The sequence below is a fragment of the Actinomadura miaoliensis genome (genome assembly GCF_039536785.1).
GTDB classification, from domain to species: domain Bacteria; phylum Actinomycetota; class Actinomycetes; order Streptosporangiales; family Streptosporangiaceae; genus Spirillospora; species Spirillospora miaoliensis.
The window spans coordinates 16,332-113,851 of record NZ_BAAAZG010000038.1 but is presented as its reverse complement, the minus strand read 5'-3'; the positions used below and the strand labels follow the sequence as shown (position 1 = coordinate 113,851).

General features: G+C 71.6%; 110 protein-coding genes, 4 tRNA genes and 1 pseudogene. 32 read left to right on the top strand and 83 right to left on the bottom strand.

What is annotated here, in order from left to right; all coding sequences use genetic code 11:
- The 5 genes from ABD811_RS25445 to ABD811_RS25425 form a co-directional block, all read right to left on the bottom strand.
- A partial coding sequence (locus tag ABD811_RS25445; RefSeq protein WP_344952505.1) for a hypothetical protein occupies positions 1-318 on the bottom strand: 318 nt, incomplete at its 3' end.
- Positions 315-2,069, bottom strand: a complete 1,755-nt coding sequence (locus ABD811_RS25440; RefSeq protein WP_344952503.1) for a phage portal protein — start codon at positions 2,067-2,069, stop codon at positions 315-317. The genes ABD811_RS25445 and ABD811_RS25440, both read right to left, overlap by 4 nt.
- Before the next feature lie 3 nt (positions 2,070-2,072).
- Positions 2,073-3,713 (bottom strand): hypothetical protein, encoded by a 1,641-nt coding sequence (locus tag ABD811_RS25435; RefSeq protein ID WP_344952501.1) that lies wholly within the window; start codon positions 3,711-3,713, stop codon positions 2,073-2,075.
- A gap of 178 nt (positions 3,714-3,891) precedes the next feature.
- Complete coding sequence (locus tag ABD811_RS25430; protein WP_344952499.1) at positions 3,892-4,344, bottom strand: hypothetical protein; 453 nt, start codon at positions 4,342-4,344, stop codon at positions 3,892-3,894.
- A 477-nt stretch (positions 4,345-4,821) separates the two neighbouring features.
- Positions 4,822-5,352, bottom strand: a complete 531-nt coding sequence (locus ABD811_RS25425; RefSeq protein ID WP_344952497.1) for a hypothetical protein — start codon at positions 5,350-5,352, stop codon at positions 4,822-4,824.
- Between the two features lie 52 nt (positions 5,353-5,404).
- Here ABD811_RS25425 and ABD811_RS25420 point away from each other — a divergent pair, with 52 nt between their 5' ends.
- Complete coding sequence (locus tag ABD811_RS25420; RefSeq protein ID WP_344952495.1) at positions 5,405-5,590, top strand: hypothetical protein; 186 nt, start codon at positions 5,405-5,407, stop codon at positions 5,588-5,590.
- A 140-nt stretch (positions 5,591-5,730) separates the two neighbouring features.
- Here the strand turns inward: ABD811_RS25420 and ABD811_RS25415 are convergent, their stop codons facing one another.
- From ABD811_RS25415 to ABD811_RS25405, 3 genes are all read right to left on the bottom strand, one after another.
- Positions 5,731-6,015 carry a hypothetical protein gene (locus ABD811_RS25415; protein ID WP_344952494.1) on the bottom strand — a complete coding sequence of 95 codons (285 nt, stop codon included), beginning with the start codon at positions 6,013-6,015 and terminating at the stop codon, positions 5,731-5,733.
- A 122-nt stretch (positions 6,016-6,137) separates the two neighbouring features.
- Positions 6,138-6,332 carry a hypothetical protein gene (locus ABD811_RS25410; RefSeq protein ID WP_344952492.1) on the bottom strand — a complete coding sequence of 65 codons (195 nt, stop codon included), beginning with the start codon at positions 6,330-6,332 and terminating at the stop codon, positions 6,138-6,140.
- Between the two features lie 122 nt (positions 6,333-6,454).
- Entirely contained in the window at positions 6,455-7,063 is a 609-nt protein-coding gene (locus tag ABD811_RS25405) for a hypothetical protein (protein WP_344952490.1), read from the bottom strand.
- Positions 7,064-7,255: 192 nt separating this feature from the next.
- Between ABD811_RS25405 and ABD811_RS25400 the strand changes: the two genes are divergently transcribed.
- Both ABD811_RS25400 and ABD811_RS25395 read left to right on the top strand, forming a co-directional pair.
- Positions 7,256-7,435 (top strand): hypothetical protein, encoded by a 180-nt coding sequence (locus ABD811_RS25400; RefSeq protein ID WP_344952488.1) that lies wholly within the window; start codon positions 7,256-7,258, stop codon positions 7,433-7,435.
- Positions 7,436-7,582: 147 nt separating this feature from the next.
- On the top strand, positions 7,583-7,900 hold the full coding sequence (locus tag ABD811_RS25395) for a hypothetical protein (RefSeq protein WP_344952486.1): 318 nt from the start codon (positions 7,583-7,585) through the stop codon (positions 7,898-7,900).
- Positions 7,901-7,977: 77 nt separating this feature from the next.
- Here ABD811_RS25395 and ABD811_RS25390 read toward each other — a convergent pair whose 3' ends face one another.
- The 22 genes from ABD811_RS25390 to ABD811_RS25285 all read right to left on the bottom strand — a co-directional run bounded on the left by ABD811_RS25390 (position 7,978) and on the right by ABD811_RS25285 (position 24,358).
- On the bottom strand, positions 7,978-9,450 hold the full coding sequence (locus tag ABD811_RS25390; protein WP_344952484.1) for an aldehyde dehydrogenase family protein: 1,473 nt from the start codon (positions 9,448-9,450) through the stop codon (positions 7,978-7,980).
- Positions 9,450-9,959: a ParB N-terminal domain-containing protein gene (locus tag ABD811_RS25385; protein ID WP_344952482.1), complete on the bottom strand. Its 510-nt coding sequence runs from the start codon at positions 9,957-9,959 to the stop codon at positions 9,450-9,452. The genes ABD811_RS25390 and ABD811_RS25385 overlap by 1 nt, the downstream gene beginning before the upstream one ends.
- On the bottom strand, positions 9,956-11,278 hold the full coding sequence (locus ABD811_RS25380) for a phosphoadenosine phosphosulfate reductase domain-containing protein (protein ID WP_344952480.1): 1,323 nt from the start codon (positions 11,276-11,278) through the stop codon (positions 9,956-9,958). Before ABD811_RS25380 ends, ABD811_RS25385 begins: the two co-directional genes overlap by 4 nt.
- Entirely contained in the window at positions 11,275-11,517 is a 243-nt protein-coding gene (locus ABD811_RS25375; RefSeq protein ID WP_344952479.1) for a hypothetical protein, read from the bottom strand. Before ABD811_RS25375 ends, ABD811_RS25380 begins: the two co-directional genes overlap by 4 nt.
- Positions 11,514-12,158 (bottom strand): class II glutamine amidotransferase, encoded by a 645-nt coding sequence (locus tag ABD811_RS25370; protein WP_344952477.1) that lies wholly within the window; start codon positions 12,156-12,158, stop codon positions 11,514-11,516. Before ABD811_RS25370 ends, ABD811_RS25375 begins: the two co-directional genes overlap by 4 nt.
- A gap of 8 nt (positions 12,159-12,166) precedes the next feature.
- A complete protein-coding gene (locus tag ABD811_RS25365) occupies positions 12,167-12,991 on the bottom strand; it encodes a phosphoadenosine phosphosulfate reductase domain-containing protein (RefSeq protein ID WP_344952475.1) in 825 nt (274 codons plus the stop codon).
- Positions 12,992-12,999: 8 nt separating this feature from the next.
- Positions 13,000-13,470 carry a cupin domain-containing protein gene (locus ABD811_RS25360; protein ID WP_344952473.1) on the bottom strand — a complete coding sequence of 157 codons (471 nt, stop codon included), beginning with the start codon at positions 13,468-13,470 and terminating at the stop codon, positions 13,000-13,002.
- A complete protein-coding gene (locus ABD811_RS25355) occupies positions 13,470-14,378 on the bottom strand; it encodes a ParB/RepB/Spo0J family partition protein (RefSeq protein WP_344952471.1) in 909 nt (302 codons plus the stop codon). Before ABD811_RS25355 ends, ABD811_RS25360 begins: the two co-directional genes overlap by 1 nt.
- Before the next feature lie 737 nt (positions 14,379-15,115).
- On the bottom strand, positions 15,116-15,676 hold the full coding sequence (locus ABD811_RS25350) for a hypothetical protein (RefSeq protein ID WP_344952469.1): 561 nt from the start codon (positions 15,674-15,676) through the stop codon (positions 15,116-15,118).
- A gap of 31 nt (positions 15,677-15,707) precedes the next feature.
- Positions 15,708-16,244 carry a hypothetical protein gene (locus ABD811_RS25345; RefSeq protein ID WP_344952467.1) on the bottom strand — a complete coding sequence of 179 codons (537 nt, stop codon included), beginning with the start codon at positions 16,242-16,244 and terminating at the stop codon, positions 15,708-15,710.
- Between the two features lie 79 nt (positions 16,245-16,323).
- Entirely contained in the window at positions 16,324-17,022 is a 699-nt protein-coding gene (locus ABD811_RS25340) for a hypothetical protein (protein WP_344952465.1), read from the bottom strand.
- Complete coding sequence (locus ABD811_RS25335) at positions 17,019-17,186, bottom strand: hypothetical protein (protein ID WP_344952463.1); 168 nt, start codon at positions 17,184-17,186, stop codon at positions 17,019-17,021. Before ABD811_RS25335 ends, ABD811_RS25340 begins: the two co-directional genes overlap by 4 nt.
- Positions 17,183-17,614: a hypothetical protein gene (locus ABD811_RS25330; protein WP_344952462.1), complete on the bottom strand. Its 432-nt coding sequence runs from the start codon at positions 17,612-17,614 to the stop codon at positions 17,183-17,185. The genes ABD811_RS25335 and ABD811_RS25330 overlap by 4 nt, the downstream gene beginning before the upstream one ends.
- A 57-nt stretch (positions 17,615-17,671) precedes the next feature.
- Positions 17,672-17,974 (bottom strand): hypothetical protein, encoded by a 303-nt coding sequence (locus tag ABD811_RS25325; protein ID WP_344952460.1) that lies wholly within the window; start codon positions 17,972-17,974, stop codon positions 17,672-17,674.
- Between the two features lie 94 nt (positions 17,975-18,068).
- Positions 18,069-18,365 carry a hypothetical protein gene (locus ABD811_RS25320; RefSeq protein ID WP_344952458.1) on the bottom strand — a complete coding sequence of 99 codons (297 nt, stop codon included), beginning with the start codon at positions 18,363-18,365 and terminating at the stop codon, positions 18,069-18,071.
- A gap of 215 nt (positions 18,366-18,580) precedes the next feature.
- Positions 18,581-19,033, bottom strand: coding sequence for a hypothetical protein (locus ABD811_RS25315; protein WP_344952456.1), 453 nt, complete (start codon positions 19,031-19,033; stop codon positions 18,581-18,583).
- A 50-nt stretch (positions 19,034-19,083) separates the two neighbouring features.
- Entirely contained in the window at positions 19,084-20,172 is a 1,089-nt protein-coding gene (locus ABD811_RS25310) for an N-6 DNA methylase (RefSeq protein ID WP_344952454.1), read from the bottom strand.
- Between the two features lie 116 nt (positions 20,173-20,288).
- Entirely contained in the window at positions 20,289-22,106 is a 1,818-nt protein-coding gene (locus ABD811_RS25305; RefSeq protein ID WP_344952452.1) for an RNB domain-containing ribonuclease, read from the bottom strand.
- A complete protein-coding gene (locus tag ABD811_RS25300) occupies positions 22,103-22,831 on the bottom strand; it encodes a hypothetical protein (protein ID WP_344952450.1) in 729 nt (242 codons plus the stop codon). The genes ABD811_RS25305 and ABD811_RS25300 overlap by 4 nt, the downstream gene beginning before the upstream one ends.
- Positions 22,831-23,631 carry a hypothetical protein gene (locus ABD811_RS25295; protein WP_344952448.1) on the bottom strand — a complete coding sequence of 267 codons (801 nt, stop codon included), beginning with the start codon at positions 23,629-23,631 and terminating at the stop codon, positions 22,831-22,833. The genes ABD811_RS25300 and ABD811_RS25295 overlap by 1 nt, the downstream gene beginning before the upstream one ends.
- Entirely contained in the window at positions 23,628-23,966 is a 339-nt protein-coding gene (locus tag ABD811_RS25290; protein WP_344952446.1) for a hypothetical protein, read from the bottom strand. Before ABD811_RS25290 ends, ABD811_RS25295 begins: the two co-directional genes overlap by 4 nt.
- Positions 23,967-24,016: 50 nt before the next feature.
- Positions 24,017-24,358, bottom strand: a complete 342-nt coding sequence (locus tag ABD811_RS25285) for a hypothetical protein (RefSeq protein WP_344952444.1) — start codon at positions 24,356-24,358, stop codon at positions 24,017-24,019.
- 236 nt (positions 24,359-24,594) lie between these two features.
- Between ABD811_RS25285 and ABD811_RS25280 the strand changes: the two genes are divergently transcribed.
- Positions 24,595-25,029: a hypothetical protein gene (locus ABD811_RS25280; protein ID WP_344952442.1), complete on the top strand. Its 435-nt coding sequence runs from the start codon at positions 24,595-24,597 to the stop codon at positions 25,027-25,029.
- A gap of 355 nt (positions 25,030-25,384) precedes the next feature.
- Here ABD811_RS25280 and ABD811_RS25275 read toward each other — a convergent pair whose 3' ends face one another.
- Both ABD811_RS25275 and ABD811_RS25270 read right to left on the bottom strand, forming a co-directional pair.
- Complete coding sequence (locus tag ABD811_RS25275; RefSeq protein WP_344952440.1) at positions 25,385-25,639, bottom strand: hypothetical protein; 255 nt, start codon at positions 25,637-25,639, stop codon at positions 25,385-25,387.
- 428 nt (positions 25,640-26,067) lie between these two features.
- Positions 26,068-26,208 carry a hypothetical protein gene (locus ABD811_RS25270; RefSeq protein ID WP_344952438.1) on the bottom strand — a complete coding sequence of 47 codons (141 nt, stop codon included), beginning with the start codon at positions 26,206-26,208 and terminating at the stop codon, positions 26,068-26,070.
- A gap of 413 nt (positions 26,209-26,621) precedes the next feature.
- Between ABD811_RS25270 and ABD811_RS25265 the strand changes: the two genes are divergently transcribed.
- A complete protein-coding gene (locus ABD811_RS25265; RefSeq protein WP_344952436.1) occupies positions 26,622-26,819 on the top strand; it encodes a hypothetical protein in 198 nt (65 codons plus the stop codon).
- A 185-nt stretch (positions 26,820-27,004) separates the two neighbouring features.
- On the opposite strand, the gene ABD811_RS25260 is transcribed toward ABD811_RS25265, so the two are convergent.
- The 13 genes from ABD811_RS25260 to ABD811_RS25200 all read right to left on the bottom strand — a co-directional run bounded on the left by ABD811_RS25260 (position 27,005) and on the right by ABD811_RS25200 (position 37,974).
- Complete coding sequence (locus ABD811_RS25260; RefSeq protein ID WP_344952434.1) at positions 27,005-27,658, bottom strand: hypothetical protein; 654 nt, start codon at positions 27,656-27,658, stop codon at positions 27,005-27,007.
- Between the two features lie 392 nt (positions 27,659-28,050).
- Positions 28,051-28,542, bottom strand: coding sequence for a hypothetical protein (locus tag ABD811_RS25255; RefSeq protein ID WP_344952432.1), 492 nt, complete (start codon positions 28,540-28,542; stop codon positions 28,051-28,053).
- Positions 28,543-28,704: 162 nt separating this feature from the next.
- Positions 28,705-29,049, bottom strand: a complete 345-nt coding sequence (locus tag ABD811_RS25250; RefSeq protein ID WP_344952430.1) for a hypothetical protein — start codon at positions 29,047-29,049, stop codon at positions 28,705-28,707.
- A gap of 819 nt (positions 29,050-29,868) precedes the next feature.
- Positions 29,869-30,261 (bottom strand): hypothetical protein, encoded by a 393-nt coding sequence (locus ABD811_RS25245; protein WP_344952429.1) that lies wholly within the window; start codon positions 30,259-30,261, stop codon positions 29,869-29,871.
- Positions 30,262-30,582: 321 nt separating this feature from the next.
- The gene (locus ABD811_RS25240) at positions 30,583-30,909 is read right to left on the bottom strand and encodes a DUF732 domain-containing protein (RefSeq protein WP_344952427.1); all 327 of its coding nucleotides are present in this window, start codon (positions 30,907-30,909) and stop codon (positions 30,583-30,585) included.
- A gap of 1,044 nt (positions 30,910-31,953) precedes the next feature.
- Positions 31,954-33,429, bottom strand: a complete 1,476-nt coding sequence (locus ABD811_RS25235) for a UvrD-helicase domain-containing protein (protein WP_344952425.1) — start codon at positions 33,427-33,429, stop codon at positions 31,954-31,956.
- 908 nt (positions 33,430-34,337) lie between these two features.
- Positions 34,338-34,532, bottom strand: a complete 195-nt coding sequence (locus ABD811_RS25230; protein ID WP_344952423.1) for a hypothetical protein — start codon at positions 34,530-34,532, stop codon at positions 34,338-34,340.
- Complete coding sequence (locus ABD811_RS25225) at positions 34,529-35,173, bottom strand: hypothetical protein (RefSeq protein ID WP_344952421.1); 645 nt, start codon at positions 35,171-35,173, stop codon at positions 34,529-34,531. The genes ABD811_RS25230 and ABD811_RS25225 overlap by 4 nt, the downstream gene beginning before the upstream one ends.
- Positions 35,170-36,447 (bottom strand): hypothetical protein, encoded by a 1,278-nt coding sequence (locus ABD811_RS25220; RefSeq protein WP_344952420.1) that lies wholly within the window; start codon positions 36,445-36,447, stop codon positions 35,170-35,172. Before ABD811_RS25220 ends, ABD811_RS25225 begins: the two co-directional genes overlap by 4 nt.
- Before the next feature lie 103 nt (positions 36,448-36,550).
- Entirely contained in the window at positions 36,551-37,144 is a 594-nt protein-coding gene (locus ABD811_RS25215; protein WP_344952418.1) for a hypothetical protein, read from the bottom strand.
- A complete protein-coding gene (locus tag ABD811_RS25210) occupies positions 37,141-37,383 on the bottom strand; it encodes a BldC family transcriptional regulator (protein WP_344952416.1) in 243 nt (80 codons plus the stop codon). Before ABD811_RS25210 ends, ABD811_RS25215 begins: the two co-directional genes overlap by 4 nt.
- 27 nt (positions 37,384-37,410) lie before the next feature.
- Entirely contained in the window at positions 37,411-37,638 is a 228-nt protein-coding gene (locus ABD811_RS25205; protein WP_344952414.1) for a hypothetical protein, read from the bottom strand.
- Positions 37,639-37,668: 30 nt separating this feature from the next.
- The gene (locus ABD811_RS25200; protein ID WP_344952412.1) at positions 37,669-37,974 is read right to left on the bottom strand and encodes a hypothetical protein; all 306 of its coding nucleotides are present in this window, start codon (positions 37,972-37,974) and stop codon (positions 37,669-37,671) included.
- A gap of 239 nt (positions 37,975-38,213) precedes the next feature.
- Here ABD811_RS25200 and ABD811_RS25195 point away from each other — a divergent pair, with 239 nt between their 5' ends.
- Positions 38,214-38,612 (top strand): helix-turn-helix domain-containing protein, encoded by a 399-nt coding sequence (locus tag ABD811_RS25195; protein ID WP_344952507.1) that lies wholly within the window; start codon positions 38,214-38,216, stop codon positions 38,610-38,612.
- A 133-nt stretch (positions 38,613-38,745) separates the two neighbouring features.
- Complete coding sequence (locus ABD811_RS25190; protein WP_344952410.1) at positions 38,746-39,513, top strand: SAM-dependent methyltransferase; 768 nt, start codon at positions 38,746-38,748, stop codon at positions 39,511-39,513.
- A gap of 14 nt (positions 39,514-39,527) precedes the next feature.
- Here the strand turns inward: ABD811_RS25190 and ABD811_RS25185 are convergent, their stop codons facing one another.
- Both ABD811_RS25185 and ABD811_RS25180 read right to left on the bottom strand, forming a co-directional pair.
- The gene (locus tag ABD811_RS25185; protein WP_344952408.1) at positions 39,528-39,719 is read right to left on the bottom strand and encodes a DUF397 domain-containing protein; all 192 of its coding nucleotides are present in this window, start codon (positions 39,717-39,719) and stop codon (positions 39,528-39,530) included.
- Positions 39,685-40,578, bottom strand: coding sequence for a helix-turn-helix domain-containing protein (locus ABD811_RS25180; RefSeq protein WP_344952406.1), 894 nt, complete (start codon positions 40,576-40,578; stop codon positions 39,685-39,687). The genes ABD811_RS25185 and ABD811_RS25180 overlap by 35 nt, the downstream gene beginning before the upstream one ends.
- Positions 40,579-40,814: 236 nt before the next feature.
- On the opposite strand from ABD811_RS25180, the gene ABD811_RS25175 reads away from it, so the two are divergent.
- Positions 40,815-42,017, top strand: a complete 1,203-nt coding sequence (locus tag ABD811_RS25175; RefSeq protein ID WP_344952404.1) for a hypothetical protein — start codon at positions 40,815-40,817, stop codon at positions 42,015-42,017.
- 38 nt (positions 42,018-42,055) lie between these two features.
- Positions 42,056-43,663, top strand: a complete 1,608-nt coding sequence (locus ABD811_RS25170; protein WP_344952402.1) for a hypothetical protein — start codon at positions 42,056-42,058, stop codon at positions 43,661-43,663.
- Positions 43,664-45,060: 1,397 nt separating this feature from the next.
- Here the strand turns inward: ABD811_RS25170 and ABD811_RS25165 are convergent.
- Both ABD811_RS25165 and ABD811_RS25160 read right to left on the bottom strand, forming a co-directional pair.
- A tRNA-Val gene (locus ABD811_RS25165) sits at positions 45,061-45,132 on the bottom strand.
- Positions 45,133-45,461: 329 nt separating this feature from the next.
- Positions 45,462-45,908, bottom strand: a complete 447-nt coding sequence (locus ABD811_RS25160; RefSeq protein WP_344952400.1) for a PGPGW domain-containing protein — start codon at positions 45,906-45,908, stop codon at positions 45,462-45,464.
- Between the two features lie 316 nt (positions 45,909-46,224).
- Here ABD811_RS25160 and ABD811_RS25155 point away from each other — a divergent pair, with 316 nt between their 5' ends.
- Positions 46,225-46,647, top strand: a complete 423-nt coding sequence (locus ABD811_RS25155; protein ID WP_285493991.1) for an SsgA family sporulation/cell division regulator — start codon at positions 46,225-46,227, stop codon at positions 46,645-46,647.
- Between the two features lie 4 nt (positions 46,648-46,651).
- Here ABD811_RS25155 and sthA read toward each other — a convergent pair whose 3' ends face one another.
- Positions 46,652-48,055: a Si-specific NAD(P)(+) transhydrogenase gene (sthA, locus tag ABD811_RS25150; RefSeq protein WP_344952397.1), complete on the bottom strand. Its 1,404-nt coding sequence runs from the start codon at positions 48,053-48,055 to the stop codon at positions 46,652-46,654.
- Positions 48,056-48,152: 97 nt separating this feature from the next.
- Positions 48,153-48,821 carry a TetR/AcrR family transcriptional regulator gene (locus tag ABD811_RS25145; protein ID WP_344952395.1) on the bottom strand — a complete coding sequence of 223 codons (669 nt, stop codon included), beginning with the start codon at positions 48,819-48,821 and terminating at the stop codon, positions 48,153-48,155.
- A gap of 145 nt (positions 48,822-48,966) precedes the next feature.
- Between ABD811_RS25145 and ABD811_RS25140 the strand changes: the two genes are divergently transcribed.
- From ABD811_RS25140 to ppgK, 3 genes are all read left to right on the top strand, one after another.
- A complete protein-coding gene (locus tag ABD811_RS25140; RefSeq protein WP_344952393.1) occupies positions 48,967-49,716 on the top strand; it encodes an SDR family NAD(P)-dependent oxidoreductase in 750 nt (249 codons plus the stop codon).
- 36 nt (positions 49,717-49,752) lie between these two features.
- Complete coding sequence (locus tag ABD811_RS25135; RefSeq protein WP_344952391.1) at positions 49,753-50,070, top strand: DMT family transporter; 318 nt, start codon at positions 49,753-49,755, stop codon at positions 50,068-50,070.
- Between the two features lie 99 nt (positions 50,071-50,169).
- Entirely contained in the window at positions 50,170-51,000 is an 831-nt protein-coding gene (gene ppgK / locus ABD811_RS25130; RefSeq protein WP_344952389.1) for a polyphosphate--glucose phosphotransferase, read from the top strand.
- Here the strand turns inward: ppgK and ABD811_RS25125 are convergent.
- The 9 genes from ABD811_RS25125 to ABD811_RS25085 form a co-directional block, all read right to left on the bottom strand.
- Entirely contained in the window at positions 50,985-53,744 is a 2,760-nt protein-coding gene (locus ABD811_RS25125) for a glycoside hydrolase family 38 N-terminal domain-containing protein (RefSeq protein ID WP_344952388.1), read from the bottom strand. The genes ppgK and ABD811_RS25125 overlap by 16 nt on opposite strands.
- Positions 53,735-54,961, bottom strand: coding sequence for a CehA/McbA family metallohydrolase (locus ABD811_RS25120; RefSeq protein WP_344952386.1), 1,227 nt, complete (start codon positions 54,959-54,961; stop codon positions 53,735-53,737). Before ABD811_RS25120 ends, ABD811_RS25125 begins: the two co-directional genes overlap by 10 nt.
- A complete protein-coding gene (locus tag ABD811_RS25115) occupies positions 54,958-56,067 on the bottom strand; it encodes an ABC transporter ATP-binding protein (RefSeq protein WP_344952384.1) in 1,110 nt (369 codons plus the stop codon). Before ABD811_RS25115 ends, ABD811_RS25120 begins: the two co-directional genes overlap by 4 nt.
- Positions 56,067-56,888 (bottom strand): carbohydrate ABC transporter permease, encoded by an 822-nt coding sequence (locus ABD811_RS25110; protein WP_344952382.1) that lies wholly within the window; start codon positions 56,886-56,888, stop codon positions 56,067-56,069. Before ABD811_RS25110 ends, ABD811_RS25115 begins: the two co-directional genes overlap by 1 nt.
- Positions 56,885-57,841, bottom strand: coding sequence for a carbohydrate ABC transporter permease (locus ABD811_RS25105; protein WP_344952380.1), 957 nt, complete (start codon positions 57,839-57,841; stop codon positions 56,885-56,887). Before ABD811_RS25105 ends, ABD811_RS25110 begins: the two co-directional genes overlap by 4 nt.
- Complete coding sequence (locus ABD811_RS25100) at positions 57,813-59,222, bottom strand: extracellular solute-binding protein (protein WP_344952378.1); 1,410 nt, start codon at positions 59,220-59,222, stop codon at positions 57,813-57,815. The genes ABD811_RS25105 and ABD811_RS25100 overlap by 29 nt, the downstream gene beginning before the upstream one ends.
- A 67-nt stretch (positions 59,223-59,289) precedes the next feature.
- Positions 59,290-60,102 carry an aminotransferase class IV gene (locus ABD811_RS25095; RefSeq protein ID WP_344952376.1) on the bottom strand — a complete coding sequence of 271 codons (813 nt, stop codon included), beginning with the start codon at positions 60,100-60,102 and terminating at the stop codon, positions 59,290-59,292.
- On the bottom strand, positions 60,077-61,129 hold the full coding sequence (locus tag ABD811_RS25090) for a chorismate-binding protein (RefSeq protein WP_344952374.1): 1,053 nt from the start codon (positions 61,127-61,129) through the stop codon (positions 60,077-60,079). Before ABD811_RS25090 ends, ABD811_RS25095 begins: the two co-directional genes overlap by 26 nt.
- Positions 61,126-61,812: an ArsR/SmtB family transcription factor gene (locus ABD811_RS25085; protein WP_344952372.1), complete on the bottom strand. Its 687-nt coding sequence runs from the start codon at positions 61,810-61,812 to the stop codon at positions 61,126-61,128. Before ABD811_RS25085 ends, ABD811_RS25090 begins: the two co-directional genes overlap by 4 nt.
- 142 nt (positions 61,813-61,954) lie before the next feature.
- Here ABD811_RS25085 and ABD811_RS25080 point away from each other — a divergent pair.
- The 3 genes from ABD811_RS25080 (at position 61,955) to ABD811_RS25070 (ending at position 62,231) form a co-directional block, all read left to right on the top strand.
- A tRNA-Gly gene (locus ABD811_RS25080) sits at positions 61,955-62,027 on the top strand.
- A gap of 25 nt (positions 62,028-62,052) precedes the next feature.
- A tRNA-Cys gene (locus tag ABD811_RS25075) sits at positions 62,053-62,123 on the top strand.
- A gap of 33 nt (positions 62,124-62,156) precedes the next feature.
- A tRNA-Val gene (locus ABD811_RS25070) sits at positions 62,157-62,231 on the top strand.
- 63 nt (positions 62,232-62,294) lie between these two features.
- Here ABD811_RS25070 and ABD811_RS25065 read toward each other — a convergent pair.
- The 4 genes from ABD811_RS25065 to ABD811_RS25050 form a co-directional block, all read right to left on the bottom strand.
- Entirely contained in the window at positions 62,295-62,672 is a 378-nt protein-coding gene (locus ABD811_RS25065) for a hypothetical protein (RefSeq protein ID WP_344952370.1), read from the bottom strand.
- A 952-nt stretch (positions 62,673-63,624) separates the two neighbouring features.
- On the bottom strand, positions 63,625-64,335 hold the full coding sequence (locus ABD811_RS25060; RefSeq protein ID WP_344952368.1) for a DUF6193 family natural product biosynthesis protein: 711 nt from the start codon (positions 64,333-64,335) through the stop codon (positions 63,625-63,627).
- 224 nt (positions 64,336-64,559) lie between these two features.
- Complete coding sequence (locus ABD811_RS25055) at positions 64,560-64,841, bottom strand: hypothetical protein (protein ID WP_344952366.1); 282 nt, start codon at positions 64,839-64,841, stop codon at positions 64,560-64,562.
- Positions 64,838-65,266 carry a hypothetical protein gene (locus ABD811_RS25050; protein WP_344952364.1) on the bottom strand — a complete coding sequence of 143 codons (429 nt, stop codon included), beginning with the start codon at positions 65,264-65,266 and terminating at the stop codon, positions 64,838-64,840. Before ABD811_RS25050 ends, ABD811_RS25055 begins: the two co-directional genes overlap by 4 nt.
- A gap of 814 nt (positions 65,267-66,080) precedes the next feature.
- Between ABD811_RS25050 and ABD811_RS25045 the strand changes: the two genes are divergently transcribed.
- Positions 66,081-66,887, top strand: a complete 807-nt coding sequence (locus ABD811_RS25045; protein WP_344952362.1) for a DUF4184 family protein — start codon at positions 66,081-66,083, stop codon at positions 66,885-66,887.
- A gap of 63 nt (positions 66,888-66,950) precedes the next feature.
- Here ABD811_RS25045 and ABD811_RS25040 read toward each other — a convergent pair whose 3' ends face one another.
- The 4 genes from ABD811_RS25040 to ABD811_RS25025 all read right to left on the bottom strand — a co-directional run bounded on the left by ABD811_RS25040 (position 66,951) and on the right by ABD811_RS25025 (position 70,250).
- Positions 66,951-67,382, bottom strand: coding sequence for a DUF6098 family protein (locus ABD811_RS25040; RefSeq protein WP_344952360.1), 432 nt, complete (start codon positions 67,380-67,382; stop codon positions 66,951-66,953).
- Between the two features lie 218 nt (positions 67,383-67,600).
- Positions 67,601-68,050, bottom strand: coding sequence for a PPOX class F420-dependent oxidoreductase (locus ABD811_RS25035; RefSeq protein ID WP_344952358.1), 450 nt, complete (start codon positions 68,048-68,050; stop codon positions 67,601-67,603).
- Positions 68,051-68,216: 166 nt separating this feature from the next.
- Positions 68,217-68,753, bottom strand: coding sequence for a DUF421 domain-containing protein (locus tag ABD811_RS25030; protein ID WP_344952356.1), 537 nt, complete (start codon positions 68,751-68,753; stop codon positions 68,217-68,219).
- Between the two features lie 843 nt (positions 68,754-69,596).
- A complete protein-coding gene (locus tag ABD811_RS25025) occupies positions 69,597-70,250 on the bottom strand; it encodes a TetR/AcrR family transcriptional regulator (RefSeq protein ID WP_344952354.1) in 654 nt (217 codons plus the stop codon).
- Positions 70,251-70,362: 112 nt separating this feature from the next.
- Between ABD811_RS25025 and ABD811_RS25020 the strand changes: the two genes are divergently transcribed.
- From ABD811_RS25020 to ABD811_RS25000, 5 genes are all read left to right on the top strand, one after another.
- Positions 70,363-71,814, top strand: coding sequence for a serine hydrolase domain-containing protein (locus tag ABD811_RS25020; RefSeq protein WP_344952352.1), 1,452 nt, complete (start codon positions 70,363-70,365; stop codon positions 71,812-71,814).
- A gap of 70 nt (positions 71,815-71,884) precedes the next feature.
- Positions 71,885-72,457 (top strand): DUF2243 domain-containing protein, encoded by a 573-nt coding sequence (locus ABD811_RS25015; RefSeq protein ID WP_344952350.1) that lies wholly within the window; start codon positions 71,885-71,887, stop codon positions 72,455-72,457.
- Positions 72,457-73,275 (top strand): cytochrome c oxidase assembly protein, encoded by an 819-nt coding sequence (locus tag ABD811_RS25010; protein ID WP_344952349.1) that lies wholly within the window; start codon positions 72,457-72,459, stop codon positions 73,273-73,275. Before ABD811_RS25015 ends, ABD811_RS25010 begins: the two co-directional genes overlap by 1 nt.
- Positions 73,276-73,464: 189 nt before the next feature.
- On the top strand, positions 73,465-75,066 hold the full coding sequence (locus ABD811_RS25005) for a RecQ family ATP-dependent DNA helicase (protein ID WP_344952348.1): 1,602 nt from the start codon (positions 73,465-73,467) through the stop codon (positions 75,064-75,066).
- Between the two features lie 89 nt (positions 75,067-75,155).
- The gene (locus ABD811_RS25000; protein ID WP_344952346.1) at positions 75,156-75,719 is read left to right on the top strand and encodes a DUF488 domain-containing protein; all 564 of its coding nucleotides are present in this window, start codon (positions 75,156-75,158) and stop codon (positions 75,717-75,719) included.
- 83 nt (positions 75,720-75,802) lie between these two features.
- Here the strand turns inward: ABD811_RS25000 and ABD811_RS24995 are convergent, their stop codons facing one another.
- From ABD811_RS24995 to ABD811_RS24985, 3 genes and pseudogenes are all read right to left on the bottom strand, one after another.
- Entirely contained in the window at positions 75,803-76,117 is a 315-nt protein-coding gene (locus tag ABD811_RS24995; RefSeq protein ID WP_344952344.1) for a hypothetical protein, read from the bottom strand.
- A gap of 258 nt (positions 76,118-76,375) precedes the next feature.
- A complete protein-coding gene (locus ABD811_RS24990; RefSeq protein ID WP_344952342.1) occupies positions 76,376-76,630 on the bottom strand; it encodes a cellulose binding domain-containing protein in 255 nt (84 codons plus the stop codon).
- Positions 76,576-77,019: pseudogene (locus ABD811_RS24985) on the bottom strand (GDSL-type esterase/lipase family protein); the annotation flags it as partial. The pseudogene ABD811_RS24985 and the gene ABD811_RS24990, both read right to left, overlap by 55 nt.
- Positions 77,020-77,251: 232 nt before the next feature.
- On the opposite strand from ABD811_RS24985, the gene ABD811_RS24980 reads away from it, so the two are divergent.
- Positions 77,252-79,525: an ATP-binding protein gene (locus ABD811_RS24980; protein WP_344952340.1), complete on the top strand. Its 2,274-nt coding sequence runs from the start codon at positions 77,252-77,254 to the stop codon at positions 79,523-79,525.
- Positions 79,522-81,633: an ATP-binding protein gene (locus tag ABD811_RS24975; RefSeq protein ID WP_344952338.1), complete on the top strand. Its 2,112-nt coding sequence runs from the start codon at positions 79,522-79,524 to the stop codon at positions 81,631-81,633. Before ABD811_RS24980 ends, ABD811_RS24975 begins: the two co-directional genes overlap by 4 nt.
- 63 nt (positions 81,634-81,696) lie before the next feature.
- Here ABD811_RS24975 and ABD811_RS24970 read toward each other — a convergent pair whose 3' ends face one another.
- The gene (locus ABD811_RS24970) at positions 81,697-82,605 is read right to left on the bottom strand and encodes an FAD:protein FMN transferase (RefSeq protein ID WP_344952336.1); all 909 of its coding nucleotides are present in this window, start codon (positions 82,603-82,605) and stop codon (positions 81,697-81,699) included.
- A gap of 102 nt (positions 82,606-82,707) precedes the next feature.
- The gene (locus ABD811_RS24965; protein ID WP_344952334.1) at positions 82,708-82,905 is read right to left on the bottom strand and encodes a DUF5999 family protein; all 198 of its coding nucleotides are present in this window, start codon (positions 82,903-82,905) and stop codon (positions 82,708-82,710) included.
- 285 nt (positions 82,906-83,190) lie between these two features.
- Here ABD811_RS24965 and ABD811_RS24960 point away from each other — a divergent pair, with 285 nt between their 5' ends.
- Positions 83,191-83,550 carry a TraR/DksA family transcriptional regulator gene (locus ABD811_RS24960; protein ID WP_344952332.1) on the top strand — a complete coding sequence of 120 codons (360 nt, stop codon included), beginning with the start codon at positions 83,191-83,193 and terminating at the stop codon, positions 83,548-83,550.
- A 14-nt stretch (positions 83,551-83,564) separates the two neighbouring features.
- Positions 83,565-84,410, top strand: a complete 846-nt coding sequence (locus ABD811_RS24955) for a uroporphyrinogen-III synthase (RefSeq protein WP_344952330.1) — start codon at positions 83,565-83,567, stop codon at positions 84,408-84,410.
- 144 nt (positions 84,411-84,554) lie between these two features.
- Here the strand turns inward: ABD811_RS24955 and ABD811_RS24950 are convergent, their stop codons facing one another.
- The 3 genes from ABD811_RS24950 to ABD811_RS24940 all read right to left on the bottom strand — a co-directional run bounded on the left by ABD811_RS24950 (position 84,555) and on the right by ABD811_RS24940 (position 86,093).
- Positions 84,555-85,001, bottom strand: a complete 447-nt coding sequence (locus ABD811_RS24950) for a hypothetical protein (protein WP_344952328.1) — start codon at positions 84,999-85,001, stop codon at positions 84,555-84,557.
- Positions 85,002-85,019: 18 nt separating this feature from the next.
- Positions 85,020-85,517: a cation:proton antiporter regulatory subunit gene (locus ABD811_RS24945; RefSeq protein WP_344952326.1), complete on the bottom strand. Its 498-nt coding sequence runs from the start codon at positions 85,515-85,517 to the stop codon at positions 85,020-85,022.
- A 183-nt stretch (positions 85,518-85,700) separates the two neighbouring features.
- Entirely contained in the window at positions 85,701-86,093 is a 393-nt protein-coding gene (locus ABD811_RS24940; RefSeq protein WP_344952324.1) for a TraR/DksA family transcriptional regulator, read from the bottom strand.
- A gap of 400 nt (positions 86,094-86,493) precedes the next feature.
- Between ABD811_RS24940 and ABD811_RS24935 the strand changes: the two genes are divergently transcribed.
- Both ABD811_RS24935 and ABD811_RS24930 read left to right on the top strand, forming a co-directional pair.
- Complete coding sequence (locus ABD811_RS24935) at positions 86,494-87,510, top strand: histidine kinase (RefSeq protein WP_344952322.1); 1,017 nt, start codon at positions 86,494-86,496, stop codon at positions 87,508-87,510.
- Positions 87,507-88,202 carry a response regulator gene (locus ABD811_RS24930; RefSeq protein ID WP_344952320.1) on the top strand — a complete coding sequence of 232 codons (696 nt, stop codon included), beginning with the start codon at positions 87,507-87,509 and terminating at the stop codon, positions 88,200-88,202. Before ABD811_RS24935 ends, ABD811_RS24930 begins: the two co-directional genes overlap by 4 nt.
- Positions 88,203-88,246: 44 nt before the next feature.
- On the opposite strand, the gene ABD811_RS24925 is transcribed toward ABD811_RS24930, so the two are convergent.
- The 6 genes from ABD811_RS24925 to ABD811_RS24900 form a co-directional block, all read right to left on the bottom strand.
- Complete coding sequence (locus tag ABD811_RS24925) at positions 88,247-89,167, bottom strand: universal stress protein (RefSeq protein ID WP_344952318.1); 921 nt, start codon at positions 89,165-89,167, stop codon at positions 88,247-88,249.
- A 158-nt stretch (positions 89,168-89,325) separates the two neighbouring features.
- On the bottom strand, positions 89,326-89,706 hold the full coding sequence (locus ABD811_RS24920; RefSeq protein ID WP_344952316.1) for an STAS domain-containing protein: 381 nt from the start codon (positions 89,704-89,706) through the stop codon (positions 89,326-89,328).
- Positions 89,696-90,088, bottom strand: a complete 393-nt coding sequence (locus tag ABD811_RS24915) for a helix-turn-helix transcriptional regulator (RefSeq protein WP_344952314.1) — start codon at positions 90,086-90,088, stop codon at positions 89,696-89,698. The genes ABD811_RS24920 and ABD811_RS24915 overlap by 11 nt, the downstream gene beginning before the upstream one ends.
- 142 nt (positions 90,089-90,230) lie before the next feature.
- Positions 90,231-91,070: a rhomboid family intramembrane serine protease gene (locus tag ABD811_RS24910; RefSeq protein ID WP_344952312.1), complete on the bottom strand. Its 840-nt coding sequence runs from the start codon at positions 91,068-91,070 to the stop codon at positions 90,231-90,233.
- Between the two features lie 72 nt (positions 91,071-91,142).
- Entirely contained in the window at positions 91,143-92,348 is a 1,206-nt protein-coding gene (locus ABD811_RS24905) for a cytochrome P450 (RefSeq protein ID WP_344952310.1), read from the bottom strand.
- 95 nt (positions 92,349-92,443) lie between these two features.
- Positions 92,444-93,118, bottom strand: coding sequence for a DUF1275 family protein (locus tag ABD811_RS24900; RefSeq protein ID WP_344952308.1), 675 nt, complete (start codon positions 93,116-93,118; stop codon positions 92,444-92,446).
- Between the two features lie 204 nt (positions 93,119-93,322).
- Here ABD811_RS24900 and ABD811_RS24895 point away from each other — a divergent pair, with 204 nt between their 5' ends.
- A complete protein-coding gene (locus tag ABD811_RS24895) occupies positions 93,323-94,177 on the top strand; it encodes an SAM-dependent methyltransferase (protein WP_344952306.1) in 855 nt (284 codons plus the stop codon).
- 82 nt (positions 94,178-94,259) lie between these two features.
- On the opposite strand, the gene ABD811_RS24890 is transcribed toward ABD811_RS24895, so the two are convergent.
- Positions 94,260-94,778 carry a pyridoxamine 5'-phosphate oxidase family protein gene (locus ABD811_RS24890; protein ID WP_344952304.1) on the bottom strand — a complete coding sequence of 173 codons (519 nt, stop codon included), beginning with the start codon at positions 94,776-94,778 and terminating at the stop codon, positions 94,260-94,262.
- A 143-nt stretch (positions 94,779-94,921) separates the two neighbouring features.
- Here ABD811_RS24890 and ABD811_RS24885 point away from each other — a divergent pair, with 143 nt between their 5' ends.
- The 3 genes from ABD811_RS24885 to ABD811_RS24875 all read left to right on the top strand — a co-directional run bounded on the left by ABD811_RS24885 (position 94,922) and on the right by ABD811_RS24875 (position 97,505).
- Positions 94,922-96,067 (top strand): nucleotide disphospho-sugar-binding domain-containing protein, encoded by a 1,146-nt coding sequence (locus ABD811_RS24885; RefSeq protein WP_344952302.1) that lies wholly within the window; start codon positions 94,922-94,924, stop codon positions 96,065-96,067.
- Positions 96,068-96,076: 9 nt separating this feature from the next.
- A complete protein-coding gene (locus tag ABD811_RS24880; RefSeq protein ID WP_344952300.1) occupies positions 96,077-96,901 on the top strand; it encodes an SAM-dependent methyltransferase in 825 nt (274 codons plus the stop codon).
- A 61-nt stretch (positions 96,902-96,962) separates the two neighbouring features.
- Positions 96,963-97,505: an EF-hand domain-containing protein gene (locus ABD811_RS24875; RefSeq protein ID WP_344952298.1), complete on the top strand. Its 543-nt coding sequence runs from the start codon at positions 96,963-96,965 to the stop codon at positions 97,503-97,505.
- Positions 97,506-97,520: the final 15 nt, after the last annotated feature.

Genomic DNA, 97,520 nt, shown 5'->3' with positions numbered 1-97,520 from the left:
GTCCAGGCGCGGCGCGGGCGGCGGCGGACCGCTGGCCGCGCGGCGGGGCGTGGGGGTGCGGCGTCCGGACAGCAGGGCCCAGGCTGAGGCGGCGATGGCCTGCCCGACGGCCATGGCGGCGGTGGCGGCCTGGCCGATCGCGGTGAGGACGGCCTGTGCGGCCGACCGCAGAGCGGCGCCGGTGAAGCCGAGGGCGGCGATGGCGGCGTCCACGGCGGCGTCGATCCGCGCGGCGACCCAGCCCTCCCACTGGACGAGGGTCTTGGCGGCGCGTGAGTCGATGAGCAGGTCGGCCAGCCGCGATGATTGTTCCTTCACGGGGCCTCCCCGCCGGCCCCGGCCCCGGCTCCGGCGTCTGGAGCGGTCCCGGCGGGAGCGGGTGTGCCGGGAGGGGTGGGCAGCGCGGGCTGCTGGTCGAACGGGTTCGGCACGCCGGGTACGGGAGGCGGCGCGGCGAACTGGGTGAAGTCGATCCGGGACGGCCCGTCGGGGTTGTCCTCGGTGTAGCCCCAGGAGGTGACCTCGGCCTCGGTGTACCCGGCTTCGAGGAGGGTCTGCCGGACGGGCACGCCCGCCTCCTGTTGCTTCTTGACGGCCTCCCATGCCTCGCGGCCGGAGATGAGCTGGGGCGGTTTCCAGTGCACGGCGACGATCGCGTCGATCCCCAGCAGCCGCAGCGCGAACGAGGCGGCGTCGCGCCAGGTCGCGGCGAACGACCGCTGCCGTGCGTTGACCTTGTTGATCAGGGGGTCCTTGTCCTGCCGCTGCGACTCCCCTGAGGGCAGCGAGGCGGGGCCGCCGAGCACCTGCTGGAACTGGCTGAGGGGCGTCCCGGTGGAGGCCGCCATCGCGCCGACGATCCAGTTCAGCGGCTTGAGGAACTGCTCCATGTCGGCCGGGGAGAACTCCTTGACGTCCTTGACGTACTTGAGCAGCCAGACGCGGCCGGGGCCGGCGATCAGCTGGGACTCCAGGTCCTCGGGGTCGGTGTCGTCGTCTTCGCCCCAGTCGGTGTCGTCGTCGGTGGCGGCGCCGGGCTCGATGAGCGCGACCCGCTGGGGGGCGGCGGCGAAGTCGACGGCGCTCATCATGTTGGTGATCAGCTTGGTGGTGGCGTCCTGGGCGCCGTAGGCGCGCCAGTGCTCGGGCCTGCCGTAGGGGCGGGCAGTGCGGAAGTGGAAGAACGGCAGTCCTTCGAAGTCCCAGGGGACGGGCATGACGCCGGACTCGTCGGTGTGCTCGTCGATGTGGGGCTCGAAGTCGGCGGGGGTGTCGCCGCGGGTGCGTTTGGACACCAGCTTCACCACGTGGCCGGGTTCGCCGTGGTCGCCGGGGTAGTAGAGGTTGACGCGGATGCGGGCGTCCTTGCCGGTCCCGGTCTGCCAGCGTTTGATGGCCAGCCGCTTGCGGCGGGGTTTCTCGGGGTCATAGAGGACGCGGACCGATAGCGGGGAGTTGTAGTACACCTCGATGCCGGTGACCTGGCCCTGGTGGTCGAGCTCGGGCCAGACGAACAGGTAGGCGTCGCCGAGCGACAGGGCCTTCTCGTGGAGTTCGGGGGCCTCGATCGCCAGCTCGTTGGCGTCCCAGAACAGTTCGTTGAGCAGGCGGGTCGGCTCGTTGTCCTGCGGATCGTCCTCGGTGTCGTCGGGATCGCTGTCCTGGTCGGTGGTGCCGGGGCCGGAGCCGGGTTCGGTGCCGGCGTCATCCTCCCCCTTTCCGTCCGCGTCGCGGTTGTCCCCGCTGTTGGTGTCACTGCCGCTGCCGCCGGTGTCCTCACCGGTGTCGGCGGTGGTGTCGTTGATGGGCTCGGCCGTCAGTGCGCCGATCTCCAGCCGATCCAGCACGGCGTCCACCACGCGCCCCGCCAGGTTGATCTGGAAATCGCGTGAGGATCCCGTCAGCAGCTTGCGCAGCAGCGGGGACAGGAACTTCTCCTCCGCCTTCCCCTCGTAGTACTCCTCGGCCTCCTCGTAGCCGGGCTGGGCGTCGTTCAGCGCTGTGAGCGCCTCGTCCAGGTCTGCGGCCACCTCCCGGACCTCAGGGTCCACGGTGACGGTGTCGTCCATCGGTCAGCGTCCCCCCGTGTAGTTGACGGTCTTGGCCCCGGCCCGGGGTTTGGTCTTGATGAAGTAGCGGACCCCGGCGCCGACCGCGTCGATCAGGTCATCGTGCAGGACATCCGGGTAGGCCGTCATCTGGTCCTCCAGCTCGGGGAACCGCTTGGCGTGCAGCACCCGGTGCCTCTGGTACTGGTTGAGCAGGTCCGCGGCGCGCACGGGTTTGGGTGCCGATTCGGTGTGCACGAGCAACCTGACGGGGAGGTCGTGCAGGATGCTGCGCCAGGTGTCGCCGCCCTGGTTGACCTCGATCCGCACGGCGCCGATCTCGGGGAACGCCTCCAGGATCTGCAGCACCCTGTCGCGCAGCCGGGCCGGGGGCAGCCGGAGGGCGGCGGCGTGGCGGACCACGCACAGCGGCTGCCGCACCTGCGGCGCGGTCTTGGCGGTGCACGCGGGGCCGGGTCCGCTGCGGTCGGCGGTCTGGGGCGGCCGGTAGGCGATGACGGCCAGGCCGTAGTAGTCGGAGGTGCGCTTGTCGGTGACGGCCGGGTCGATCTGCAGCAGCACCCGCGCGGCGTCGGGGATGTCGCCGTACACGAAGTCGTCGGGGGTCCAGTAGTCGCCGTCCATGCGGACCGGCTGGTTCAGGAAGTTCTTCTTGTAGGAGCGGGTGTGGGCGATGCTGGCCAGGTAGGAGACGGGCCATTTCACTGGCCAGATGGAACGTTCCCGGCCGTCGGCGGTCTTGATGATCGGCTCGAAGTAGTGGACCTGGAACGCCTCGTCGGTGATCCAGTCCGGGACGTCCTCGGCCGTGGTGACGGTCTTGACGAGCTGGTGGACGATCGAGCCGGGCATGGTGACCGTGCCGACGAGGGCGACGTGCGCGCGTTCGTTCATCGCCAGCACGGTGTCGGTGATCGTGATCAGCCGCTTGCGCGCCTGGTAGGCCGAGTAGTTCGACTCGTCGGGCTCGACGTCGTCCAGGATGATCAGGTCGGGTCGGCGGTTCTTCGCATCGACCAGGCCCAGCACCTCGCTGTCGAGGCCGCGGGCGGCGAAGGAGAATTCGGAGCGGGTGTGCATCATCTGCCGTGAGTCGGCGACGTTGCCGCCGGTCGGCCGCCGCGCCGGGGCGCACAGGTCGGGGAAATCGGAGCGGAGCAGGACGTTGGTGTCCAGCTCCCGTTTGAACCCTGACAGGTGGGTCTCGGCCTGCGTCCCCGAGGAGGAGAACGCGGCGATGAACCTGACGTGGCCGTGCGCGGCAGCCCATAGCGGCAGCACCTTGAACAGGATCGTCGATTTGCCCGACTCGCGGGGCGCGACGAACGCATGCCGGCCTTGTCGCGGGCCCGGGCTGCGCAGCCAGCGGCGGCCATGCCGGAACAACGCCAGATGCAGGTCCGCGAACGTGATGCGGCCATCGTCGTCGCGGATCAGGTGGGGCGTGTAGAGGACGGCGAACAGCAGCGGGTCCAGCCGGGTCAGCAGGCGGCGGCCCTCGGGAGTGGCCAGCAGCCGCTCGTCGACGTGCTCGAGCACGTGGGCGGTGAGGTCGAAGGTCTCGGCGTCGGCTCCGGCCAGGTAGCCATCGGCCGCGCACCTGCCGGTGCGGGCGCTGCGGGAGCGGGTGTGAGTGTCGGTCACCGGCGCCACCCGACCCTGGCCAGGCCGCGCAGAGCACCTGCCACGCGCGGGATGACCTCCAGACAGGCCCGGCAGGATTCGGCGGCCATCTCGTACTCGTGGCAGCACACAACCCGCCGGCATCCGGGACAGGCGTGGCGCGACCGGGCCGGAACCTTCGGCGGCGCAGCGGTGGCCGTCACTCCTCGCCCCTCAGCCGGGCCTCCTCAGCGGCAACGCGTGCTCGCGCCTCGTTCAGCAGCTCGGCGAGCGCGGTGTCGGCTGGATCGACCTGGTGGATGGTGAGGTCAGCGCGCACGGGCGTGTCGAGGCCGAGCAGCCGGATCCGCCGGTCGATCAGCCGCAGGCAGAAGTTCCCGGCCTCTAGATCGCCCTGGAGCGCCTTCCCCCATGCTGCGGCCTGCAGCCGGTCAAGGCGCTCCAGCTCTGTCGCGCGCAGCTCGGCCGACCGCCCCGCCAGCTCAGAGGTGTTCGCCTCCAGGGCACGTGCGATGTCCTTGGACACCGCGGCGCGGCTGGAGTATTCGAGCTGCTCGGCGATCTTATCCAGGGGCACACCGGCCAGCCGCAGCTGGATCGCCTTCGCGCGGCGGGCCGCGACCTCGGCTCGCCGCGCCTTAGAGACGCCCATCCCGCCTTTCCCGTCCTTCCCTCGCCGGTCCCCTGCCCTGCTTGTGTGGGGCCCGTGATGTTGGCACGTCTTGTGGGTTGGCATGTCGCCTTGATGGCGTGGTCTTGGTGATCAATTAAACGCCAGGCGGGGCGTGGGTGACCTGCGCTGTTGGTGGTGTCGCGCCGGGGGGTGTGTCGGGAAGGGTGGGGACTTGTTGTGGCGGTGGTGGTTCACAGTGGCGTGGTATGGGCGGATGTTGGTGGATGTTGTGGTCGGGTTGGTGAGGGGCATGGGGTGGCGTGCTTGCGCTGCGCGGCGGTCCGGGAGGGTGGGTGGCGGTGCGGCGGAGGGTGAGCCGGGGTGTCCCGTTGTTGTTTGAGGGGTGCGGGTGAGTGTTCGGGGTGGTTGGGGGCGTGCGAAAGGGGGCAACCTGAGGTTGCCCCCATTTCCGCTGTCCGGGGGCGGGCCGTGTGTCGGGCTGCCCCCGGGGGTCTGTCAGGCCGCGTCGGCGGCCCCGGTGATGGCGGTGTTGATCTCGGCGGCGAGAGCGGTGAGGACGCGGGCGCGGAACCCGGTCTGGGTGGTGCGGACCTTCTTGGCCTGCATGTCGGCGTACAGGTCCTCGACGGCCTGCAGGAGGGTCTGGGCGCCGGTGAGGGTGGTGGTGACGTAGGCGTTGGCCCCGGCGCCGGCCTTGCGGATCTCGGCCTGGTCGATGTCGGCGAGCAGGTCGGCGTGCGCATGGGGGTCCAGGCGCCCGGCGAGGAAGTTCAGCATGCGCTGGCCGACGCGCAGGCGCAGGGTGGTCTGCTCCTCCTCGGGGGTCTGGTCGGAGGTCTGCATCTGGGCGGTGATGTAGGCGGCGGCCTCGTCGGCGAGGATCGCGGTGCAGGTCCCGCAGACCGGCAGGTCGGCCCGCTCGCCCTCGGCGGGGATGGTGGCGTTGGCCTCGCAGGGGACGGTGCCGTCGGGGCGGGTGGGGTGCTTGCGCTTGCCGGTCTTGGTGGCGACGTAGGTGATGGTCATCGGTTCCTCCGTGGTGGTGACCCGTCCGCTTATGTCTTCAAGTTTGGCCTACTTGAGAGACATAATCAACCTCGTCACCGGCTTCCCGGTGGCCGAGCTCGGCCACCGGCGGCTGCACGCGGCGGCTGCGTTCGTCACCGGCCTGCGCCAGCCACCCTCGGGGCCGTCCAGGTTCACCGAGAGCCGATGGCGAGGCGTCCCCTGGGAGAAGGGCTGCCGGGGCGATGTCTGCCGGTGAGGTCACGACGTCGGCGCGGAACTCCCAGGGCGGGGAGATGGAGGAGGACGGCGGCACGCCGGCGGCCATGGCGAAGGCCCGGCCGAGGTGTCCGGCCGGGCCTTCGCCATGCGGTGGGACCGGCGAACCGGCCCCAGAGGTCAGCGGGGGTCGCGTCCGTGCTGGGCGCGGAACGCCTCGCGGATGGGCCGGTCCTGCTCGGGGGTGGCGTCGATGTGCAGGTATTCGATGGGGCCGTAGCCCTGGCGGGCGAAGATGTGCGCCAGGTGGCGGCGTCCGATGATCACGCTGAACTCTTCGCCGCCCACTGTCACGTTCACCAGGCCGCCGAGGTTGGTGTCCTTCATCTCGCGGCGGGCGGCCTCGGCGAACACCCTGGCAACGGTGTCGGTGGTGATGTCGGTGATCATGCGGTGAAAGTCCATTGGGCCGCTCCTTTCATCGGGGCTCTTGATGTCGCACGGCAAGGGCTCTGGCAGCGTCGTCGGCGGCCCGCGGCCGCCAGCGCGGCGCGGACAGGAGACGGACGGCCGCCCTCGCACGGGCTTCACGGGCGGCAGTCGGGACACCCCTCGACGTGCCGGATCTGATCGGGCCAGACCCGCACGAGTCCCTTGTCCGTCTCCACGGAGTAGAACTCAACGGAGTCGCGGTCGCGCATTTCCCTCCTGACAACGCCCTCCATGGGCTCGCCCTCGTCCACCAGCTGGAACCGGATCCACCGCCCCGTCAGGTTCTGCATCGCAATGACCTCCTGCGCTCTATGTCTGTTGACCTGGCTTGGCCGAGCACGGCCTGTCGGTCGGCCGCCGGGCCGGGGGCGGGCCGTAATGCGTTGGCCCACCCCCGGAGACGTCTCGCCCGTCAGGCGGTCTCGGCGGTCGCGATCGTGGTCTTGATGTCGGTCGCCAGCGCGGCCAGCACGCGGGCACGGAACCCGGTCTGGGTGGTGCGGACGCGCTTGGCCTGCATGTCGGCGTACAGGTCCTCCACCGCCCCCAGCAGCGCCCGCGCACCCTCCACCGTGGTGGTGACGTAGGCGTTGGCCCCCGCCCCCGCCTTGCGGACCTCGGCGGCGCCGATGTCGGTCAGCAGACCGGCGTCCCGCTCACCGTCCAGACGCCCGGCGATGAAGTTCAGCATCCGCTGCCCGACCCGCAGCCGCAGCATGGCGTCGCACGCGGCAGCCGGGACGGCGGCCTCCTCGGACACCTCCTCGGCGGCCTCCTCGGACACCTCCTCGGCGGCCTCCTCCGAGACCTCCTCGGACACCTCCTCGGCGGGCTCCATCTCAGCGGCGATGAAGGCGGCGGCCTCGTCGGCGAGGATCGCGGTGCAGGTCCCGCAGACCGGCAGATCGGCCCGCTCCCCCTCCGCCGGGATCGTCGCGTTGATCTCGCAGGGGACGGTGCCGTCCGGGCGGGTGGGGTGCTTGCGCTTGCCGGTCTTGGTGGCGACGTAGGTGATGGTCATCGGTTCCTCCGTGGTGGTGACCCGTTCGCTTATGTCTTCAAGTTTGGCCTACTTAAGAGACATAGTCAACCTCGTCACCGGCTTCCCGGTGGCCGAGCTCGGCCACTCCGACCTGGGCGAACAGATTGACTTCATCACTAAATTAGGCCAAACTTGAAGACATAGAACACGAACACCCCACGGAGGACGCACATGAAGCCCTGCGAGGTCTGCATCGAGAACAACGAGATGGACGCCGAGCTCGGCTACCCGACCCGCGAGCCGAACGCCGCCGTCACCACCGCGATGATCGACGGCGTGATCAAGAGCATCTGCGGCTGGTGCGCCACCGAGCAGCGCGAGATCGGCGCCGACATCCAGCTCGCCGGCTGACGGGCCACCCCTACTGGGTGGGTGTGCCGCCGGGCCCCCGCTCCGGCGGCACACCCCTCCTGGCCGCGGGGCCCACGCCGCACGAGAACGGGAGGACCGATGCTGTGGACACCTGGTGCTCCGTGTCCGAAGACCGGGCCGGGGACCGTGGAGTTCTACGTCATGGCCAGCAACGGGCGCGGTGCCACGCACCTGCCCGGGTGGCCGTTCGTCACGATGTCCGATGCGCAGGCCGACCTGGTTGGCCGCGAGACGGGCTTGGACGGCTGGTCCGCCGGGGGTGTCACCTCATGGCACGGGCGGTGCTCGCTGGAGACGTTTCTGGAGTGCCTGGGCAGGTGGCCGGACGGCCATCCCGATCCTCAGGTGCAGCGCCTCCTCGCCGAGCTGTTGGTGCTGACGGACAAGGGCCGCAGACTCGCGCGCTCGGTGGGGCGCCGTGATCTCGTGGTCGTCTGGGAGTGACGCCACGGCGGCAGGACGTGTGTCCATCGGCTGCGGACGGCTGATCCCGCCGGGGACCGGTGATCCCCGGCGGGATGTCATGCCGTCGCCACGACCTTGGTCTCCAGGTAGGCGGCAAGGCCCTCGGGGCCGAGTTCGCGGCCGATGCCGGACCGCTTGTAGCCGCCGAGCGGGGCGTGCACGGGCGGCTCGGCGCCGTTGACGCGGACGGTGCCGGAGCGGATCCGGGAGGCCATGTGCAGGGCGCGGCCGGGGTCGGCGGTCCAGATGCAGCCGTCCAGTCCGTAGGGGGTGGCGTTGGCCAGCTCGATCGCGTGGTCGTCGCCGATGTAGGGGGTGACGGTGAGCACGGGCGCGAAGATCTCGACCCGGAAGGCGTGGTTGCGGGGGTCGTCGGTGGTGAGGATGCCCGGCTGCAGGTAGTGGCCGTCGCGGCGGAGGATGGTGGCGCCGCGGCGGAGCGTGGCGCCCTCGCCGATCGCCTGGGCGATGTGGGCGGCGGCGCGGTCGAGCTGGGCCTCGAACGCCAGCGGGCCGATGTCGGTGGCCGGATCGGCCGGGTCGCCGACCGTCAGCCGGTCGAACACACTGTCGAGGGCGTCCAGGACATCGGCGTAGACGGCCGTGTGGGCGATGATGCGGGTCAGGTTGGAGCAGATCTGCCCGCTGTTGGCCAGCGACTGGGCGGGGACGGTGGCGATCGCGGCGTGCACGTCGGCGTCCTCGGTGACGATCATCGCGGACTTGCCGCCCAGCTCGAGGCTGACGCGGCGGATGTCGGCGCCGCATAGCGCCGCGATCAGGGCGCCGGTCGCGGTGGAGCCGGTGAAGGCGATCTTGTCGACTCCGGGGTGGGTGACGAGGCGTTCGGCGACCGAGTTGGACGGGGTGGTGACCACGTTGACCACGCCAGGGGGCAGGTCGAGCCAGTCGATCAGGTCGATGAGCGCCAGCGCGTCGAAGGGGGTCTGCGGGGCGGGTTTGATGACGGCCGTGCAGCCCGCGAGCAGCGCGGGCGCCAGCTTCATGATGATCGTCTTGGACGGCATGTTCCACGGGGTGATGATCCCCACCACCCCGGCGGGTTCCCGGTGCACCAGGTAGCCGTCCCGTTCCTCGTGCAGCAGGCGGTCGTCGTCGGCGAGGGCCGCGTAGAAGTCGAGGACCGCGGGCGGGTGCGTAGTCTGCGCGGTGAACGACACCGGTGAGCCCATCTGCGCGATGATCAGCTCGGCGAAGTGGCCGGAGTGCTGCCGGTAGGCCGCGGCGAGGCGGGCGAGGAAGGCGGCGCGCTCGGCTGCGGGCAGGTGCGGCCAGGGGCCGGTGTCGAAGGCGCGGCGGGCCGCGGCGACGGCGCGGTCGATGTCGGCGGCGGTGCCGGCGGGTGCCTGGCCCATCGGCCGGGCGGTGGCCGGATCGATCACCGTGTAGGTGCCGGACGCGGGGCGGAAGTCGCCGTCGATGTACAGGTGGTCGCGGCGGATGGGCAGGTCGCGGCCGATCAGGGCGCCGCGGGCGTCGTGCCTGTTCGGGCCGGGGGTGGTGGTCATCAGACGGTCCAGCCGTTGTTGTAGCCCTCGGCCGAGCCGCGCTCGATCATGCCTCCCCGGTCGGAGAGCCGATCGACCTCTTCGGGGTCCATCTCCAGGCGGGCGGCCAGGTCCTCGGCGGACAGGCCGAGCTCGCGCAGCTCGACGACGATCTTGGCCATGCCCAGGACGTGGTGCACGCCGCGGGCGCGGTTGTGGCGGATGGTGGCCAGCCGTGCCAGCGCGGGGTCGGTCGGCGGGAGGACGGCGACGGGGACCAGGCCGCCGGTCAGCTCGGCGATGTCGGGGGTCTGGGAGACGGTCCAGCGGTGGAAGCCGTCCACGATCTCCAGGCCGTGGTCCTCCTGGCGGACCACGATCGGCTGCGTCCAGCCGTTCTCCCGGATCGACACCTTCAGCAGCCGGTGCTCGGGCGGTGCCTGCCTGTTGGGGTTCCAGCTGTTGGCGGACAGTTCGTCTCGCTCCACCCAGCGGATGTTGGACACGGGCTGGCTGTCGATGGCGGTCATTGTTCGGCCTCCTGCCGGTACTCGGTCGGGATGAGCATGGAGGGGTCGGGGGGCAGTGCGCGCGGGTGGCCGAGCTCGGCCGCGGTGACGCCGTCGGCCAGCAGGCGCGTCAGCTCGGCGGTGTAGCTGGCCCATTCGCGGGCCTTGGCCTCCGGTCTGATCTTCATCGTTTCCTGGCGGCGTTCCTTGAAGTCCCCGCGCATGGCGAGCGTCAGCAGGAACTCCCAGGACACCCCGGAGCGGGGATGCGGGGAGGTGGGCAGGATCGGGTCGGTGGTGTGCCGGTAGTGGCGGCGGATCGTCTCGCGCAGCCTGCCGGCGATCATGGTCTGTTCGGCCGGGCGGGTCCACCGGGAGACGTAGTGGGCGATGTAGTCGGGCCACGTCACGTGGGCGGGTTTGTCCGGGCGGGAGCCGAAGGCCCACAGCTCGGTGCGGGCGTAGCGGACGGCGGCGCCGATGCCCGGCACCCGCTCGGACATCTTCTCCCACACCTCGGGGAAGCAGGTGGCGTAGGTGTGGATCTTGTTGAGGGGTTCCTCGCCGAACGCCGGGGAGCATCGCTGCTGGTAGGGGGTGACTCCGGCCATGGCCATGCGGTCGTAGGCGCGGTTGTAGTCCCAGCCGTTGAGTTTGGCGGCGGTCCAGACGTCCTCGGTCTGCCAGTCGTAGATCGTGTACGCCTTGAAGATGTTGCCGCCGCCGGTGGGGCCGTCGTAGCGGACGATGTAGTTGTCGACCTTGCGGCGGCTGACCGCGCGGCGGCGGATGACCGATTCCTGCGCGCGGATGCCCATCAGCATCGCTGTCGAGGCGCGGCCGGGGGCCAGCAGCCCGTTGAGGTCGGGGATGGTCAGCCGGGCCTCGGGCGGGTTGATCGGGAAGCCGTCCAGGTGGGTGATGGCTTCCGGCGGCATGGGGCGGCACCACTTCGCCTCGTCCTCCGGCGCCCAGGGCCACCAGTACGGGTGCGAGCGTGAGCAGGCGTTGCGGTGTTTGACCGGCAGGCAGTACCACTCCAGTGCGACGTCGTCGCGCTGGGAGACGCGGCGGACGTACTCCTCGGTCTCGAAGGGGATGGCCTCCTCGTCGAAGTGGACCACGCGCAGCGGCAGGTGCCGGGCGAAGCGCGGGTCGGAGCGGGCGACCTCCAGCGCGATGTTCAGCACCGCTGTGGAGTCCTTGCCGCCGCTGAAGGCGACGATGATCTCGTCGAAGGTGTCCATGACGTAGGCGGTGCGCTGGCGGGCCAGCGTGTACACGTCGGTGTCGAGGTCGACGCGGGGCTGGGTCTGCCGTCGGCCGAGCAGCGGGTTCACGGCGGGCTCCCGGTTGCGTGTTCGGGACAGATCAGTAGCTGGCGGCCGTCGGGCAGGCGGCCGATGAGGACGGTGGGGCGTGGCCAGGTCTTGCCGCATACCGCGCAGGCGTTCCCAGCGCGCTGGGTGTCGGTCAGGTCGGAGCCGTCGATGGTCGGCACGGTGCCCGGCCCGGTCTCTGGCCCGGGGTGGGGTTCGGTGTGGGGGCTGCTGTCTGGGGCGGTGTCGGGGCTGGTCATGCCGGTGCCGTTCCTGCCTGTCGCGCGGTCGCGGTGTTGGACTGTCCGGGCGGTGTGGCGGTGGCAGCGGGAAGCCGCCCCGACGACAGGTATACGCCGCCCTCGGGCGTGACGAGTTCGAACAGCGGCAGGCGGTGCCGGTGGTGCACCAGGTCACCGGAGGCGTCCAGCACCACCACCGCCCAAGCGGTCTGGGCCGCGGCCTGCAGGGTGTCGTCCAGCGCCTGCTGCGGCGTGCGGCCCCGGGCGCGGAGTCGGGCGTAGCAGGCGGCCAGCGCCACGGTGTCAGACACACTGCCCGACACGGTGTCAGAGACGCCGCCGGTGATGGCGTCCAGTGCGGACAGGGCCGCCAGGTCGGGGACGGTGCCGTTGTGCACGATCAGGTGACCGTTGGCCTCGATCGGCTGGATCGCCGCGATGTCACCGGGACGTCCCGAGGTGGCCAGCCGGGCGTGCCCGACCAGGCGGCTGGCGGTCAGCCCGCGCGCGGAGGCCGGGTCCAGGCAGCCGAGCGCCCGATGCGCCGCCACGCCGTGACCGGCCCAGCCGTGCGCGTGCGGACCACGGCGGGCGGCGCCCTCGGCCGCCTGGACCAGCAGCTCGGGGTCGGGCGCGTCCGGGCCGATGTAGGCGAACACCCCGCACATCAGGACCGCCCGGTGCGGGCCATCCAGTCGGCGGCCGCCGGCAGTTGCCCGGCCGCTGTCCGGATCACGTCGGGGTCGATCTGCCAGACCTCCTCGAACCCGTGGTCTGTGTCGCGGGTCCACTGGCGAGCTGGCCAGGCGCCGGTGCCGACCTGGTATCCGCGCGGCCAGGCGTAGCAGGGCGGCAGCTCGATCTGGTGGCGGTCGAGCAGCGCGAACACCGCCTCGTGGTCCCATGAGGCGAGCGGCGAGTAGCGGGTCACGCCCCGCTTGTTGGTGTACAGGTCGGCGCCCTTGGGGCCGGTGTAGTTGCCGTCGGAGCGGCGGCGGCCGAGCAGCAGCATCTCCAGGCCGCGGTCGCGGTAGTAGCGTTCCTGGCCGCGGTGGTTGACGATCTGGAACCAGCGGGAGCCGTAGTTTCCCTGCGGGAACAGCATCTCCGGGTGGTCGGCCAGCCAGGCGAGGGTTTGCCCGGTGGACACCACGGTCAGGTCGTCGGGCATGTGGTCGGTGACCCAGCGCAGGAACGCCGGATACTCCAGCTCCTCGGTGATCGCCAGGACGGCCTCGGTGATCCCGGCCTGGGCGGCCAGCAGCTGCAGGGCGAGCGAGTCCTTGCCTCCGGACCAGGCCAGCGCGGCGCGCCGTGATCCCACCGTGTCCTTGATCCGCGTCACGGTGGTGTCGATGAGCTCGTCGAGACGGTCGTCGGGCCACAGCGCCGCGGCGTTCTGCCGGGCGCGCGACCAGATGTCCTGGTCGCGGGTGGTTTGCTTGCGTGCCAGCCGCGGCGAGGGCGGCCCGCTGCCGGACGAGGCGGCCATGGTGTGCCTCAGCCCCGGTCGGCGTCGGCGGGCGCGGTGGCGGGGCCGGTGTGGAACAGGGGGGCGTCCACGGCGAAGCCCTGCCAGTCGGTGAAGGTCATTCGCGACGGGTCGTCGACCGGCTTGTGCGGGGCGCCGATCGCGACCAGCACGTGCTCGGTGTCTCCGGCGCCGACCGCGTGCGGCACCTGCCCGTCCACCATGTACAGGTCGCCGGGTCGGATGCGGTGGGTGACCTGATCGACGGTGATGGTGCCTTCGCCTTCCAGGCAGAGCAGCAGGTGGTGTCCGGGGTGGACGTGGATCGGGAAGCTGGTGTGCGGGGGCACGCGCAGCATGTCGGCGCCCAGATGGCCATCGCCCGACAGGTGCAGGGCGAGGCCGGTGGCGTCGGCGCCGTGGACGGGCACGCCTTGCTCGCGGACGGCGGCCGCGGCCGCGCCGAGGGGGACGATGCGCAGAGCGCTGGAGTGGCTCATCAGGATGGCTCCTTGGGGATGGCGGAGGCGGATTCTTGCAGGTGGGTTGCGGCGTACTGGTCCAGGATCTGGACCAGCGCGGTGGAGGCGTCCGGGACGCCGAGCTGGCCTTGGGCCTTGCGGAGGATGCCGCGGATCCGGTCACGTTCGGCGACGGTGACCGTCCAGGAGATCGGCACCAGGTCCTGCGGGCTGGCCGTGGACGGCGGCGGCGGGATCGCGCCGGGAGCGGCGGGGGGCGCGTCCGACACGGCCGGGTGGGAGGTCGGCTGCGGGGCCTCCTGCGCAGCGGGCTGCCCGTCCTCCGGGCGGCTGAGCGGCGGAGTGCCGGTCCCGGGCGGCGGCGGTGCGGCCGGGGCGCCGGCCGCCGTGGTGTGCGAATCGGCCGGTGCGTCGTAGGGCGGTGCCGGAGGGACCCCGGCGGCCGGGGCGGCGGGCGGCGCGGTGGGCGGCTGCTGACGGAAGGGGTCCAGGAAGCTGGCCGCCGGGTCGCCGAGCGCGTCGGTCGCCCGCAGCAGCTCGTCCAGGTCCTCGCCGGTGTAGCCGGTCGCGTCCAGGTCCGGCAGCTCCTGAAGGATCCTGGTCAGCTCGTCGTCGTCGTAGCCGCCGAGGTCGTGCAGCCGGTTGTCGCCGATGTTGATCCGGCGGGCGGTGTCATCGTCGCACTGGACGATCTCGCAGCGGACCTCGGTGTGACCCTCGGCGACCAGCGCCTTGAGGGTGTGGTTGCCCGCCAGGATCACCAGCTGCTCGCCGGTGTCGCGCACCACCAGTGACCTGTACTGGCCGTGACGGCGGATCGAGCCGCGGATCTCCTCGACGACACCGCGCCGCGGGTTTCCCGGCATGGGGGTGAGGGAGTCGACGGGGACGACGTCCGTGCGCAGCCACGTGACGGAACCGGCCAAGGGTGCACCTCACAGAACGTGACAACCTAAAGATCAATATCACAGATCGTAAGGGGCGTCCGGGTTCAGTGAGGCACGGCGAAACAGTTGCCATGGTTGCGGGTATGAGGCCCCCGCGCGGGCGTGGCCGGGGCATGGTACGGGACGTCACGGGTATCAAGCCCCCGGGCGGGCGTAGAGCAGCCGGCTCCGGGCTGTTCTGCCACGGCACAGTGGTGAGATCGGCGCGTTAGTCGCGGAGATGACGCCTCCGCTCCGGCATGGTCGGTGACTCGATCCCCCGCTTGGCTGTGACGTGCGCCGATCGTACCGCCAGGGTGACCATCAGCGGACGTCGTCGTGGGCATCACGCCTCGCGCGGTCACGATTGGACAAGCCTGCTGCAGTCTTCGTTGCCGCGGGCATGAGGTCCCCGCTCGGACGTGATCACTTGCCGCCTGGTCACCTGGGGAGTGGGGGGAGCGTCGGCCCACTGACGGAGCGGACTTGTGACCTTTGCTCAGGTCGCGGGTATGACGCCCCCGCGCAGGCATCCATGCCGTTGCAGGATTTCGCGTGCATGGTAGTGCTCTACCGACACGCTGTGGTTGTCACGGGTACCAGGCCCCCGCGCGGGCGTCTGCGGAGTGACCGGAGGATGTCGCGGGCGTGCTGCTCTTGCTCGGGCATCGGGTGACGCTTCACAGCAGGTCGGGCGGTCGCAGGTATGGGCCCCTGCTCGGGCGCTTCCGGTGAGACTACTCCTGGCTGTCGTCGTCGGCGGTGAGCGCCTCCATCAATTCCCGGACGTCGGCGTCGTCGGGCTTGGTGCCCGCGGGGGCGGGCGGCTTGGGCTGCGGGCAGGCGCAGGGGGCGTCCGCGGGGCACTGGCAGTCGACCGGCACGGTCTGGGAGATGTCCCAGACGTAGGAGATGCGGTAGCCCTTGCGGATCCGGCGGCCCTGTCCGGCAGTGCCGTCCTTGCCGCCGTCCTTGCCGTTGTCGGCGCCGCTGCGTCGCCGCGTGGCGGCCTGGTCGTTGTCGTCGCCGTCGCTGGCCTCGCGGCGGGTGACCGGCGCGAAGATCGCGATGCCGCCCTGTCCCCTGGCGACCTTACGGCCGTGCTCGCGCCAGGTCATCATGCCGAAGACCTGGCTGGCGTCGGGCTTCTGGACCCAGATGGCGAACTTGTTGTGCAGGCTGTGCCGATCGTCCAGGCGCGCGGCGGCGGCCTGGAAGTCGGCGATGGCCTCTGGGGTCATCATCGCGGCGGCAAGCTCCAGCCGGTCGCCCAGCTGGCGCGGGGTCATCTTGGGCATGAGAAGAGTTCCCCTTCCTAGGTCGTGCGTGCTAGCGGGGGCGGTTCTGGGAGACCGGGCACGCGGTGAGCTGTCCGTCGACGTACTCGTAGCGCTCCAGGCGGACGGCCGGAGCCGGGGTGAAGATCAAGCCACGGGCGGTGACCTTGAACTTGTAGGCGCGGGTGATGTACATGACGTACGCCTCGGGATGCTTCTCGACGAACCCGAGCGGCATCGTGCTCGGGGTGAGCGGGTTCTTGCGGCGGCGCATGGACTGCCGGGCCACGTAGGGGCACAGCTGCATCGCGTGCCTGGCGCAGACCTCGTGCATCGGCGGGTCGACGTAGGCACGCTCGGTCGCCGAGCTGGGGCCGCCGAGCAAGAAGATCCAGTAGTCCAGCGGGCGGCCGCAGACGCCGCACAGGCGCCGCTCGGCCACCTCGTAGACCTTCCGCGGGTCGAGCGCGGTGAAGTCGGCGCCGTCCGGCGTCATGGCGTTGACGAAGGGGACCGGTAGCCGGCGGCGAGGGCAGATCGGCAGGTGTTCCACCGTGTCGGGGATCTGGTGGGTGGGCGGGTTGGGCATAGGGTCCTCGCTTCAAGGTCGGGGCTAGCGCGGTAGATGCCGTGGCCCCCGGGGAGGTGCCCGGGGGCCACGGCTCCGGTCAGGTGCGCATCATCACGTTGTGCCAGGCGGTGCGGGTCTCCTCCGTGCCGGTGGCGGGGTCGGTCTCGATCCAGGTGTGCAGGCCGAGGATGCCGGAGCTGACGTAGCCGGGGGCGACCTCGGCGGCGCCGAGCTGGTACAGCAGCTCGCGGCGGGCGCATTCGGCCGCGGACGCCGCGGTGGGGTGGTGGCAGGTGCACTGCCACTGGACGTACTGCTGCTCCTGGACGTCCTGGAGGGTGACGGTGGCGGCGAACCGGGTGTAGGAGTCGATGTCGATGTGCAGCGGTGGGTACTGCGCCGTTCGTGTCCGGTAGATGGCCGGTTCGGCGGCGGCCTGGTCGCCGAGGATTTCGGTGATGGTGTCCAGGACCTCGCCGACCGGGCGGCGGGGGGCGTGGCTGGTGCAGTGGCGGCCGTCGCCGGTGGTGGCGGGGTTGGTGCAGGGGTCGGGTACCGGGGGCTCGTCCGGGGTGCTGTGGGCGGTGCCGAGGGTGGTGCAGAACAGCAGGCCGCAGCTGGTGCATGCGGCCCTGCCGTCGGGGGTCTCCTCGACGGCGTGGTTGCAGTCGGCCAGTGCGGTGTACTGCCGCTCGGTCAGGTCGCTGTCGCAGGCGGAGCAGTAGGGGCGGCGGTCGCGGGCACGTTCGGGCGAGGGGTCGTCGCAGCACGCGGTGAGCAGGTGCATGGCGATCATGCCGGGCGGTTCCTTTCGGTGTCGTCGGTCGCCGCGGTGGTGAGCGGCGCGGGCGGGTTCTTCGGGGTCGATGTCAGAACGATGGGGCCGTCTCCTCCGATGCGGGGCAGGCCGTCGCTTCCTCGGTTGATGCCGTACCTGTCGATGAGCTGCCGCAGCGTCACGCGTCCTCCGCATCGTTGGTGTTTGCCATCGGGGGGTGCTGGTCGGTCTTGTTGTCGCGGGGGGCGAAGCCGGCCGTGGCCGCGTCCGCGTCGGTCACGGCCTCGGCGAGCTCCCGCGACAGGCGCTCGGCCTGGGCGAAGGCGTGGAAGGCGTCGCTGCTGGCGGCGGCCACGTCGATGTCGTCGTGATCGGGGCGCAGCAGGCCACGCTCGGCAGCCTTGTTGATGTGGTCCTGCAGCGCGGCGAACGTTCGACCGAGCGCCTTGGCGACGGGGCCGAGACGGTCGCAGGCCCGCCAGAGCGTGTGCGGGTCGCTCATGGGGCCGCTCGCGGTCTTGGCTAGGGCCTCGGCGGTCTCCTTGAGCTGGGTGGCCTCGCGGACGAACTCGGTGTCGACGGCACGAGAGGGGGTCGGGCGATCGGTCATGCGGTTCCTTTCCAGGTGGCTGGCACCGGCCGCGGTGGCGCGGCCGGTGCCGATGGTTCAACGGGCGGTGATCTGCTCGCAGAACCGCCGGTAGGTGGCGTCGATGCGGTGGGCGTAGCGGTTGTAGAGCTCTGCCAGATCGATGCCGAGGGTGTGCATGAGGGCGTCGCCGAGCAGGTTCCTGTCGTCGGCGTCCTGCGGGCTGTAGCCGCGGCCGTGCTCGCGGGCCCAGCGCAGGCGTGCGCAGACCTCCACGAACTGCGTCTCGGCCTCGTCGAGGGTGTCGGCGAGTCCCAGCCGGGTGACCGGTGCCGTTCCGTCGGGGAGGAGAACGAGGATTTCGGCTGCGTTGTCGGTCATGGCGCTGCCTTCCGGGGGTGCGGGAGGTGAAGGGGCGGCGAGTGGCGGGGACACCCGCCGCCCCGGCTTGTGAGCTCTGGCCCGGCGGGGCCGGTCAGCCGCAGCGGCCGTCGGCGGCCAGGGTGCAGTACAGGTCGAGTGCGTCCTTGGCGCCCTGCTTGATGAACTCCATCGTGGTGCCGTACCGCAGCCGCCGGGACAGGATCCGCGCCGCCTGCGCGGCGTAGCGGTCGGCGCGGACGATCTTCACCAGGTCGAGGGCGTTGCCGCTGGTCAGCGGCGACCCCTCGGCAATGCCGTAGGTGGTGAGCAGGTAGGCGGCCAGGTGCTCGCGCAGGGCCCCCAGGTCCATGCGGCCCAGGTGAGCGCGGGTGTAGGTCGTGGCGGTCATCGTGGTCTCGCCCCTTTCTCTGCCATCGTTGCTATGTCTTCTAGTTTGGCCTCTTTTCAAGACTTCGTCAAGCCGCATGGCCAAATCTGAGGACATAGCGGTTCCTGTTCGTGCAGCGGACAGGCAAAGCCCCTCCGGCGCCCGCCGAGTTCGACGGGCGCCGGAGGAAGCCGGGCCTCCGCATCGCCCCGTGGACCGCGCGGATACCGCGACGGTTACAGGTTCACAGTGACGGGCATGCCGATCCGGCTGAGTTCGCGCAGGAACAGCACCATGCCGTTCCTGAGGGCCGGGTCCTCAGCCGCCTGGAAGGCGGTCCGCCTGTAGCTGACATCCCGGCCCGTGACGATTTCGGCCGCGGTGTTTCGCACGATCTCGGCGGCACTGGTCCAGGTCTCGTCGAAGTCGACCAGGACGCCGACCATGATCCACGGGTGCGCGTTGCCCCGGGCGGTGATGAGGTTCATGGTCGCGTCTTCCAGGCCGGGGAACCTTCCCGATCCGATCTCGTCCATGGCGCGCTGGACGTGCTCGAAGCCGACCCAGTGGTACAGGTTGTCGTGCACGGTGTTGCGGAGCAGTTCCGCGGCTCGCGCGAGCTCCTGAAGGGCCTCGTCGTGAGCTTTCTTGAGGGCGTCGTCGAAGCTGCCGTTCGATTCCTGGGTCATGCGCCCCTCCTTCCTTATGTCTTCAAGTTTGGCCTATCTCTCTGTTTTAGTCAATCAGTGAGGCCAAGTCGTGAACTAGTCTCGTCGTGCTCGCGTGCGGCGATGTCGAGCAGTTGCATCGTCTGGTGGACGGCGGCGATCACCGCTGCCTTGCCGACCATCTCCTCGCGGTGCGCGATCACCTCGGCTCGACGCCGCAGGGCCCTTTCGGCGCCATCGCCCTCGGCGAGGGTGTCACCGCAGTGGACCAGCACGTTGCTGCCGAGGCCCCAGATCAGCGAGTTGACGGCGGCGCAGGCGCAGGCGAGCGGATCGATGTCGGTCATCACCCACACGTAGTCCGCCGGGTCCTGGCCCCTCTCGCGCAGCGCGAGCGCGGCCGCGCGGATCAGGCCCCCGGTGCCGGCCGCTGGGTCGCTGATCCACTGGCCGGGTGACGGCGCCTCGTCGCCGATGGTCAGGCGCGCGAGCGCGTCCGCGACCTCGGCGGGCGTGTGGAACTCGGCCAGGGCCCGCCTGCCGCCCTGGGAGCGCAGGCCGGTCAGGACCGGTCCCAGCACGTCGGCCTGGCTGCGCCACCAGGGATCGGGGCTGGCGGTGAGCTCCAGCATCCCTGTCTGGATGGCCGCCTGGGTGACCGCGCGCACCGCCTTGGCCGCGCGGTCGTCGATGCCGTCTTCGAGCCATCGGTGGATCGGGCTGGCGACGTCGACCAGGTAGGGGCGGTTCATCCACAGCCGGGCCCAGAACGACTGGTAGAGGCGCATGAGGGCGGGCGCGTCGAGGCCGAGGATGTACTGTTCCAGCTTCGGGCGGTCCAGTTCTGTCGGACCGATGAGGCACAGCGTCGCCACCGTGCCGAGCGGGATCTCGATGCGGGAACCTCCGTGCGCGCGATGCCAGGCACGATCGATGTCTTCGGCGATCTGCTGCAGGTGCAGCCGCATGTTCGCGGGCCGGGGCGCCGCCCGGGTGATGCGCGCCTGCTCGGACGAGGTGTGGCGGTCGATCCGCTGCTCGACCTGCTGGTCGGTTTGCGGGTCGGTTTGCTGGCGGGCCGGCGTCTGGGCGAGCAAGTCGAGTTGCTCGCTGTCCGGCTGGGCGTGCCGCCGGTCGTCTGGTCGGTAGCCTCTGGTCATGTCCGGGGTCCTCCGTGGGATGTGCGGGTGGTGCTGTGGACATGCGAGGGGGGAGGCGGGGCGAGCCGCCTCCCCCCAGTGCGTGATCGATCGGGCCGGGCAGGGCCCGGCCCGGGTCAGCCGGTGTGCGGGGCGTCGGCGTGCGCTGCCGTCAGGCGGTCGAGCAGCGCGGCGGCGGCCTGCGTCTTGGCGTCGGCCTTGCGTGCGGCGGTGGCGCTGGCCACGAACTCGGCGCCGGTGGCGGCGCAGGTCGCGGTGACCGTGCAGGTGTGGTCGGGCTCGTGCCCTGGCCCGTGGCTGGTGAAGTCCCAGCGCAGATCCCGGAGCCGTCCCTTCTGGGTGTGTTCGTTGACGGTCATGATCGGGTTCTTGTGCACGGTGGGCTGATCGATGTCGCCGGGAGCGGGCGGGGCCGGTTCCTCCGCCAGATCCTGTGAGGCGTCGGGCAGTCCCGCCATGGCCGCGGCGAGCCCGAGCGCGGCCTGCTGGCGGCCCTCGCGTTTGCCGGGGCCGATCCGGCGGGGGGAGGTGTGCACGGTGTCGCCGCAGACGAGGGTGACGGTCACGGCGAACAGCGGCTGCTGAACGGTGCCGATGTCGCGGATCTCCCACAGGGGGTCGGCGCCGGTCAGCTGCCCGTACATGGCCACCACCGTCACGGCCAGCGGCGGGTCGTCGGCCAGCAGGCGGCACAGGCGCTCCCGGGCCGGGCGCCATCGCTCTCCCTGCGTCCGCAGGAGCGCCCAGCAGATATCGCGGGGTGCCAGCAGCCCGGCGTCGGCACGGCGCGTGATCTCCTCCACCAGCGCCGGAGGTGGATCGCCCTCGCGCGCCGCGGTCTTGAGGACACGGTGGAAGGCGGCGGCGTCGAGCCCGGCGAGCTCGGCGGCGCCGTCCCGTAGGCGCCTGTGGGCGCGGTCGGTGGCCGCCTGCTTGAGCCGCTGGGACTTGCGGTCCTTGAGCTCGCGCGCCCTGGTGTTGATCGCGGTGGCGATCTCCTGGAGCTGCCCCTGGCTGTAGGGGCTGGGACGTCCATCGACTGCGGCCAGCACGATGCGCTGGGTCACCAGGTCGGCGTAGCGGCGCAGCGGCGAGGTGGCGTGCGTGTAGGCCGCCAGGTTCAACCCGTAGTGGCCGCCGACCTGCGGGCCGTACTCGGCGCGGCGCAGGATCGCCGTCAGGCGCTCCCGGGTGACCGCGCTGGTGACCGCACTGGCGGTGAGATCGTCGAGAAGCTGCTCGCGAGGCGGCGCGACCGCGCCGACACGGTGATTGCGGAACAGGATCGGCAGATCACGCTCGATGCACCAGCGGGCGACCGCCTCGTTCGCGGCGATCATCAGTTCCTGGACGATGATGTAGGCGGCGTTGCGCTCGTACTCGGACACGGGCCGCGGGACGCCGCTCTCCCCCGTCGCCCAGCCGCGCTCCAGGTCGTACAGCACCAGGGCACCTGACAGGCGGCGCCGGGCGAGCAGCGCCAGCGCCAGGTGGTGAGCATCGCGCAGCATCTGGTCCTGCGGCCCGAGGTCGATCGGGCGGGTGAGCGCGGCCGCCGCCTCCCGGTGGCTCATGGCGATGCCGTGGCGCAGCCGTCCCCGCGAGATGCGCGCGCGCTCGACCGCGCCGTCCACGCCGACGTGCAGCTCGATAAGGCAGGTCGGCACGGGCGCCGCGCCGAGCGCGGCGGCGTCCTGGCGATCGGCGGGCAGCATCCGGATCGTCCGGTCGGGCAGGTAGACGGTCCAACCACGGCCGGCGGCCTGGATGTCGGCGGGGCTGCCAGCGGGGATCACGCGGGCGACGTCGGCGATGTGGACCCGCACATGCCAGCCGCTCGAGATGCGCTCCACCCAGAAGGCGTCATCGCGGTCGGCCGAGTCGGCCCGGTCGATCATCACTCCGGCGGCCGCCGGGTCGAAGGCGCGGGTCACCTGCCCTCCCCGGAGGTTTCCGCGTCGCCGGGTGCGTCGCTTGCCGGAGCGTGCTCGTTCGGGCTGCCGATGGTGGGCGGCAGCAGCACGGGCGGCAGGTAGCGCCGCAGGACCTGTTCGGCCGCCAGCGGGCTGCGCAGCACGAGCGTCATGGATTGAATGCCGTCCCGCGGCCTGAAGATCTCGATCTCCGTCGTACGCACGCCGAGGTCCTCGGCGATGTCGTGTTCGGGGAAGTCGTGCGTGATCTGAAAGCCGTAGTAGGTGCCCCCGATTCGCCACTTGGCCATCAGCTCGTGAGGCTCCTGACCCGGGTCGTTCGCCATGACCGAGATCTCGGGCTGGCGGTGCACGGCGCTGATCTCGGTGTAGAGCCGGTCGAACACCTCGTTCAGGTGCACCAGGTCCTGATCCGGGTCGTTGGCTTCGGCGCGGGCGATCTCGTCCCGCGCACGGTCCATGATCTCCTCGATGGGCTGGCCGGGCCGGTCGATCTCCAGCACGGCCCAGGTGACGACCGGTTCGAGGACGAAGTACCCGAGCCGGGCCGCCTCGCTGGCGGCGCGCAGCATCAGCACCACGCCCGAGGACGAGGGCATTCTCGATGCCATGCGCTCGACTCGGCGGCACAGGTAGTCGGCGGCGTCCTCCCAGTGATCCCAGGACTGCTGTGCGCGGGAGACGCTGTCGTCGGAATGGTGTCGGCAGACGATCGTGTACGGCATCAGCTGTCGGCCTTCCTCGAAGTCGGTGTCGGGCTCGGTGTCGATGGCGGTGTCAAGCGGATTCGGTACAGCACGCCGTGAGCGGCGACCTGCCGGGCGCCCTCGCGGATGCGCTGGGCGGCGCGACGCCACGGCGCGGCGGTGGGCGGCCAGTCGCAGTCGTCGGCGCGGCGGTCCAGCTCGGCGGCCAGGTTCTCGGCGGCGGCCTGTCGGGTGGGGTGCCCGCTGGAGATGACGGTCGCGCCGCGTTCGGTTTTGCCCTGGCGCAGCACCTCCCAGGTGGCGCCGCGTGCTTCTGCCTGGACCTCGCGCATGTGCGCGTCGTGGGCGGTGCGACGCGCGTCGGTGTCCAGGTCGGGGTTGGGGTGGGTCCAGCCGCAGGCGCAGCCGTCCGCGGTGAGGTGGTGGCGGTCGTGATCGATCAGCGGGTCGGTGGTCCAGTGCGGGGTGTCGTCGGTGTGCATGGAGCCGGTCTTTCTCGGGGGGTCGACGCGGATGATTCCGAGGAACAGCAGGGCGTAGCGTCCGGCGAGGACGTCGCGGTGGTAGCGGGCCCAGAAACCGGCGCAGGCGGCCGGGCCGAAGTCCGGGTTCTCGCCGTAGGGCAGGGTCCCGTGGCAGGTGAGCAGCGCCCCGGCCTCCAGGTTGGCGGCGGTGACCTCGGCGACGCGGTCTTCTCCGAACATCTGGCGGCCCTGGCTGCGGAACAGGCAGGTGTCGCAGCGGCGTGACAGGACGCGGACGCGTCCGGTAGCCCGGTCGATGATGTCACCGGGGGCGCGTCGGCGCACGGCACTCATCTACTCTCCCCGGGGGTGTCGCTCTCGGTGGCGTTCGAGCGCCGGTCGATGGCCTCAATCCAGTCGAGCGTGACGGCGGCGGCGTCGAGCAGCGCGGCACGCAGGGCGTCGGGGCCGGAGGCGGCGAACGCGGCGTGCATGCGTGCGGCGAGCAGGTGACGCCAGGTCAGCCAGCCCCGGTCGGTGAGGTCTTTCACCATGGCGCGGTCCGCCTCGGCGACGCGCCGCATGGCGTCGGTTCCGGTGCCGTCGGGGCGGTCGATCGTGACCACGCGGACGGCGCGGATGTCGCGCAGGCGCCGCTCGATGTCAGTCAGCTCGGTCGGGTAGCTCACGATGTCCTTTCCACGGTCGATGTGCGGTCGGTGGGTGTGCGGTCAGAGCATCAGTAGCCGATGACGGTGTGCCAGATGTAGGAGGTGACGCGGTCGGCCAGTTCCGGATCGACCTGGTAGAGAGGGTCGATCAGCTCGTCGAACTCCCGGCCGATCTGGGTGAACACCTTGTCGGCCTGGATCATCACGCGCCAGTGGCGGTCGGCGATGCGCTGATGCCCGTCCTCCAGCGCCTGCCAGTACTGCGAGCGGGCTCGCTCGTAACGCTGGGCGGGAGCGGCCATCCGGTGGCCGACCGCCAGGGCTCGCGTGCCCAGGGGGTGGCGGACGGCGATGAGGACGTCCATCGCCTCATTGGCCGGTTCGCTGTCCGGTCGCTGGTGGTCAGTCATCACAACCTCTTCCTTATGTCTTCAAGTTTGGCATACTCTAGAGACTAAATCAACTACACAGGCCAAACCAAGAGACACAAAGCGAGGTGTTGACGTTGGCCTACTTGCGAGACATAAGCGGGCGTGCAACCATCGGCGGGTTGGATGGCCGCGGCAGGATGTCCGCTTCGGCCCGGATTGCGCTGGAGGACCGTGTTCGGGAGGACAGAATGAGGGGCGGCAGACAGAAGCCACAGATGTCCACCGAGCAGGAGGCTGCCTTGGAGGCGCTGAAGGGGGCCGTGGCCGAATTCACCGCAGCCAACCAGCAGCGCGAGGAGCTGATCGTCGAGGCCGGTGAGGCACGTGTGCCGCGGGCCCGGGTGGAGGAGACCTCGGGGCTCTCCCGCTCGACGATCTGGAAGCTGTGGAAGGCGGCGGGCGTGCCGCCGCTGCCCGCCGGCACCAGCCATCTGCAGTTGTCCGACAAGCAGCGGGAGATCCTCGCGCGGCTCGGTGACGCGGCGGACCGGTGCCGACGCGCCGAGGAAGGCTACGCGGAGAATCTGCTGAACTGCGGGCGTGTCGGGGTCCGGCAGACCCTAGTGGCCGACGCCACCGGATACGGCCGGGAGCGGATCCGGCAGAAGTGGCGCGAGGCGGGCATCAAGCCGGGCGGTGGCAAGAGCTGACACGACAGCGTGCCGGTGTCTCCGCCGCCCTGTCGCGTTGTGCGCCAGGGTACGGTCCGGCCCGTTGCCGATGATCTCGGCCACCAGACGTGGACGGGGCGCCGCGCTCCGGCGGCGAGGACGCCGGTGACGGTCAGGCCCGTGGCGGTGATCTCCACGTACCGGGGTGGTCGGTGGTCAGGATGCCTTTGAGGACGGGTGCGCGCCGGGCGGTCTCGTGCGTGAGCCGTGCAGCGCGGCGCAGCAGGCCGCCGAGCGCGGCCGCATCGGGCGGTGAGGAACATCCCGGCATCGGCCGCCGCCCGGCTCGCCCATGCCGGCACGGCGCCCAGGCGAGGAGGCCGAGGCGTCTTCGTCAGAATCCCTCATGCTCGTGGGGTTGCAGGATGCGGTGATGGACCGCGTGGATCTGCAGGCCGTGCAGGTCGCCGCTGACGAGGGAGGAGATTTTGCGGTCGGCTGCCCGCAGGGCGCTGGCCGCCTCCGGGGCGATGGACTCCAGGCGTGCCAGCGCCAGGCCGATCGCGTCGATCAGGGCAGCCGTCTCGGCGTCGTCCAGCCGCACGGCGACTGCGCCGCTGTACTCTGCGTCGTCGTCCACGATGCGCATGGGTCCTCATCCCTGGCGGTGTCATCTCGGCCGGGCGCGGTGCCCCATGAACGCCTGCGGTTCGGCCGCATGGAGCCATGCGCCGCCCGGCCACCGGAGCATCGCGCGACCGCACCGGCGGGCGCCCGGCTGCCAGGCCGGGAGGATGCCGAGCATGTGCCGGTCGATCGCGGCCTGCAGAGTCCGCGGCTCGTCGCCTGGCGCAGCGTGGTGGCTCCATCCGCACGTGCAGCTGGCCGACACGGCTCGGACGTCGGCGTACAGGCCCTCCCATCGGATGGAGACCTGGCGGGCTGCGTGGCGGGCGGCCATGTCGATCACATCGGGATGCATGGCACGGTCCGGGGAAGGGGCCGAGGGCTGCATCTGAACTCCAAGAGCCAGGTGCCTGGGGCACCGGACAGAGACGACCCCGGGCACGGGGCGCGTCAGCTGAAGAGGATGGCGGTCATCGTCTCATCGAGCAGCCGCACCGCCTCCTGCTCCGGCATCTGGCCGATGCGCCCCAGCGCCTCGTAATCGATGTCGGGCTGGCCACCCAGGTCCGCGACGTGGACCTGGGTGGCCACGAACTGGCGGACCTCCTGCGCGCTGGGCGATCGTCCCTGCTGGCCATGCCCCCTCCTCGGGGCCCCGCACTGCTCATTGTGTCTTTTATTTTGGCCGACATCCATGTCTAAATCAACTTGTGCGGCCAAATATGGCGACATATGCAGCGTCGATACGGCGGGCCAGATCGTTCATTCGGTGCGTGATCTGTGTCTCACTCGGTACCGGGAGAGGTGGTTTGAACCCACCCTGGAGGTATCGCAAGCGGGAAGGCGGCAGATTTTCGCAGGTCAGGCTGCAATTACAACAATGGTTTTCCCCCGGGCAGACTGATGCACAACGGCTCGCAGGGTCGGCGCCACAACGACGACGGCCCCCTGTTGCCGCAGGGAGCCGTCTGTCCGAACTCACTGCCGTAGGAAGCGAGCTCAACGTGAGCGTACGTCCTGACGAGTCCTCCCCGCAGTCTCAGCCGTCTGCCCCTCAACCGCTTCTGAGCAGCCGGGCGCTTCTGATCGTCCTGGTCGGCGTCGCGGCCGGGATCGCGGTGGCGGTACGGCCCGAACTGGCGGTGCCGATCGGCGTGGGCGTCGCGGTGGTAACGCTGCTCATCGTGGCGGTCGGCCCTTGACTCAATTCGAGGCCGCCGCTGCGGCGTGAACCCCAGCGGCACGGCGGCGGTCGTCGACGTAGGCGGCGACGGTGCGGCTGATTGGGTCGTCGCCGAGAAACGACCAGCCTGTCGAGGCCGGGCCGGGCCCGGAAGGACCGGGCCCGGCAGTGTGTTCCAGCGATCGCATGTCGTCGCTGCTCGACTCAGAAGTCATGGGCGCACAGGGGGCAGAACTCGACGCGGTTGGCGCGCACCGTCCAGACGTCCCACAGACGCCGCAGCAGCCCGAGGTCGCCACTGGCCTGCCAGTAGGCGCGCCGGTAGGCGCGGCGCATCTGGCGCGCGGTGCGGAACAGGTGACGGCACGAGCCGCAGCGCAGGTAGCCCCAGCCCGGTTCGTCGGCGTCGTGGGCACGGCAGTGGATGTGGTCGCAGCGGCCAGTGCGCTCGTGCGTGGTCCCGCCGTCTCCGTCGACCTGGGCGGCGGGGGCATCAGCGGCCGGCGGCGCGTCGTTCACGCTGTCGGCGAGGACGGCACCGATGCCGGCGGGGGAGCCGGTCGAGGCGCTGGGAGCGGTGTGGTCATGGCGGGCGGTGAGGGCGAGGTGCATCCGGCGGCATCGCCCGGCCAGTTGTCGCCAGTCGTCGGCCGTGGCGGCGGGGTCATCGAGGAGCCGGGCGACCTCGGAGCGGGCGTAGGCGCACGCCGGGTCGTCATCGCCCGCGCGGTGGTCGCATGCGGTGGCGCCGCCGCGCAGCTGGCGGACGGCCAGGGCGATCAGGCCTGTGCTGAGGGAACCGATGATCGCGCCACCGCAGTAGCCGACGAGGATGGCCTGTCCGAGGGGCAGCGTCATCGCGGTCGCCTCCAGGCACCAGCCGCGACCGCTACGGGCGTTTTCCACACCCACCGACGAGCAGTTATCCACATTGTCCGGTTCCTTCCACCTTAAGGTGTGATGACAGTAATTAGAGTTTCGGTGCTTTTGTCTAGACGGTCTGGTGTTCTTAGACGGTCAAGTTCTTCTAGGTGCTCCAGGACGTATTAGGGGGGCGGTCCAGATCCCCCCCTTTCCGGGGTTAGGGGGTGGTCCAGACACCCCCCTTTCAAGGGGGTAAGGGGCGGTCCAGACCTCCCCCTTTTCCGATAAGGGGCGGCTCGGAGACCCCCCTTTCCCGGTAAGGGGCGGTCGGGACCACCCCCTTTCCTTCAGGGTGACATCGGTTGTCCACAGCCCTGGCCATCTCGTTATCCACAGGCCCGCAGCCGCTCCTCCCCGTCCTCGCCGCCGTCCTCGCCACCGTCCCGGCCGCCGTGCCGATCACCTGCCGGACCCTCGCCCGCCTTCCCTGCCTCCTTCTCGCCGTCCTGCATGTCCTCGCGGACGGGCAGCCGCACCGACGCGGGAAACCTGGGGAGCTTGAACTCCATGTCCCGCCCCCGGCGGGCGTAGTAAGGGCGACCGTTGCGATCGCGGCCCAGCTCCACGCGCACCTCCAGCCCGCGCTCGGCCAGCCGCTGCAGCACGTCCTTGAGCGTGTCGGAGTTCACCCCCGCCACCTGACACAGCCGCTCCCGCAGCTTGCAGTCGTCGCTCTTGAACCGCACCATTTCCCGGGTGCTCTCATCCAGCACGCGATCGGCGATCGTGAGCAGCACGATGCGCTCCTTGTCGGTGATCCCCTTCGCCGCCGGCGTCCGCAGCCACTCGATGACCTCGCCGACGAGCCGACCGCTCATAGGGCATCCTCACGCAAGCCCAGAGCAACGCAGAGCCCCCGCCGGGACGCCTCGCAGGCGCAGACATGCCCCCCGTGCGACACACGACAAGAGGGCAACCTCAAGTTGCCCCCCGCCACGCTGGGACAACGCGGACCCTGTGTACCGCCGGGCCCCCGCGGCTCACGCATCCACAGCCTCCTCTCGCGGCCCCCACAGGGCGCAGCCAGTGCGGATGCCACCGGCCGCCAGATCAGGGCCACCCTCGGCACCGCAGTGCTCGCGAGCCCGGTAGCCGGTGTCCCGCTCAGTGATCTCCGGCTCGTACAGCGCGCACGTCTTGCACCCCTTGGCGGCCGGGCTCCACCAGCAGCGGGCGATGTGCCGAGCGGCCGCCGCCTTCTTCGAGTGGCCACGCCTGCAGTACGGGCACAGGTAGCGGGTGACCGTGATCGCGATGGGCTCGGCCGCGGCCCCCATGGCGGCCTGCGACGGCGGCGCTGCTCCGGGATCCTGCGGCAGCGTCATGCCCTTCCTCCGTCCCGAGAACGGTGACAGGGAACCGGCGTCCGGTCCGTCGACGTCCCCGCCAGCACCCGCCCCTGGATGCCCAGCCCACTCGCCTTCCCACGCCGACAACCCCGCAGTCGGCCCTTCCACCACAACCACAGGCCGACGCCCCCGCACAACGCCCAGAAGGCGGCCAACCCCGGCAGCCTGCCCAGAACGCCCGCCGCGCACTGCGGCCACGAGCCCAGCGCGAGCAGACCGCAGGCCACACGCCACCGAGCGGGCGAGCGCCCGAGCGTCTCCACAGCGGCCAGCACGCCCCCGGCGGCCACGAGCGGCGCCGCCGCCAGCGCGATGGTGTCGGCGAGCGTCATGTCCCCTCCTGGGAGGGCGACGTCTGCGGGGACGATGGGCGCTGCGGATCATGCGATGGCCGTGGAGACGGCACAGGTTCCGGCCGCCGGGTACGCACCGGGTCGGGCGACACCACCCGGGACGGCCGGGCACCGGCCGGACCGTGGCCCGCACGTTTGCGGCCGCCCGCCCCCCGCGCGCCCTTCCCACGCGAGGAACCGGTGCTCCGCTGCACCAGCTGGTGATCGACCGGGCTTTCAGTCCCGGCGCCGGGACCGACACCGGTGCGGCCGTCAGGGCTGGGACCGGGCCCGGTGCCGGGCTGGGACGATACGGGGATCGGCTCGGTCTCGCTCACCGGCGCCCCACCGTCCCGCACCCGCACCGACCATCCGATGCCAGCCGTCAGCACCCCACCCGCCAGCGCGGCCGCCATGGCCATGCGCATCAACGGGCGAGGCGCGGCATGTTTCCCACGTTGCCTCACGGCTTATCCCTTTCACGACGCGGTAGTGGACCGTCCCCGGCGTCCTGCCACGGGTCCGGGAGAGGGAAAGGACCGCCGCCCCCGCCCTGCGCGCCCTCCATCGGATCCAGCAGCAGGTCCTGGAAGGCGGGCAGCTCCTGCTGGTGCGGCCCGTTGCATGTCGCAGCGTGCGGCATGTAGACGCGTTCCAGCGGATGCCGCGGCCCATCGGCGGCCGACTGCACCGACCGGGCCCGGTACTCGCCCCAGTGATCCCGGTAGGCGAGCACGGAGCCGTCCGGGTTCGGCTCGGGATCCAGGGCCTGCCAGCGCGCGGCCAGCGTGCGTGCCCAGATGATCCGCTGCCCGCACGCCTCGCACTCCTCGTGCCTGGCTCGACCACGTCCCATGTGCACCCCCCGGGCGGTTCCTTCCGTACTGCTCAGGCCCCGGCCGCCTGACAGCCGGGCGACATGCGGATGTGCCCGCCCGTCGCGGCCGCTGAGGCCGCGACGGGCGAGCCGCTGGCCGAGCTCGGCTCAGGCATCACACGGATGCCGTATAGACCAGCGCCCCTTGGCGGTGCCGCCCGCCGACGTTCACGGGCGGCACCACAGCCGCCGAACCTCTGACCCTGACCCCGGCGATTTCGAAGTCACGGTCGAGCCCGGCGTGCGCGGACGGGCACGGGGAGGACCCGTCCGCGCGGCTCATCACGGGAACGCGCACGGCTACCGGGCTTTGCGCGCCAGATAGTCACCAGCCCTGAAGGCAGCGCGCGGACACAGATGCCGGACCGCCGCACCGGCGATCACCCTGACATCTCCCTCGCTGACCCCCTCCGGCCGGTAGACGGCCGCGCCCTGCACAATCGCCAGGCACGTGCGCTCCCCGAAGGCGAGCACCTCCGCGTCCGGACGGTCCCTGTTCAGTCCCTGTCGGTGGACCTCGGCCAGATAGGCGGACTGTGCCTGGGCCGACGGGCTGCCCCAGAGCCACATCGCGTCAGGCTCTCCCCCTTTGACCAGGGCACTGGCGACCAGCAGGACGCCGATCACCAGCAGGGCAGGCCGCGGTCCCGTCCGGGGTCGGCCGGGCGCCGGGCGGGCATGCCGTCCTCGCGGCCGTGCCCACGGCGGCGCGGCAAGCGGCAGTGGACCGGTCACCGCGCTCGCTCCCGTTCGGCTTTTCCCTGGCCGTCCGCCCCGTCGGCGCCGCCCGGCTCCGGGGCGGCCGCGGGCGGCGCCGCGTCAGCGCCCTGCCACGCGGGCAGCGGCGGGGCCGGCCGCGGCTCGGCGGCCTGCCCNGGCCGGCCGCGGCTCGGCGGCCTGCCCCGCCGAGCCGTACGGCTGGAACGCGCCGTCGCCAGCGCGCGTGTCCGCGACGGCGCGGTCCGTGCCCGGCAGGTGCTGGCCGCCCTCGGGCGCGTGCTCCGGAACCTCCTCGGCGGGACCGGCCTGCGGCAATCCGGCCGCTGAGGAGCCGATGGCCCAGCCGGTGCCCGCATCCGGGACTTCACCGGCGTCGCCCTGCGCGGGCGCGACCTGGCTCGGCGGCCCGGTCGGCGGCGCGGTCGGCGGCGCGGTCGGCGCCGAGTACAGGCGGTCCATGTCCTGGTTCCGGACGGACGCGTCGGCGGGCACGTCTCCCTGCTGGCGCAATGTCTGCCGCCAAGCCGCCGCCAGCTCCGCCTGCCGGGCGGACAGCTCGCAGACGGCGCGCATCGTCGCCTCGTACCGCTCCAGGTGCACATCGGTCTGTCCGCCGGGGATCACCGCCGACGCCCCGACCACCAGGCCCAGTTCGTTGTCGCCAGCGGCCACCTGCCCGGGGAACAGGATCTGACCGCCACGGCTCCAGATCGTGAAGCCCGCGCGCACGCCGTTCAGGTGGACCCGCGCGTCCTCAAGGTCCTGCTGTGCCGCCTTCAAGGCCGCCTCTCGCTGGCTCACCTCCTGGGTGAGCTCACGGCACCGTTCCTCGGCGGCCTGGAGCTCCCTCTCGTACCACAGGCGCGTCCGCTCGCTCTGCTGCATGGTCACTCTCCTTCATCTGTCACATCCCGTGCCGGGGTGCCGGGGCGCCCCGGCACGGGTCGGGGGTCAGATCCAGTTGTCGATCCAGGCCAGGCCGCCCCTGTCGAGCGTCAGCTTGGCGCGGGTCACGGTGACGTAGGCGAGCATCGCCTCGTCCGCGGGGATGTCCAGCGGCCTGCCGTCCTCGTCCTTGTGGCGGGGCTCGCGGAAGTCGTCGGCGACCTTCACCGAGTCCCACTCGCGGCCCTTGGCCTTGTGGGCGGTGCTGATCAGGACGTCCGGGGTCACTGTCCGCCGCCCCCGCCGAGGGCTGGGACGTGCCGGGTCCGGTACCAGCCGGTCCACGGCGTCGATCACCACGTCCGGGCCCCACTCATCGATCAGCCGCACGAACGTCAGCAGGTCCGAGCCGGACGGGTCGGACTCGGCGTACTCCTGCACCTCGCCCCAGGTCTGGAAGGCGATCAGCTCGGGATGATCGGTCCCGGCACCGGCCTTGAGCTGGATCGCGGCCTCGGCCAGACGGCGGATCCCGTTGCCACCGCCGACCAGCGCGACGCGCTTGCCCTCTCCCATCAGCCGCATCGCTTCGGCCATCGCGGTGGAGTTCGTCCGGCACAGCAGCGCGTCCGGCGACTCCACCGGCGCCAGCACCGACCTGATCCGGTCGAACCCCTTCAGCCGCAGGTCCGCGCCCAGCATCTCCAGCCACTTGTTGGCCTCACGCGCGACCCGGGGGCCGAACCGGAACGACTGGGTGAGCATCCGCCGCGTGCCGCTGAACTTGCTCATGGCGTCGACGGCGCCGTTCCACCCGTAGATCGCCTGGCAGCGGTCACCGACCATGATCCGCTGGGCATGGGCCTGGCCCTCGACGATCTGCGCGATGATCGGGTTGGCGTCCTGCGCCTCATCGAGCATCACGTACTCAACGGGCAGCCGCGGGCCGCTCAGCGCCCACATCTTCAAGTAGTGATCGTGCTCGAACCTCAGGCGCCCGTCGACACTGCGAATGTCGCCCCACGCCTTGCGCGCCAGGGGCACCAGGGCGTCGCGCAGAATCTCGCGGTCGGCGTCGGAGTCCAGCCCGGGCTTGCGAGGGACGTGCCACGGCTCGGGCTCGGGGGAAGCACTGCGGCAGTAACGGGTGATGGTCTCCATGACCATGCGGGCGACCTGTGGCGGCGCCAGGATCTTCTCCGACAGCCGCAGCGGCTCGTTGATCCGCAGGATTCGGGCGACCTCCCGGGCCGGGACGCGCGCGGCGTCCAGGCGGTGGGCGTACCGCTTGCCTACCGCCCCGAACGCCAGGCCGTGCGCGGTCGAGCACTGGACCTCGCGGGGGAACCTGCTTTTGGCATCCTGGGCGATCGCCTTGTTGTAGGCGACGTACACGCCGCGCTTGCCGGGCTTGGCCTTGGCGACCTGCACGAGCGTGGTCGTCTTGCCGGTTCCCGCTCCCGCCTCGACCACCATGTCCTCCCCGGTGCGGGAGGTGTCGATGATCTCCTGCTGCTCGGGGGTGGGGGGCTTCTCACCCATGTCATCCTCCTGCCGTCCAACCGCTCGCTATGTCATCAAGTTTGGCCCAATATGCGCACTTAGTCAACCCACAAGGCCAAACCTGGAGACATAACGGCGGAGGGGGCCGCTGCTACCGCCTCCCACTCCGGCACCAAGCAGGACTTCCGTTCGGACCGATGTCGCGGACACGACGCCTCCGCGCGGGCACCAGCTCCTGTCCCACCGACCGCACCGGCACCAGACCACTGGCCCACATAGGTACGGCGACGCGGCATTCACCAATTGGGTCGCGGGTACGACGCCCCCGCGCGGGCCGCCAGCGCCTCGAGACAGTGCCCGCAGAGTGTCATGGGCTCCGGGCTCCCGTCCGTGCGTCACGGGCCCTGTCTGTCCGTGCGACCAGACCGGCATCGCACCTCGGGCCGTCACCGGCCGTCGGCACGGCGGTGCTGTCTCCGTCCATGTCGCGGGCATGAACCCCCCGCGCGGGTTGCGGAGAATCTCGATGCCCAGTCGCGGGACATCAAGCCTCCCGCGCAGGCGCAGAACCGCCTCCATCCGGGAACGCCTGTGGCTTTGTGCGCGCGTCGCGCGGCCCGCCCAGGGTTGCTGCTGAGGAACTCGATCTCTCCGGTCGCGGGTACGACGCCCCCGCTCGGGCATGACTCGGCCGCCGTGCGGCGTCCGCCGTCCGCCGGCGAACCCGCTGGCAGGCGACAGCCTGGAGGGCTCGGGCACGACGCCCCCGCTCGGGCTGCGGAGGAGTCCACGACTCGATCGCGAACCAGCTCCGATCGCGAGTCGCGGGTCCGAAGCCCCCGCGCGAGCACGGCCGCGCCCCTCACGTGGTCCAGCAGAGCCTCGCAGGAAAGGCGCCTGAGTGGCGAAGTCGCGGGTATGAGGCCTCCGCTCGGGCGCACGCCAGGTCACGGCCGCTGACCGTCCTTGCCGTCCCAGCCCTGGTCCTGGTCGCCACTCTCGGGCCGCTGCGTCTCCTGCGTGTGCTCAGCCTGCACACGGTCAGCGACCGTGAGCAGCACGATGCGCTCCTTGGCGGTGATCCTCTTCGCCGCTGGCGTCCGCAGCCACTGGATCACCTCGCCGACGAGCCGACCGCTCATGGGGCGGCCTCACCGGAGCCGCCCTCGCCGCCCTGGTGGTCCTGGTCGTCGTGGCGGTACTGCAGGCGGGCAAGCAGCCCCGACAGCCTTCCCCCGGCCAGCGCGCCGTTCCGCGCGGCGGTGATGACCTGCTCACGCAGATCCGCGTCCGACTTGAGGATGAACGCGCCGGTCGGCTCGTGGTAGGTCAGCTCGGCGATCCTCGTCTGCTCACCCGTGGCCGGGTCGGTGACGTAGCCGCCGTTCTCCTTGGCCTCCTTGAGCCTGGCCTCACGCCAGACCGGCCGCACCCGGCGGCGCACCGCGTCGGGCCGGTGCTGGCGGACCAGTTCGACGATGTCCGGGTCGGTCGCCGCGGCCGGGTCGATGAACTCCTCGACCTCGTTCGGCATGTGGGTGGCGACCCACTCCAGAAAGACGTCCTCGAACACCTCGATGTCCACGGGGCCGTCCTTGACGGTCACCGTCGCGACCTTCCGGCCGCCGGGCAGCCGCACCGACAGCTTCTCGATGCCGTCCTCGGCCGCGGCCTTGGCCAGCAGCGGCTCGGCCTCGGCACGGGCCCTCTTGTAGTCGGCGTTGGCGATGTCGGCCAGCGCGGAGGTGACGACCAGTCGCAGGCCGGTGTCCTTGATGTTCATGCCTCCGCCTTTCCGGCCGCTGCCATGTCCGTGTCCTTGGCGCCGTCGGCGCGGCCGCGCGTCCGCCCGCCGTTGCCGGCGGCCGAGTCCTGGGCGATGTAGCTCTTGAGGCGGTCGATGACCTGTTCCGCCTCGCGCCTGGTGAGCTCGCTGCTGGAGGCGATGTCGCGGCCGATGACCTCCCTGGTGAAGGCCAGGCGCGCGTCACGGTCCTCGGCCATGGGGGTCTGCTTCCACAGGGCCTGCATGCGCTTGTGCAGCTCCTGGGAGGCCGCCATCCGCTCCCAGCCCAGACGCCTGATCATCTGCGGCAGAAGCTCGTCCTGGCCGCGCTCGTTCGGCACGATCACCGACTCGTAGCGGCACGCCTTGGTCTCCTGCAGCAACTCCCCGAGCCGCTCGAACCCGGTGGCGGGGTCGCGCGCGTCCTCGGCGATCTGCTCGGGGGTCCGCTCCGGCCGGGGCGACACCAGGTTCGGCACCTCCCAGTTCGCCGGGTCGTAACCCAGGTGCTCGAACACCAGCCACTCCAGGGACCAGTTCTTCTTCAGCCGCATGGGCCGGTCGACACCGGGCTTGACGCCGCCGGTGACCTTCCGGCAGCCGACCAGCAGCGGGGGCTCGTCGCGGGACAGGCGCACCCAGCAGGACGCCCGGTAGCCGATCTGCTTGTTGGCCTCGACGCGGTAGTCCGTGCGGCCCTCGAGCGGGCGGCCGGTGGCCTCATCGAACGCGGCCGTCTGCTTGCCTCTGGCGAGCATGACGACGATGCCGGGGAACGTCATCAGCAGCCGCATGACCTGGTAGTCGCGGTCGTTGGCGTCGTTCCACAGGTTGGGCGGGATGAAGATCTCGGCGTTGGGGTCCTGCTCCAGCCGCTCCCGGTTGACCCTCGACGCCTTGGCCCGGTTGTTGGTCCACGCCCGGATCAGGTCCCATTCGGCGCTCATCGAGTCGATCGTCAGCAGGACCGGCTTCTCACCGGCCTCCCGGGCGGCCTGCGCCTTGCCGTAGACCCACTGGATCGCGCCGTAGAAGTCGGCGAACGAGCCGTCGTGCTCGATGATCTCGTAGTCGGCGCCGGGCACCTGCCCGTACTCCTCGGCGGTGACCTCGCCGAACTCGATCCAGTAGGCGTCACCGACCTTGTCCGAGCCGGTGAACTGGGCCGCCGTGTAGGACTTGCCGACCTTCTCCGGCCCCTCCAGCAGGATCAGCGGGGGCGCCGGTCGGCCGGACGGCCGATGCGTGCGGTACTCCCTTGGGGTGTCCATGACTCCTTCACTAGGGTGTGGATCGGATGGTTGACAGGACGGCGGGGCCGCAGGTGTGACGGCTGGCAACCCCGCCCTCCGAAACCGGGACCTGACGGGCCTGTCAGGTCCCGGCGGCTTCCTTCGGGCGCTCGGCGAGGGCGTCCACGGCGTCCCGGACGCGCTGGTCGGCGTCCTCCTGCAGGCGCATGGCGTCCTCGTCGGGCGCGCACTGGTCTCGGTCGTAGTCACCGCGGCCGATGTCGGCCTGGTGCTGGAGCGCGGCGACCAGCTCGCCCAGCAGGATCGGCAGGTCGATCTCGCGACACTGGCAGTAGGGGGCGATCTCGCCCAGCGGTCCGGCCAGCAGCCCGGCCAGCGCGCAGCGAATCGCGCTGGTTCGCTCCGGGCCGGGCGGTAGCGCGGCGATCTGGGGGTCCCGGGCGGTGAGGATCGTCAGGATCTGTCCGCCGTGGTTCTCCCAGCAGTCCTGGGCGATGTCCGTGATCCGGTCGCGGGCGTACTCGGCCTCAGCCCGCTCCTTGAGCCTGAGGTCGGGGCGGATGGTCACGACGACCGGCTCGGCGATCGCGCCCTCCCGCCACAGGTCCTTGACCAGCTTGACGACCTCGTCCTCGCTGCCGCCGTCCAGCTCGGTGACCGGCTCGCCGCTGGGGCGCATCCCGATGACACCGACGGTGAGGATCGGGGCCCTCATGCCTCCTCCGTCTCGTCCTGCCGGGCCTCGTCCTGCCGGGTCTCGTTTTGCGAGGGCGGGTCCCCGTTCAGCAGGGCGAACACCTCGGCGGACCGGTAACGGCGGTGGCCGCCGAGGGTGCGGATGCTTCCCAGCCTCCCTTCCGACGCCCAGCGCCCCACGGTCTTGGGATCGACCCGAAACAGCTCCGCGACCTCCGCTGCGGTCAGCAGCGCCTTGTCGGCGAGCTCGTGGTTCATGTCTCTGTCTCGTTCCTTCTCTCGGTGTCAGTGCAGGCCGCGTGCAACGCGGCGGAAGGGCCAGTCGGGCGGGAAGGCGCCGTCGCCGTAGCCCAGAGGTTCGGGGGCGTGCAGGTCGCGCCAGATCAGCAGCCGACGACCCGGCTGCGCCGGGGCGGGAAGGTTGTGCATGATCCTCATCTGCCTGCCGCGTCGGCGGATCACGTCGCCGGGCGCCAACTCCTCGGCATCGACGATCTTCTCTTCGGTCCTCATGTGGGCGGCTCCTTACATGCGGGGGATGGCTCAGCGGCGCCGGGCGGTGCGCCGCGCGATGGGCTGGCGGTCGCCAGCGGCGATGATCGCGGCGAGGTTGTCGTCACTGAACGACAACCGACCGGCGATCAACGTGGAGGGGAACGTGCGGGCCGCGGCCCCCTTACGCAGTGCCGACTCGGAGATGCCGATCAGCTCGGCGGCCTCCGCCGGAGGATGCGTGTGCGGGCAGGTGACCTCGCAGCGGTGCGTCACCCCAGGGGGCGGTGCGGCCTTGCGGGTGTAGGCGTACGACTTCTCCTCCGCTTCCGATTTGTCCGTCCTGGCCTGTTCCATGCGAGAACAGTACAAGCCGTTGCTAGTTATTACAAGTAAGTACAAGTCTCGGAGATGTCTCGTCTGAGAGGTACGCCCCTGCACGCCGGGGCCATGCAGCCGCCCCGAGGTGTGCATGTCGATGCTTGTGACTACTTGTCAGTGCACGCTGATGCATGTAACGGCGCGTAGATGCATGGACCTACGGGCGCGCGTCCGGCATGATCGGGGCTGGTCCAGAGGAGGTTCCACCCGTGAACATGAGCAATCAGCCAGCCCCCGAGCACATCCAGGCAGGACGACTGATCAGGGATCGTCGCAACGACCTAGGTCTGACTCAGGCTCAGGTGGCCGCCGAGGGCGGCCCCTCGGTCAAGCTGCTCTCACAGCTGGAGAACGGGCACCGCTGGGACTCGTTGTCGGCCCGCAGCCTCACGCGCCTAGAGAAAGTCCTCCAGCTCCCCAAGAACACACTTACCACCCAGTTGTCCGCCGCCGCCTACCCCGAGTGGATCGGCGAAGACCTCGGCCTGCGGCGGATCTGGGACATCACCGAGCTACCCGAGCACGAACGCGAGATCGCCATCCGCAGCCTGATCACCTACCGCCAGGCCATGACCGATCAAGGCATGCCGAAGAGCCAGGACAGATCGGCTTGACCACCTCTCGGAGGCGGCACGGACGCGCACGCTGACACCAACGATTACTACCTGTCCGCTTCCGGTCAGCTTCGGGAGGCAACCTTTCGGGACATGCCAAGATCACGCCATGTCTCCTGATCAACTTCCCCCCGTGGAGATCGACACCGAGAATCCCTCACCGGCCCGGGTGTACGACTACGTGCTCGGCGGCAAGGACAACTACGCGGCCGACCGGAAGGCCGCCGGCCGAGTCCTTGAGATGGAGCCGCACGCCCGCGACTCCGCCGTGGAGAACCGCCGGTTCCTGGCACGGGTCGTCAAGCACCTCGCCGGGCAAGGGATCAAACAGTTTCTCGATCTCGGTTCCGGGCTGCCGACCATGGACAATGTCCACCAGGTCGCCCGGCGCCACGTTCCGGACGCTCGTGTCGCGTATGTCGACTTCGATCCGATGGTGCTCGCCCACGCCCGCGCCCTGGTCAAACCCGACGAAGGCGTCACCTACATTCACTCCGACATCCGCGACGTCGACACGGTCCTAAAGGGAGCACGCGGCCTGCTGGACCTGAGCAGGCCCGTGGCGTTGCTGGCGATCGCGGTCCTGCACTTCGTGCCCGATGAGGATGACCCGGCCGGCCTGGTCGCGACCTACGCCAGGGAGCTGGCCTCCGGCAGCCGGGTCGCGATCAGCTGCGCCTCTACCGAGGACGTCAGCCCAGAGCTCGTGAACCGGATCCGCTCGGTCTATGACAACGCGCCCAGTCCCCTTTACCTGCGCCCGCGGGACCGAATCCGCGGCCTGTTCGGAGACCTGGAGCTGCTGGAGCCTGGCCTGGTCCATGTCACCGACTGGCCCGTGCCCAGCGGCGCGGCCCGGCTGCCGCTGACCATGCTCGGCGGAGTGGCGATGATCCCCTGACGGCTCACGCCTCGCTACAGGTCATGGTCGCCTTGCTTCACCCGCTGGAGGAGGACGCGCCATGCCTGAGAGGTCATCGCGAGGATCGGTCCCTCGGGATCGCGCGAGTCACGGGTCATGATCACGTCGCTGGCAGCCTGAGCGACCTCGACGCACTGCCCATGAGCGTCGCTAAGGCTGGCCTTCCGCCAGGCCAGATGGCGCATCGGCGTCTCCCCTCGTAAGCCGTGCCGCCGCGTCGGCGATCATGGAGAGGGTAGCGTCCGTGGAGAGTCCGACGCCAACCAAGCGCTCGTACGATTCCGCGAACACCGCGACGCTACCCGGGTCCTCGACCCAGTAGTCGCCGACCGGGGTCTCCACGTACACGACCTCGGGATCGTCAGGATCGTCGAACGTCAGGATCATGAACGGGCCAAGCGCGGGAACGACGCCACGGCTGAACGGCACGACCTGGACATGGACATCTGGCAGCTGCGCCATCTGGTGCAGATGTCGCAGCTGTGCGTGCATCACCTCTGGACCACCGACCACCTGGCGTAGCGCCCCTTCGCCGATCACTGCCCAGAGTCGAGCTCCGCCGTGCAGGCGCTCCTGACGGCGTGTCCGGATGTCGACCAGGTCATCGACAACGTCGTCGGGCAGGTCGGGCGCCCGGCTCGTGATCAAGGTCCGCGCATATCCAGGGGTCTGCAACAGGCCTGGGATGAGCAGGGGCTCGAAGTTCCGCAGGTTCGTGGCCTCGTCCTCCAAGCCGATGTAGGTCGCGTACTGTTCGCCGAGGCAGGGATAGGAGTGCCACCAGCCTCGCCGTCGCGCATCCTGGACCAGCTCAAGGATCTCCTCGCGGGCCTCGCCGCTGACGCCATACACATCGAGCAGTCGTGAGACCCGGCTGACCTGTGGCTTACTCATCTTGCCGTTTTCCATCCGGGTCAGCGTGGAAGCGGAGTGCCAGCCGCACTCCCGGGCGATCATGTCGGCCGAACGGCCATCAGCCTCGCGCAGTTCACGCAGCAGCCGCGCCAGGCGCCGCAACCGCACCGTGGGGCTCTGACGACGCACGTCATCTCCCGTAACGTAACTTTTTACCCAAGTTTCGTAAATATGGCAGACCCCCCGAACGTAGCATCGCGGGCGGGATTCGCATCTTGCGTATCCCGGTTACGTTCTGCATGATTTTCCCTTGCATAGCGATCAAGACGATCACCCTGGAACCGATACACAGGTCAAAGGGGTCATCTGCGCAGCAGCAGTGGTCACGGAGAGTATCCGGTGATCTGGCCCAACGGGGAGGCTCCATGCACAGAGCAAGGTCACACCGGCGGATCAATCGTCTACGGCAGGCACTTCACCAGCGCGATGCCGAGATCCACGAGCGCGACGCCGAGATCGAACGCCTACGCCTGCTCGTTCAGGCACTCGGCGGGAAGCGCCACGTCGACACGCCCCCACCCGCCGAGCTGACTGCTGCCCTGCACACGATGACCGCTTCCGGCCAGAGTGCGGTCTGGGTGCCCGTCCGTGACGGCGAGCCCCCCGTCCTGTGCATTGTCCAAGGCGGCCAGCCCGACCCGCTCGCCGAGACCCGCATCTGGCACTGGGTGCTGGAGAACTACCCCACAGACATCGACGCCGACGCCACTGCTACGCCCCTGCAAGTGACCTTCCAGCGCGAGAACTTGCCCTCACGGCTGCTGGCCGCCGTGCTCCCCGGGGCGACCGCCATGTACTCCTCCAGCCTTACCGGTATCCACGCCCGCCAAGTCCGCGACAGCGCCCGCCGCGCCTACCGAGCCCGCTACCGCAGTATTCCCGTCTGGGGATTGGTCACCGGACCGCTGTTGCTGGCACTGCGCGATGTGGAACGGTTCGTCAGCGTCGTCCCGGGCCTGGCCGCACCAGCGGCCGCCTCTGTCGGCACCGCCGCCACCGCGGCCGCCACTGTCTACATCCTCGGCCTCCAGCCGCCCTCGCCCGGCACAGTTCCCAAGGCGGAACCGTCAGCCACGGTGACACCCCTCAGCCCCACAGCACCGCTGCCGACACCACTACGGTCCAAGCCCGTCGGCGACCCCGCCGAACAGCGCGAGTCCGACGACCCCGAGCCCGAAGGCCCCGAGCCCACGCAGCACGAAACCGACGAGCGCCATCCCAACCGCAACGACGCCACCGCTACCAAGCGGCCCGCCCCTCTCAATCCCAGCGCCACCGCCTCTCCCGAGCCGGCCCCGTCCAACCAGCCCCAGCCGGAACCGACCACCACACCCCCCAGCTTCCCCCCCGGCGAAGACCCTGCCCGTCTCCCCAGCGAACCCGGGCACCAGATCAGCCCCTCCCCAGGCAACAGCGACCTCCAGCCCTACAGGACGCCCTACGCCAGCGACCCTTCCGGCCACCGCACCAGATCCCGACCGCACGCCCCCGGCCGCCACCCGACAACCAGTGCCCTGCACGACCCCCGAACCACCAAACCGCTGCGGTTCAACCACCGCCCAGCCTGACTCCTGACCGACCCCACCTCCCCCGGTGAGCACCCCCAATGGCCTATGCCGAGAAACGAGGCCGACACTGGCGCGGCCGCTACAAGCAACCGCCCGGAGTCGTACCGCTATGGGGCACCATCGCCCGCGATCCCGACACCGGCCTGCCCTTCACCCGCAAGGCCGACGCCCTAGGCGCAGCCGAGGAACGCGAGGTGGAACTGCGCCTCCTCGCCGCCGAATGGAACGGCCCCGTCGTCGAGGGACTCTCCATCGAGCAATGGCGGGAAGCCCTCGAAACCCAGAAGCGAGGAGGCCGCGACCCGAACGCCGGAAAAATCACGTTCGAGCAATGGTGCCGCTCCTGGTTCACCGCCCAGGACCTGGAGGAGACCACCGAACTGCGGTACCGCTACCTGATCGACCACTTCCTCATCCCCGCGTTCGGCAATCGCAGCCTCGACACGATCGTCGACCACGAGGAGATCGCGGCCTGGGAGAAACAGGTCCGTCAGACCCCCAAACAGCAGGGCACCGGCAACTATGCCCCGCGCACCGCAGCCGACGCCCGCTCCCTGCTGGCCACCATCCTCGGCGACGCCAAGGCCGCCGGGCGCATCGAGGCCAACGCCGCCGAGAGACGCCGCGGCCGCGGCCGCAAACGCACCCGCCGACGCGCCAGGGCCCGCAGCCCGGAGAAGGCATGGCCGACCCCGCTGCAGGCGCTGCTGGTGGCCGAGCGCACCGCGATCATGTCCGGCCGCGATGACGAGTTCGTGCTCGTGGTAACGATCGCCTGGACCGGAATGCGCTGGGGAGAAGCGATCGGCCTGGAGGACGAGGACGTCGGCTACCTCGACCGGATCGAGCTCGACTGGCAGCTGCGCGAGGCCGGCGGCCGGTTCACCAAGGTCCCGCCCAAGGACGACTCGGCCAGGAGGATCGACAAGCCCCCCTTCCTCGCCGACCTGCTGTCACGACAGGTACAGGCGCGGCAGACCGGTCGCTGCGGCTGCCCGGACCTGCGCTGCGGCGGTGCCGGGCGGTACCTGTTCCTGTCTCCTGGCCAGTCCTCCAGCAACAAGCGGCCTGGCCACCACTCCCGGTCGGGGTTCGCCGACCGCTACTGGCATCCGGCCGCCGACGGCGCCTACCCGCAGGAGGGAGGCAAACGGCCTCGACCGGCCCGGCCCGTGCTCGTCGACGGGATCACCGGTCTCCCGCTGCGCCCGCCGTGGCCCTATGCCGTCCCCGGACAGGACTGGGAGCCACCCCGCGGCCGCGGGGTCACCCGCTGGGACCTGCGCCACGACCTCGCCCTCACCACCTGGCTCCCGATCAAGCAGGGCCTCACCCCGCACGGGCTGCGGCACGGCCATGAGGTCTGGATGCAGGAGGACGGCATCCCCGAAATCCTGCGGTACGAGCGTATGGGGCACATCATGACGGGCATCAAGAGCGTCTATTCCCACGTGTCCCCGGTCATGAGGGCGAAGCTGCGCGACGCGCTACAGCGGCGCTGGGAGGACGCGCTGGCGCAGCGGGCCGCGATGGACCGCGCCGCCGGCGAGGCCCCGCACTCCCCCGTCGCTCTGCTCGACGAACTCCTCCAGGCCCACGAGCGCAAGCTCCAGGCGGCCCGTGGGCCAAGAGCGGTCATGGCTTGATCCAGATCTGAGTCGTGGGATACGAAGCCTCCCACTCGGGCGTTGACCTCCGAAAGTCATCCTGAAAAAGGTCACAGGATGTTGAGCTTCCCGCTCAGGCGCCATGCCGAATCCGGATGGAGTCGCTGTCGCGGATATCAAGCCCCCGCTCGGGCACCACACCAACCCGTATGGAGTCGCTGCCGCAAGGTTCCATCTTCACACGGTCGCGGGTATCAATCCCCCGCTCAGGCTCAAGCTCTGGTTGTCCAGGCTATGTCCAGCAGCGCGGCAACGAGCTCGTTTAGACGTTACGACGCCGTGTCCAGGCGGCTTCCATGTCATCAAGATGATGCGGGTACCAAGCTCCCCGCTCAGGCGTTGACGTCCCCGGTCGCATGTTCCGGGCAGCGCGACATTTGCGCCGCGGGTATGAGACCCCCGCTGGGGCGGCACGGTCACGGCGGAATTACCCCGACGACCGTCGCGAGCACCAAGCCCTCGCTCAGGCTGTGACTCCTTTTGAAATGCGAATCCCTCTCCTAATGACTCGCGGGTATCAAACCCCCGCTGGGGCGCAGCAGCATGCGTCCGCCGCCAATGGCATTGGACGTCATCCCATTCACGTCGCAGGTATGAGGCCCCTGCTGTGGCGTCATGGCACGGCTCGGTTGCGGGCAGCCGGTCCCGCTCGCAACGCCGCTCTGGCATGTCGGCCTTGTCGCGGGTGCCGAAGCCCTCCCGCTCGGGCGTGGTCGGCCGCGTGCCGAACATCCCGGGGAGCCGCTGTCACGGCCTGTTCATCACGTCGCAGGTATGAGGCCCCTGCTGCGGCGTCCCGGCGCGTTGATACCTCTGCCGAAGTACATCGAGCACGATCGTCGCGGGTAGGACACCCCCGCTCGGGCATTACGGGCGTGCTGCATGCTGGCAAGGTCGCCGGGTAGGAGGCCCCCGGCTCGGGCGTGGCCGCGCAGTATTGATCGCTGGAGCGACACGTTTGCGGTTGTCGCGGGGCAGACACCCCCGCTCGGGCTCTGTCGCCGCCCAGTTGGCGCAGCATGTCGGGCGTCTCCACCAGGTCACTCAGTCGCAGGTGTCAGGCTCCCTGCTCGGGCATCGCGCACACACGTCGGGTGGTATTCGGCCGGAGGCGTTCGGGTCGACATCCCTCAGGGTGTCGCGGATACGAAGCCTCCGCGCGGGCGCTATCCCTTGCTGTCCGCAGCCCGAGCCATCCCGCCTCGCTGAGGACCGGCGACGGTGAAGGCTACCGCCGCCGCTGCCCTGGTCACCTTCCGAACAACTGTCGCAGGTACAAGGCCCCTGCGCTGGCGTTTCAAGATCGTCTCCCAAACGTCTCCCAAACCGGGAGACGATAGGAGGCCGGACGGCCGGAAAACCGTGCCTGACCTGGGTGGGCGATACTGGGTTCGAACCAGTGACCTCTTCGGTGTGAACGAAGCGCTCTCCCACTGAGCTAATCGCCCCGGCGGTTCTGCCTTGCGGCGTTCCCGACGACCGAAAGACTAGCGCATGTTGGGGGTTGTTCGCGCATCGGAGCGGAGATCGGCCGGGCGGATGAGGGCGCGGGGGCGCGGCCGGCGGGGTGGGGGGAAGGCGGCGCCCCTGGTCAGCGGGGGTGGCGGCTGAGCGCGGGAGGTGTCCGAGAGCGCCGGGAAGATCGCGAAGCCGTCCGCGAGCACGGGCCGGAATGGAGGCTCGGCGTGAGGGGGCTGAGGGCGCGGGGTGGGCGCCAGGTGGAGCTGGCCCGGGTGGAGAGAAGGGGGTGAGCGGGGTCGGGCGGACGCTGGGGGGGTTACTGCCAGGGGGTCAGGTCTTTGACGTTCCAGGGGAGGTTGAAGCCGTAGACCGTCAGGTAGGCGATCACGGCCGCGCCGGCGAGGATGCCGCCGATGACCGCCAGGATGGTGTTGCGGCGTTTGGTGCGGGGGTCGAGCGCCTTCTCCTTGGCGCGCTCGGCGGCCTGGCGGGCGTGGTGCAGGGCACGCTGGGCCCAGGCGAACTCGGTGGCCAGGATGGCCAGGCCGACGACGATGCCCAGGATGCCCGGTCCGGGGGTCACCATCATCACCAGGCCCCCGAGAAGGACCGTGGCGCCGACGGTGAAGACCCCGATGCGCCACGTGGTGTGGAGCAGCGGGTTGCGGCGGATGAACGCCCGGAACCGCACGAAGCCCCCCGGCTTCTCCTCCACCCCCTCCACAGGCGGGGGTGGGACGTCCTTTTCCTGGTTAATTGCCATCTTATTACCCTAGGACACAATGACGGTCGTCTCGGCCCGCAGAACCCAATTCGGCAATCATTAACGCGTCCTCCATCGTCGCAGATCCGCGCCGACACCGTCCGGCCACCGCGCCCGGGGGCTCCATGATCCGTTTTTGCCCAGGTCAGGGGCTTGGTCACGGAGCGTGAGGTGAGTCACACGCGGCTGCGGGAACGGAATGTTCCCCCGCGCTCACTCAGTTACGCGTCATAGATCGCGGGGATGTCCGTGGGTGGAGTGAACTCCGACCGGGAACGCCCGCGTGCGAGCGGGACCGACGTCCGAAGGAATGGCCATGAACAGCAGTACCACCGTCTCGGCCGAGCTGGGCCTCCGACTCGTCGTCCCCGACCGCACGACCGTGCCCCTGCTGGCCGGGCTGGAGTACGCGGCCGACGACCCGTACGCCATCCGCATGGCCTTCCATGTCGGCGACGGCGAGCCGGTGGAATGGATCTTCGCTCGGGAGCTGCTGACGGTGGGCATCGTGCGGCGGGCGGGCGACGGCGACGTGGAGGTGTGGCCCGCCGGGCCGGACGAGGACGACGGCACGCTGAACCTGGCGCTGTCCTCGCCTTTCGGAAACGCGCGGTTCCTGGTGCCCCTGTCCCCTTTGGCCGACTTCCTCCACCGCACCTACAAGGTGGTCCCGGCGGGACGGGAGCCGGAGTTCATCGACATCGACGCCGAGCTGGAGAACCTGCTGTGGTCGTCGTGACCGGTCACTGGCTCAGCCGGGCGATGTGCCGCATCTTGTTCATGGCGTCCAGCGCCGCCACCTTGTAGGACTCGGCCAGCGTCGGATAGTTGAACACCGCGTTGACCAGGTAGTCCACGGTTCCCCCGCAGCCCATGACGGTCTGTCCGATGTGCACCAGCTCGGTGGCCCCCGTACCGAAGACGTGCACCCCCAGCAGCGACCGGTCCTCGGGCGAGACCAGCAGCTTGAGCATCCCGTAGGAGTCCCCGATGATCTGGCCGCGAGCCAGTTCCCGGTAGCGGGAGATCCCCACCTCGAACGGCACCTTGGCCTCGGTCAGCTCGTCCTCGGTGCGGCCGACGAAGCTGATCTCCGGGACGGTGTAGATCCCGATGGGCTGCAGCTCGTCCAGCCCGGACACCGGTTCGCCGCAGGCGTGGTGCGCGGCCAGCCGTCCCTGTTCCATGGACGTGGCGGCCAGCGAGGGGAATCCGATCACGTCGCCGACGGCGTAGATGTGCGGGACCTCGGTGCGGTAGTCGCCGTCCACCGTGATGCGGCCGCGCGCGTCGGCGGTCAGCCCGGCGGCCGCCAGGTCGAGGTCGCCCGTCATGCCGTGCCGGCCCGCCGAGTACATCACGGTGTCGGCGGGGATCCGCTTGCCGCTCTCCAGCACGGTGATGGCGCCGTCCCGGCGGCGCTCCACCGAGGCGACGCTCTCGCGGAAGCGGAACGTCACGGCCAGGTCGCGCAGGTGGTACTTGAGCGCCTCGACGATCTCCAGGTCGCAGAACTCCAGCATCCGCTCGCGCCGCTCCACCACGGTGACCTTGGTGCCGAGCGCGGCGAACATCGAGGCGTACTCGATGCCGATCACCCCGGCGCCGACCACGACCATGGTCTCGGGAATGCGCTCCAGGCTGAGGATGCCGTCGGAGTCGATCACGGTGCGGTCGTCGAACTCGACGCTGTCGGGGCGGGCGGGACGGGTGCCCGTGGCGATGACGATCCTGTCGGCGGTGACCTTGTGCTCGCGGCCGTCGCCGTCGCTCACCCCGACGGTGTGGGGGTCGAGGAAGCGGCCCGTGCCGGACAGGACGGTGACGTGGTTGCGCGCCAGCTGGCTGCGGATCACGTCGACCTCGCGGCCGATGACGTGCTGGGTCCGCATGCCGAGGTCGGCGACCGTGATGTCCTCCTTGACCCGGTAGCTCTGCCCGTACAGCTCGCGCTGGTTGAGCCCGGTGAGGTAGAGGACCGCTTCGCGGAGGGTTTTGGAGGGGATCGTCCCGGTGTTGATGCACACGCCGCCGAGCATGGTGCGCCGGTCGACGATCGCCACCCGCCGGCCCAGCTTGGCCGCGGCGATCGCGGCGCGCTGTCCCCCGGGTCCGGAGCCGAGCACCAGCAGATCGAAATCGCTCACGGCCCCCAGTGTGACGGGACGCCGGGGCGGCCCATAAGCCCTTAGCCGGGACGATTCTGATCGTTTCGTGCGATGTCGTGGATGGACCGGAGGCGGTTCAGGACGCGGTCAGGCCCGCGACCAGGTCGTCCAGGCCCGCCTTGACGCGTTCGAGGCTCATGCCCCGGGTGCGGCGCTGGTGCCGGAACAGGTTGGCGGCCAGTGGGGCGAGCAGGGCGTCGGCGACGTAGGCGGCGTCGGCGGACGGGCGGATGCGCGCGATCAGCGTCTCCAGGTGCATCCGGTACAGCTCGTAGGAGCCGTCGTTGAACCGCGCGTCGGGCGAGTCGGACTCGGCCATGAGCAGCAGGTCCATCTGGTCCTCGGTGCGGTCGGCCAGGGCGTGCAGGAAGGCCCGGACGCGGTCGAGGGGGTCGGCGCCGGGGCCGAGCGGCGGCGGACCCTGCAGGAAGGCGGTCTGGAAGTCGCGTTCGCGGTCGTCGAGGACCGCGTAGAGCAGCCCGGCGCGGTCGCGGAAGCGCCGGTAGACGGTGCCGACCCCGACGCCCGCCACGCGCGCCACCTCGTCCATCGACAGGGTCTCGACCCCGCGCGTGGCGATCAGGTCGGCGGCGGCGGCGAGGATCCTGCGGCGGTTCTGCGCCGCGTCGGCGCGCTCGGCTCGCCCGCCGCGCGGCGCGCGTTCCGCGTCGGGGCCGAGCAGGGGCAGCGCGCGACGGGCGGACGGCGGTGCGCCGCCTTGTCCCCGGGTGTCGGCCTCGCTCACCGGGCTTCCTCCTCCGCGCCTGCGGTGTCCCTCGGAGATTACCGGAAGGCCCTCCGGTTTCCGGGTTGTAAGCGGAGAGTCCTCCGGATATGGTGGCGGCGAGTTAACCGGAGAAATCTCCGGTTAACCGGAGGGGAGGCACGACATGCCGGAGCTGACGGGACGGGCCGCGCTGGTGACGGGCGGCGGCCGGGGCATCGGCGCGGCGATCGCGCTGCGCCTGGCCCGCGAGGGCGCGGACGTGGCGATCACGTACGTGCGGGCGGCCGACCGGGCCCGTGAGGTGGTGGCCCGGATCGAGGCCGAGGGACGCCGGGGCCTGGCCATCGCCGCCGACGCCGCCGACGCCGCCGACCCGCCGGCGGTGGCGGCGGCGGTCGACCGGGCGGCCGAGGCGTTCGGCCGGCTGGACGTGCTGGTCAACAACGCCGGCATCGCCCCGTACGGCCCGCTGGAGGAGGTGTCGGCCGAGCAGGTGGACCGGACCCTGGCGATCCACGTGCGCGCCGCGTTCGCGGCCGCGCAGGCCGCCGCCCGCCACCTGGGACCGGGCGGGCGGATCATCAGCATCGGCAGCAGCATGGCCGAGCGGGTGCCGTACCCGGGCTGGACGCTGTACGCGACGAGCAAGGCGGCGCTGGTCGGGCTCACCAAGGGGCTGGCCCGCGACCTGGGGCCGCGCGGCATCACCGCCAACGTGGTGCATCCCGGGTCGACCGACACCGAGATGAACCCCGCCGACTCCCCCGACGCGGAGTTCGAACGCGGTTTCAGCGCGCTCGGCCGGTACGGCCGTCCGGAGGAGATCGCCGCGATGGTGGCGCACCTGGCCGGGCCCGGCGGCGACTACGTGACGGGCGCGTCGATCGCCGTCGACGGCGGCTACGCGGCCTGATCCCATCCGGCGAACCTTTCCGAAGGAGGAGCTTTCGTGGCCTGGTTGCTGCTGGTCGTGGCGGCGGCGATGGAACTGGTCTGGGCGACCGCGCTCAAGCAGTCGGACGGCCTGACCCGGCTGGGGCCGAGCCTGGTGGCGCTGCCGGTGAGCCTGCTCAGCGTCGTCGTGCTGTCGCTGGCGCTGCGGGAACTGCCGGTCGGCACCGCCTACGCGGTGTGGGTGGGCCTCGGCGCGTTCGGCGTCGCGGTCGCCGGCATCGTCGCGCTGGGCGAGAGCGTCAGCCTGCCGCGCCTGGCGTTCCTGGCGCTGATCCTCGTCGGAGTCATCGGCCTGCGGGCCGTCGACGGCTGAGCGAAACACGCCAAGGGTGATCCTTTAACCCGGTCGGGCCTGGGCATGCTGTCAGCAGACGGTCGGTTGACGCACGGGAGCGGGGCAGGGGCAATGGGCATGGAACTGCTGGGCATCGACATCGGGGGCTCCGGCATCAAGGGCGCTCCCGTCGATCTCGACCGGGGCGTGCTCGCCGCCGAACGGCTGCGCGTCGACACCCCGCAACCGGCCGAACCGGAGCCGGTCGCGCGGGTGCTGGCCGAGATCGTCGACCATTTCGGGTGGACGGGCCCGGTCGGCGTCACGTTCCCCGGCGTGGTGATCGACGGGGTGACGCTGTCGGCGGCCAACGTGTCCAAGAAGTGGCTGGGCCTGAACGCGCGGGACCTGTTCGCCACGGCGACCGGACGCGACGTGACGGTGGTCAACGACGCCGACGCCGCGGGCATCGCCGAGATGCGGCACGGCGCCGGGCGCGGCGCGGACGGCACGGTGGTGGTGCTGACGCTCGGCACCGGGATCGGCAGCGCGCTGTTCACCGAGGGCGTGCTCGTGCCCAACACCGAGTTCGGTCATCTGGAGATCAACGGCAGGGAGGCCGAGGCGCGGGCGTCCGCCCGGGTCCGCGACGAGGAGGGGCTGAGCTGGGAGAAGTGGGCCCACCGGCTGTCGCGGTACCTGCGCCATCTGGAGGCGTTGATCTCCCCGTCGCTGATCGTGCTGGGCGGCGGGGTGTCGAAGAAGTCCGACAAGTTCGTTCCGCTGCTCAAGGGGGTACGGGCGCCGATCGTCCCCGCCGCCCTGGTGAACAACGCCGGGATCGTCGGTGCGGCGATGGCGGCCGCGGACGGCGCGGCCGCGGTGCGCCACCGCGGCCTCCAGATCGACCAGCCCGCGGCCTTCCACACCGCCCGGCAGGCCGCCCGGGACGATCACGCGGCGTCGTGAACCCGCAGGGTGGCGATCTCCCAGGGACGTAGCGGCAGGGACACCGCGCCGCCGTCGACGGGGAGCGCCTCCCCGGGGCGTCCCCGCAGGTCGGCGCGTGTCGCCTCACCGAACGCGCCGCGGACGACGGCCGTCGTGGGCGCCGGTTGCAGGGCGACGAGGCGCAGCTCGGTCCAGCCGTCGCCGCGTCGCCGCACACTGGTCAGCGCGACGCCCTCCCCCTCGACCTCGATACCGGTGCGCGGCTCGGGCAGCGGCGCGGCCTCGGGGCCGTAACCGGCGGCGGTGAGCAGGTCGTGCCGGTAGGTCTCGGCGGCGGCCGTCACGTCAGGGCCGGGCCGCTCCCCCGCGTACGGCATGATCGCCATCTCGACGGTGCGTTCACCTCGGCACTGGGCGCGCGGTGTGGCGAGCTGGGGCCCGGCGGGCTGGTCCCGGTAGGCGTTGTGGTCGCGGGACAGGTAGCCGACGCAGCGCAGCAGCGTCAGCGCCAGCTCCCGCGTCTGCGGCCGCTCCCCCACGAGTTCGTACTCGGTGACGTGCTCCAGCAGGACGGCGAGCCCGCCGGCCGCCACGAAGCCGGACGCGGGGAAGGTCGGCACGGGCCGTTCGCCGCAGCCGCCCTCCGAGGTCGTCCCGCGTTCGACGACCGCGAACTGCCCCTCGGCGAACGACGCGCCGGCCCGGCGGGGCAGCGGCAGGTGCAGGCGCACGCGATGGTCGTCGCAGCGGTTGTCGAACGAGATCCGCAGCCGTACGAACGGCTCGCCGGTGCGCAGCTCCACGCGGGTCGTGACGGTCACGTCCTCCGGCTCGCCGACGCGGCGGGCGTCGGCGGCGGGGTCGCCGGAGCGCGGCCAGCGGTAGGTCCGTTCGACGTCGACCGCGCCGACGATCGGGCCGTCGCACACCGGGCGGACGCGCGTCGCGACGGGCGTGTCCACCACGTGGTCGTGCCGGGGCGGGGCGTGGTTGTAGGTGTCGCCGAGGTCGCCGCCGTCCACGACGCGTCCGAGGCCGTCGATGACGTCGTCGTCAGGTGTGCGCATGGCGAAGGTGCCGTCGTCCGACACGTCCACCCGCAGCAGCCCGTTGTCGAGCACCGCGCCGTCGACGCGCACGGGCCGGCCGACAGAGGCCGAGCCGGCGGCGGCGGCGACGGAGACGTGGCCGAGCGGCGGCGCCTCCACCACCGCGGCGACGGTGCGGCGGGGCGCGGCCAGGACACGCACGCGCCACTGCCCGTCCGCGTCCCGCAGCGCCTCGCGGACGTCGGCGATGTCGAACGGCGTCTCCGAACGGCGCGCCACCTGGAACGTGAGCGTCCGCTCGGCCGGCGACACCGACCAGCCGGTGATCTCCTGCCCGAACAGCACCCGCCCGAACACCCGGTTGAGCACCATCGGCAGGTCTCCGGCCGGGTGGACGGCGTCGTCCAGCACCGTCGGCGCGGCCTCCAGCGTCTGCGCGGGCCACACCCGGCCGGACGCGTCCCGCAGCACGAGATCGCCCGATGCGCCATCGGGCACCGGGACGTCCAGCACGACCACGCCCGCACGGCGCGCCGGGGACGGGTTGAACACCAGGTGCCCGCCGACCGGAACGGACGCGGCCAGTTCCGCCGTCACCATGTCGCAGACGGCACGGCCGATCTGCTCGGCCTCGGCCATGCGGGCGGCGACCTGCTCGGCGGTCTCGTCGCTGCCGCAGCCGGTCACCGAGTCGTGGCAGCTCACCTCGATCAGCCGCCGCCAGGCCATGGCCAGGAAGCGTTCGGCGTCCCCGGCGTACCAGAGCGCGGCCAGGGGCTCGGCGTAGCGTTCGACGAGGCGTTCGGCGCGTCCCATGGCCTGTTTGAGGTGCGCCCGCGCCGAGATCACCCCTGGCAGGATGTTGGCGCGCGCGTGCGAGCGCAGTTCTCCGCGCACGCGCGGCAGGTCGCGGGTCGAGTCGTCCTGGGCGGCCAGGTATCCGGCGAGGGTGTCGAGCCGCATCGGCAGTTCCGCGGCCTCGATCTGGTCGGCGAGGTCGGCGGCGGGGGCGGTGTGGTCGGATCCGTACATCGCCAGCAGCGGACCGCCGTCGCGGCGCCACCGGCGCATGCGGTCGGCGAAGCCGGCGACGCGGCCGGGCAGCAGGCCGGGCTCGCCGAACAGCGTGGCGTCCTCGAACATCCCGGCGGCGTTGCCGTAGCCGCCCTCCGGCAGGTACTCGGTGCGGACGGCCGTGCCGTCCGGCGCCTCCCACGCGAACGCGTGGGACCGCACCCGCGCCGGGACGCCCCGCCACACGCACGCCCGCGTGATACCGGCCCCGCGCAGGATCTGCGGTGTCTGCGCGCAATGACCGAACTGGTCGGGCAGGTAGCCGACCATCATCGCGCCGCCGAGCTCCTCGGCGCGGCGCAGGCCGAGTTCCAGGTTGCGGACGATGTTCTCGCCCGAGCACAGGAACTCGTCGTGCAGGATCTGCCAGGGGCCGACGGCCAGGCGTCCCGCGCGCACCAGCGCGGCGATCCTGTCGCGGTGCGCGGGGCGGACCTCCAGGTAGTCGTCCACGGCGGCCATCTGGCCGTCCAGCGTGAAGCACTGGCGCGGGTCGCGTTCCATCCGGTCGACGACCTCGTCCAGCAGCGCGACCAGGCGGAGCCGGAAGCGCTGGAACGGCAGGTACCACTCGCGGTCCCAGTGGGTGTGCGGGACGACGACCACCTCGGCGCCGGCGTCCTGGGGGTTCAGCCGCATAGGGCGATCACCTCGTTCTCGTACGACTCCAGGCGGTGCGTTCCGCCGGTGCGGGCGGGCAGCCGGACGCGGTCGCCGCGGACGACCGTGCGCGTCCCGTCCGGGCGGACGAGCACGGTGCCGTCCGCGTCGACGGCGATCAGGTCGTCGTCGACGCGCAGCAGCAGGGGCGCGCCGGGCGACGCCGACACCGCGGTGCGTCCGGCGGCCAGGGCGCCGAGTACGCCGTCGTCTCCGGCGAGCACCCAGGTGGTGGGCTCCCCGAGGACCTGGTGCTGCGCCGGGGAGTGGAAGTCGCTGCCGCCGACCGGGACGACGTCCGGTCGCCACAGGTCCGCCCAGGCCAGGGGGGCGCCCCAGCGGCGGTCCCACCACGACGAGTGCCAGATCTCCGCCAGGCGCGGCCGCGACGCGGGCGGCAGGGGCCGCAGCCAGGCGCAGTCGCCGCTGAGCGGATGGTTGATCGAGACCAGCCCGCCGTGTCCGGCCGCGAACGCGACCCAGTCGGCGGGCGGGCGCCGGAAGTCGACCCAGCCGGTGTCGCCGAAGACGTTGGCGTGGCCGCGGTCGGTCGTGACCTCCTGACCGGGCAGCAGCGTGATCCCCGCACGCGCGGCGGCGCCGGGCAGCTCGGCGTGGTGGCTGACGGTGTTGTGGTCGGTGACGGCCAGGAAGTCCAGCCCCAGGGCGGCGGCACGGCACGCCAGCTCGGGGACGGTGAGCGTGCCGTCGCTGTGGTGGGTGTGGGCGTGCAGGTCTCCGGCCAGCCAGCGCGTTCCGGCGGGCGCGGGCAGATCACGGCGACGCGGCGGCCGTTGCGGCGGGCCGGGGTCGCCCGGCGGGGACGGATCGGGCGGATCGGGCGGATCGGGCGGCGGGGTGCCGGACGTGACGACGACGACCTCATACGGGACTCCCTCGGGCGGCACGCGGTGCAGGCCGAGCCACACGTGCCAGACGCCCGGTTCCGGCTCGCCCGGAAGGTAGCCGGGCGTCGCCCAGTCCGGCCCGATCACGAACTCGCGGCGCGCCCCGCCCGACCAGCCGCGAAACCCCGCCGGGCCGTGGCAGCCCAGATCGATGACGCCGCCCTCGTACGCCAGCGTGACCGTGAGGGAGGCCGTGCCGGGCGGCACCTCCACCGGCAGCTCGCGCAGGGCGGCCTCCAGCCGGTCTTCGAGCGTCCACCGTCCCCGGAACCGGGCCGTCGCCGTCATGTCGCCGCCGGTCTCGTCGCGGGGTCGGCGGCGGTGCGCTCGTTCACCAGCTCGCCGTCGCGGTACAGCAGGACGCGGCCGGGGCGGGGCACGGCCCAGCCCCGGCCGCCGGGCCGTGGCTCGTGCCCCTCCCCGACGACGACGTGCACGAGCGTCCCGGCCACGTCGAGCGTGACCAGGGACGCGACGCCCAGGTTCTCCACGACCGCCACCTGCCCGCAGAACGCGCCGTCCACCGGCGTCCCGGAGTAGTCCAGGTATTCGGGGCGTACCCCGTAGACGACCGGCTCCTCGTCGGTGACGCGGCCGCGCGCCTCGTCCGGCAGCGGCAGCGTGGCGCCGGCGGCGACGACCCGTTCCCCGCGCACCCGGGCGTCCAGCAGGTTCATGGGGGTCGAGCCGATGAACGAGGCGACGAACAGGTTGGCCGGGCGGCAGAACACCTCGGACGGCGTGCCGATCTGCCGGATCCGGCCCGCCTCCATGACCGCGATCCGGTCGGCCATCGCCAGCGCCTCCGCCTGATCGTGGGTGACGAACACGGTGGTGACGCCCAGCTCTCCCTGGAGTTTCCTGAGGAACGTGCGGGCCTCCAGACGCAGCCGGGCGTCCAGGTTGGACAGCGGCTCGTCCAGCAGGAACACGCGGGGCCGGGCCGCCATCGCCCGCGCCAGCGCCACCCGCTGCTGCTGCCCGCCCGACAGCTCCCCCGGCCGCCGCGCCAGCAGCCCGTCCAGTCCGAGGGCGGCGGCGACGTCGGCCGCGGCCGCGTGCCGTTGCTCCCGGGGGACCTTCTTGACGCGCATCGGGTAGGCGATGTTGTCGGTGACGGTCATGTGCGGGAAGAGGGCGTAGTCCTGGAAGACCATGCCCACGTCGCGGCGGCCCGGCGGCAGCCGCGTCACGTCGCGGTCGCCGATGCGGACGGTCCCGGACGTGGCGGACTCCAGCCCCGCGACCGTGCGCAGCAGCGTGGTCTTGCCGCAGCCGGACGGGCCGAGCAGCGCGAAGAACTCACCGTCGGCGACGGCCAGGTCCAGGGCGTCCAGCGCGCGGACCCCGCCGGGGAACACCTTGGTCAGCGCGCGCATGGTGATGGCGGCCATCAGCGCTTGATCCCTCCGTGGAAGCGGAACCCGTACCGGCGGCTGACGAACAGGAACATCACCACCACCGGCACCGCGTACAGCAGCGAGAACGTCGAGATCAGGGCCAGGTCGGGCTGGCCGCCCTCGGTGTAGAAGGTGTACATGATCACCGACGCGGGGGCCTTGTCCGGGTTTCTCAGCAGCAGGAACGGCATGAGGAAGTCGCCCCACACCTGCGCCACCGTCCACACCGCGACGGTGGCCAGGCCGGGCCTGATCACCGGGACCACCACGTCCCGCAGGACCCGCAGCGGGGAGGCGCCGAACACCCGCGCCGCCTCCTCGTAGGAGGCGGGCGTGGCGTCGGTGAAGTCCTTGAGAATGAAGATCGCCGCGGGCAGCAGGCCGCCGCTGAGCACCAGGATCACCCCCAGCCGCGAGTCGATCAGGTTCAGCTCGAAGGCCAGCAGGAAGATCGGCACCATCGCCGCCGTGCCGGTGATGATCGACGACAGCAGGAGCAGCACGTACAGCAGGGCGTCCCGGCCGGGCACCCGCACCCGGCTCAGCGTGTAGGCCGCCAGCGCCGCGCAGGTGACGACCACGGCGGCGGTGCCCGCGGCCAGCAGCGCCGAGTTGCGCAGCGACGCCAGCGCGTACGGGTTGTCCAGCAGCACCCGGAAGTTGCGCAGGGTGAACTCCGGCAGCGAGGCGTTGATCTGCGGCTCGGCGTCGAACGGCGCGAACGCCAGCCACAGCAGCGGCAGCGAGAAGAAGCCCAGCACCAGGGACAGGAACGTCAGCAGGCCGATCCGGCGGAGCACGTCCCATGCGGTCATGGCGCCCCCACCCGGCCGGCCCGTTCCCGGCCGGCGCCTTCCCCGCCGCGCAGCGTCCGCAGGTACACCAGCGCGATCACCAGGTTGATCAGCAGCATGACCAGGGAGACGGCGGCGCCGAAACCGAGCCGCCCGTCGCCGAGGGCGGTCCGGTAGACGTACACCGACATGATCTCCGAGCGGCCGTCGGGCCCGCCCGCGGTGATCAGGAACGGGGTGAAGTCGTTGAACGTCCACAGGCTGACCAGCAGCAGCCCGGTGAGCAGATGGCCGCGCACGCGCGGGAGCACCGCGTCCCGCAGCGTCTGCCAGGTGGACGCCCCCGCCAGCCGCGCCGTCTCCAGGTGGGACGGCGGCACGTTCCCCAGTGCCGCGCCGTACAGCATCATCGAGAACGCCGTGCCGCGCCAGATGTTGAACACGATGACGCAGGCCATCGGATGGTCCAGCAGCCAGGCGGTGCCGGGCGTGCCCAGCAGCGCGTTGAGGGTGCCGCCGTCGCGGTCCAGCAGCGCGATCCACAGGAACGCGATCACCGAGCCGGGCAGGATCCAGGCCAGCAGGATGACACCCTCCACCAGCCGCCGGAGGACACCGGTCCGCTCGCGCAGCACCCACGCGACGGCGAAGCCGAGCACGGTCTGCCCGATCACCGCCGAGCCCACGACGAACTGCAGCGTCAGCCACAGCGACCGGTGGAACCGCTCGTCGCCGACCGCGCCGGTGTAGTTGCCGATACCGACGAACCTCGGCTCGCTGGCGGCGACGCCGGTCAGGCGGTAGTCGGTCACGCCGAGGTACAGCGTCCACAGCGCCGGGAAGACCAGGAACACCGCGACCAGCACCAGCGCGGGCGCCGTGAACGCCGCCGCCCGCCCGCGGCCCAGGCCGGCGGCGTCGTCGCCGTGGCCGGTGCGGGCCGTGTCAGCGAGGGGCGATGCCGCCGGAGCCACCGACGATCCCCTCCAGTTTCCTGGCGTACCCGGCGGCGGCCCGGTCCGGCGACTCACCGGAGACCACGGCGGCCGTCGCCTCCTGCAACGCCGTCGACACCTGCGGATACACCGCGCTGCCGGGCCGGTAGGAGGTGATCGGCAGGATTTTGTCGGCGATGAACTTCAGCAGCGGGTCGCCGCGCAGGATCTCGGCGTTGACATCGGTCCGCGCGGTGATCTCCGGGGTGCCCGCGGTGCGCGCCCTGTGCATCTCCGGCGAGTTCATGAACGCCAGCAACTCGAAGGCCTGCTGCGGGTACTTCGTGCTGGGGTTCAGTACGGTGACCGAGCCGCCCGACATGCTGACGAACGACTGGCCGCGCACGCCGCGTCCCGGCGCCACGGCCGGGAACATCGCCCACCCGACGGCCTCGTCGCGGTCCTTCATCTTCGCGATGCCGGTCCGTGGGTTGAGGACGTCGCGCCACAGGTAGTCGCCCTCGGCGATGATGCCGATCCGCCCGGCGGCGAACTCGGCGAACGCCTTGTCGCGTCCCTTGGCCTCCTGCTGGAGCCGGGGGTCGCCCAGGCCCTCCCGGTAGATCGTCGAGTACAGCCCGAGGACCTGCCGCAACGCCTGCCCGCCGCCGGTCCACCGGCCGTCCGCGTAGATCTCCGCGCCCGCCCCGGCCAGCAGCGGCAGCACCCCCTGCATGGTGGTGGCCTCGCCCATGGCGGTCCCGGCGTTCAGCTGGACCGGTGTCACGCCGGGCAGCCTCTTCAGCGCCCGCGCGGCGGTGAGGATGTCCGCCCAGCTCTTCGGCTGCCAGTCCGCGGGCAGCCCGGCGCGCGCGAACAGCTTCCTGTTGTAGAACAGCAGCCGCCCGTCGGTGGCCGCGGGGATGCCGTAGCGCCGGCCGTCGAACGACGCCAGGCGCTGCACCGCGCCGGGGATCGCGCTCCAGCCGTCCCAGGAGTCGGCCCTGCCGCCCACCACCTCGGCCAGCGGCCTGATGTACCCGGCCTGGGCGAACTCGCCGACCCAGATGCCGTCCAGGTCGATCAGGTCGGCCCCGGACCGCGCCTTGAGGTCCAGGGCCATCTTGGTCTTGTACGGCTCGTCGTCCACGCCGTACCCGCGGAAGGTCACCTTGGCGGTGACGCCCCGCGCCTTCTGCGCCGCCACGAACCGCGGGATCACCGTCCTGGTGATCCACTCGGCCTCTTCGGTGTTCTTGCCGCCCTCGATGGCGTTGCGGGTGATCGTCAGGGTGAAGCTCTTGGCGTCCGCGCCCCGGTCGGGGTCGCTCGACGTCCCGCCGCCGCAGCCCGCGCCGGCCGCGCCCGCGAGCAGGGCGAACGCGGCCAGCGCTCCTATCCGCCGTCTGGAGAAGTCCACGGTGACCTCCTGTGAGCGTCACCGTTAACGTGACCCATGATTTCGATCACGTAAAGGGTCCGCGGCGTCACGGATCCATGAGCTCGGCGCTGCGCGCCGCGAACACCTCCTGAACCTTCGCGGTGATCGGGCCCGGCGCGGCGGGCAGCGCGGTGCCGTCCACGGCGCGGATCGGCTGCACGTCGCGGGTGGTGGAGACCAGGAACGCCTCCTCGGCCCGGTACAGGTCCTCCAGCGGGACGTCCTCCTCCTCGGCGCCGTGCCACTCGAGCACCAGCGCCCGCGTCACCCCCGCCAGGCACCCCGCCGACAGCGGCGGGGTGAGCAGCCGCCCGCCGCGCACCAGGAAGATGTTCGTGCCGGTGCCCTCGCACAGGTTCCCGGCGATGTTGCCGAAGATCGCCTCACCGCCGCCGCGTTCCTTGGCGTACGCCAGGGCCATCGCGTTCTCCGCGTACGAGGTGGTCTTGAGCCCGGACAGGGCGCCCCGCTCGTTGCGCGGCCACGGCACCACCGTGACGTCCGCGGTCGCCGGGAACGGCGTCTGCTGCGCGACGGCCACCACCGCGGTGGCCCCCTGGCCGCCGCGGTCGGACCCCAGCGGCCCCGGCCCGCTGGTGTAGGTGATGCGGACCCGCGCCAGCGGCCACTTCGGCGCGGCGTTGAGCACCTCCAGCGTGGCCTGCGCGAGCACGTCCTGGTCGGGCTCGGGCAGGCCCAGCCCGGCCGCCGAACGGGCCAGCCGCCGCAGGTGCCGGGTCAGCGCGAACGGCTCACCCCTGGTCGCCTTGACCGTCTCGAACACCCCGTCCCCGACCAGCACGCCGTGGTCGAAGACCGACAGGCGCGCCCGCTCAGGTTCGAGCAGTTCCCCGTTCACCCAGACCTTCGCCTGCTCGTTCGCCTGGCCTGTCGCTCGCTCCGCGGACACCGGAAGCCACCTCCAACAGCCGAGCCGCCTTCAGCTCGGTCTCCTGCCATTCACGTCGTGGATCGGACTCCCACGTGATGCCCGCCCCGGTGCCGAAACGCAGATGCCCGTCCTCCGCCCAGAAGGTCCGGATGCCCACCGCGAGGGCTCCACGCCGGGAGTCCGCGTCCACCCAGCCGACGGCCCCACAGTACGGGCCGCGCGGCACGGGTTCGAGCGCATCCAGCAAGCTCAACGCACTCGACTTGGGCGCGCCCGTCACCGAACCGGGAGGAAACGTGGCCTTCAGCAACTCCGGCCACCCCCGCCCCGGCGCCAGCCGGGCCCGCACCGTCGACACCAGGTGCACCAGCCCCGGATGTTCTTCGACGGCGCACAGCTCCGGGACGGTCACGCTGCCGGTCTCCGCCACCCGGCCCAGGTCGTTGCGGACCAGATCGACGATCATGACGTTCTCGGCCCGGTCCTTGGGCAGCAGATCGTCCTCCGTGCGCCCGGTGCCCTTGATCGGCCGCGACTCGACGACACGCCCGTCCCTGGACAGGTAGAGCTCCGGCGACGCGCTGGCCACCTGGAGCCCCGGCACCCTGAGCGTCATCGCGTACGGGGCCGGGTTGCCCCTGGCCAGCCGCGTTCCCAGCCCCGCGATGTCGGCGTCCGCCGGCAGCGGCGCCGACAGGACCCGGCACAGGTTCGCCTGGTAGACGACACCGTCGGCGATGGCCTCGCGGATCGTCTGCACCCCGCGCACGTAGGCGTCCTCGTCCATCGACGAAACCCACCCCCGTACGCCCTCCCAGGTCCCCTCCGGATGGGGCGCGGGCCGCACGGTGTCGAACCGCGCGCACGTCACCTTCCCCTCGTAGGTGACGACGACCGCCCACCACCCGTGCGACTCCAGCGCGTACGGATCACTGGTCACGTCCCGGAGCCCGCTGGCCAGCATGCCGCCCACGTGCGCGAACGCGTCTTTCACAGGACGCACCCGAACACGTCCGCCAGCCCGCCGCGCCCCTGCCGGGTGATCTCCAGCGCACGCCGCGTCCGGCCCCGTTCGAACCAGCCCAGCTCGATCATCCGCGCCAGCAGCGCCGCCCCCAGGGCCCCGTTCAGGTGCGGGCGCCGCTCCGTCCAGTCCAGGCAGTGCCCGGCGAACTTCCTGCGCCCCTTCCTGAGCTCGGCGACGTCCAGCCCCACAAGCCCCAGGCGTTCGTCCCCCTTGGCGGTGACCTCGTAGACGCCGTCGCCCTCGATCAGGCCGCCGTCCATGAGGGAGGCGAACAACGCCACCCCGGCCACCCCCGCCAGATGGTCGTAGCACGACCTCGCCGTGTGCAGGCGCCGCGCGTCCCTGGACTGGTTGAGGCTCCTGGCCTCGAGGGGCGGGCTGATCCGGCTCAGGGCCTCCACCACCTGTGCGACGTCGGCCCCGCTCAGCCGGTAGTACCGGTGCCTGCCCTGCTTGACCACCGTCACCAGGCCGCCGTCCAGCAGCCTGGCCAGGTGCGCGCTGGCGGTCTGCGCGCTGACTCCCGCCACCCGCGCCAGCTCCCCCGCCGCCAGCGGCCTCCCGTCCAGCAGGGCCGTCAGCATCGCCGCGCGCCCTCGGTCGGCCAGCAGCGCCGCGACCGGCGCGATGTCGCTGTCGTAAACGGACATGTCCCCACGCTATGCCCACCACGCTTCCACGCAGGTCGAAGCGTCGCCGGGCGTTCCGACGTAATCCAGTTTGGGGAAGCGGCCCGGACACGCTAATGTTTTCCTCGTCGCCGCGAGGGGCCGAAGCCCCGAAGCGAGACAGGCGGAAGTGGCTCAGTTGGTAGAGCATCACCTTGCCAAGGTGAGGGTCGCGGGTTCGAATCCCGTCTTCCGCTCTGGGAGGCCACCAGGTCTCGTTCTGGTGGAGTGGCCGAGAGGCGAGGCAACGGCCTGCAAAGCCGTGTACACGGGTTCAAATCCCGTCTCCACCTCAGGCGCCGTACTTCCCCAGGAAGCACGGTCCCGGGCGATTAGCTCAGTGGGAGAGCGCTACCTTGACACGGTAGAGGTCACTGGTTCAATCCCAGTATCGCCCACCATCCCCCACCCCGGGCCAGATCCTAAGATCCGGCCCGGGGTTCCTGTTTTCTCGACCTCCGGCATCATGAACCGCCCAGAGCAGCTACTTGGGCCGGTGCACGCTTCCTCAGAGGAACGGCGGCGGCGTATCTCGTCGCACGCCATGAGGTAGCCGGCGACGACCAGTGCCGCCGCCAGTGACAGGCCGAAACGACCACGGCGATCAACATGGCACCCGGCTCGACGGCCAGGGAGGCCAGTCCTGCCGACACCACCGCCAGCTCAGCGGCGAGCAGCCACGCCCCGGCCGCCTCGCGGACGATGGGGCGCAGCACGGCGGTCTCCTCGTCCCCGCCGCCGTGGCCGGTGAAGCGCTCGCCCCGCCGCCCGATCCGGTTCGGCGTGACCGTCGCGTTGGTCACACCCATGACGACCAAGATCAGCCCGAGTACCTCGTTCACGGCGACTCCCAGTCGGTCAGTGTGGCACCACCCACCCCGGCCGGGCGACCACCGTGTCCCGCAGCGGCGCCCATGCGCGTGGGCGAGCACGGCGCCGCGCTGGTTCCTCAGGACGCGCTGCAAGACGTGTTCGGCCTCGATCTCGGGGCTGGCGCGCCTGCGGCGACGGCGCTCGCGCCCTGGTGGGGGGACGTTCGGCATGCTTCCTCCTGACGGTTCACCACACCCTTACGCGGCCCGACTCGCCTATCAGGTGTCCTTAGCGCTTTCCGAACGGCCGGAGAGCGCTTCTTGACGAGGCCCTGCCATGGGGGCGAGTCAGGTGAGTGGACGTGGGGCGCATCGCGGTGCCCCTGGGCCCGCGGGCAGCCGGTCAGTGCGCGCGGCCCCGGGCACGGGTCGTCGTCGCCCGCTTCTGCCACCGCAGCGGGATGAGGGCGGGCCAGCACCGGCGGGCGGGCCATCACGATGGCGGGCGACCAGCGCCGCGCATCACCGCGCGCGGCCACCGGACGGCGGATGCGCCAACACCATCGCACGGCCCGCGATTTTTGGAAGGGCAGCCCGTTCCGCGATGGTGGGAGCGGCGGGGCGCCTCGTCGGGCCGGTTGGCCGCTCGACGAGGCGCGGATGAGGTCGGGGTGTGGTCAGGTCGGGGTGTGGTCAGGTCGAAGCACTGCATGTTCACCGCGCCGCCGAGCGCCTGGGTGGCCTGGTTGAAGACGGCGTACCGGTAGCCCATGAGGAACTGCCAGGCGTTGCCCATCGTGAAAGCGGAGCCGAAGGACGTGACGTGGGCGCCGTCGGTGCTGCAGGAGAAACGCCCTTGCCGGCCGGTACCGGGACGGATGTCGGCGGAGACCCGCGGCCATATCCGGCCGCCGAGACGGGCGCGCTCGCCACCTCGTCCCAGCCCGACCCAAGTCCTGCCAGGGAGCTACCAGAGACGCCCTCAGGAAAGGCGAACGTACGAAACCAGCGTTTCCACGGCGGCGGCGAGCGACCCGAGGACCTCACTCCGCCCATCGCGAGGTACTTCCACGCGATAAGTACCATCTGCCCGCATTGCGATCCAGTACTGCCCCTCTGGCCGCAGGTCGATATCATCGTAAAGGCGAAGGAGAGTGCCATGAGTGATGATAGGGAACAATGAACGCAGACTTTCCACCGCATGCACGGCCTGCAACACATGCCGGATTTCCGCGAAGGCATCGTGCGTCAGCAGCCATTTCCACTGGAACTCGAGAGGATTACCTCGCTCATGCGCCGCAGACAACGCGTTGTAGCTCATGAACGGGAATCTGGCGCTCAACTCCGCCAACGTGCTGCCACCGAGCCAGTAACTCGCCATCCGCACCGTGGCCAGGAGGTCGTCGGTGCCGCCACTTGCCCCTACATGCCGATTTCTGGAGACCGTTATAGAGAACCTGCGTTCCCGGGCACCGAGGAGAACCGAGACCAGATTCGAACCTGACGCCATCTTCGCCGACAGCAAGCGCTCCTTACCGGACGCTTCCAGGACCTCCCCGATGTCGATCCTATGCTCCGCCGCAACGCCGATCACGGCCATGGTGAGACCACCCATGCGGACGAGATCCGGATAGAGATCACCATTGATCACGGCGGAGGGGTGCGGGCTCTGCGGTCCGTTCCCGGTCGTCATCTCGAAGCCACCTTGGGTATTGAGGCCCTCCACGATGCGTAGATGACCTGCCGCCGCGTCTCCGTACGGTCGTGTGGTTTTCTGACCGGCGGATGCGCCGGACGCTCCTCCGCCAACCGACACAAAGACGCCAATGGACAGAAGGCACCGCCACGTCGCCGCGCGCCCTCGTAATCCGGCCGAATCCGGCCGCCCTGGCCGGGTGCCGCGGCAGTCAAGTCCGATCACGTCGCCGGGGTGATGAGGGGGGCTGGGGGCCGGGGCGAGGGTGCGGACGTGACAGTGTCGTCTGATGCCGGCGGGGCGGGGGATTCGCTGTGGCGGTGTTTCCGCCTGGGGTTGATCAACGATGTGGCGAATCCGAAGGCGGGGGTTTTCGCGGTGTCGTTCTTGCCGCAGTTCGTTCCGGTGTCGGTGCCGGCGTGGTGGCGGGTGTTGCTGATGCTGATGCGTTTGGCGGTGGTGTGGGCGCTCGTCGACGTGGTCTGGTACGGGGCGGTGATCAACCTGCCCAACAGTACACGTGCTCCTCACTGTCCCGTTCGCCGCGTATCAGCTCGGCAAGTTCCCGAAGGATGCCCAGAGCGACGAACGGATCCAACTCCGCGCCGTCCTCGGCCTTCCGTTCCACCCACCATCGCGCCAGTTCGTCGATCTCAGAACTCGAAGCAGTGCCGAGCGACCTCACGAGGGTATCGGACAGCGAGAAGACGGCAGGACCATCCTCGATCTCCGCCAGGACCTCTGGGAGACCCGCCTCGGCAATCTCCTCGAACGAACGACCGGCACAATGGGCCTCCCAGTCCAGCAGTGCCTCTTCAACGTCAAAATTGCCACATTCCACAACGGTACGCGAGGCACTCGGACCTCCCAGCAGCGCGGCACGTGCACTCGCTCTCGTCGCCACAAAGAACTGCACGATGGTGCTCACCGTTCCCCCTTTTCATGACAGGGATATTCCAGACGCCGCCGCTGACGAATGGGGCGGCGCCTCCGTCAACTGATCAGCGTTACCCCGCACTGCTCGCCGCCTCGCACGTCTGCTGCGCACTCCAGGCGGGGCTGCGCCACTCGTGTTCCTACCAGTCCGTGTCTCCGCCGGCTTCGCAGCGGACCGGCCCCCGCCTGACCGGCCCGGCGTACGGCCTGAGCACACAGGCGGTCAGGGCTCTCGCCGCGGACACCATGCGCCATGCCCTGCCCACCGACCGAGGGCCGTCAGGCGGGCCGTCGTGGGCTCGACGTGGTCATCTCTTCCTCTTCCTGTCCGGCATGATCGCCTCGGCTGCCGTCCTGGCGTTCGTCGGCCTCGGCGGAGCACCGGGCCCGGCGGCGCTCGTGGTGGGCCGGCGGTTGTCTGACCACCGCCCTGCGCTCGGCCACCCGCGGCATGCCATCACCGCTGACGATCTGTGTCTACCTCGACGGGAACATGGGCTCTTGGACCGGCGCCCGCATCGGATGCCCGGGCGTGTGTGGCTGCGGCATTGCTCACCGCAACGGGGCCGATCCGCCACGCCAGGAAGCGGCCCGCGCCGGTTGGGCGCCGAAGAATCGAGGGAGTTGGCGCGGGAGCACGCCGATGGATCGCGCGGGATCGGCAGGACGGAAGGATGCGGCCCGCACCGGTCGGGCGCCGAAAAATCGAGGGAGTTGGGGCGGGAGCACGGCGATGGATCGCGCGGGATCGGCGGGATGACCGGAATCGGTTGATCATGGGCGGCCGGGTGCCGTATGCAGGCGGTGTGCCGTTCACCTTGAGTCACCCCGCCGCCGTCATTCCGCTGGCCCGTGGCCGGCTCGTGCCGTCGGCGCTGGTGGTCGGGTCCATGGTGCCGGACGTCCCGTACCTGTTCTCGATCGGCGCGTTCCGGGGGACGACGCATCGGCCGCTCGGCATCGTGACGATCGATCTCGTCCTCGGCATGGTGCTCTTCGCCGCGTTCCACCTGCTCTGGAAGCGGCCGCTGGTCGCGTTGGCGCCACCGTGGCTGCGGACGCGCATGGCGCGACCGGCGGCTGCGTTCGAGTGGCGGATTTCCGTGGCCAGGGTGCCGTTCTCGATCCTGGTCGGGATCCTGACCCATGTGCTGTGGGACGCGTTCACCCACCGGTACCACGGTTTCGCCGACGTCCTGCCCTGGCTGGTCACGACCTCTGTGGCGGGGCTCGAACTGTTCCGCTGGCTCCAGTACGCCAGCGGATTGATCGGCGGCGCGGTCGTCGTCCTGTGGACGCTGCGATGGCTGCGAGCAGCCGAGGTCGTAGAGGAAGAGCAAGTTCCCGGACTGTCCAGGCGCGGTGCGTGGACGGTGTGGGGCTGCCTGGCGGGCGCCGTGGGAATCGGCGGGGCGGTGGGCGCGGTCACGCTGTTCAATCAGGCGCCCAGTACCCCGTGGAACCTGCACGCGGGTATGGCCAGTGGCGCCGTCAGCTCGATCGGCGGCGCCCTCCTGGTGCTGACCGCCTACAGTCTCGTCTGGCTCGTCATGCCCTCCCGGCGATCGGCCTCGGTGCCGCCGGCGGAGCAGAGAACCGAAGCCGTGGGATGAAGCGCGTCGCCATCGCCGACTCGCCCGTTCTCCCCTCGCGGCGGCACCGTCCTCTGCCACCGTCTAGGTGTCGCTGGGGCGTCGCATGGGGCCCCACTTGCCCTTCTGCTCGGAGACGACGCGTTCGGCGTCGCCCAGTACGGACTCGTCGATCCAGGCGATGGGCCGGATGCAGCGCACCAGCGGTTCGTTGTCGGGACCGCGTGCCAGCTCCTCCCCCACCAGGATCCACGGCCTCACCCCAGGCCCCTTCTCGTGCTTGAGGTGCGAGTAGTCGTACAGCCGCCGGGCCACCCACACCACGAGCGGGCGCGGCGCCCACCACTCCTCGACCGTGAGGGGGTTGGCCGACAGGCCCGGCATCTCGACGCCGGTCAGTTCGTCGCGGCTGCTTCCCTCGGCGTCCGTCTCGGGGCCGCGCGACCACCGGACGAACAGCCGATCGTCCTTCTCGACCAGTCTCGCGAGCTCATCCAGGCTGGTTACGGTGGGCATCTCCTCCATTGGCCATGCCCTACCCAATCCCGGCCCCTCTCTGCCACTTCACCGCGGAATGGCCTGCGAGCCGGTCATCCGCGTTCGCAGTGGAGTCTCGACCGGCCCCACCGCTGTCGAGCCGGAAGCGGGCTGGTACATGATCCGTCCGTGGTGAGCGGCCGGCCCCCGACACGGGGCCGGCCGCCCCGTGGCGCCGGTTCCTCCCGGATCTGGCGTCAGAGCGCCTCGTCCAGGGCGTCGTCGTGCTGTGGCTGCGCTGTGGTCATCGTGACGACACGCTTGGTCATTCCTTCGGCCGAGGGGTCGATGCCCCAGGAGAAGACGATCCGCGGGTGGATCCTGATGATCTCGGGGCTGAGGTAGGAGCCCGGGACGGCCTGCTCGGTCAGCGCCTCGGCCCGGCCCCGGATCTCGATGCCGCGGACCGCCCACGGGTCGGTGGAGACCAGGTCGTCGATGACCAGGGAGACCTGGTCGTTGCGCCGAACGTTGCGGAACTTGCGGGTGTTGGCCAGGTTTCGGCCGTAGATATCGATGGTCCCGGTCTCTTCGTTGTACGCGAAACCGACCGGATTGTTCTGCGGGTCTCCCTTGGGACCGACGGTGGCCAGCCGTCCCAGCCGCTGTGTGCTCAGATATTCGCGTTCGATTTCTGTCAGGCTCATGACTCCAGCGTGAAGGCTCAACCTAGGTTGGGGTCAAGCGCGGCCCGCCGGTCGGCCGCGATCGACCTCGGGTTTGGTCAGCCGCCGAACGCGGTGGCTCGGGCGAGTTCGTCGGGTGCCGCTTGTAGACGTCGCCGGAGGACGCACCCTCCGCTCCGGCCTGGGATCACGTCGAGAAGTCGGCGGCGTCCCGGAGTCCCGCCTGGATGAGGCCGGGTGTCCCGGCACCCAGTTCGCTTTCCCGAACGACCGTCAGGTCGCCCTTCGCTTCGTAGAGGACGAAGCGCACATCGGACAGTTCGAAGACGCCCCGCTGCCGGAGCTGCGCCAGCAGGTCGCTCTCCGTCACACCACAGATCCACAGCTGATGACGACGCATCTCCCCATGGGCGACCAGAACCCGGACGCGATGGTCGGTGAACCGGCGAAACGGGGGATACAACCGCAACCCGCTGATCACGCGATGCATTGCGATCAAGGTGACCAGGGCGACCGCGCCGGTGACGAACGACTGGTCCGAAGCGACCGCCGTCCGGCCCACGATCGCTCCCACCGCCACCGCGGCGACGAAGTCAATGATCGTCCACTGGGACAGCGTGCGCCGCTCTCCCATGCGCAACGCCAACAATGCCGTCCCGTACATCAACGCGGCCTTTCCGGCGACCGCTCCCAGGTGCATCCAGTCCCCGATCAGCCATGACATGACAGCCCCCCCCCCCGACGGTTTCGCCCGTTCACACGCCGTGCGTCTCTCGTCTGTTCCGTTGTACGAAGCGGTCGGTGGCGATGTGTTGCCGGGCGGGCGGTCTCCGGCCACGCCGCTCCTTTGGCCACCGCCCTCAAGGAGCCGCGAAATGGAAGCCGGGGCCTCGCCCCCCGGAACGTCCACCACACCAGCGTCTGCGCCGCCGACAGCACCGGCAAAACCCCGCCCTGGGACGGGCCCGTACCGCCTCCCGCAACCGCGCCTCCGCACGCCCCGCCACCACCGCCACGACCAGCGCCACCAGTACTCGCCGCGGCATCCGCTTCCGCCCCGGGGCAGGGTCGCCCGGGAACACGCCGCCTCGTCCAGCGCGCCATGCGCCACGGGGCGGGACCGCCGATTTCCGGAGAGAATCCGATCGAGCCATACCCGTACGCGTGTGCGGCTGTGCCAGCGGGACGCAAGGATACGGTGAAGGCGTTCAGGCGATCCGGACGCCTTTGACCTCCCGCATATGGCGCGGACCGTTGGCTCGGGCTGATCGGACGGACGGTCGCGGAGCAGCGGGCCTTCCGAGACCGCCAACTGGTGCCGCTTCGTGCTGAGGCAATGGCCGTGCGTGCGGCTCCCGAATGCACGGTCGCAGGGTGAAAGGTCACCCGGTGATCCGCATACGTTGGGCACGGAGACGGCGAAGCTCCGTGCTGGGAAGTGCCTCGCCGCAGGCATCAGCTTGACGGCTGACCTGACCTGCCGTGCCGGCCCAGGCCGTCCATGACCTCGCCAGGCGAGTCGCCGCGCTCTATCCGCTCGGTTCACTGCCGGGCGGGGGTTCCGCCCTCAGGCGTTGGCCTTGTCGGCGTACTGCCGGCATTCGCCGGTGAAGACGATGGCGAGTTCGGCCTCGATGACCGACGTCACGAGATCGGCGGCCGGAGTCCCGTTCACACCGGCGGGGTCGCGGTAGACCTGCATCGCCAGGCCCTCCGTCACGGCGGCGAGGCGGACGGCGGCGGGCCACGGGTCCACATCCTCCTGGACCTCGCCGCATTCCTTGCCGTTGTGGACGGCCTGGGCGATGTCCTTGCGCAGTGCCCGTGCCGTCTCGTTGTCGACTTCGGCGAGGGCGGGGGCGTCCAGGGCACGGCCGGCGAACGCCCTCGCGACCCGGAACTCCGTGCGGCGCGTCTCGTCCAGCGGGATGAACTCCGTCAGCGCCTCGCCCAGGATGGCCGCGATGGGCTGACGGTGCCGGGCCCCGTCGCGTACCCGTTCGTCGACCCTGCTCCGGATATGCGCGCTGACGTGGTTGAACGCGTGCAGGAGCATGTCGTCCTTGGTGCGGAAGTAGTGCTGCACCAGGCCGACCGAGATTCCGGCGGCGGCGGCCGTGCGGGCGACGGTGACGGCGTCGAGGCCGTGTTCGGAGATGAGCCCGCAGACGGCCACGGCGATCTGGCGCCGTCGCTCCTCATGATCGGCTGTCCTCGGCACTTGATAACCATATCAGCATACGGTAAAAACCGTATGACCATATTGTTATCGTCCGCCGCCGAGGAGCACCGTGCACAGCCGGCTCAGACACGCCGCGACGAAGGTGGCGGCCATGGCGTTCTGCCTGTTCGTCTGCGTCTCTCTCGCCCCAGCCCACGCCCAGCCAGGGCCGTACGCGCAGATCGACGCCTACATCCGCGACCGCATGAAGGCCACGCGCACCCCCGGGATCTCCTACGCCGTGGTCGGTCCCGGCGGGCCGGTCCACCAGCGGTCCTGGGGAACCGACGGGCGGGGTGAACGCGTGACGGCCGAAACCCCCTTCCTGTGGGGTTCGATCGCCAAGCCCGTCGCGGCGACCGCCGTCATGACCCTCGTCCAGTCGGGACGGCTCCGCCTGGACGACCGAGTCGTCGATCACCTGCCGGGTTTCCGGTTCGGAGGCACCTCACACGCGTCCAAGGTGACCATCCGTCATCTGCTCGCGCAGACCACCGGCCTTCCCGAACCGGCAGGTTTCGAGGTCACCGACTGCTTCCGGTCCGGCTGCCCCTCCCCCGCCGAGCGCATCGGCGCCCTGGACGACGTGAAGCCGCTCGGTCCTCCCGGTACGAGGTACGCCTACACCAGCGCCAATTACCTGCTGCTCGCCGCCGTGGTGGAGGCGGTCACCAAGCGTCCTTTCGGCGACTACCTCCGGCAGGCGGTCCTCGGCCCGGCGGGCATGGACGGAGCCGTCACCGACGCGGCGTCGGCCAGGAGACGGAACCTGCCACCGGGCCACCAGCTCCTGTGGGGCATCCCGTCCGCGATCGCCGACGGGATCGACGACCAAGGCGCGAGTTACGGCTACCTGGGCGGCGACCTGGGTGACCTGGCCGCCTTCGCATCGCTCCAGTTGCGCAGGGGGAAGACCGTCGACGGCGGCACCGTCCTGACGTCCGACTCCGTGCGGCTGATGCGCGAGGAGGGGCGGCTCCAGCCCGCCGGCACGGGAACCGGCTACGGGCTGGGCTGGCGGATCGGCGGACTGGACGCGCCGCTCGACACGGCCGTCTGGCACACGGGCGCCACCCCCGGATACTCGGCGATGCTGTTCCTGCTGCCGCAGCGGAACATCGCCCTCGTCCTCCAGCAGAACATCTACGGGCTCCTGCACGACGGGGCGGTCATGGAGGTCGGCTTCGGTGCGGTCAGGCTGCTCGCCGGCGGTCGGCCGCCCGCCGCCCAGCCGTCCACTTCGACGTACTACGCCACGGTCTGGGGGGTCAGTGTCCTGGCGCTGGCGATGATCCTGGCGGCCGGGCGCTCGGTCCTGCTCCTGCGCCGCCCGGCCGCGACCGCCGCACGTCTCCGTCTCGCGTTCGTGACGGCGGCCTGGTGCGTGCTCGGCGCGTTGCCCGGTGCGGGGATGGTGTGGCTCGCGGAGTCGATGCCCCTGCGGCAGGTGAGGACGTGGGTACCCGACGCCTTCCTCGCGTTCTGCGTCGCGGCGACCGCCGGCGCCGTCACCGTCGTCCTCCGGATCATGCTCGCCCTGCGTGCCGGCGGGCACTCGCGTTGACGACCTCGTGGCGGCGGAGAAGACGGGCCGATCTTGGTTTTCTGGAAGGGCGCCGGGAACAGAGAGGACCATGACCGCTGCCACCCATCGGCCCCGGGCGGATGCCGAGCCGGCCGACCTGCGCCTCCCCGGCATCGTGCTGGGCGTGGGTCTCGGCGGATTCGTCGACGGCATCCTGCTGCACCAGCTGCTGCAATGGCACCACATGCTCAGCAGCACCGACAGCGACAACATCGGCGTGAGGTTCTACAACCCGCGCACCCTGTCCGGTCTGCAGATGAACACGGTGTGGGACGGTCTCTTCCACGTCGTGTGCTGGCTGTCGGTGCTGATCGGGCTGGCCGTCCTGTACTCGCGGGTCACCCACCGGCGGCGCCGCGTCTGGACGTCCCGGGTGCTGTGGGGATGGATGCTGGTCGGCTGGGGACTGTTCAACCTCGTCGAAGGCATCATCGACCACCACATTCTGGGCATCCACCACGTGCAGACCGGTGCCTACCGGCTCTGGTGGGACATCGGCTTCCTGGTGCTGGGCGCTGTGCTGGTGGCCGCCGGATACCTGCTGCAGCGCACCGGCACACCGTTCGTCCCCGAGCCGGGCCCCGAGCCGGGCGGCGCCGCCGGCAGGCCTCGGAGCGCCTGATGCACGACCACCCGATGCCCGCGCACGGCGGCGGAGCGTGGCAGGCCGTACCGGCGGTGGCCGCTGCCGTGCTGCCGGCGGTCGTCTACCTGCTGCTCGTGCGCCGCGCGGCCCGGTCGGGGCGCCGTCCGCCAGGGCGATGGCGCACGGCGGCCTTCCTCACCGGATGCGTCCTGCTGGCCGTGGCGCTGCTGCCTCCGGTCGCGCCGTTCGCGCACCGGGACTTCCGCGGCCACATGCTCCAGCACCTGCTGATCGGGATGTACGCGCCGCTGGCCCTGGTGCTGGGCGCTCCGATCACTCTCCTGCTGCGTGCGCTGCCCGTACGGCATGCCCGGCGGCTGACCGGTGTGCTGCGCAGCCGTCCGATGCGCTCGGTGGCCCACCCGGTCACGGCGCTGGCCCTGAGCACCGGGAGCCTGGCCGTCCTGTACTTCACGCCTCTGTACGAGGCGACCACCGCCGATCCGGTCCTGCACTGGTCGCTGCACGCGCACTTCCTGCTGTCGGGGTGCCTGTTCGCCTGGGTCATCGCCGGTCCCGACCTCGCGCCGTCCCGCCCCGGCGTCCGGGCCCGGCTGGTGGTGCTCGGCGTGGCCATCGCCGCGCACGCCGTCATCGCGCAGCTCATGTACGGCGGATTCCTCGTCGACGTGCACGCGCCCATCGCCGAGGTCCGCGGCGGCGCGGAGATCATGTACTACGGCGGGGACATCGCCGAGCTCCTGCTCGCCGCCGCCCTGGTCGCCACCTGGCGGCCCCGCGCCTCCTCTGACCGTGGAGTCCGCCGCCGCCCGGTCGACGCCTCGCCCGCGTGAACCGCGCCTCCCCGCACCCCGGTGGTGCAGGACGTCAATCGCCATGGGCCCCCTTCATTCGCGTCCTCGGCCTCAGCAGGCGGCCACGGCGGCGCCTGCCTGGTGTACCCCTCCGTCCCGGGGTAGGGGCCTGGAACCGATCGCCGGGAACGTGGCCGGTCGGCGGCCGAGGGACTCGAGGGGGCATCGGTGCGGGAGCCCGAACTGGAGCGGCGGATCGAAGCGGCCTGGGAGAGGCTCGGGCTGGAGGAGCCGAGGCCGGGGCAGCGGGACGCGGTGTGCGCGCTGGCCAAGGAGGCCGACGCGCTGGTGGTGATGCCGACGGGCAGCGGGAAGTCGGCGGTCTACCAGGTGGCCGCCGCCGTCCTGGGCGGTCCCGCCCTGGTGGTGTCTCCGCTGATCTCCCTGCAGCGCGACCAGGTGCGGCAGCTGCGCGCCATGGGGCTGGAGGCGCACGTCCTGAACGCGACCACCGGTGCCCGCCGCCGCGAACAGGGCCTGGCCGCGTTGCGCGGCGACGGCACGGCGTTCGTGTTCATGGCTCCCGAACAGCTCGTACGGCAGGACGTGCGCGACGCGCTGCGGGAGTCGCCGCCCCGGCTGGTGGCTGTGGACGAGGCGCACTGCATTTCGGCCTGGGGGCACGACTTCCGTCCCGACTACCTGCGGATCGGCACGACGCTGGACGCGCTGCCGCGCCGTCCCGTGGTGGCCGCGCTCACCGCGACCGCCGCCCCGCCGGTGCGCGCCGAGATCGTCGAACGGCTGCGGATGCGCGATCCCGCCGAGGTCGTCCGCGGATTCGACCGCCCCGAGCTGCGCCTTTCGGTCCGAACGTTCCACGATGCCGAACGGCAACGCGAGGCGGTGCTGGCGAAGGCGCGCGAGCTGCGCGGATCGGGCATCGTCTACACGGCGACCCGCAGGGACGCCTCCGAATACGCCGACGCGCTGGACGGCGCCGGCGCGTACCACGCCGGGCTGCGCCGCAAGGAACGCGACCAGGTGCAACGGGCGTTCATGGCCGGGGAGATCCGGATCGTGGTCGCCACCACCGCGTTCGGCATGGGCATCGACAAGCCCGACATCCGGTTCGTCCTGCACGCCAGGGTGCCGGACTCGCTCGACTCCTACTACCAGGAGATCGGACGGGCGGGCCGGGACGGCGACCCCGCCGAGGCGATCTGCTTCTATCGCGGCGAGGATCTGGCGCTGCCCCGCTTCTTCACCGGCGGCCTGCCCGACGAGGAGACCCTGGCCGCCGTCTGCGACACGGTCGCGGACGGTCCGATCACCCGCCGGAACCTGGCCGAGCGCACCGGCCTGTCCGCCCGGCGGCTCACCGCGCTGCTCGATCTGCTCAACCGGGCCGGAGCGCTGCGCCTGCGGAAACGCGTCGAGCCCGCGCCCGACGCGCCGCCCACGTCCCAGAACGTGGCCCGCGCGCTGGAACTGGCCGAGGAACGCCGGTCCGTCGAACGCACCCGCATCGAGATGCTGCGCCGCTACTGCGAAATGACCGACTGCCGTGGCCGCTTCCTGCTCCGGTACTTCGGCGAGACCCGCGAGCGCCCCTGCGGGCACTGCGACGTCTGCCAGGCGGGAGAGGCCGAACAGCTCGCCGAGAACGCCGCCTTCCCGATGGGCGCACGCGTCCGGCACCGTGAATGGGGGCCCGGAGTGATCGTCGGCGGCGAGCAGGACCGGATCACCGTCCTGTTCGACGAGGCCGGCTACAAGGAACTCCTGGTGGAACCCGTCCTCGACCAGGACCTCCTCACCCGGGAATGACCCCTCGGCCGGCGCGGCGTCCCCCAGGCCTGCGGCGCCCGGCCGTGCGGCGGCCGCTCGTGGGCGCACCGATCGGGTAGGACGGGAGGGTGGACGCTCGGCGCCGACTGATCACCTTCGGCCACGGCACCGCGGAGCCGGAACGGATCGCGAGCCTGCTCGGCGGTGTCGACGTACGGCTGCTCGTGGACATCCGCACCGCCCCCGGCAGCCGGCGCAACCCCCACGTGGCCCGCCGTGAACTGGAACGCTGGCTGCCGGAACAGCGCGTCGGATACCGCTGGGACAAGCGCCTCGGGGGGTTTCGGCGGCCGCCGCCGGACTCCCCCGACCTGGCGTGGCGGCAAGAGATGTTCCGCGGATACGCCGCGCACATGCGCACCGGGGAATTCTCGGCCGCCGTGGACGATCTGGTGGCCGACATGGAGAAGGTGGGCGACGCCGCCGGCGCGGTGGCGGTGATGTGCAGCGAAAGCGTCTGGTGGCGCTGCCACCGGCGGCTGGTCGCCGACTTCCTCGTGCTCGTCCGTGACGTGCCCGTCGCCCACCTCATGCACGACGGGCGCCTGACCGACCACACTCCCTTCCCCGCGGCCCGTGTGCGAGAGGACGGGTTGCTGGTGTACGACGGCGGCCAGTCCGCACTTCTCTGACCCGTCGTCGCGGCCCGTTACGGCCGTCTCCGTCCACGGGTCGGTGTAAATGCGTGCTCGACCGGATGTGGCGTCCGGGGATTTCAGGTGGCACGGACGGGCGCTTCCACGACGGCCGCGTCGTCTTCTGCGAATGGGCCGTCTTCGAACTCCGAGGACAGGACCCGCACGTTTCCGGTGGACGCCATCCGCGGGTCGGCTCCGGTGTCCGGATCACCGCCCGCCGTGGCCGTTCGCAGCGCCTTGCGGCCACGCTCCCACAGCTCGACGTCGACGCCGCTGCTCAACTGGGACAACCACGGCCCCAGGGCCAGCAGGGCGAGCACCGACAGGGCGATCAGGACCGAGACCATGACAGCGTCCCCCAGCTCCTCGGTCGGCACGACCGACGAGATCAATCAGGATGAATGTGGCATCAGCCTAGATACCACAGCAAACCACCACTAATCGCCCATCCGGCGCGTCCGTGAAGTCCGAAACCGGGGCCCGCCATCGGCGGCCGAGAGGAACTCGACTGATCGTCAGGAATAGGCCAAGTGACGATCACCGGGTCGGGCATGGCCCGGCTGTCGGCAAACGTTCGGCCAGGTCGACCACGGTGCCCTGTGGCGCGGCCGGAGTCAGCCTCCGGCCTGAGAGCGGGAAGGCCGTGCGGCCTAGGCGGGGGCGCAGGTGGTGGGGAGGGGGCCGGAGCCGGTCGCGGTGAGACCGGCGGAGGCGGTGCCGCCCGTGGGGACGGCGGCGTTCCAGGAGGCGTTCGCGACGGTGACGGTGGTGCCGGAGCGGGTGAACGCGCCGTTCCAGGTGGAGCCGAGCGTCCAGGTGGAGGGAAGGTCGAAGCGGGCGCGCCAGGTGGTCAGGGCGGGACCCTCGTTGCGGACGTGACGGTGGCCTGGAAGCCGCCCGGCCACTGGTTCGTGACCGTCAGGGTGCAGGTGACCTCGGCGGGCGGAGGGGTGGTGGGCGGCGTGGGCGGGGTGACGGTGCCGAGGGCGGAGGCCAGCGCGGGGTACCAGCGGTCGGAGATCTTCTGGTTGCCGGAGTCGTTGGGGTGCACCCCGTCGTAGGTGTCGGCGGAGGTGCTGAACCCGGTCCACTGGTCGACGACCGTGATCGGGGAGGCGGCGGTGGAGTTGGCGGCGGCCCAGTCCGGGATGGCCCGGTTGAGGGCGACGAGGCGGTCGGCGCACTCGGCGCAGGTGGCCGGGTTCATCGGGATGAGCCGGGCGACGAGGATCTTCATCGCGGGGTTGCTCGCCCGCATCTGGCCGACCAGCGTGGTGTACGCGGCGAGGATCGTGCCGGTGGGGCGGTTGCTCTCATTGCTCGATCATTGTTCAAGCCTGAATCATCAGTGCGTTTGCCCTGGTCGTGCACATGCAAGTGGGAATGCACAGGCATAGGGTGGTGGCGGTAACCAGAGCGGTCCGACGCATAGTGATCTGCCGAGGCGAGGAATGGTTGTTGCGACGTCGGGCACCTCGACGAGGCGGCGACGCAGGTCCGGGCTCCCGGCCGAGGTGACGAGCTTTGTGGGACGTCGGCACGAGGTCGCCGAGATCAGGCGCCTGCTGGCGGGGTCGCGGCTGGTCACCCTGACGGGGGCCGGAGGCGTGGGCAAGACGCGGCTGGCCATCCGGGTGGCGGCGACGCTGGAACGCGCCTTCGCCGACGGGGTGTGGCTGGTGGAACTGGCCGACCTGGAGAAGCCCGGGCTGCTGGCGCCGACCGTCATCCAGACCCTCGGCATCCGGGACCAGTCGGCCCGCCCGCCGGCGGAGGTGCTCGCCGGGCACCTGGCGGACCGGCGGACACTGCTGGTCCTCGACAACTGCGAGCACCTGCTGCGGGAGTGCGCGATCCTGGCCGAGACGCTGCTGCGGGCGGCGCCCGAGCTGCGGATCCTGGCCACCAGCCGCCATGTGCTGGGGGTCGCCAGCGAGCAGATCTTCCCCGTGCCGCCGCTGTCGCTGCCGGACGCGGGGCCGGACGGGGGCGGCCCGTCGGACGCGGTGCAGCTGTTCACCGAGCGCGCCCAGGCCGTGCTGCCGGGATTCGCGATCACCGACGACAACCGGGAGGCGGTGGAGCAGATCTGCCGGCGCCTGGACGGCCTGCCGCTGGGCATCGAGCTGGCGGCGGTGCGGCTGCGGGCGCTGTCGGTCCACCAGGTGCTGAAACGGCTGGACGACCGGTTCCGGCTGCTCACCACGGGGTCGCCGGCGGCGCTGCCCCGGCACCAGACGCTGCGCGCGCTGATCGACTGGAGCTACGCGCTGTGCGGCGAGAAGGAGCGCACGCTGTGGGCACGGATCTCGGTCTTCAGCGGCGGCCTGGACCTGGAGGCGGCCGAGGCGGTGTGCACCGGCGACGGGATCGCCGCCGAGGAGATCGTCGACCTGGTCGTCGGCCTGGTGGAGAAGTCGATCCTGATCCCCGAGGAGCATCCGGGCACGGTCCGGTACCGGATGCTGGAGACGCTCCGGCAGTACGGCCGCGAGTGCCTCGCCCGGTCCGGGGAGGCCGAGCGGGTCGCGCGGCGGCACCGCGACCACTACCGGGATCTGGCGGCCGAAGCCCGCGTCCGCCTGTTCGGCCCCGACCAGGTCCAGTGGCTCACCCGGCTGCAGCTCGAACACGCCAACCTGCGCACCGCCCTGGAGTACTGCTTCGCCCACCCGGGCGAGGCCGGGACGGGCCTGGGCATGGCCGCCGACCTGCTCTACCACTGGATCACCAGCTACTACCTGGCCGAGGGGCGCCGCTGGCTGGACCGGGCGCTGGCCGCCGACACCGCGCGGACCGAGGTCCGGGCACGGGCACTGTGGGCCGACGGCTGGCTCGCCATCATCCAGGCCGACCCGGAGCCGGCCGAGGCGATGCTGCGGGAGAGCAAGGTCATCGGCGAGGAGCTGGGGTCGGACTCGGTGCTCGGCTACGTCGCGATCTTCTCCGGGATGATCGCCATGTGCCGCCGGGACCCCAAGACGGCGATCGCCCTGTACGAGGAGGCGCTGGCCCGGCACGGCGCCACCGGCGACCCGGTGGGCGTGTCCCTGGCGCTCGTCCGGCTCTCCCTCGCCTACTCGTTCCTGGGCGACTCGGCGCGCGCCGTCGCCATCGGCGAGGAGGGCCTGGCCGTGTGCGAGGCGCACGGCGAGGGCTGGCACAGGGCGTACACCTTGATGGCGCTGGGAATCGAGGTCTGGCGCCAGGGCGACACCCGCCGGGCCGCCGCGATGGAGCAGGAGAGCCTGCGGTTCAACCGTTCGCTCGACGATCCGCTCGGCATCGGGGTGAACCTGGAGGTGCTGGCCTGGATCGCGGCCGCCGAGCGGCAGTACCAGCGGGCGGCCCGGCTGCTGGGCATCGTGACGAAGGTGTGGAAGGCGGTCGGCGCCCCGCTGTCCGGTTACGGGCATCTGGTGCACTTCCACGACGAGTGCGAGGCCGGCACCCGCGAGGCCCTCGGCGCGCAGGCGTTCCTGGCGGCCGTCCAGCGGGGCGCGGGCCTTCCGTACGAGGCGGCGCTCGCCTACGCGCTGGAGGAGCGGGCCCCGGCGGCCGCGTCGCAGAGCGCCGTGGAGACCTCGCCGCTGACGCCCCGCGAGACGGAGATCGCCGGTCTCGTCGCCCAGGGGATGAGCAACAAGGACATCGCGGCGACCCTGGTGATCGCCCAGCGCACCGTCGAGGGGCACATCGAGCACATCATGAACAAGCTCGGGTTCCGTTCCCGCGCCCAGATCGCCGCGTGGGTCAAGGACCGGGGCCACGCGTCCGGCGAGGGAACGCCGTCCGGGTGAGGGCCGAGATGGACGCGCACGGCGACGTGGCCGGGAAGGGCCGGCCGGACGGCACATCCGGCCTCGTCGGACGCCGCCGGGAGATGGCCGAGGTGCGGCGGCTGCTGCCCCGGACGCGGCTGCTGACGCTGACCGGCGCGGGCGGGGTCGGCAAGAGCCGGCTGGCGGGTTGGGCGGCGTGCGCGCTGCACGACTGGTTCCCCGGCGGGGTGGAGCGCGTCGACCTCGCCACGGTGGAGGACGGCGTCCTCCTGGAACCGGCGGTGGCCACGGCGCTCGGGCTTCGTGACACCGGACGGCAGGCGATGCCCGTCCTGGTGGACCACCTGGCCGACAAACGGATGCTGCTCCTGCTCGACAACTGCGAGCACCTGCTGCGGCCCTGCGCCGCACTGGTGGACAGGCTGCTGCGCGGCGCGCCGCGGCTGCGGATCCTCGTCACCAGCCGCCAGCGGCTGGGAGTGGCCGGGGAGCAGATCCTCCCGGTGCCCACGCTGCCCGTCCCGCAGCCCGACGCCGACGTCCGCGACGTCGCCCGGTGCGCGGCGGTACGCCTGTTCGCGCAGCGGGCGGCCGAGGTGCGGCCCGGGTTCGCGGTGGACGCGGGGAACGCCGCCGCCGTCGCCCGGCTGGCGCGGCGCCTGGACGGTCTGCCGCTGGCCATCGAGCTGGCGGCCGTACGGCTGCGCACGACGACCGTGGACGACCTGCTGCGCGGGCTGGACGATCGCCTCGACGCGCCGTCCCGCGGCGGCTCCGGCGCCCCGCCGCGGCACCGGACCCTCCGGGCGACCGTGGACTGGAGCTTCGAGCTGTGCTCGCCCGGCGAGCGGCGGTTGTGGTCACGGCTGGCGATCTTCCCCGGCGGGGTGGACCTGGAGACGGCCGAGGAGGTCTGCGCGGACGCCGGCATCGCCCCCGGGGAGGTGCTCGACCTGATCGCCGGGCTGGTGGACAAGTCCGTCCTGGTCGCCGACCCGACGGCGGGCGGGGTCCGCTACCGGATGCTCGACACGATCCGGGCCTACGGCCGCGAGCGGCTGCCGTGCGCCGACGAGCGCGTCCTGCACGGACGGTACCGCGACCACTACCGGCGGATGGCCGACCGGAACCGGGTCGACCGGCTCGTCCCCGACCAGCTCGACCGCTACCGGGCCGTGCGAGCCGAGCTGCCCAACGTGCGCACGGCGCTCGACCTGTGCTTCCGGCGGCCCGAGGACGCGCACACGGGGCTGGAGATCGCGTGCCCGCTGTGGGCGTACTGGATCCTGTCCGGCGCCGTCAAGGAGGGACGGCACTGGCTGGAACGGGGGCTGGGTCTGGCTCCGGGCACCGGCCGCGCCCGCGCGACGGCCCTGTGGTGCGCCGCCCTGATCGCCGTCCGGCAGGACGATCTCCCCGCGGTGGCGCCGCTGCTGGAGGAGTGCCGGGCGCTGGCCGAGCGGACCGGGGACGAGACGGTCCGCGCGCAGGCCGTCGAGATCTCCGGCATGGCCGCGCTGGCCGCCGGGGACGGCCGGCGCGGGTTCCCGCTGATGCTGGAGGCGCGCGACCTGCGTCGGGCCGCCGGCGACGTCCACGCCGTCGCCGTCAACCTGTACTACACCGCCGCGTTCGGCATGGCCGAGAGCCCGGGCAGCGCCGCCGACGTCGGGGCGGAGCTGCTCGCGCTCTCCCTCGCCCACAACGCCCTGCTGTTCAAGGCCTACGCCCAGTTGAAGCTGGCGTTCGCGGCCTGGCGGCGGGGCGACCCGGGCCGGGCCGAGACCCGGATGCGCGAGGCGGCCACGGTTCTCGGCGCCGTCGACGACCCGTGGGGCCTGGTCCAGTGCCTGGAGGTGCTCGGCTGGACCGCCGGGGCGAGCGGACGGCACGAACGGGCCGCCCGGCTGCTGGGCGCGGCCGGCAGGGTACGGCAGACCCTCGACATCACACCGGCCGAACTGCAGTACCTCGCCGACGCCCACCGCGACTGTGCCGAGCAGGCCCGACGAGAGCTGGGCGGCCGGGCGTTCGCCACGGCGTTCCGCGCCGGGGCGAGGCTCACGCTGGATCGTGCGCTCGCCTACGCCCTGGAGGAGCACACAGTCGGCTCCCCCGCGCGATGACCCCCGGCACCGGGGGCCTGCGCGGGGGGCCTACGTGCGATCTACGCGGAATCTGCGCGGGGCCTACGCCGGGGAAGGGGCGGCGGGCCAGTTCCCGACCGTCAGGACCCAGCCGTCCTCGTGCACCAGCCGCGCCCCCAGCCCCATGGACTGCAGCCAATCGGCGGCCTCATGCCCGTAGGCGAGGGCGGCGGTGCAGGCCGTGCCGGCGTCGACACAGCTGTCGGCCGTGACCGAGACCGTGCGCCACGGCCCACGCGGCTGCCTGCCCGCCAGGCGGTCGACGAGGCGCGCGACTCCGCCGGACGCCGGACGCTCCAGGGCCGACAGACCGCAGGTGGCCAGCCCGCACGGCGCCCGCAGCAGGATGTCCCGGCCGAGCGGGTCGTCGCCGCGCCGTGCCTCGCGACGATCTTCGGTGATCCGGATCCGCCAGCCCCCGGCGGGGGGCGGCCCCGCCACCGAGACCTTCTGGTCGAGCGAGAAGAGAACTCCGCACCGCGCCTCGCCGGCGGCGAGCTCGGCGGCCCGGTCGACGGCGAAGGGCTTGGCCGTGGGCCACAGGTCGAGGGTCGCCCCCGCGGGCAGCCGCACCGACCCCGGCGGCTCGTCGATCATGATCGAGCGCCAGGCGCCCCTGGGGGCGCGGACGAGCGGATCGGCCCGGCCCCCGGTCACCTCGGCCGCGTGCAGGGCCGTCCACAGCAGCGCGTGGAACGTGGCGCCGACCTGGACCGGCCGGCCGGCCGCCGCGTGGACCCGCGCCAGGTCGCAGTCACCGCGGTAGGCGTCGCAGGCGGCGTCGATGTCGGCGATCACGTGGTCGACGGCCTCGCGGGCGATGCCGAGGCGGTCCGGCTCGGTCACCGTCACCGTCGCCGTCGCGCCCCAGAGCGGAAAGCTCTGCGACACCGGCGCGGGCGCGCCGGTGTCTCCGGGCTGCGATCGTTCCTGCTGGTTCAACGGGTTCACAGTGTCTCCTCGGGTCTCGGACGCGCGGCCCACGCGGCGCCGAAGCGCCCACGCGGGAGCGGCGCGTACCGACACGCGGGCCCGGTGCCGCCGGGCCCGGTCTCAGCCCACGGGCACGACGTCGGCGCCCCGGCCGGCGGGTCGCACCCGCCCGTCGGGCGTCAGCTCACCGCCGTCGTCGAAGATCAGAACTCCGTTGCAGAGCAGGCCCCACCCCTGTTCGGGGTGGTAGGCGACGAGGCGGGCCGTGTGGTGGTCCGGGGCGGTCGCGGGTGGGCAGGGTGGCTGGTGCTGGCACATTTCGAGCCCCTCGGTGCACGCAGGGTGCGGTGGCTACCTAAAGAGCATGTCCCGGGCACCCCCACGGGGAACGGGGGTAAACCCCCATGTCGCTACCCATCCCCCCGGGGGGGGACCGAGGGTCGGCCGCCGGCCGTCCCCCAGCACGAGGTGCCCCTCTACAGGGTGTTCCCGGTGGAAATGGGTGTCAGGCCCGATGGTCCGGCGGACGCCGATGACGCATGGTGGATGCCAGGCCATCACGGGATGGCCCCTTGCTTTTCTGCGGGAAAGGGACGACGTCGGATGACCACGAACGTGGGGGACAGTGCTTCCGGTACGCACGCGCTGAACGACGCGGCGACGCGGGAGGTCCGGCAGCGCCTGGAGGAGGAGCGGCGCACGCGCGCCTCGCAGCTGGCCGTGCTGGAGCAGGCGGTCGAGCGGTCTCCGCTGGAGCAGGTGGAGGCGTCCGACTACACCCGCCTGGAGAACCTGCGGCAGAGCCTGGTGGAGATCGACGGTGCGCTGCGGCGGCTGCAGGAGGGCACCTACGGCAAGTGCGAGGGCTGCGCGCAGGCGATCCCGGCCGGGCGGCTGGAGATCCTTCCGTACGTGCGGTTCTGCGTGCGTTGCCAGGGCCGCGGCGACCGCGGCGCCCGCTGAGGCGGAGGCGAGCGATGCAGCAGGTGTCCGGGGCGCCGCCATGCGGCCGGTTGGACGGCTGGCACGTTCTGGTGCCCCGCGCCGCCCACCAGGCCGGTGAACTGTCACGGTGCCTGCGCCGGTACGGGGCGGTTCCCTGGGAGGTGGCGATGATCGCGGTGGAACCGCCGCGGCGCATGGCGTCGCTGGATCGCGCGCTCACGCGGTTGCGGGAGGGCGCCTACGCCTGGGTGGTGTTCACGTCCGTCAACTCCGTGCAGGCGGTCGCGCGGCGGCTGGCCGCTCGCGGCCTGGACGGGCAGACGCTGAACACCGCGAAGGTGGCCGCGGTCGGCGACCGTACGGCGGCGGAACTGGTGCGGCTGGGCGTGCGGGTCGACCTCGTCCCCGGCGGCGAGCAGTCCGCCGAAGGGCTGCTGGCCTGCGAGGCGCTGCGACGCACGCCGGACGCGCCGGGGCGGGTGCTGCTGCCGCACTCCGACATCGCCCGCGACACCCTGGCGGTGGGCCTGTCCGAGCGGGGCTGGCAGTGCGACGCGGTCGTCGCCTACCGCACGGTGGCGGCCGCCGCGCCGCCCGCCGACGTGGTGACTGCGATCGCGGACGGCCGGTTCGACGCGGTGGCGTTCACGTCGTCGTCGACGGTGCGCAACCTGCTCGCGCTCGCCGCGGCGCCGCCGCCGTCGACGGTGATCGCGGCGATCGGGCGGCAGACCGCCGAGACGGCGCGCGAGCACGGGCTGCGTGTCCACGCGATCGCCCGGCGGCCCTCGGCCGGCGAGCTGGTCGCCGCGCTGGCCGGATACGCGGCCTCGGCCGGGCACATCCTCTCGCCGCGCGGCGCTCCCTTCCCCGCATAGAGCCGGATCCCCCCTGTCGCCTCCTGGAGGGGATCCTGAACGCTGCCGGGCCCGGGGCGAACCCGTAACTACACCGCGCAAACACGGGTTCGTTTGGAGCCACCCGGGCCCGGCAGCCTCCCGGGCACACAGCCCGGTGAAGGTTCACAGGATCCGGACGGCGGTGCTTCCGGAGACGGTGACCCGGACCTCGTCGAAGCTTCCGGCCTGTTCGGCCAGCCAGACGCAGTCGGCCAGGGTCGTCGTGCGGACCTTGTGGACCCGGGCGGGACGCCATGGCCGGTGCCGCAGGAAGGCCGGCTCCACCGGATCGTCGTAGATCACCCCGTAGGCCAGGGTGACCGCGCCGATCGCCGACGGGCCGAACGGACGGGCCAGCCGGACCAGGTGGGCGCCGAGCAGCGGCTGTCCGCGCCCGGCCGGCGGGAGCAGCGAGTAGGTCAGGGGCGAGCCGCCGCCCGGATCCACCACCAGGCGGGACGGCCGCCCGTCGTGCTGGTGGACACGCGCGGTCCAGCCGGTGAGCGGTAACGTCACCTGGCCGAGGAGATCACGGTTCATCAGGTCGCAGTTCGTCAGGTCTCGGGTCATCGGTTCACTCCGTTGTGATCAACCGTGGGCCAGCAGCTTGCGCAGTGCGGCGGTCGCGGCCGCGTCCCCCACGGCCACGACCGCGTCGCCGTGGGCGAGGCGGAAGCCGGAGGGCGGTGAGGTGATCGTGCGGCCGTCGCGGATGACGGCGACGATGGACGCGCCCGTCCGGGTGTGGGCGCGGGTGTCGCCGAGGGTCCGGCCGTCATAGGGCGAGACGGCCGGCACCGGAATGCGCACCGCCCGCAGCCCGTCCGCCCGCGCCCCGGCCAAGGCGCGGTTCAGGTGGGGCACGTGGTCGATGACGACCGGCAGCCCCAGCAGTTCGGCGACCGTGCGCGGTTCGGCGCCGGTCAGCACCACCGTGCACCGCACCCGCTCGGGGTCGTGCGGGTCATAGAGCACCAGGTCGCGGCGGCCGTCGCGGTGCGCCACCACACCGGCGCGCTGGCCGTCGGCGGTGGTGAACACGTAGAGGAACCCGACCTTGGGCAGGACCATCCTGTCCAGCAGCATCGACAAGCCCTTCTCTTCGTGAAACCGTCGGCCCGGTCGGCCGGTAGCGGCCTGGCCCGCGTCCGCGCGGCGGGGGCCGGGCGGACGCGGGCCAGGCCGCGTGGCGCGGTCCATGCACGGCACCTGGCGGGCGCACAGGAACCGGCGCCGGGCGGGCGCCGGGGAGGCGGGACCGGCGCCGGCTCAGGGCCCGGTCTGGTGGCGCCGTTGCTGGCACAGCACGCAGCGGCGGGCATGGGGAAGGATCTCCAGGCGGGCCTGGCTGATCGGTTCACCGCAGTCTTCGCAGAGCCCGTAGGTGCCCGCGTCCACGCGGGCCAGGGCGGCCTCGATGTCCCGCAGGGCCTGCCGCAGCGTGGCGCACCGGGCCAGCGCCGGCTCCAGCGCCGCCCGGTCGCCGCGCGTCTCGGTCTCGTGCTCGATGATCACCAGTTGCGCCGTCCGGGTGCGACGCTGCCGCTCCAGCCGCTCGCGGGCCTGCCGGGCGGCCGCCTCGTCCGGCCCACGACCGGCCGGCACGGAACGCGCCGGGGACGGGCCGCCGGCCGTGCCGCGCGCGGCACCGCTCACAGTCATGCAACAGCTCCCTTCGGCCCCCGTCAGGGTGCCCGCGGTGGTCGGTCCCTCGGTTTCTCCTCCACCATGGGTGACTGCCGTGCCGACCGCCATCGGGGGCACCACCCATTCGCCGCGTGGGGGTCCTGTATTCGCAGGTCACCGGGCATGGGTGACGGCCGGGGGCATGGGTGCCGCCCCGGATCGCCCCTCCGGGGCCGCGGGCGGCAGGATGGACCGGCGGGAGCGTTGGGCGCGCGGATCGGCACCGGGCCGGGGCGCCTACCGTGGAATCAGCGCTCGCATCGTGCACGCGAGGCTTCTCGCAGACGTGTCCGCCGTGGGACGAGGCAGGGAACGCGCGAGGATGGGACACGAACGGCTTGTGGGTCGGCCCGGCCGGGCAGGCGACGAGGGGGACGTGCGGTCAGTGCGGCTGTTCTGGCGGGTGTTCTGGCTCAACGCGCTGGTGGGGGCGTTCGCCACCGTCCTGTTGATGGTCGGGCCGTGGACGGTGTCGGTGCCCATCCGGCTGACCGAGGCGTTGGTGCTGCTGGCCGGGCTGGCGTCGATGCTGGTCGCCAACGCCGTCCTGCTGCGCTGGGGGCTGGCGCCCCTGGACCGGCTGGCCCGCCTGATGACCACCGTCGACCTGCTGCGTCCCGGCCAGCGGCTGCCGGTCACCGGCAGCCGCGAGATCGCCACGCTGATCGACACCTTCAACCAGATGCTGCAGCGCCTGGAGACCGAACGCGGCACCAGCAGCGCCCGCGCCCTGTCGGCGCAGGAGGACGAGCGCCGCCGCATCGCCCGGGAGCTGCACGACGAGATCGGCCAGAGCCTGACCGCCCTGCTGCTGGACCTCAAGCGGCTCACCGACCGGGCCCCCGAGCCGCTGCGCGAGGAACTGCGCCACGCCCAGGAGACCACCCGGCACAGCCTGGACGAGGTGCGCCGCGTCGCCCGCAGGCTGCGGCCCGACGTGCTGGAGGACCTGGGCCTGGCCAGCGCGCTGACCGCGCTGGTCGCCCAGTTCGACACCCACACCATCCTGCGCGTGCGCCGAAGTCTGCACCCGGACCTGCCGCCCCTCGGCCCGCAGATCGAACTGGTGCTGTACCGGATCGCCCAGGAGGCCCTGACGAACGCCGCCCGCCACTCGGGCGCCACGCGTGTCGAGCTCAGCCTGACGCCCGCCAACGTTCCCGGCGACGGTGGTGTGCTGCTGCGCGTCGACGACAACGGCAGGGGGATCGACGGCGCCCCCGAAGGCGCCGGGATCCGGGGCATGCGCGAACGCGCCCTGCTGGTCGGCGGCACCCTCAACCTGCACACCCGCTCCGAGGGCGGCACTCGCCTCACCCTGTACGTGCCCACCGGCCCCACCACCGGTCAGGACCACTCCGGCAACCGAGATCCCGGCGAGGACATCCCATGACCGCCAGCCCGAATCCGCCCGCGCACTCCGCCCCGAAGACCCGCATCCTGCTGGCCGACGACCACGCCCTGGTACGCCGCGGCGTCCGGCTCATCCTCGACGGCGAACCGGACCTCCAGGTCGTCGCCGAGGCCGGGGACGGCGCCGAGGCCATCGCGCTGCTGCAGGGCACCGCCGGTCAGCGGGTCGAGGCGGACCTGGCCATCCTGGACGTGGCGATGCCGCGGATGACCGGCCTGCAGGCCGCGCGGGAACTGTCGCGCCGCCGGCCCGATCTGCGGATCCTCATCCTCACCATGCACGACAACGAGCAGTATCTGTTCGAGGCGCTCAAGGCCGGCGCCGCCGGGTACGTGCTCAAGTCCCTGGCCGACCGCGACCTGATCGCCGCCTGCCGGGCGGCGATGCGCGGCGAGCCGTTCCTGTATCCGGGGGCGATCAGCACCCTGATCCGCACCTACCTCGACCAGGCCGGCGCCGGGCAGGCGCCGGACACCGTGCTGTCCCCCCGCGAGGAGGAGATCCTCAAGCTGGTCGCCGAGGGCCACTCCTCCAAGGAGATCGCCGACACCCTGGTCATCAGCGTCAAGACCGTCGAGCGGCACCGCGCGAACATCCTGGCCAAGCTCGGCATGAAGGACCGCCTGGAACTGGTGCGCTACGCCATCCGCACCGGCCTCATCGAACCCTGACCCGCCGTCCGGGGCCGCCCGCAGGTGTCGCCCGGTTGGTGGTGTCAACCGATCGGCGCGGGCACGACCGCCACGGGGCACAGCGCCTGCTGCAGCACGGTCTGGGTGACCGGGCCCAGAAGCGTCTGCGGCGTCGACCCGATCCCGCGGTCGCCGACCACCAGCAGCGTCGCGCCGTCGGCGGCGTTGAGCAGGGCGTGCCGCGGCCTCTCGACGACGAACCTGCTCTCGACCGGCACCTTGGGGTACTCGGCCCGCCACGGGGTGACGGCCTGGTCGAACCGCACGATCGCCTCGTGCCTCAGCCTGTCGGGTTCGACGAAGGGGGCCCGGTCCGGCCCGGGCAGCGCGGCGGGGTCCCACCAGCTGCACACGGCCAGCAGGGACGCGTCGCGCAGCGCCGCCTCCGCGAAGGCGAACCCGAGGGCCGCCTCGCTGGCCGGTGAGCCGTCCACCCCGACGACGATCCGGGCGCTCTCCCAGCGGGCGGGCGGCGTGTCCGCCCCCACGACGACGACCGGACGGTCGGCGCGGGAGGCGACCTGCACCGCCGTGGACCCCACCGTGAGCCCCTCGAACCCGCCGTGGCCGCGCAGGCCGAGCACGACCAGCTCGGCGTTGCGGGACGCCTGCAGCAGCACCGCCGCGGCCCAGCCCCGCTCCAGGCACCAGCGGACCTCGACGTCCCCGCCGAAGGCGAGCGCCCTGCGCACCCCTTCGCCCGTCAGGAGGGCGTGGGCTTTGCGCACGCCCTCGTCGGCCACGATCGCGCCCGCGCCGCGCAGGATCTCCAGGGTCTCCTCGTCCGGCTGACGCAGCGGGTAGGGCCAGTGCCAGGCGTGGCAGACGGTGACGGGGAGGCCGCGGAGCCGGGCCTCCTCCACTCCCCAGCGCAACGCGACCTCGGCGGCCGGCGATCCGTCGTATCCGACCAGTACGGGGCGGCCACCGCCGTCCTCGCTCATGGGCCACCTCCCTTGCGGCGGGCTCGTCTCCAGCCTCGCCGGGCTGGATCCGCCCAGGTAGAGGCCGGGGGTCCCCGAGGCCGGGGACCTTCGGCCCCGCCCCGGGGCGCCGTGCCACGCCGGGCGGGGCCACCGCCCCGCCGCGGGTTCGGCCGGGTTCAGGACGCGCTGGGCTCGCTGGCGCCGGTCTCCAGCCAGTGCAGGGCGGTCCGGAGATCGGGCTGGTGGTAGAAGGCCTGGTCGAGGCCGGTGAGGGAGAAGACCCGCTCGACGCGGCTGGGCATGCCGACGATGACCACGGTGACGCCGCGGGCGTCGGCGCGGCGGCGGGCGCGGGCGAAGACGTTGAGGCCGCTGGAGTCGCAGAACTCCACGCCGGTCATGTCCACGATCACCGCCAGGCTGGTCATGTCGATCGCCCGGCCGAGGTGCTCGTTCAGCGCCGGGTGGGTGTGGAAGTCGATGGATCCGGCGGGCACGACCAGGGAGTAGCCGGCCTGCTCGGTGACCTCGACGGTGAGGGCGGGGTCAGTGCTCATCAGGGGTCGCCTGTTCTCGTGCCGGGGAGCGGGAGGGGGCAGGGCGGGCGGACCGGGTCTCGTCATGACCGGTGAACGTCTCATCATGACCGGCGAACAGGGTGATGAGCGCGTTGATGTGCTGGTCGCCCTCGGCCGGGTGACGGAAGGGCCGGTCCGGGTTGATCGTGTAGGTGTTGCGGCGGCCCACCCGGGCACGGGTCAGGTAGCCGGCCTCTTCCAGGTCGTTGATGATCAACTGGGTGGCGCGTTCGGTGATGCCGATGCCTCCCGCGATGTCGCGGATACGGGCCTGCGGATTGCGTGCGACATGGATCAGCACGCGGGCATGGTTGGTCAGGAAGGTCCAGCTCTTGCCGCCGAGCGCGTCGGTGGCGCCCACGTGATCACCTCTGGCCGTCAGCGGGTCTGCGGATGTTGAACGAAGCGAATTTCATGTAATGAACTGCGCCCTAAGGGTAGCCTCTGACCGCCGGGTCACGCCACCGCGGGGAACCCTGGGTGACACTGGTCTTCCATGCACGTCAGCGTCCGCGCGGCGGCCGTCCGACGCCGGCGGGACGGCCGTCCGGCGGGTAGCGGCCGGGGGACGCCGGGCCGGGACCGACGGCTCGTGCGAGCAGCATGACCAACACGCCCGTCACGAAGCCGATGACGTGCGCCAGGTAGGCGACCGATCCGGTGCCGGGGACGGTGTACCCCAGGGAGTAGAACCACTGGAGCAGGAACCACAGCCCGAGCACCGCCCAGGCGGGCAACACGAGCGGGATGAAGAACAGGAAGGGGACCAGGCTCCACACCCGGGCGCGGGGGAAGGCCACCAGGTACGCGCCCAGCACCCCGGCGATCGCTCCCGAGGCGCCGATCAGCGGCGTGGTCGACTCGGGCGCGGCCAGCGCGAAGCCGTACGCGGCGGCGTACCCGGACACCAGGTAGAGCAGCAGGTACCCCAGCCTGCCCAGACGGTCCTCGATGTTGTTGCCGAAGATCCACAGGTACAGCATGTTGCCGAGCAGGTGCAGCCAGCTTCCGTGCAGGAACATCGCGTACAGCACCGACAGGGCCGGGATCTTCGCGTACGGGGGGCGGTCCGTCGCGCAGGCCGGCCGGCCGCCGGCGGTCTCCACGACCCGGCCGGTCGCCACCCGCGGCAGCGGCCGGTTGCCGACCAGCTCCCGGGGGATCGCCGCGTAGCGGTCGTAGAAGGCCGCCTGACCGCACACGGCGCCCGGCCCCGGCTCGCCCGCCGGGGTGGCCGCGGCGCCGGGGGTCAGCAGGAAGACCACCACGTTGACCAGCACCAGCGCGGTCGTGACCAGCGGTGCCCGGCGCACGGGGTTGACGTCGTGGATCGGGATGACCACAGGCTCTTGGTGCCCGTGACACCCGCTGGTCACACCGGCGGGCGGCCGCCCCCACGGGTCGCGCGGAGGAGGTTACGGCGCGTCCCAGGTGACGGGGAACCGTTCGGGAGCCCGGGTCGCCATGCCGGCCTTCCACACGATGTCCTGCTCGGACCCGGCGAAGCGCAGGCCCGGCAGGCGCTCCAGCAGCGTGCGCAGGGCGACCTGCAGCTCCATCCGGGCCAGCGGCGCGCCGAGGCAGTGGTGCGGTCCGTGCCCGAAACCGACGTGGGGCGCCTCCTGGCGCCGCAGGTCGAGCCGGTCCGGATCGCTGTAGACGGTCTCGTCCCGGTTGGCCGAGGGCAGGGCGACCACCACGGGTTCACCCGCCCGAACGGTCACGCCGCCCAGCTCGACGTCTTCGAGCGCGTACCGGGCGCCGCCCCCGGCGAGCCCGAGGGGCACGTAGCGCATCAGCTCCTCGACCGCGCGCGGAACCAGGCCGAGGTCCGCGCGCAGCGTCGCCAGCTGCTCGGGGTGGGTGAGCAGCACGTAGACGAAGTTGGGGATCTGCGAGGCCGTCGTCTCGTGACCGGCGACGAGGATGCCCTCGGCCAGCGCCAGCATCTCGTCCTCCGACAGCCGGTCCTCCTGGTCGCGGGCCACGACGAGCGCGCTGAGCAGGTCGTCCCTCGGCTCCCGACGGCGCTCAGCGATCAGCCCGGCCATGTACTCGCGCAGCCGCGCCACGTGCTCGGCCACCTGCTCGGGCGTGAACCGGGTGGTGGACAGGAACGCGTCCGACCAGATCCGGAAGCGGGCCCGGTCCTCGACGGGGACGCCGAGCAGCTCGCAGATCACGGTGATCGGCAGCGGCAGCGCGAAGTCCTCGACCAGCTCGGCCGGGGCGCCCCTGGCGATCATCCGGTCGACCAGCTCGCCGGCGATCTGCTCGGCGCGCGGCCGCAGCAGCTCCACGCGCCGGACGGTGAAGGCCTTGGTGACCAGCCTGCGCAGCCTGCTGTGCTCGGGCGGGTCCACGCTCATGATGCTGCCGGACGGGCCCCGGTAGCCGCGGGTGCGCGGCTCGTCGCGGGACACGGCGGCGGCGCGGCTGAACCGCGGGTCGCTGAGGACGAGCTTGACGTCCTCGTAGCGGGTGGCCAGCCAGGCCGGCTCGCCGTAGGGCAGCCGCACCCTGGACAGCGGCTGGTCGCGGCGCAGTTCGGCGAACAACGGCTCCATGTCGAGCCGCTCGGGTTCGCTGAACGGGAAGGTCCTGGTCTCCGTCGTGGTCATGACGAACTCCTCACTCGCCGAAGTGAGCCCTCCCGGCAACACATGTATTCACCATACGTTTCCCTGCAATGCCTGACAATATGTCAGAGAACTGGTCATTTCTCCCCGCGTTTCGCCCCTCGTCCACGGTCGGCCGGCAGGCGGACGCCGATGGCCACGGCCACCAGGCCGATCGGCAGGAGCGCGGCGGCGGGCCTGGCGGCCGACAGCAGTGCCGCCGCGACGATCGCACCCGCCACCAGCGCGCCGATCTGGCCCAGCGCGGCGACGCGGCCGCCGGGCCGCCCGGCGGCCAGGTCGTGCAAAGCCCCGGTGAGGGCCCCGGTCATGTAGGTCGTCGCGGCGTGCAGCCTGAGCGCGACGACGCTCTGGCCGCCCATCGCGATGGACGCGAGGACCAGCAGGAACGGCCCCAGGACGGGCCCCGGGCGCCCGGCCGCCGCGAACCAGCCGGCGGCCAGGGCGGCGAGGACGGCCAGTTCGGCCACCAGCGGCCCGAGCACCGCGTCGGGCCGGCGCCGCCACAGGCGCGACCACGCGAACAGCCCGGCGGCGAACCCGGCGACGGCCTCGGTGACGGCGCCGATCCTGCCGAGGTCCGCCGTCCCGACGCCCAGTCCGGCGATGACGAGGTTGCCGGTCACGATTCCGGCGAACGCGCCGCCGAGCCCGGCGAACGCCAGCAGGTCCACCGCGCCCGCACAGGCCGCCAGCGCCGGCGCGGCCAGCGCCGCCCCTCTCGTGGTTGCGCTTGCAGCGGTTGTCGTCACGTCGCCCCCGAAGCCTCACCTGCCGGCTCGCCGCCGGCCGCGCCCAGCCCTGGTCGTCCCCGTTCCCGCGCCGTGGGCACGCGCGCCGGCGCCCCGGCCGGGCGCCCGGAGGCTCAGGAGGTCCGGACGGTGGTCGCCTGGACACACTCCGGAGTCAACTTTAGAATTCTATAGTCATCGTTCACGGCGGCAAAGGAGGAGCGGATGTCCGCAGGCGAGGTGTCCGTCGCCGACGAGGTCGCGGAGATCTACGACCAGACGTTCTGGGGCGTCGAACTGGTCGGCGGCAGCTTCCACGTCGGCTACTGGTGGGACGAGCACGACCGGACGCCGTTCCTGGAGGCGATCAACCGGAACACCGAGATCGTGACCGGCAGGCTCGACCTGCGTCCCGGACAGCACCTGCTGGACGTCGGCTGCGGCTGCGGGGTCCCGGCGATCCGCGTCGCGCACCGGGCCGACGTCCGGGTCACCGGCATCACCAACAGCCGGGCGCACCGGGACGAGGCGATACGCCGGGTCCACCAGGCCGGTCTGCGCGGGCAGGTGCGCATCGACCTGGGCGACGCCGCCGCGCTCCCCTATCCGGACGCGTCCTTCGACGCGGTGCTGTCCTTCGAGTCGCTGGTGCACGCCGACGACCGCGAGCGCTGGCTGCTGGAGATGGCGCGCGTGCTGCGTCCCGGCGGCCACCTGGTGCTGACCGACCTGGTGGTGGACGTCCCGCTGTCCGACGAGGACAGGCGGACGCTGCAGGACTTCACGCTCACCCTGCCGCACTCCGGCACCGCCATGATCGACATGGTCCGCCGCACCGGCTTCAGGCTGGAGGAGTTCGCCGACATCACCGACCGGATCAGGCCGACCTACCCCGCCTACGTCCAGCGGATGAAGGACCAGCGGCAGGCGCTGGTGGACGCCTACGGCTGCGAGAACATCGACCACTTCCTGACCGGCACGCCCCGCATCCTGGAGGTCGTGCAGGCCAGGACCGGCTACGTGATCATCGTGGCCCGCAGGCGGGAGGGCGACCTCGCGGAGCGGAGCCCGGACACCTGACCGGGCCGAGGGCCGGACGGCGCGGGCCGCGGGCGCTTCGGCCCGCGCCGTCCCCGGGGTGCCCCTCGGGCGTCCCGCGGTCTCAGGCGGGCGCGTGCCAGACGCGCGAGGACGCGACGGTCTCGCCGCGGGCGAGGTCGGCCAGGGTGATCTGGATCCGCCAGGGGTCGAGGCGCAGCACGTTGAAGTCGGAGTCGTTGGCGCCGTCCCGCCAGACCGCGTACGGGTCGAAGCCGCGCTCGCGCGCCTCGGCCGCGACCAGAGTCCAGGCATGGCGCCGGCTCGCGTCGTCCTCGGCCCAGCGGGCCCGGCAGTCGGCGAACACGGCGTCGTGCGCGGGAGTCCAGTAACCGCAGGACACGTACGGGTTGCGCGCCAGGTGAGCGGTCTTGACAGGAGACCTGGAGGTGCTGACCCACCCGACCGGCGCACCGTCGCCGGTCTCCCACGAGACGTGCAGGATGCGGGTGCGGGGGCGGCCCTTCCCATCGACGGTGGCGACGGAGCACCACCCGATCTCGGTCGTCAGGCGCAGGAAGTCGTCGTGGAGGTCGGCGAACGGGACCTCGGTGCTGAAGGTCGCGGCGCTGGCTGAGGTCATGCCGACCAGCGTAGTACGCCACCACCCACGGCAACTATATGAATATGAATCCTGAGCCTCAATTACGACGCGGTATTGCCTGAGCCTGGGCAGATAACTATGTTTTCATGTAGCAACTATCGCCGAACCTGCTCGGAGGTCGCATGCGTGTGCTGTTCGTGGCGGCCCCGGCGATCGGGCACGCCTATCCGATGGTGCCGCTCGCGTGGGCCTTCCGCGCCGCCGGGCACGACGTGGTGTTCCTCACCGGAGGCGACGGGCGGGGCGTGGCGCGGGCGGGGCTGCCCGTGCTGGACGCCCTGCCCGGCGTGACGAGCGCCGAGCTGCTCGCCGGGTTCGCCCGCGACTTCCCGGAGCTGTTCGCGCCGATCGAGGGCGAGTCCGTCGAGGCGATGGTCGCGGCGATGGACCGACGCAAGCCGTTCATCGTCGCGGCCTGGGACGCCTACGTCGACGACTACGTCGCGCTCGCCAGGCGCGCCCGCCCCGACCTGGTGGTCTACGAGCCGTTCTGCGGCGCCGGACCGCTCGCCGCGGCCCTGCTGGACGTCCCGGCCGTCGCGCACGGGCTCAGCGCGACACGGTTCGCTCCCGAGATCCTGCGGGCGGACCCGGCGGTGGAGGCGTTCCGCCGGCACGGCGTGGAGCCGCCCGACGGCATCCCGACGATCGACGTGGCGCCGCCGGGCATCGCCGAAGGTCCGCCGTCGGACCTGGCCATGCGCTACGTGCCCTACACCGGCGGCGGCACGCTCGGCGACCTGCTGCTCGTACCGCCGGAGCGCCCGCGCGTCCTGGTGACGGCCGGGTCGCTGCTGCCGGACACCGAGTGGTCCCGTCCGGTCGAGCGGGTCATCGCCGCGGCGCCCGACGTCGACGCCGAGTTCGTGGTGACGCTCGGCCACGAGCATCCTGAAGGGCCCCCGGACCTGCCGCCCAACGTGCGCACCACCGGGTGGGTGCCGTTCGCCGCGCTGCTGCGGACCTGCCGGGCGGCCATCCACCTGGGCAGCGGCGGCACCATGCTGACGTGCTGCGCGCTGGGCGTGCCGCAGCTGGCCCTGCCGCCCACCCCGGACCGGCAGATCGAGGCCGCGCTGCACCGGGCCCGTGGCACGGCGCGCGTGCTGCGCCCCGAGGAGCTGGACGCCGGCGCCATCGACGCGCTGCTGTCCGACGAGGAGCTGCGCACGACGGTGCGGCAGGTCCAGGCGGAGATGACCGCGCTGCCCTCCCCCGCGGAGATGGCGCTGCGGCTCACCGGCGTCGCGTACGCCGCCACACGATGAGGAGGTCGCATGGGGCGCAACGAACCCGTCGCCGCGCGGGTCGGGGAGTACTACGACGACATCGGCGACTTCGTCGAGCTCGTCGGCGGAAACCTGCACGTCGGCTACTGGACCGGGGAGGACGACGACACGCCGCTCCTGGGCGCGCTGCACCGGCTCACGTCGATGATGGAGGAACGGCTGGCGCTGCGGCCCGGGCACCGGCTGCTGGACGTGGGCTGCGGCGTGGCCGAGCCCGCCGTCCGGATCGCCCAGCGCAACGAGGTGACCGTGGTCGGTGTGACGGTGAGCGGGTGGCAGGTCGCCGAGGCGGAGCGCCGGATCACCGCCGCGGGGCTGCGCGGGCAGGTCTCGGTACGGCTCGCCGACGCCGCCGCGCTGCCGTTCCCCGACGGCTCGTTCGACCGGGTGCTGGCGTTCGACTCGCTGCCGAACGCCGAGGACAAGCGGCGGTGGACGGCCGAGATGTTCCGGGTGCTGCGGCCGGGCGGGCGCTGCGTCTACTCCGAGTACCCCAGGGACCCCGGGACGAGCGAGGAGGAACTGGCGGTGCTCAAGCGGTACGCCCTGTTCGACCCGCCCATCCCCGACCGGGTCACCGCGCCGGCCGAGGAGGCGGGGTTCACGGTCGTGGAGACGCTGCACTGCGGCGACCGGGTCAGGCGGTACTACGACCTGGTCCTGGACAAGCTGGCCCGCCAGCGGGACGCGCTCACCGCCCTGTACGGCCGGGAGCGGATGGAGGCGTTCGCGGCCGACCTGCGCACGTCCTACGGCATCTGCCGCAGGCGGTTGGGATACGTGATCGTCACATGTCGCAAGCCCGGGTCCTGACCCGTCCGCGCGCGGAAACGCCGGGCGGAAAGACAGTCACGTCAAAGATTCAGGAGGCAGGATGTCAGCCGATCTCCGGCGCCGGAAGCTGGAAAAGGTTTTCGCGTCCTTCGACACCGACCGGGACGGCGTGATCGACGAACTGGACATCACGGCGATGGCGCAGATCTGGTGCGACACCTACGGCGTCGCCCCGTCCTCGGCGCACTGGCGGTCCATCCACGGCCGGGCGCACGGGCTGTGGCGGGGCATCCGGGAGAACACCGACGGCGGTGACGCCGACCGCGTCAGCAGGGACGAGTGGGTGGCGGCCATGGACAGCCCGGGCTTCGCCGCCTTCGTGGAGCGGTCGGCCATCCCGTTCAGCATGGCGGTGTTCGCCGCGGCCGACGGGGACGGCGACGGCCGGATCACCGTCGAGGAGATGATGGCCGCGCAGAGCAAGTCGGGCATGAGCGCGGAGGAGACCCGCACCGTGTTCGCGTTGCTGGACACCGACGGCGACGGCCGCGTCTCCTACGACGAGTACGTGGAGGCCGCGCGGCAGTTCTACCTGAGCGACGACCCCGAGGCGCCGGGCAACCTGATAGCCGGCGACTTCTGAGCACGGGCCCGCGTA

Bases quoted from the DNA above. Each gene is read 5' to 3' on its own strand.
- ABD811_RS25040 (WP_344952360.1), bottom strand. From the start codon at position 67,382: ATGCCCACCGTAACCAGCCTGGATGAGCTCGCGAGACTGGTCGAGAAG.
- ABD811_RS24875 (WP_344952298.1), top strand. From the start codon at position 96,963: ATGTCAGCCGATCTCCGGCGCCGGAAGCTGGAAAAGGTTTTCGCGTCC.
- ABD811_RS25060 (WP_344952368.1), bottom strand. From the start codon at position 64,335: ATGACGACCGGGAACGGACCGCAGAGCCCGCACCCCTCCGCCGTGATC.
- ABD811_RS25440 (WP_344952503.1), bottom strand. From the start codon at position 2,069: ATGGACGACACCGTCACCGTGGACCCTGAGGTCCGGGAGGTGGCCGCA.
- ABD811_RS24960 (WP_344952332.1), top strand. From the start codon at position 83,191: ATGACCACGAACGTGGGGGACAGTGCTTCCGGTACGCACGCGCTGAAC.
- ABD811_RS25195 (WP_344952507.1), top strand. From the start codon at position 38,214: ATGAGCAATCAGCCAGCCCCCGAGCACATCCAGGCAGGACGACTGATC.
- ABD811_RS25020 (WP_344952352.1), top strand. From the start codon at position 70,363: ATGGCGTTCTGCCTGTTCGTCTGCGTCTCTCTCGCCCCAGCCCACGCC.
- ABD811_RS25110 (WP_344952382.1), bottom strand. From the start codon at position 56,888: ATGACCGCATGGGACGTGCTCCGCCGGATCGGCCTGCTGACGTTCCTG.
- ABD811_RS25220 (WP_344952420.1), bottom strand. From the start codon at position 36,447: ATGGACACCCCAAGGGAGTACCGCACGCATCGGCCGTCCGGCCGACCG.
- ABD811_RS25160 (WP_344952400.1), bottom strand. From the start codon at position 45,908: ATGGCAATTAACCAGGAAAAGGACGTCCCACCCCCGCCTGTGGAGGGG.
- ABD811_RS24880 (WP_344952300.1), top strand. From the start codon at position 96,077: ATGGGGCGCAACGAACCCGTCGCCGCGCGGGTCGGGGAGTACTACGAC.
- ABD811_RS25275 (WP_344952440.1), bottom strand. From the start codon at position 25,639: ATGCGCATCGTGGACGACGACGCAGAGTACAGCGGCGCAGTCGCCGTG.
- ABD811_RS25360 (WP_344952473.1), bottom strand. From the start codon at position 13,470: ATGAGCCACTCCAGCGCTCTGCGCATCGTCCCCCTCGGCGCGGCCGCG.
- ABD811_RS25300 (WP_344952450.1), bottom strand. From the start codon at position 22,831: ATGCCGTACACGATCGTCTGCCGACACCATTCCGACGACAGCGTCTCC.
- ABD811_RS25390 (WP_344952484.1), bottom strand. From the start codon at position 9,450: ATGACCACCACCCCCGGCCCGAACAGGCACGACGCCCGCGGCGCCCTG.
- ABD811_RS24940 (WP_344952324.1), bottom strand. From the start codon at position 86,093: ATGACTGTGAGCGGTGCCGCGCGCGGCACGGCCGGCGGCCCGTCCCCG.
- ABD811_RS25400 (WP_344952488.1), top strand. From the start codon at position 7,256: ATGAAGCCCTGCGAGGTCTGCATCGAGAACAACGAGATGGACGCCGAG.
- ABD811_RS25170 (WP_344952402.1), top strand. From the start codon at position 42,056: ATGGCCTATGCCGAGAAACGAGGCCGACACTGGCGCGGCCGCTACAAG.
- ABD811_RS24930 (WP_344952320.1), top strand. From the start codon at position 87,507: ATGACCGCCAGCCCGAATCCGCCCGCGCACTCCGCCCCGAAGACCCGC.
- ABD811_RS24920 (WP_344952316.1), bottom strand. From the start codon at position 89,706: ATGAGCACTGACCCCGCCCTCACCGTCGAGGTCACCGAGCAGGCCGGC.
- ABD811_RS25225 (WP_344952421.1), bottom strand. From the start codon at position 35,173: ATGAACATCAAGGACACCGGCCTGCGACTGGTCGTCACCTCCGCGCTG.
- ABD811_RS24895 (WP_344952306.1), top strand. From the start codon at position 93,323: ATGTCCGCAGGCGAGGTGTCCGTCGCCGACGAGGTCGCGGAGATCTAC.
- ABD811_RS25210 (WP_344952416.1), bottom strand. From the start codon at position 37,383: ATGAACCACGAGCTCGCCGACAAGGCGCTGCTGACCGCAGCGGAGGTC.
- ABD811_RS25015 (WP_344952350.1), top strand. From the start codon at position 71,885: ATGACCGCTGCCACCCATCGGCCCCGGGCGGATGCCGAGCCGGCCGAC.
- ABD811_RS24955 (WP_344952330.1), top strand. From the start codon at position 83,565: ATGCAGCAGGTGTCCGGGGCGCCGCCATGCGGCCGGTTGGACGGCTGG.
- ABD811_RS25295 (WP_344952448.1), bottom strand. From the start codon at position 23,631: ATGAGTGCCGTGCGCCGACGCGCCCCCGGTGACATCATCGACCGGGCT.
- ABD811_RS25200 (WP_344952412.1), bottom strand. From the start codon at position 37,974: ATGGAACAGGCCAGGACGGACAAATCGGAAGCGGAGGAGAAGTCGTAC.
- ABD811_RS25035 (WP_344952358.1), bottom strand. From the start codon at position 68,050: ATGAGCCTGACAGAAATCGAACGCGAATATCTGAGCACACAGCGGCTG.
- ABD811_RS25285 (WP_344952444.1), bottom strand. From the start codon at position 24,358: ATGACTGACCACCAGCGACCGGACAGCGAACCGGCCAATGAGGCGATG.
- ABD811_RS25365 (WP_344952475.1), bottom strand. From the start codon at position 12,991: ATGGCCGCCTCGTCCGGCAGCGGGCCGCCCTCGCCGCGGCTGGCACGC.
- ABD811_RS25230 (WP_344952423.1), bottom strand. From the start codon at position 34,532: ATGAGCGGTCGGCTCGTCGGCGAGGTGATCCAGTGGCTGCGGACGCCA.
- ABD811_RS25325 (WP_344952460.1), bottom strand. From the start codon at position 17,974: ATGACCGACAACGCAGCCGAAATCCTCGTTCTCCTCCCCGACGGAACG.
- ABD811_RS25405 (WP_344952490.1), bottom strand. From the start codon at position 7,063: ATGACCATCACCTACGTCGCCACCAAGACCGGCAAGCGCAAGCACCCC.
- ABD811_RS24950 (WP_344952328.1), bottom strand. From the start codon at position 85,001: ATGACCCGAGACCTGACGAACTGCGACCTGATGAACCGTGATCTCCTC.
- ABD811_RS25185 (WP_344952408.1), bottom strand. From the start codon at position 39,719: ATGCGCCATCTGGCCTGGCGGAAGGCCAGCCTTAGCGACGCTCATGGG.
- ABD811_RS25430 (WP_344952499.1), bottom strand. From the start codon at position 4,344: ATGGGCGTCTCTAAGGCGCGGCGAGCCGAGGTCGCGGCCCGCCGCGCG.
- ABD811_RS24965 (WP_344952334.1), bottom strand. From the start codon at position 82,905: ATGTGCCAGCACCAGCCACCCTGCCCACCCGCGACCGCCCCGGACCAC.
- ppgK (WP_344952389.1), top strand. From the start codon at position 50,170: ATGGAACTGCTGGGCATCGACATCGGGGGCTCCGGCATCAAGGGCGCT.
- ABD811_RS25140 (WP_344952393.1), top strand. From the start codon at position 48,967: ATGCCGGAGCTGACGGGACGGGCCGCGCTGGTGACGGGCGGCGGCCGG.
- ABD811_RS25375 (WP_344952479.1), bottom strand. From the start codon at position 11,517: ATGACCAGCCCCGACACCGCCCCAGACAGCAGCCCCCACACCGAACCC.
- ABD811_RS25315 (WP_344952456.1), bottom strand. From the start codon at position 19,033: ATGACCCAGGAATCGAACGGCAGCTTCGACGACGCCCTCAAGAAAGCT.
- ABD811_RS25345 (WP_344952467.1), bottom strand. From the start codon at position 16,244: ATGCCCAACCCGCCCACCCACCAGATCCCCGACACGGTGGAACACCTG.
- ABD811_RS25030 (WP_344952356.1), bottom strand. From the start codon at position 68,753: ATGTCATGGCTGATCGGGGACTGGATGCACCTGGGAGCGGTCGCCGGA.
- ABD811_RS24890 (WP_344952304.1), bottom strand. From the start codon at position 94,778: ATGACCTCAGCCAGCGCCGCGACCTTCAGCACCGAGGTCCCGTTCGCC.
- ABD811_RS25260 (WP_344952434.1), bottom strand. From the start codon at position 27,658: ATGACGCTGCCCCTCGGACAGGCCATCCTCGTCGGCTACTGCGGTGGC.
- ABD811_RS24945 (WP_344952326.1), bottom strand. From the start codon at position 85,517: ATGCTGCTGGACAGGATGGTCCTGCCCAAGGTCGGGTTCCTCTACGTG.
- ABD811_RS25235 (WP_344952425.1), bottom strand. From the start codon at position 33,429: ATGGGTGAGAAGCCCCCCACCCCCGAGCAGCAGGAGATCATCGACACC.
- ABD811_RS24925 (WP_344952318.1), bottom strand. From the start codon at position 89,167: ATGAGCGAGGACGGCGGTGGCCGCCCCGTACTGGTCGGATACGACGGA.
- ABD811_RS25340 (WP_344952465.1), bottom strand. From the start codon at position 17,022: ATGATCGCCATGCACCTGCTCACCGCGTGCTGCGACGACCCCTCGCCC.
- ABD811_RS25280 (WP_344952442.1), top strand. From the start codon at position 24,595: ATGTCCACCGAGCAGGAGGCTGCCTTGGAGGCGCTGAAGGGGGCCGTG.
- ABD811_RS25085 (WP_344952372.1), bottom strand. From the start codon at position 61,812: ATGTCCGTTTACGACAGCGACATCGCGCCGGTCGCGGCGCTGCTGGCC.
- ABD811_RS24885 (WP_344952302.1), top strand. From the start codon at position 94,922: ATGCGTGTGCTGTTCGTGGCGGCCCCGGCGATCGGGCACGCCTATCCG.
- ABD811_RS25125 (WP_344952388.1), bottom strand. From the start codon at position 53,744: ATGCGGCTGAACCCCCAGGACGCCGGCGCCGAGGTGGTCGTCGTCCCG.
- ABD811_RS25415 (WP_344952494.1), bottom strand. From the start codon at position 6,015: ATGGACTTTCACCGCATGATCACCGACATCACCACCGACACCGTTGCC.
- ABD811_RS25320 (WP_344952458.1), bottom strand. From the start codon at position 18,365: ATGACCGCCACGACCTACACCCGCGCTCACCTGGGCCGCATGGACCTG.
- ABD811_RS25425 (WP_344952497.1), bottom strand. From the start codon at position 5,352: ATGACCATCACCTACGTCGCCACCAAGACCGGCAAGCGCAAGCACCCC.
- ABD811_RS25250 (WP_344952430.1), bottom strand. From the start codon at position 29,049: ATGACGCTGCCGCAGGATCCCGGAGCAGCGCCGCCGTCGCAGGCCGCC.
- ABD811_RS25330 (WP_344952462.1), bottom strand. From the start codon at position 17,614: ATGACCGATCGCCCGACCCCCTCTCGTGCCGTCGACACCGAGTTCGTC.
- ABD811_RS25255 (WP_344952432.1), bottom strand. From the start codon at position 28,542: ATGAGCGGTCGGCTCGTCGGCGAGGTCATCGAGTGGCTGCGGACGCCG.
- ABD811_RS25155 (WP_285493991.1), top strand. From the start codon at position 46,225: ATGAACAGCAGTACCACCGTCTCGGCCGAGCTGGGCCTCCGACTCGTC.
- ABD811_RS25215 (WP_344952418.1), bottom strand. From the start codon at position 37,144: ATGAGGGCCCCGATCCTCACCGTCGGTGTCATCGGGATGCGCCCCAGC.
- ABD811_RS25205 (WP_344952414.1), bottom strand. From the start codon at position 37,638: ATGAGGACCGAAGAGAAGATCGTCGATGCCGAGGAGTTGGCGCCCGGC.
- ABD811_RS25175 (WP_344952404.1), top strand. From the start codon at position 40,815: ATGCACAGAGCAAGGTCACACCGGCGGATCAATCGTCTACGGCAGGCA.
- ABD811_RS25245 (WP_344952429.1), bottom strand. From the start codon at position 30,261: ATGGGACGTGGTCGAGCCAGGCACGAGGAGTGCGAGGCGTGCGGGCAG.
- ABD811_RS25115 (WP_344952384.1), bottom strand. From the start codon at position 56,067: ATGGCCGCCATCACCATGCGCGCGCTGACCAAGGTGTTCCCCGGCGGG.
- ABD811_RS25310 (WP_344952454.1), bottom strand. From the start codon at position 20,172: ATGACCAGAGGCTACCGACCAGACGACCGGCGGCACGCCCAGCCGGAC.
- ABD811_RS25010 (WP_344952349.1), top strand. From the start codon at position 72,457: ATGCACGACCACCCGATGCCCGCGCACGGCGGCGGAGCGTGGCAGGCC.
- ABD811_RS24905 (WP_344952310.1), bottom strand. From the start codon at position 92,348: ATGACCACGACGGAGACCAGGACCTTCCCGTTCAGCGAACCCGAGCGG.
- ABD811_RS25350 (WP_344952469.1), bottom strand. From the start codon at position 15,676: ATGCCCAAGATGACCCCGCGCCAGCTGGGCGACCGGCTGGAGCTTGCC.
- ABD811_RS25385 (WP_344952482.1), bottom strand. From the start codon at position 9,959: ATGACCGCCATCGACAGCCAGCCCGTGTCCAACATCCGCTGGGTGGAG.
- ABD811_RS25120 (WP_344952386.1), bottom strand. From the start codon at position 54,961: ATGACGGCGACGGCCCGGTTCCGGGGACGGTGGACGCTCGAAGACCGG.
- ABD811_RS25410 (WP_344952492.1), bottom strand. From the start codon at position 6,332: ATGCAGAACCTGACGGGGCGGTGGATCCGGTTCCAGCTGGTGGACGAG.